The sequence below is a fragment of the Streptomyces sp. NPDC002787 genome, assembly GCF_053592095.1.
In genome coordinates, this window is record NZ_JBSFVC010000034.1 from 1 (window position 1) to 93,872 (window position 93,872).

The window sequence follows — 93,872 nt, forward strand, 5'->3', positions numbered from 1 at the left end:
CCGGTGATCCCCATCGTGTCGAACGTGACGGGTGAGGTGGCGGGGGAGGAGCTGTCGACGCCGGAGTACTGGGTCCGTCACGTGCGGGCCACTGTCCGTTTCGCGGACGGGGTGCGTGCGCTGAGGGGTCAGGACATCGGCACCGTCCTGGAGGTCGGCCCCGACGGCTCGCTCGTCTCCCTGGTCCAGGAGACCGCTCCCGAGGCGGCCGGTGTCGCCGTGCTGCGCCGGGACCGGGACGAGGCGGTGGCCCTGCTGTCCGCGCTGGCCGAGGTGTACGTGCACGGGGTGGCCGTCGACTGGCGGGCGGTGTTCGCCGGGACCGGGGCACGCCGGGTGGACCTGCCGACGTACGCCTTCCAGCACCGCCGCTACTGGCCCGACACAGCGGGCGCGGCACCGGCCAAGGCGCTCCACGCCGCCGGTCTCGGCACGGCCGACCACCCGCTGCTGCGCACCTGGCTCGTCCAGGCCTCCGACGGAGCGGTGATCGCCACCGGCAGGATCACGCCCGCGACACAGCCCTGGCTCGCGGACCACCGGGTGCTCGGCACCGTCCTGCTGCCGGGAACCGCGTATGTGGACATGGTGTGCTGGGCCGGTCAACGGCTCGACTGCCCGCAGCTGTCCGAGCTGACCCTTGCCACTCCGCTGGCGCTGTCCGGCGAAGAGGCGGCGGATCTCCAACTCGTCGTCGGCGCGCCGGACGAGGAGGGGCGTCGTACGGTCGCCATCCACTCCCGGCCGGCAACCCCCGACGATGACGAGCGGCCCTGGACCCGGCACGCCGAGGGAACCCTCGCCCCCGCCGTGGACCTCAACTCCACCGCCGCGACCTCCTTCTCCTGGCCCCCGGAATCGGCCACAGAGGTCGCTCTGGACGGGTTCTATCCGGGCCTGACCGAGGCCGGGTTCGACTACGGGCGGTCCTTCCAGGGGCTGCGCTCGGTGCTGCGGACCGACGACGGCACGCTGTACGCCGAGGTCGAACTGGACGAGGACGACCGCGGGTCGGCCGGGCGGTTCGCCGTGCACCCGGCCCTGCTCGACGCGGCCCTGCACGTCCTCGGCGTGGACCTGCCGCCGGGCACCCCCGCCCGGTTGCCGTTCGCCTGGAACGGCGTACGGGTCCACGCGACCGGCGCCGATGCCCTGCGGGTCCGCGTCAACCGGGGCGCTGACGGGGCCGTGGCACTCACGGCGGTCGACGTCGACGGCGCCCCCGTGGTCACCGTCGAGGGATTGGCGCTGCGGGAAGCGACGGCAGACCGGCTGCCGGGTGCGGCCGCTGCTCCCGACCGCGACGCCCTGTTCCGTATCGAGTGGACCGCCCTGCCCGTTCCCGTGGACGTGGCTCCGGTCGAGCCGGTCCCGCTGCCGGTGACCGACGACGGGAGCGTCGACCTCGCCCGTATCGACGGACTCCCCGACGCCGTCGTGGCGCACGGCCCGTCCGGTCGCCTCGGCGATGTCACGACCCGCGTGCTGAGGCTGCTCCAGGAGTGGGTCGCCGACGAGCGGTACGCGGCCGTCCCTCTCGTGGTCGTGACCAGGCGGGCCGCCGTCGTGGCGGAACAGGGCACACACGCGACGGCCGTCCTGCTCGACGACACGAAGGACGACGCGACGGGCGAGACGACGGGCGATGCGAAGGACGACACGCTCGTCCAGGCCGCCGTGGCCGGCCTGGTGCGTGCCGCCCAGGCCGAACACCCGGGCCGCATCGTGCTGGTGGACACCGACGGCGCACCCGGCCCGGCCTCGGAGGAGGACGGCGGTCTCCCGCTCGCCGAAGTCCTGGCCTGCGGGGAGCCCGACCTGGCCGTCCGCGCCGGACGCGTGTACGGCCGGCGCCTGGTCCGGGTGGAGACGGGGGCCGCGCTCCAGGCGCCGGCCGGGCCGTGGCGGCTGGACTCGGTCCGTCGCGGCTCGATCAGCGGCCTGGCGCTCGTGCCCCACCCCGCCGCGGAACGGGACCTGGCCCCCGGCGAGGTGCGTGTCGCCGTACGGGCCGCCGGGGTGAACTTCCGCGACACGATGATCGCCCTCGACATGTACCCCGGCGAGGCCGACCTGGGCATCGAGGGCGCCGGAGTGGTGCTGGCCACCGGTCCCGGTGTCACCCGGTTCGCGCCCGGTGACCGGGTGGCGGGCATGCTCGACGCGGCCTTCGCGCCCGTCGCCGTCACCGACCAGCGGCTGCTCGCGCCCGTGCCCGACGGCTGGACGTACGCGCGGGCCGCCGCCGCGCCGGTGGCGTACCTGACCGCCTGGTACGGGCTGCGCGACCTCGGCGGGCTGCGCGCCGGCCAAAGGGTCCTGATCCACGCGGGGGCGGGCGGCGTGGGCTCCGCCGCCGTCCGACTCGCCCGCCGGCTGGGGGCCGAGGTGTACGCGACGGCCTCCCGGCCCAAGTGGGAGGCGCTGCGCGCCGCCGGACTGGACGACGCGCACATCGCGGACTCCCGTGACACCGGCTTCCGTGAGCGCTTCCTCGCGCACACCGCCGGTGCCGGGATGGACGTCGTCCTGAACTGTCTCGCCGGGGAGTTCACCGACGCCTCCCTCGAACTGCTGCCGCACGGCGGGCGGTTCGTAGAGATCGGCAAGACCGATCCGCGCGACCCCGACCGGGTCGCCGCCGACCACACCGGTGTCCGCTACCGCGCCTTCGACCTCGGTGACGCGGGCCCCGACCGCATCCAGGAGATGCTCGCCGAACTGTCCGCGCTCTTCGCCGACGGCACCCTCGCCCCGCCGCCCGTGACGACCTGGGACGTCCACCGCGCCCCCGAGGCTTTCCGGGCCGTCGCCCAGGCCCGGATCGTAGGCAAGGCGGTGCTCACCGTCGCCGCCGAACCCGCGCCCGGGGGGACGTTCCTCGTCACCGGCGGCACCGGCACCCTGGGCGCACGGGTGGCCCGCCACCTGGCCGTCCGGCACGGCGTACGCCGCCTCGTACTGACCTCACGCGCGGGCGACGCCGCCCCCGGCGCGGCCGACCTGGCGGCCGAACTCACCGCCTCCGGCGCCGAGACGCACATCGCCGCCTGCGACGTCGGCGACCGCACGGCCGTGGCCGCGCTCCTCGACCGGCTCGCCGCCGAAGGACACCGCCTCACCGGCGTCGTGCACTGTGCCGGCACGGTCGACGACGGCATCCTGACCTCCCTCACCCCGGACCGCGTCGTCCGCGTCCTGCACGCCAAGGCGCACGGCGCCCGCCATCTGCACGAGCTGACCCGCCACCTGGACCTGTCCTCCTTCGTCCTGTTCTCCTCGGCCTCCGCCACCTTCGGCGCCGCCGGCCAGGCCAACTACTGCGCCGCCAACGCCTACCTCGACGCCCTCGCCGAGCGCCGGGCCGCTGGCGGACTCCCGGCCGTCTCCATCGCCTGGGGCCTGTGGGACGAGACCAGCGGCATGACCGCCGCACTCGGCGAACGCGACCGGGAACGACTCCTGCGCACCGGCACCACGACCCTGCCCACCGAACGCGCGCTCGCCCTGTACGACACCGCCCTCACCGCCGCGACCCCGGTCGTGACCGCCGCCCCCCTCGACCTCACCCGGCTGCGGGCCGCCCACCGCGATCAGCCCGCTCCCGCCCTGCTGTCCGCCCTGCTGGGCCCGCTCCCGCGCCGCGCCGCCGTACGGCAACCGGCCGCGTCCGGCGCCGGCTTCACGACCGTGCTCGCCGCACTGCCCGACGAGGAACGCCACGCCCACGTCCTCTCCCTCGTGCTGGACCGCACCGCCCAGGTCCTCGGACACACACGCCCCGACGAGGTCGACCCCGACCAGGCCTTCAAGGACCAGGGCTTCGACTCCCTCACCGGCGTCGAACTCCGCAACCAGCTCAAGGCGGCCACCGGCCTGGACGTCCCGGCGACCCTCGTGTTCGACCATCCCTCGCCGACGGCCCTCGCCGACCACCTGCTGGCACGGCTCCTGCCCGGCGGGCCGAGCCCGAAGGAGCGGCTGCGCCGCGACCTCGACCGGCTGGAGACCACCGCCGAGGCCCTCACCGCCGACGACCCGGCCCACGCCGAGGTGACCGGGCGACTCCGCCGGATCCTGCACCGGCTCGAAGCCCCCGCCGCCCCGGCCGGCCCCGCCGACGGCGACGAGGCCCTCCGCGCGGCCACCGCCGACGAGGTGCTCGCCTTCATCGACAGCGAGTTCGGCGATCTCACCTGACCCCCTCCCGTACGTACGGCCGAATCGGAGTACCCGTGGCGAACGACGACAAGGTTGTTGACTACCTCAAGCGGGTGACCGCCGACCTCCAGCGCACTCGCGGCAGACTCCGCGAACTGGAGGAGGGCCGCCGGGAACCCGTGGCGATCGTGGCGATGGCCTGCCGCTTCCCCGGCGGCGCCGACACCCCCGAGGCGCTGTGGGACCTGGTCCACGAGGGCCGGGACGCCATCGGTGCCTTCCCGGCCGACCGGGGCTGGCGCACCGACGGTCTGGCCGGCGCCGGAGCCCGGCTCGAAGGCGGGTTCCTGTACGGCGCCGCCGGCTTCGACGCCGAGTTCTTCGGCGTCTCCCCGCGCGAGGCCCTGGCGATGGACCCGCAGCAGCGGCTCCTGCTGGAGACCTCCTGGGAGGCGATCGAACGCTCCGGACTCGACCCGGCCGACCTCAAGGGCACCGACGGTGGCGTCTTCGTCGGCATGACCGACCAGAAGTACGGCCCCGAAGGCGACGAGGCGCTGCGCGAGGTCCAGGGCCACGTCCTCACCGGCACCACCAGCAGCATCGCCTCCGGCCGGCTCGCCTACTTCTACGGCCTCCAGGGCCCGGCGCTCACCGTCGACACCGCCTGCTCCTCCTCCCTGGTGGCGCTCCATCTGGCAGTACGCGCCCTCCGCGCCGGCGAGTGCTCCTTCGCCCTGGTCGGCGGCGCCGCCGTCATGGCCAGGCCGGGGCTGTACGAGGAGTTCCTGCTGCAAGGGGGCCTCGCCGGCGACGGCCGGTGCAAGGCGTTCGCCCAGTCCGCGGACGGTACGGGATGGGCCGAGGGCGTGGGCGTCCTGGTCCTGGAGCGCCTGTCGGACGCCCGTCGTGCCGGGCACCGCGTCCTGGCGGTGGTGCGGGGCACGGCGGTGAACCAGGACGGCGCGTCCAACGGCCTGACCGCCCCCAACGGGCCCTCCCAGCAACGCGTCATGCGCGCCGCCCTCGCCGACGCCAGCCTCAGCCCCGCCCAGGTCGACGCCGTCGAGGCCCACGGCACCGGCACCCGGCTCGGCGATCCCGTGGAGGCACAGGCACTGCTGGAGACCTACGGGCAGGAACGTGAACGGCCGCTCTATCTGGGGTCGTTGAAGTCGAACATCGGGCACGCGCAGGCGGCGGCGGGCGTCGGCGGAGTCATCAAGACGGTGTTGGCGCTGCGGCACGGCGTGTTGCCGAGGACGCTGCACGTGGACGAGCCCACGCCCGAGGTCGACTGGTCGGCGGGTGCGGTGGAGTTGCTGACGGAGGCTCGGGAGTGGCCGGATACAGGCCGTCCGCGCCGGGCGGCCGTGTCCTCGTTCGGGATCAGCGGCACCAACGCCCATGCCGTCCTGGAGCAGGAGCCCACCGCCGAGCCCACGGCGGACGCCTTCGCCGGGGAACGGCTCGATCCGTCGGCCGGGGAACGGCCCGAACCGTCGGTCGAGAGCCGTCCTGAGGGGGCGGTCGGGAAGCGTCCCGTGGGGCCGGTCGCCAAGCCTCCCGTGGGCGGGGAGCCTCCCGAGCCGTCGGCTGGGGAGCAGCCCGCCGGGAACGCCCCGGTGGCGCTCGTCCTCTCCGCCCGCACCCCCGACGCCCTGCGGGCACAGGCCGCACGGCTGCGCGACCACCTCGACCGCAACGACCATAACGACGGCACGGGTCGCACCGGTTGGGCCGGCCGCGCCGACGACGGCGGGTGCCCCGGTGGCGCGGAAGAGGCGGATGGCACCGTCCGCGTCGACCACGCCGGTCGCTCCGGTCGCACCGGTTGCGCCGGCCGCGTCGACGACGCCGATCACACCGCCCGCGCCGGCGCCCCCACCCCGCAGGCCGTCGCCCGCGCCCTCGCCGCACGCCGTACCCGGTTCACGCACCGGGCCGTCGTGGTCGGCACGGGCCGTACGGACGTGCCCGCCGCGCTCGACGCCCTCGCCCACGGGCTTCCCGACGCCCGCGTGGTGCGCGGCACGGTGGCCGCCGCCGGACCGCTGGCTTTTCTCTTCACCGGCCAGGGCGCCCAACGCGTCGGCATGGGCCGCGAACTCCACGCCGCCCACCCGGAGTTCGCGGAGGCCTTCGACGCCGTGTGCGCCCGGCTCGACCCGCACCTCGACCGGCCGCTCACCGACGCCCTCGCCTCCGAGGAACTGCTCGGACGGACCGCCTACACCCAGGCCGCCCTGTTCGCCTTCGAGGTCGCCCTCTTCCGGCTTCTCGAACACTGGGGTCTGACCCCCGACCACCTGCTCGGCCACTCCATCGGCGAACTCGCCGCCGCGCACGCCGCCGGAGTCCTCTCCCTCGACGACGCGTGCACCCTGGTCGCCGCCCGCGCCACCCTCATGCAGGCCCTCCCCGAGGGCGGCGCCATGCTTGCCGTCGAGGCCGCCGAGGACGACATCCCCGCGCTCCTCGACGCGACGGGCACCACGGGCCGGCTCGCCGTGGCCGCCGTCAACGGCCCCCGTGCCACCGTTCTGTCGGGTCCCGTCGAAGCGGTCGACGCCACCGCCGCGCTCTGTGCCGAACGGGGGCTGCGGACCCGGCGTCTGAAGGTCAGTCACGCCTTCCACTCCCCGCTGATGGAACCCATGCTGGACCGGTTCCGTGCCGTCGCCGAGGGGCTCACCTTCCACGCGCCGCGCATCCCGGTCGTCTCCAACGTCACCGGCCGCCCGGCCACCGGGGAACAGCTCCGCTCGCCCGACTACTGGGTGCGGCACGTCCGCGAGGCCGTCCGCTTCCACGACGGCATCCGCGCGCTCGGCGAACTCGGCACCGCCGCCTGCCTGGAACTCGGCCCCGGCGGCGCCCTGAGCGTGCTGGCCCGCGACTGCCTGCCCGACGGTGCCCCCGCCTTCGTCCCCTCCCTCCCGCACGGCCACCACGAACCCACCGCCCTGCTGACCGCCCTCGGTGAACTGCACGTCCGGGGCGTCGCCGTCGACTGGACGGCCGTCCTCGGGCCCGCCGACGCCGCCCACGCGGACCTGCCGACGTATCCCTTCCAGCACACGCGCTTCTGGCTACCGGCCACCGCCGGAACCGGCCTCCCGCTGCTGGCCGCCCCGCCAACCGCCGCCTCAGCGACCGCCGCCTCACCAACCGCCGTCACGGCGACCGAGTCCACCGAGCCCGGCCGCGCCTTCGACGTGGATCTCGTCCGGGCCGTCGTGGCCGCCGTGCTCGGCCACTCCACCCTCGACGCCGTCCCACCGGACCACTCCTTCAAGGATCTCGGCTTCGACTCGCTGTCCGCCGTACGGTTCCGCGACCGCCTCGCCGAGGAGACCGGACTGCCGCTGCCCGCGACCCTGGTCTTCGACCATCCGACCCCGGAAGCGGTCGTCGCCCACCTCAACGGCGAGCACGCCGGCCACCGTGCCGCCGCCCGCACGCGTGCCGCCATGGACGAACCCCTCGCCGTCGTCGGCATGGCCTGCCGCTACCCCGGCGGTGTGACCACCCCCGAGGAGCTGTGGCACCTGGTGGCCGAGGGCCGCGACGCCGTCAGCGCCTTCCCCCGGGACCGGGGCTGGGACCTCACCTCCCTCCGCCACGTCGACGGCGGCACCCCCACCACCGGAGGCTTCCTCCACGACGCCGCCGAGTTCGACGCCGACTTCTTCGGCATCTCGCCGCGCGAGGCCCTGGCGATGGACCCGCAGCAGCGGCTGCTCCTGGAGACCTCCTGGGAGGCGATCGAACGGACCGGCGTCGACCCCGTCACACTGCGCGGCAGCCGCACCGGGGTCTTCGCCGGCATCGCCGGTTCCGACTACGCCGGGGTGCTCGCCGCCAGCCCCGAAACGGAGGGCCACGTCATGACCGGCACGGCGGGCAGTGTCGTCTCCGGCCGGGTGTCCTACGTCCTCGGTCTGGAGGGCCCGGCGGTCACCGTCGACACCGCGTGCTCCTCCTCCCTCGTCGCCCTCCATCTGGCGGGGCAGGCGCTGCGGGCGGGGGAGTGCGATCTCGCCCTCGCGGGCGGCGTCACCGTCATGAACACCATCGGCGGCTTCCTGGAGTTCGCCCGCCAGGGCGGCCTCGCCGGGGACGGCCGGTGCAAGGCGTTCGCGGAGTCCGCGGACGGTACCGGATGGGCCGAGGGTGTGGGCGTCCTGGTCCTGGAACGGCTGTCGGACGCCCGCCGCCACGGCCGCCGGGTGCTGGCGGTGGTACGGGGCTCGGCGGTGAACCAGGACGGTGCGTCCAACGGGCTCACGGCACCGAACGGCCCGTCCCAACAGCGGGTGATCCGGGACGCGTTGGCGAGCGCCGGCCTGTCGCCTTCGGAGGTGGACGCGGTGGAGGCCCACGGCACCGGTACCCGGCTCGGCGACCCCATCGAGGCCCAGGCCGTGCTGGCGACCTACGGACAGGAACGCGAACAGCCGCTCTGGCTGGGCTCGTTGAAGTCCAACATCGGCCACAGCATGGCGGCGGCCGGTGTCGGCGGCGTGATCAAGACGGTGCTGGCGCTGCGAAACGGTGTGCTGCCGCGCACGCTCCACGTCGACGAGCCGACACGGCAGGTCGACTGGTCCGCCGACACCGTACGGCTCCTGACGGAGAACGTGCCCTGGCCGGAGACCGGCCGCCCCCGCCGGGCGGGCGTGTCGTCGTTCGGGATGAGCGGCACCAACGCCCACGTCATCCTCGAACACGCCCCGGCCGAGTCGGCTGCCGCACGCCCGGAGGACGCCGCCGGGCCCGCCGTACACCCCTGGCTGCTCTCCGGACGCACCCCCGTCGCTCTGCGCGCCCAGGCCGCCCGTCTCGCCGACCATCTCGACCGCACCGACGCCACCCCGGCCGCTGTCGGCAGGGCGCTGCTCGGCAGCCGCTCGCTCTTCGCCCACCGCGCGGTCGTCATCGGCGCCGGCCACACCGACCTGCTGACCGGCGTACGCGCTCTCGCCGACGGAACGGCCACCGCCCCCGGGGTGATCACCGGCACCGCCGGACCTACCGGTCGCGGCCCGGTGTTCGTGTTCCCCGGGCAGGGGTCGCAGTGGGTCGGGATGGCGGTCGAACTGCTGGAGTCCTCGCCGGTGTTCGCGGCGAGGATGGCCGAGTGCGAGCAGGCGCTGTCCGCGTACGTCGACTGGTCGTTGACCGAAGTCCTGGGCAGCGAGGTCGAGTTGAGGCGGGTGGATGTGGTCCAGCCGGTGTTGTGGGCGGTGATGGTGTCGCTGGCGGAGGTGTGGCGGTCGTACGGGGTGGAGCCCGCGGCCGTCGTGGGTCACTCCCAGGGTGAGATCGCTGCCGCTGTCGTCGCGGGGGCGCTGTCGTTGGAGGACGGGGCGCGGGTGGTGGCGCTGCGCTCGAAGGCGATCCTCGCCCTGTCCGGCGAGGGCGGCATGGCCTCCGTGCAACTCCCCGTCGACGACGTACGCGCCCTGTCCCCGCTGGTCGACGGGCGCGTGGAGGTCGCGGCGGTCAACGGCCCGGCCTCCGTGGTGGTCGCCGGCACCCCGGAGGGTCTGGACGAGGTGATCGCCGAGGCGGAGGCCCGGGGCGCCCGTGCCAGGCGCGTCGAGGTGGACTACGCCTCGCACTCCCGCCAGGTCGAGCGGCTCCGGGACGACATCCCGGCGGTGCTGTCAGGCATCGCCCCCGTCGCCTCCTCGGTCCCCTTCCACTCGACGGTCACCGCCGAACGGTTCGACACGACCGGGCTGGACGCGGAGTACTGGTACCGCAACCTGCGTTCCACCGTCCGCCTCCGAACGACGGTCACGGGACTGGTCGAGGCGGGGCACCGCGTCTTCATCGAGATCAGCCCCCACCCGGTGCTGGTCGGCGCGGTGCAGGAGACGGCGGAGGCAGCCGGACGCGACGTGGCAGTCATGGGGACGCTGCGCCGAGGCGAGGGCGGCCCGCAGAGGCTGCTGCTCTCGCTGGGAGAGGCACACGCGCAGGGGGCGCCGGTCGACTGGCGGGCATGTTTTCCCGAGACCGAGACCGGCACCGGGACTGAGCGCGAGGCTGAGACCGGCACCCGCGTCACGCCCGTCGACCTGCCCACGTACGCCTTCCAGCACAAGCGCTACTGGCCCGAGACCCTGTCGGTCGGCGGTGGCGCGGGCCGTGCCGTCGACGACTGGCGCTACCGGGTCGTCTGGCGCCGGGCCGCCCTCGCCGAGGAGGCGCGACTGTCGGGACGTTGGCTGCTGCTGACCCCCGACACGCCGCCCGCACCCGACACGCCGGACACACCCCAGACGCAGGACACCCCCCACACGCAGGACACCTTCGACACGCCCGAGAACACGATCGCGGCGGCACTGCGAGCGGCCGGAGCCGAGGTGACGATCGCGCCGGAGATCGTCGCGGGCGACGACGCGTACGCGGGCGTCCTCGCGTCCCCCGGCTCCCTCGCCGACGCCGTGGCGCTGCTACGAGACCTGCGCGCCGCCGATGTGACGGCGCCGCTGTGGTGGCTGACGGAGGGCGCCGCCGTGGTCGCCGCGGGCGACGCCGTACGCCCGGAGGCGGCGCAGCTGTGGGGGCTCGGGCAGGTCGTGGGCCTGGAGCACCCGGAGTGGTGGGGCGGGCTGATCGACCTGCCGGCCCACTGGACCGAGGACACCGGTCGGCAACTGGCGGCCGTACTCGCCGCGGCCGACGACGAGCGCGGGTCCGAGGACCAGGTCGCCGTACGGGATTCCGGGGTGCACATACGGCGGCTGGTGCGCGCCGTGGCGACGGGCCGCGAACCCGAGCACGCCTGGCGTCCGCGCGGGACCGTTCTCGTCACCGGCGGCACGGGCGGCATCGGCGCGCACGTCGCCCGGTGGCTGGCCACGGAGGGCGCGGAGCACCTGGTGCTGACCAGCCGCCGTGGCGCGGGCGCGCCGGGCGCCGCCGAACTGGGCCGGGAGGTGGAGGCGCTGGGGGCGCGAGTGACGTTCGCGGCCTGTGACGTGGCCGACCGTGACGCCCTGGCGGCGGTCCTGGCGGACGTGCCGGAGCAGGAGCCGCTCACCGCGGTCGTCCACGCCGCCGGTGTGGCGACCTTCTCCGACGTGCTGTCCATCGAGCCGGCGGAACTCTTGGACGGTACGGCGGCGAAGGTCGAGGGCGCCCGGAACCTGGACGAGCTGACCGCCGGCCTGGACCTGGACGCGTTCGTGCTGTTCTCGTCCGGCGCGGCCGTGTGGGGCAGCGCGGGCAACGGTACGTACGCGGCGGCCAACGCCTACCTCGACGGGCTCGCCCACGAGCGCCGCGCTCGGGGCCTGACGGCCACGTCCCTCGCCTGGGGCGGCTGGGCCGGCGGCGGCATGCTCCAGGGCTCCGAGGCCGTCGCCGGACAGCTGGAGCGGCTGGGCCTGCGGCAGATGCAGCCCGAGCTGGCGATCGGCGTCATGCGGGAGGCCGTCGGACACGGCGAGACCACCCTCACCGTCAGCGACATGGACTGGGAACGGTTCGCCCCCGTCTACGCGCTCGCGCGGCGCCGCCCGCTGATCGAGGAGATCCCCGAGGCCGCCCGCGCCCTGCGCGGTGAAAACGGCCAGGGCCCGGCCGGCGACGACGCGACGGCCGACGCCAACGCCGCCGCCCGGCTGCGCGAGAGCCTCACGGGACTCACCGACCTCGAACAGCGGGACGCCCTGGTGGACCTGGTCCGCGAGCACGCCGCCGCCGTACTCGGACACACCTCACCGGACGCCCTCACCCCGGACCGCCCGTTCAAGGACCTCGGCTTCGACTCACTGACCGCCACCGAACTCCGCAACCGGCTGAACGCGGCCACCGGACTGCGACTGCCCGCCACCCTCGTCTTCGACCACCCCACCCCCACCGCCCTCGCCGCACTCCTCGGTGAGGACCTGCTCGGCGGCACATCGGACGGCCCCTTGGACGCCCTGCGCGTCCAACAGGAATTCGACCGCATGGAACAGGCCCTCGTCGCGGCGGTGTCCGCACCCGACATGGACCCCGGCGCCCGCGCCGACATCGCGCAACGGCTGCGCGACCTGGCCGCCCGGCTGAGCGCCACCGACCCGGACGCCACGCACACGACGCACACGGCGGACACCCTGGAGTCCGCCACCGACGACGAGATCTTCGACCTCATCGACCGCGACCTGGGCGTCGGCTGACGCCCCGCCCCACCCGGCGTCGGCCGACGTCCGCCCCCGGGCGTGGTCGACGCCCGTCCCGCCGCTCACCCGCAGCCGCCGGGCCGCCCCACCGCGCGCGGACGGCCGCCCCGCCGTCCGCTCTCGCCCGCGAGCCGCGGCCCGCCACAGGCGCCCCACCACACCGATCTGGAGTCGACCATGACCGAGGACAAGCTCCGCACCTACCTGCGGCGGGTCACGGCGGAGTTGCAGCAGACCCGCGACCGGCTGCGTGAGTCCGAGGACAAGTGGCGCGAACCCCTCGCCGTCATCGGCATGGCCTGCCGCCTGCCCGGCGGAGCCGACTCGCCGGAGAAACTGTGGCGGCTCGTCACCGACGAAGTGGACGCCGTCGGCGGTCTGCCCACCGACCGGGGCTGGGACCTGGACGACCTGTACGACCCCGACCCCGACAAGCCGGGCAAGACCTACACCAAGGACGGCGCGTTCCTCCACGACGCCGGTGACTTCGACCCCGCGCTTTTCGGGATCTCGCCGCGTGAGGCGCTGGCGATGGACCCGCAGCAGCGGCTGCTCCTGGAGACCTCCTGGGAGGCCGTCGAACGCGCCCGCATCGACCCGCTCTCGCTGCGCGGCAGCCGCACCGGCGTCTTCGTCGGCGGCCTGCCCACCGGCTACGGCGCCCTGCTCATGGACTCCGCCGAGGACCAGGGCTACGCCCTGACCGGCGGCTCCGGCAGCGTCATGTCCGGCCGCGTCTCGTACGCCCTCGGCCTGCAGGGCCCGGCGGTCACCGTCGACACCGCCTGCTCCTCGTCCCTCGTCGCCCTGCATCTCGCGGCCCAGTCGCTGCGCCAGGGCGACTGTTCCCTCGCCCTCGCCGCAGGCGTCGGCATCCTCGCGACCCCGGCCGGCTTCGTCATCTTCGCCCGCCAGCGCGGCCTCTCCGCCGACGGCCGGTGCAAGGCCTTCGCGAACGCCGCCGACGGCATCGGCTGGGGCGAGGGAGCGGCGGTGGTCCTGCTGGAGCGCCTGTCCGACGCACGGCGCAACGGTCATCCGGTGCTGGCCGTGCTACGTGGCTCGGCCGCGAACCAGGACGGCGCGTCCAACGGGCTGAGCGCCCCGAACGGGCCGGCACAACAGCGCGTGATCCGGCAGGCGTTGACGAGCGCGGGGCTGTCCCCGTCGGACGTGGACGCCGTGGAGGCCCACGGCACCGGCACCCGCCTCGGCGACCCGATCGAGGCGCAGGCGCTGCTCGCGACGTACGGCCAGAACCGTGAACGACCGCTGTACATAGGGTCGTTGAAGTCGAACATCGGGCACACACAGGCGGTGTCCGGCGCGGCGGGCGTGATCAAGACCGTCATGGCGCTGCGCCACGGGGTGCTGCCCAGGACGTTGCACGTGGACGAGCCGTCCAGGGAGGTCGACTGGTCGGCGGGCGCAGTGGAGCTGCTGACGGAGGCCCGGGAGTGGCCCGAGGCGGGGCGTCCACGGCGGGCGGGCGTGTCGTCGTTCGGGATCAGCGGCACCAATGTGCACGTCGTCCTGGAACAGGCCCCGGAACCCGACGAGGCCGCCGGACCCGAGCCGGGCGACCCCGAGCGGGAGCCGGGCCGTGAGGGCGAGCACGTCCCCGGTCCCGTTCCCTGGACGCTGTCCGCCGCGACCGCGGCGGCCCTGCGCGACCAGGCCCGCCGCCTCCTGGACCACCTGGCCGAGCACCCCGACAGCACCGCGACCGACATCGGACACTCCCTCGCCACCACCCGCGCCGCCCTCTCCCACCGGGCCGTGGTCCTCGCCGACACCCACGACGACCACGTGAACCGTCTGCGAGCCCTGGCCGACGGCGACGACGTGCCGGGCCTGGTGACCGGCGAGGGCGGCAAGGCCAAGACCGTCTTCGTCTTCCCGGGGCAGGGCTCGCAGTGGGTCGGGATGGCGGCGGAACTGCTGGAGTCCTCGCCGGTGTTCGCGGCCCGCATGGGGGAGTGCGAGCGGGCGCTGTCGGCGTTCGTCGACTGGTCGCTGACCGAAGCCCTGTCCGATGCAGATGCGTTGGACCGGGTGGATGTGGTTCAGCCGGTGTTGTGGGCGGTGATGGTGTCGCTGGCGGAGGTGTGGCGGTCGTACGGGGTGGAGCCCGCGGCCGTCGTGGGTCACTCGCAGGGTGAGATCGCCGCGGCGGTCGTCGCGGGGGCGCTGTCGTTGGAGGACGGGGCGCGGGTGGTGGCGCTGCGCTCGAAGGCGATCCTCGCCCTGTCCGGTCGTGGCGGCATGGCCTCCGTGCAACTCCCCGCCGACGAGGCCCGCAAGGCGCTCACTCGTTGGGACGGCCGCATCGATCTCGCGGCGGTCAACGGCCCGGCCTCCGTCGTGGTCGCGGGTGACACCGGCGCACTGGAGGAACTGCTGGCGTGGGCCCAGGACGACGGCGTGCGGGCGCGCCGCATCGCGGTGGACTACGCCTCCCACTCCGCCCATGTGGAGGAGGTCCGCGAGGAGTTGGCAGGCCTGCTGGCCCCCGTGGCACCGACGTCCTCCCGCGTGGCGTTCTACTCGTGCGTCACCGGTGGCCGGCTCGACACGGCCGGGCTGGACGGCGCGTACTGGTTCCGCAATCTGCGGCAGCCGGTGAGGTTCGAGGAGACGACACGGGCCCTGCTGGAGCAGGGACACGGGCTGTTCGTGGAGGTGAGCCCGCACGCCGTCCTGACGGGCGCGGTGCAGGAGACGGCGGAGGCGGCCGAGCGCCGGACCGCCGTCACCGGGACGCTCCGGCGCGGAGAGGGCGGCCCGGAACGCCTGCTGCTGTCACTGGGTGAGGCGTACGTACGCGGCGCCCCGGTCGACTGGCGGGCCTGCTTCGCCGGCACCGGAGCCCGGACCGTCGACCTTCCCACGTACGCCTTCCAGCACCAGCGTTTCTGGACCGAGACGCAGGTCGCCGGCGGGACCTCGGCGGGCCGGGCCGTCGACATGTGGCGCTACCGGGTGGCATGGCGACGGATCGACACGGCCGTCGCCACGCCGCTGTCGGGCCGGTGGCTGCTGGTCGTACCCGGGGGCGACGGGGGAGAGGTCGCCGAGGCACTGCGGACCGCCGGCGCCCAGGTCGAGGTCGCCGAGGCGCCCGTCGCCGGCCTCGACGCGGAGTACACAGGTGTCGTGTCCCTGCTCGACGCGGCCGACGACGCCCTCGCGCTCGTGCGGGACCTGCACACCGCCGGCGTACGGTCGCCGCTGTGGTGGCTCACGCGCGGCGGCGCCGCCGTCGCGACCAGCGACGCCGTACGCGGGCAGGCGGCGCAACTGTGGGGACTCGGCCAGGTCACCGGCCTGGAACACCCGGACCGCTGGGGCGGGTTGATCGACCTGCCCCGGACCTGGAGCGAGAGCACCTCCGCCCTGCTGGCCGCGCTGCTGTCGGGAGCGGTCGCGCACGAGGACCAGCTCGCGATCCGCGGATCCGCCGTCTACGCGCGACGCCTGGTGCGCGCCCCCCTCACCGACCGCGGCCCCGTCCGCCCGTGGAAGCCGCAAGGCACGGTGCTGATCACGGGCGGTACCGGCGGCATCGCCGCCCACCTCGCCCGTCGGCTGGCGGCCGAAGGGGCGGAGCACCTGCTGCTGCTCAGCCGTCGCGGCCCGGCGGCACCGGGAACCGAGGCTTTGGCGGAGGAACTGCGGTCCCTGGGCGCGGAGGTGACGTTCGCGGCCTGCGACGTGGCCGACCGGGACGCCCTGGCGGCGGTGCTGGCCGAGGTGCCCGAGCAGTGGCCGCTCACCGCCGTCCTGCACACCGCGAGCTCCACCGCCTACGGCCCGGTGCTCGACGTCGGCCCCCAGGAGTTCGTGGACGGTACGGCGGCGAAGGTCGAGGGCGCCCGCAACCTGGACGAGCTGACCGCCGGCCTGGACCTGGACGCGTTCGTGCTGTTCTCGTCCGGCGCGGCCGTGTGGGGCAGCGCGGGCAACGGTACGTACGCGGCGGCCAACGCCTACCTCGACGGGCTCGCCCACGAGCGCCGCGCTCGGGGCCTGGCGGCCACGTCCCTCGCCTGGGGCGGCTGGGCCGACGGCGGCATGCTGGAGGGCTTCCCGGCGCTCGCCGACCAGCTGAACCGCATGGGTGTCCGGCAGATGCGGCCCGAGTCGGCCATCGACGTCATGTGGGAGGCGGTCGAGCAGGGCGAGACCACCCTGACGGTCAGCGACATGGACTGGGAACGGTTCGCCCCGGTCTACGCGCTCGCGCGGCGCCGCCCGCTGATCGAGGAGATCCCCGAGGCCGCCCGCGCCCTGCGCGGCGACCAGCCCGACTCCGACCGTACGGGGAGCGGCGACGGCACGGCCGCCGGGCGGCTGCGAGGCACCCTCACCACGCTCAGCGAACCCGAACAGCGCGCCACCCTGCTGGAGTTGGTGCGCTCGCGCGCCGCGACGGTGCTGGGGCACGCCGACGCGGCGGAGGTCGCCGCCCACCGCCCGTTCAAGGACCTCGGCTTCGACTCACTGACCGCCACCGAACTCCGCAACCGGCTGAACACGGCCACCGGACTGAGACTGCCCGCCACCCTCGTCTTCGACCACCCCACCCCCACCGCCCTCGCCGGCCGCCTGCGCGAAGAACTCCTCGGCGGCACCGACGCGGCGGCCACCGCACCGCCGGTGCGGCGCCCCCAGGACGACGATCCGCTGGCCGTCGTCGGCATGGCCTGCCGCTACCCCGGTGGCGTCCGTGGCCCCGAGGACCTGTGGCGGCTCGTCACCGAAGGCCGCGACGAGATGGCGGACTTCCCCACCGACCGCGGCTGGCAGGCCCTGTCCCTGTACGACCCCGGCCGGCAGACCACCCTCGCCGGACAGGGCGCCTTCCTCTACGACGCGGGCGACTTCGACGCCGACTTCTTCGGGATCTCCCCACGCGAGGCCCTGTCCATGGACCCGCAGCAGCGGCTGCTCCTGGAGACCTCCTGGGAGGCCGTCGAACGGACCGGCATCGACCCGCTGTCCCTGCGCGGCAGCCGCACCGGCGTCTTCGTCGGCGGCACACCCCAGGAGTACGGCGCCCTGCTGATGAACTCCGCCTCCCTGGCGAGCGGTTACGCCCTGACCAGCTCGTCCGGCAGCGTCATGTCGGGCCGGGTGTCCTACGTCCTCGGTCTGGAGGGCCCGGCGGTCACCGTCGACACCGCGTGCTCCTCCTCCCTGGTCGCCCTCCATCTGGCGGGGCAGGCACTGCGGGCGGGGGAGTGCGACCTCGCCCTCGCGGGCGGCGTCACCGTGATGGCCACACCGGGCGCCTTCGCCGAGTTCGCCAACCAGGGCGGCCTCGCCCCCGACGGCCGCTGCAAGGCCTTCGCGGACGCCGCCGACGGCACCGGCTGGGGCGAGGGCGTCGGCATCGTCGTACTGGAACGCCTCTCCGACGCACGGCGCAACGGCCACTGCGTCCTGGGCCTGGTACTCGGCTCGGCGGTGAACCAGGACGGCGCCTCCAACGGCCTGACCGCCCCCAACGGCCCCTCCCAACAGCGCGTGATCCAGGCGGCCCTGGCCGGGGCGGGCCTCGCCCCCTCCGACGTCGACGCGGTCGAGGCCCACGGCACCGGCACCCGCCTCGGCGACCCCATCGAGGCACAGGCGCTGCTGGCGGCCTACGGCCGTGACCGGGACGCCGACCGGCCCCTGTGGCTGGGCTCCGTCAAGTCGAACATCGGGCACACCCAGTACGCCGCGGGCGTCGCCGGCGTCATCAAGACGGTGCTGGCACTGCGCGAGGGCGTACTGCCGCGCACCCTGCACGTGGACGAACCGACCCGCCAGGTCGACTGGTCCGCCGGCACGGTACGCCTCCTGACCGACAACCGGCCCTGGCCGGAGACGGGCCGCCCCCGCCGCGCCGCCGTCTCCTCCTTCGGCATCAGCGGCACCAACGCCCACCTGATCCTCGAACAGGCCCCGGACGACGCGCCCTCGGCCCCGACGGACGCCACCGAGGAGCCCTCCAGCCCGGCGCCCCGACCCGAACCCGTCGTCCCCCGGCCCGAACCCGTCGTCCCCTGGCTCGTCTCCGGGCACACCGAGGCCGCCCTGCGCGACCAGGCCGTACGCCTCCTCGCCGAGCTGCGGGAACGGCCGGGCGCCGCACCGCTCGACATCGCCTGTTCGCTGGCCACCACCCGCAGCGCCCTCACCCATCGCGCGGCCGTCGTCGCCGACACGCGGCCCGCGCTGCTCTCGGGCCTCCAGTCGCTCGCCGACGGCACACCGTCGGACGCCGAGGTCGTCCGGGGGACCGTACGGGAGGGTACGCTCGCGCTGGTCTTCCCCGGCCAGGGCTCCCAACGACCGGGCATGGGCCGCGACCTGTACGAGCGCCACCCCGTCTTCGCCGCCGCCTTCGACGAGATCTGCGCGGCCTTCGCCCCGCTCCTCGACCGGCCCCTGCGTGACATCGTCTTCGCCACGGACCCGGAACGGTCGGCGGAGCTGGACCGGACCGAGTACACGCAGCCCGCACTCTTCGCCGTGGAGACGGCGCTGTACCGGCTCCTGGAGAGCTGGGGCGTCCGCCCCGACGCGCTGATCGGCCACTCCGTCGGCGAACTCGTCGCCGCCCACGTCGCGGGAGTCTGGACGCTGCCCGACGCGTGCCGCGTGGTCGCCGCCCGCAGCCGGCTCATGCAGACGCTGCCGCCCGGCGGCACCATGCTCGCGGTCGAGGCCGACGAGACCGAGGTCGTGGCGGTGCTCGCCGGCAACACGGACCGCAGCGTCGGCATCGCCGCCGTCAACGGGCCCACCTCGGTCGTCGTCTCCGGCCCGGAGAGCGCCGTCCTGGACGCCGCGGCTGAGTTCGTCGGACGCGGCCACCGCACCAAGATGCTCGCCGTCAGCCACGCCTTCCACTCGCCGCTCATGGAGCCCGTGCTCGCGGACTTCGCCGCCGCCCTGGCCCAGGTCGACTTCCACGAGCCGGTCCTGCCCGTCATCTCCAACGTCACCGGCGCCCCCGCCGCCGCCCGCGACCTCCGCGCCCCCGGCTACTGGGTGCGCCACGTCCGGGACACGGTCCGCTTCGCCGACGGGGTGCGCACCCTGCTCGACCGGGGTGTGCGCACCTTCCTGGAGGCCGGCCCCGGCGGCGCCCTGACCGCGATGGCCGCCGCAACCGCCGCCGAACACACCGAGGACGCCGTGACCTGCCTGGCCGCCCTGCGCGGCGGCCACCACGGAGAGACCTGCGCGCTCGTCACCGCCCTCACCCGGCTCGTCGTCCAGGGCACGGCCGTCGACTGGCCGGCGTACTTCGCGGACAGCGGCGCCCGCACCGTCCCGCTGCCCACCTACGCCTTCCAGCACCACCGGTTCTGGCTGCGTGTGCTCGGCGCCGGTGCGGGAGGCGGCGGCAGCAAGGCGTCGTCGGTCGGCCTGACCACGGCGGGCCACCCGCTGCTCGGGGCCGTCACCGCGCTGCCCGGCTCCGGCGGGCTGCTCCTCACCGGCCGGCTCGACCGCACCGACCACCCCTGGCTCGTGGAACACGCGCTCGGCGGCACGCCGGTGCTGCCCGGCACCGCCCTCGTCGACCTCGCCCTGCACGCCGGCGGTCACGCCGGCTGCGACCGGCTCGACGAACTCGTCATCCACGCGCCCCTGGCCCTGCCGGACCGGGGTGGCGTCGCCCTTCAGCTGTCCGTCGACGCCGAAGACCCCGACGGACGGCGGCCCTTCACGATCCACGCCCGGCCCGACGAACACCCCGAAGGACCGTGGACCCGCCACGCCACCGGCGTCCTCGCCCCCGCCCCGCCCACGACCCCGCCCACCGACACCGCGGCCTGGCCGCCGCCCGGCGCCCATGCCGTCCCGCTGGACGACTTCTACGCCACGACCGCCGAAGCGGGCCTCGCCTACGGCCCCACGTTCCAGGGACTGACCGAACTCTGGCAGGCCGACGGCGAACTCCACGCCCGAGTCGCCCTGCCCGACGAACCCGAGCAGCACGACACCGGCACCGTGGACACCGACGGCCACGCCCTCCACCCCGCGCTGCTCGACGCCGCCCTCCAGCCCCTCGCCCTCGGCATCCTGGGCGCGGACGGGCCAGGCGGCACGGCTGTCCCGGCGGGCCTGCCCTTCGCCTGGTCGGGCGTCCGGCTGCACGCGACCGGAGCGGCCGAACTCCACGTGCGGCTGGCGCCCACGGACGACGGCGGGGTCTCCGTACGGGCCACCACCCCCGACGGCCTGCCCGTCCTGGACATCGACACGCTGACCCTGCGGGCGGCTTCGGCGGTCCCGGCCGCCCGGGCCGACACACCGCGCACCGAGCCCCTGTACCGGCTGGAGTGGCCGACCGTCCCGCTCCCCACCACCGCCGCGCGCACGGCGGGAGGCTGGGGGATGCTCGGCCTCGACCCAAGGGAACTGCGCCCCCGCCTCGCCACCGCGATCGGCCAGGACGTCGTCCCGTACCTCGACCTCGGCGCCCTCACCGAGACGATCGACACCGGTGTCCCCGCCCCTGCCGCCGTGGTCGTCTTCTGCGACCCGCCCGGGCCCGACGACGCCGCCGCCGACGCCCACACGGCGACCCGGCAGACACTCGACGTCCTACGGCCCTGGCTCGCCGACGAGCGGCTCACCGACACGCGACTGGTCCTCGTCACCCACGGCGCCGTCGCCGTCGGTCCGGACGACGCGGGCGCCCTCCCCGGCCCCGCCGCCGTCTGGGGCCTGGCCCGAGCCGCCCAGACAGAACACCCGGCCCGCCTCGTCCTCGTCGACCTCGACGACGAACACACCTCCCTCGCTGCCCTGCCCCACGCCCTGACCACGGCCGAACCCCAACTCGCCCTCCGCCACGGCACGCCCCACGTACCCCGCCTCACGCCCGTCCCGCACGAGGCCCTTCCCACGCCCACCAACCCCCCGACCCGCCAGGCCGCGACACCCACCGAGCGCGGAGAGGTCCGGTCCGGAGCGGTCGTGCCCGTGGTGGATGCGCCCGGCACCCCCGCCCCCCGGACGACCACGCCCGGCGCCCCCGCCCCCCGGACGACCACGCCCGGCACCCCCGCCCTCAGAACGACCACGCCCGAGCAAGCCGTGCGCGACGCGAAACCGTCCGCCCAGCCCACCCCCTTCACCCCCCACGGCACCGTTCTCGTCACCGGTGCCACCGGTGCTCTGGGGAGCCTGGTGGCCCGTCATCTCGTCACCCGGCACGGTGTGCGGCACCTGCTGCTGGCCGGACGTCGTGGTCCGGCGGCGCCCGGCGCGGACGAACTGGCCGCCGAGATCGGCGAGGCCGGAGCCCGGGTCACCTTCGCCGCGTGCGACGTGGCCGACCGTGACGCCCTCGCCCGGCTGCTGGCCGGCATTCCCGCCGAGCAGCCCCTGACCGGTGTCGTCCACCTCGCCGGTGTCGTCGACGACGGCCTGGTCGGTGACCTCACCGCGGAACGGCTCGCCGCCGTGCTCCGCCCCAAGGCGGACGCGGCATGGTACCTGCACGAACTGACCGCGGGCCTGGACCTCACGGCCTTCGTGCTGTTCTCCTCCGCGGCCGGCGTGCTCGGCAGCCCCGGCCAGGCCAACTACGCCGCCGCCAACGCGTTCCTCGACGCCCTGGCCCAGCACCGCCGCTCGCTCGGTCTGCCCGGCCTCTCCCTCGCCTGGGGCCCCTGGCAGGGCACCGGAGGCATGGCCGACGCGCTCGGCGCCGCCGACCGGGCCCGTCTGGAGGGCAGCGGACTGCGGCCGTTCACCGCCGACTCCGGCCTCACCGCCCTCGACCGGGCCCTGGCGACACCGGACGAAGCCCTCCTCGTCCCGCTCCGTCTCACCCCCGGCGCCGCGCCCTTCCCGGCGGAACGGATCCCGGCCGTCCTGCGCGCCCTGGTGCGCGGCACCGTCCCGCGCCGGACCGCCACCAGGCGCGACGACCGGGCGGACACCACAGCCCTCGCCGCCCTCGACCCGGCCGCACGCGAGACCGCGCTGCTGGAACTGATCCGCGCGGAAGCCGCACGCGTGCTCGGCCACAACGGCACCGACGGCACCGACGGCACTGAAGGCTTTGGTGGCACTGGAGGCACTGGCGGCACCCACGGCACCGACAACCTCACCGCCGACCGGGCCTTCGGCGAACTGGGATTCGACTCCCTCACCTCCGTCGAACTCCGCAACCGGCTCGCCACCGCCACCGGCCTGCGGCTGCAGCCCACCCTGGTCTTCGACCACCCCACCCCCGGGGACCTGGCCGCCGCCCTGAACCGCCAGTTCACCACCCCGCCCACGGAATCCGCGCGCACTGCCACCCCGGCCACCCCGGCCGACCCGACCACGACCGTCGCGCAGGCCGTGGAGTCCCTCTACCGCCACGCCGTCACCGCCGGCCGCTACGACCAGGCGGGCAAGGTCCTGATGAACTCCGCCGGACTGCGCCCCGCCTTCACCTCGGCCGACGCGGTCGGCAAGGCACCGGGGCTTGTCAAGCTCGGTGACGGCGGCCGTCACCCCGCCCTCGTCGGACTGCCGTCCACCTCCGTGTGGGCCAGCGACCAGGAGTTCGTCGCTCTGGCCCGGCCGCTGCGCGGGCTGCGTGCCACCCACTCGCTGATGATGCCGGGCTTCGTCGCCGACGAACTCGTCGCGGGCAGCGTGGAGGCGGCCGTGGAACACGCGGCCCGCACCGTCGCCCGCGCCCTGGACGGAGCCCCCTTCGCCCTCGCCGGCCGCTCCTCAGGCGGTTCACTCGCGTACGCGGTGGCCGCCCGCCTGGAGGAACTCGGCACGCCCGCGACCGGCGTGGTGATGCTGGACACCTATGTGGCCGGCACCCCGCAGACCGACTACATCGTCCACGCCATGGAGTCCCGTTCCCTCGAACGCGAGGCGGAGTTCGGCCGGATGACCGGCCTCCGGCTCACCGCGATGGCGTCCTACTTCGCCCTCTTCGAGACCTGGCGGCCACGCTCCCTCACCACACCCGCGCTCCTGGTCCGCGCCTCCGAACCGATCGCAGTCGACCCGGACCACCCGAGGGAGCGCCCCGACGAGTGGCAGTCGACCTGGCCCGTCCCCCTGGACGTGGTGGACGTCCCCGGCGACCACCACTCCATGATCGAGGACCACGGTGACGTCACCGCGCGGACCGTGCACGACTGGCTGGCCGCCCTCGGTGGCTGAACGACGCCCGGGGCCCGGGGAGAGATTCTCCCCGGGCCCCGGGCCCCGGTCGTCGGCCGTAAAGGCCGTGCGGCGTCTCAAGAGTTCAGCTCAAGGGTTCAGCGAACCTCCCGCGCACACGCCCGAACCCGGTCGAGCAGCTCCGCCATGCCGAGCAGATCCTCCTCCCCGTCCCTCGGCCGCACCCCGTCGAGCACGGCCGCCGCGAAACTCCGTACGACGGCCCCGTACTGGTCGTCGGCCGGCAGCGTGATCTCCCGCACCAGATCCTGCTTCTCCAGCCGGACCACGGGCCGCAGCGTCGGCGGCGGGGTGAAGGCCCGGTCGAGGACGATCCGGCCGCTGCCGCCCCAGAGCGCGTACGAGCAGCGGTAGGCGTGCTCGAACCCGAAGGACAGCTCGGCGGTCACCCCGGCCGGGGTGGTCAGCAGCACATGGCCCGCCACGTCCACACCGAGCGCGGGGTCCACGCGCAACACCGCGCCGACCGGGTCGAGTCCGGGACCGAGCATCAGCCGAGCCGCCCGCAGCGGGTACACGCCGACGTCGAGCAGGGAGCCCCCGCCGAGATCGGTCCGGTGGCGGACATCGTCGGCGGGCAGCGGGGGAATCCCGAACGCGCTGCTGAAGGAACGGAGTTCGCCGATCTCGCCCGCCGCGACGAGCCGCCGTACCTCGTCGTGCTGACCGTGGTGGAGGAACATGAAGTTCTCCATCAGCCACAGGCCGGCCGCACGGGCGGTGTCGAGCATGCCGGCCGCCTCGGCACGCGTGGTCGCGAGCGGCTTCTCCACCAGGACGTGCAGCCCGGAGCGCAGCGCCCGGACCGCCCACCGGGCGTGCAGCCCGGTGGGCAGGGGAATGTAGACGGCGTCGAGGTCGGTACGGTCGAGCAGCCGCTCGTACCCCTCGACCGGTTCACCGCCGAAACGGTCGGTGAACCGGCGCGCCTTCGCCCCGTCCCGGCTGGCCACCGCGACCAGCCGCGTCCTCGGCTCCGCCGCTATCGCGGGCAGTGTCCGCCGCCAGGCGATGTCCGCGCAGCCGAGGAGACCGATCCGGACCGTGCCCTCGGGGCCGTTTCCGGCCGGGTCGCTCATCCGAGGGCCTCCGCACAGGCGACGAGGGTGCGCGCCTCGATGTTGACGTAGTGGCTGTGCCGCAGCAGCTCCTTCAGCTGGCCCAGCGTGACCCAGCAGAACCGGGACGGCACCTCCGTCGGGAAGTCCTCGTCCAGCTCCGCGATCACATACCGGTTCTGTGCCGCGAAGAAACGGCCGCCCTCCTCGGACTGGACGCGGTCGTAACGGATCCGGTCGGGGGAGAGGGAATCGAACACGTCGAGAAACGGCGGGCGCCCGCCCGGCGGCAGACCGGCCTGCTCGTCCGGGACGCAAGTCACGGTCGGTCCGATCTCCAGCTTGTCCAGGCATCCTTCCTGCACCTGTGCCTGGACCAGGAAGTGCGGGACGTCACCGATCGTGCGGTACAGCAGAGCCGCCAGGCCCCGCGCGCAGGGAGCCAGCATCGGCTGGGTCCACGACGGCACCTCGCGGTGCGGGGCGGTGACGTCCACGGCGATGATGCGGAAGCGCCCGCCCTCGTCGTGTGCGATCTCCGTCGGTGTCCGGCGCCAGCCGGTGACACCGGTGAGCGGGACGACCTCGGCCGTCAGCTCGCACCGTGTCTTGGCCTCGGTGAACCAGCTGGACACCTCGGTCATCGAGTGAAGCGCGCCGCGCTCCGCCCCCGCCGGCTTCTGCGGAGGCAGACAGGACAGGACCGTACGGGTGTCCATGTTGACGAGGTTGTCCCGGTGGAGCAGGGCTCTGATCTCGCCGAGGGTGAGCCAGCGGAAGTCGTCGTGGACCGGTACGTCGTCGTCGGCCTCGACGATCATGTTGCGGTTCCGCTTGCGCAGGAACCAGGAACCCTGCTCGGACTGCAGGACGTCGACCAGCACCCGGCCCCGGCGTTCGGTGAAGTACTCCAGATAGCGGACGGACCCGCCCCGGTGCACCCGCGTGTAGTTGCTGCGGGTCGCCTGCACGGTGGGGGAGAGCTGGACGCCGTTGACGTTGCCGGGCTCCGCCTTCGCCTGCAGCAGGAAGTGCCGGACCCCGTCGAACGTTCTGGCGAGAATGCCGAGGACGCCGATCTCCGGCTGGTCGATGATGGGCTGCGACCACTCGGGCGGCCCTCCGGGCCCGGCGGGCCGTACGCGAAGCCCTCGCACACTGAAGAACCGGCCGGTGTGGTGCCGCAGATCGCCGGTGGCCGCGTCGAAGTCCCAGCCCGACAGCGCCGAGAACGGGATCGTCTCGACTCGCTGGTCGTTGACCCGGGCCCGCTCCGCGAACCAGGTGGCGAAGTCCGTGTCCGTGCGCGGTCCGTTCGCCTCCGTCCGCGTCCGGTTCACCATGTGACGGGCAGACAGGCGGGGCCGCGCAGGACACCCCCGGCGAACGGGATGTCCTCCGCCGGGATCGCGAGCGCGAGGCGGGGGAAGCGCTGGAGCAACGACCCCAGGGCGACCTGGAGTTCCAGGCGCGCGAGTTCGGCGCCGATGCAGCGGTGGGCGCCGTGCCCGAAGATGAGATGCGGGTTCGGTGAGCGGTGGAAGTCCATCTCGGTCGGGTCGTCGAAGACGGCCGGATCGAGGTTGGCGGCCTGGGTGTCGATCACCACGGCCTCGCCCTTGCGGATGGTCCCGGCGCTGAGCTCGACGTCGTCGACCGCGATCCGCACGAACCCGCCGGTGACCGACAGGGGCGCGACGCGCAGCATCTCCTCGACCGCCGACGGCACGAGACCGGGCGTGGCGCGCAGCTCCGCGAGGTGGTCGGGGCTGCGCAGCACCAGCGCCGCGAAGTTGGCGATCTCGTGGGCGGTGTTCTCGAAGCCGCCCACCAGCAGGGCGAGGGCGAGGCTGACGAGTTCCTCCTCGCTGAGCCGGTCGTCGTGGTCACGGGCCAGGACCAGCCTGCCGAGCAGATCGTCGGATGGGCTCCGCCGACGCTCGGCGACCAGCGAGGAGACCAGGGCCACCATCTCGCCGACCGCCGACTCCACCTCGCCCTGCTCGTTGCCGGTGAACATGGTGTGGGCCAGCCCGCGGAAGGTGTCGCTCCGGTCGTCGGGCACGCCGAGCATGTCGCAGATGACGGTGAGGGGGAGCGGCCGGGCCAGCGCGGTCACCAGGTCGGCGGGCGGCCCCTGCTCCTCGATGGCGTCGAGCAGCGCGGCCACGGCCTTCTCGACACGCGGCCGCATCGCCTCGACGCCGCGCATCGTGAACGCCTGCGCGACCAGCTTCCGCAGCCGGGTGTGCTCGGGCGGGTCCAGGCTGAGGATCGACGTGTCGTGCAGCAGCACCGGCGTCGGCCGGGGAACGTCAGCGCCCACCGTCGCCGCCCGGCTGAACCGGGGGTCGGACAGCACGGTCTTGACGTCCGCGTGCCGGGTGATCAGCCGTGCCTCCATGCCGTACGCCATACGTATACGGGCCAGCGGCTCCTTTTCCTGGATCTCGCGATAGCAGGGAGGATATGTGAAGCCCACCGGTTTGCCCATCGGGAACCTGTGGATATTTTCAGCTACGTCCATTGCCTGACTCCCTGTCATTTGCGAAGCGGGCGCAGTGAATGCGCTGCGAGGCTATACGGTGCCAGGTGCCCGGGATCGGCACCCGGGAATTTGTAGGGGTGCAGAGGTGGGCGGAAACCATGGAATAGGGGTGCGGGTAAGGGGGAAGTCCGATTTTTTAAGGGGCGCTGAATCCCCTGGGCTCTTCCCTTGTCCGCCCCGACTGGAGAACATTCCCTTTGCATGTCCCCTGGTACGCCCGGCGCACCTCCGTGGTGCGTGTCCGTTGTCGAAGAGGGAGTGAAGGATTTGATTTCCCGACCGGTGTACGGAGCGCCATGAAAGGTATTGTCCTCGCGGGCGGGAACGGAACACGGCTATTGCCCCTGACGGCCGTCGGATCCAAACAGCTGGTGCCGGTCTACGACAAGCCGATGATCTATTACCCGCTCTCCATCCTCATGCTCACCGGCATCACGGACGTCCTCGTCGTCACCCGCCCCGCGGAACTCGAACTGTTCCGCACACTGCTCGGCGACGGCCGCCACCTGGGCATGACCATCGACTACGCCGTCCAGGACGAGCCGCGCGGCATCGCCGACGCCCTGCTCGTCGGCGCCGACCACATCACCGGCGGCGACTGCGCCCTGATCCTGGGCGACAACCTGTTCCACGGCGCGAACCTGCCCGCCCTGCTGCGCCGGAGCGCGAAGCGGCTGCGCGGCTGCGTGCTCTTCGGCCACCAGGTCGCCGACGCGGAACGCTACGGCGTCGCCGAGGTCGACGCCCGGGGCCGGCTCGTGTCCATCGAGGAGAAACCCGCCCGCCCCCGCTCCCCCCTCGCGATCCCCGGCCTCTACTTCTTCGACGACGAGGTGGTGGACATCGCCAAGGGCCTCACCCCGTCCGCCCGGGGCGAGCTGGAGATCACCGACGTCCTGCGCGCCTACATGGAACGGGACCGGGCCGACCTCGTCTGGCTCGGCCGAGGCGTCACCTGGCTGGACACCGGCACCCACGAAACCCTGCTGGAGGCCGCCCAGTTCGTCCGTGACGTCCAGCGACGCCAGGGCGTACGGATCGGCTGCGTCGAGGAGATCGCCCTGTACCTGGGCCTCATCGGGCCGGACGACTGCCACCGTCTGGGCGCCGCGATGCGACAGTCCCCCTACGGCCGGTACGTGATGGAACGCGCCCGAGCCCACACCCCCGACGCCTGGCCCCCGACCATCCCGGAGGAGCTGTGAACCTCCTGATCACGGGCGGCGCCGGTTTCATCGGCTCCACCTACACACGGATGCTGCTGAACGGCGCCACGGATACCCTCGACGTCTCCCGGGTGACGGTGCTGGACAAGCTCACCTACGCCGGCCGGCTGGACAACCTCGACCTCACCGACCCCCGGCTGACCTTCGTGCACGGCGACATCTGCGACCCCGACACCGTCGCCGACGCCATGGCCGGCGCGGACCAGGTGGTGCACTTCGCGGCCGAGTCCCATGTGGACCGGTCCATCGAGAGCGCCCACGCTTTCGTACGCACCAACGTCGTCGGCACCCAGACCCTGCTCGACCAGGCGCTGCGCCACGGAGTGGAACGCTTCGTGCACGTCTCCACCGACGAGGTGTACGGCTCCGTCGAGACCGGCGCGAGGTCCGAGGCCGACCCCCTCGACCCCAACTCGCCCTACGCCGCCTCCAAAGCCGCCTCCGACCTCCTCGCCCTGTCCTTCCACCGCACCCACGGCCTGGACGTCCTGGTCACCCGGTGCAGCAACAACTACGGTCCCCGGCAGCACCCCGAGAAAGTCATCCCGCTGTTCGTGACGCGGCTGCTCACCGGCCGTCAGGTGCCGCTGTACGGCGACGGACGCAACGTACGCGACTGGCTGCACGTCGAGGACCACTGCCGAGGCGTGGAAGCCGTCCGGCTGAAGGGGCGGCCCGGCGAGATCTACAACATCGGCGGCGGCACCGAGCTGACCAACCGCGAGCTGACCGGCCGGCTGCTGACCGCCTGCGGGCGCGACTGGAGCGCCGTACGGCACGTGCCCGACCGCAAGGGCCACGACCTCCGTTACGCGATCCGCGACGACAAGCTGCGCGCGGAGTGCGGCCACCGGCCGCGGCACGACTTCGAAGCCGGCCTCGCGCGGACCGTCGACTGGTACCGCCGGCACCCGTCCTGGTGGGACCGAGTCACCCCCACGGAGGGCTGACCATGGACCATCGCGCACTGAAGGTGCACGGCGCCTTCGCGTTCGTCCCCACCACGTTCCCGGACGAGCGCGGCGGGTTCACCGCCCCCTTCCAGGAGTCCGTCTTCGCCACCGCCGTCGGCCACCCGCTTCCCGCCGTGCGGCAGGCGAGCTGCAGCACCTCCCGACGGCACGTGCTCAGGGGCGTGCACTACACCCTCACCCCGCCCGGCACCGCCAAGTACGTGTACTGCGCCCACGGCGAGGCCCTGGACATGGTGGTGGACCTGCGCGTGGGATCCCCCACCTTCATGGCCTGGGACGCGGTGACGATCGACGCCCGCAGACCGACCGCCGTGTACTTCCCCGTCGGCGTGGGCCACGCCTTTCGCGCCCTGCGCGACGACACCGTCATGGCCTACCTCCACTCCGGCGAGTACGTGGCCGACCACGAGCTCGCCGTGTCGGCACTGGACCCCGCCCTCGGGCTGCCCCTCGGAGAGGACGGCGAACTCGTCGTCTCCGCCCGCGACCGGGAGGCCCCCACCGTCGCCGAGGCACACGCCCTCGGTCTGCTGCCCGCCTACGCGCACTGCCTCGACATCGAGAAGGGCTTCGGGCCCGCGACCCACCCCGTGTGACCGACCGCCCGGTGCGCCCGGCGCGCCCACCCCACGAAGGAAGGCATTCCCCTTGACCTCCGCCACCCCCCGACCGGTCACGGCCTACAGCGACGAACACGCCGACGTCTACGACCTCATCCACTCCGCCCGCAGCAGGGACTGGGCCTCGGAGGCGGAGGCGATCTCCGCACTCGTCACCGCGCGCCACCCGGGGGCGGACTCGCTCCTCGACGTCGCCTGCGGCACCGGCAAGCACCTGGAGAGCTTCGGCAGCCGCTTCCGGCACGTCGCGGGAGTGGAACTCTCCGACGGCATGCGACGGATCGCCCAGCACCGGCTGCCCGACACCACGGTCCACCACGGCGACATGCGTACCTTCGACCTCGGCCGCACCTACTCCGCCGTCACATGTCTGTGCTTCTCGGCGGCCTACATGGCGAACGTCGACGAACTGGGCCAGGCCCTCGAGCGCATGGCGCGTCACCTCGAGCCCGGAGGCGTGCTGGTCCTCGAACCCTGGTGGTTCCCCGAGAAGTTCCTGGACGGCTTCGTCACGGGAGCCGTCGCACAGGAGGAGGGCCGGGTCGTCAGCAGGCTCTCCCACTCCGTCCGCGACGGCGACGCCACCCGTATGACGGTGCGCTACACCGTCGCCGACAGCGCCACCGGGATCAGCGAGTTCACCTCGCACGAGATCCTCTCGCTCTTCGGCGCCGACGAGTACGAGGCCGCGTTCCGGGGCGCCGGTCTCACCGTGGAGTACCTGGAGGGCGGCCCGAACGGCCGCGGGCTCTTCGTCGGTGTCTCCCCCCGGAGGGCGTCGTGATCCAGGTGTTCCAGCCCACGCTGGGCGAGGAGGAAGTCGCCGCGGTCGCCGAGGTGTTCGAGAGCAACTGGATCGGCCACGGACCGCGCACCAAGGTGTTCGAGGAGAAGTTCGCCGAACATCTCGGGGTGGAGGCGGACCGCCTCGTCTTCGTCAACTGCGCCACGGCCGGACTGTTCCTGGCCACGGAACTGCTCGGGCTCGGCGAGGGCGACGAGGTCGTCCTGCCGTCCCTCAGCTTCGTCGCCGCCGCGAACGCCGTCGCGGCCCACGGCGCCCGCCCGGTCTTCTGCGAGGTCGACCCGCGCACCCTCAACCCCACCGTGGACGACATCGACCGCGCCCTCACGCCCCGCACGAAGGCCGTCATGGTGCTCCACTACGGCGGCTACCCGGGAGACGTCGCGGCGATCGCCGACCACTGCCGCGAGCGCGGCATCCCCCTGATCGAGGACGCCGCCTGCGCCGTGGCGTCCCACATCGACGGCAAGGCGGTCGGCACCTTCGGCGACCTGGCCGTGTGGAGCTTCGACGCGATGAAGGTGCTCGTCTGCGGCGACGGCGGCATGCTGTACGTCCGCGACGCCGACCAGGCCGCACGCGCCCGCCGGCTCGCCTACCACGGCCTCGCCCGGTCGAGCGGCTTCGGCCAGGCCGGGGAGAGGTCCCGCTGGTGGGAGCTGGACGTCCCCGAAGTCGGCCGGCGCGTCGTCGGCAACGACATGACCGCGGCCGTCGGCACCGTACAACTGCGCCGCCTGCCCGGCTTCGTGGCCCGCCGCCGGGAGATCGCCGCGCTGTACGACCGTGAACTGGCGGACGTACCGGGTCTGTCGCTGCCGCCCCCGCTGCCCGAAGGACACCACTCCACGTACTACTTCTACTGGGTGCAGGTGGACCCCGGCCTACGGGACGAGGTCGCCAGCGAGTTGTATGCGGCCGGCATCTACACGACGTTCCGCTACCCCCCGCTGCACAAGGTCCCGGTCTACGGGGCCGGAGCCCTGAGGCTGCCGCGCTCCGAGGAGGCCGCCGAGCGCACGCTGTGTCTGCCGCTCCACCCCGCACTGGACGACGCGGACGTGCGGGCGGTGACGTCGGCCCTGCGCAAGGTCATGGAGGCCCGTCGAGGAGGGAGCGCGTCATGAACACCCACGGCAGCGACGCTCACAAGGAACTGATCCTCGACGAGACGGCCAAGTTCCACATGGAGGCCCGGGAGTCGGGTCCCTTCGTCCCGGGCACCACCGAGATATGGCCCGCGGGCGCGGTCCTGGACGAGCGGGACCGGGCCGCGCTGGTCGAAGCCGCCCTGGAGATGCGGATAGCCGCGGGGCCCAGCGCGCGCAAGTTCGAATCCCGGTTCGCCCGCAGGCTCGGGCACCGCAAGGCTCATCTGACGAACTCCGGCTCCTCCGCGAACCTCCTCGCCATGACCGCGTTCACCTCGCATCTGCTGGAGGAACGCCGGCTGCGACCGGGAGACGAGGTGATCACGGTCGCCGCGGGCTTCCCCACCACGGTCAACCCGATCCTCCAGAACGGGCTCGTGCCCGTCTTCGTCGACGTCGAACTCGGCACCTACAACACGACAGCCGCACGCGTCGCCGAGGCGATCGGCCCCCGCACCCGCGCCATCATGATCGCCCACGCGCTCGGCAACCCCTACGAGGTCGCCGAGATCGCCCAACTCGCGGCGGAGCACGACCTGTTCCTGATCGAGGACAACTGCGACGCGGTGGGTTCGACGTACGACGGACAGCTGACCGGCACCTTCGGCGACATCGCGACCGTCAGCTTCTACCCGGCGCACCACCTGACCATGGGGGAGGGCGGATGCGTCCTGACCTCGAACCTCGCCCTCGCGCGGATCGTGGAGTCTCTCCGCGACTGGGGCCGCGACTGCTGGTGCGAGCCGGGCGAGACCAACAAGTGCCTCAAGCGGTTCGACTACCAGATGGGCACCCTGCCCGCCGGCTACGACCACAAGTACATTTTCTCGCACGTCGGCTACAACCTGAAGGCGACCGACATCCAGGCCGCCCTCGGCCTGACCCAGCTGGACAAGCTCGACGCGTTCTGTGAGGCCCGCCGTGTCAACTGGCGGCGACTGCGGGAAGGCCTGGACGGTGTACCGCATCTGCTGCTGCCCAGGGCCACCGACCGCAGCGACCCGAGCTGGTTCGGGTTCGCGCTGACCGTGGACACCGAAGCGCCCTTCACCCGGGCGGAGTTGGTCGACCACCTGGAAGCCCGCAAGATCGGAACCCGGCGGCTGTTCGGCGGCAACCTGACACGCCAGCCGGCCTACATCGACCAACCGCACCGGGTTGTCGGCGACCTGACCAACAGCGACATCATCACGGAGCAGACCTTCTGGATCGGTGTGTACCCCGCGCTGACCGACGAGATGATCGCCTACGTCGTCTCCTCGGTGAGGGACTTCGTGCGGAGCCACACCTGACCGAGAGGCGAGGCCACCCGGTCGGCCACCGACACACGTCAGGCCCCGCGTGCGTCGGTGGAAACCGCGCACGCGGGGCCGGAGGGGGGCGGGCGGATGCGGTCCGGTGATCCCCTACCGGCGATGATCCGCGGTCAACTTCTCCAGCACCGGCACCAGTTCGCCCGGCGACGGCTGGGCCATGATCTGCTCGTCCCGCAGCCGGCGCGCGGACTCGCCGAACGACGGATCGTCCAGCAGCCGCTCCAACGCCGCACGCAGCTCCCGCCGCTCGGACACGTACAGCCCCGCTCCGGCCCTCTCCAGATGCCGGCCCTTGTGCAGCGCGAACCAGGTGTTCGCGACCAGCACCTGCGGAACCCCCGCGCCCAGAGCCGTGTTCCACGTTCCCCCACCGCCGTAGTGGACGACCGCCGAGCAACTCGGCAGGAGCGCCAGCAGCGGTACGAAGTCGACGAGCCGCGTGTTGGCCGGCACGGCCTGTTCCTCGCCCGGGACCTGCTTCAGCGTGGCGATCAGCTCGATGTCCAGGCCGTCGAACATCCGCAGGTCGCCTACGGGGAACGCGTCGTGCCCGGCCTGGTTGCGCAGGGTCGTCCCGCTGGTGAGACACACCCTGGGCCGGGCCGGCGGCGCGTGCAGCCAGCCGGGCACCGTGGCGGGCCCGTTGTACGGCACGTACCGCATGGGGACCCGGTGCACGTCCAGCGGGAACCGGGCGTCCGCCGGAACCGTGTCGAGGGTCCACTGCCCCACCGCCATGTCCTCGGCGAACGCGCCCCCGCCGAACCGCTCCAGCAGCGGGCCGAGCCAGGGCTCCAGCGGGTCGGTGCGCTGGTCCTCGGGCGCCTGGTCGCGCAGCCGCAGGAACGTCTGCCGCATCTGCTGCAGCAGATCCGGGCTGAACACCAGCCGCGCGTGCGCCGCGCCGACGGCCCGCGCGGCGACCGGGCCCGCGAAGGTGTACGGCTCCCAGACGACCAGGTCCGGCCGGAAGTGGCGGGCGAAGTCGACCAGCCCGTCCACGAAGGCGTCGTTGTTGACGCCCCGCATGTAGAAGTCGATGAAGGCGCGGTACAGCAGCCCCTGCCCCTCCCACGTCGCGGGCGACTCCACGCTGCCGTCCTGCCCGAACCCGCCCGAGTAGTCGGCCGTGCCGCCGGCCTGCTCCAACTGCCGCAGGAACGTGTGGTCGTCGCCGACCGGCACGGCGGTGAGCCCCGCCCGCGTGATGTCCTCCGTCAGGGCGGGCTGCGACGCCACGTACACCTCGTGCCCCGCTGTGCGCAGTGCCCAGGCGAGCGGGATCATGCTGTAGAAGTGGGTTCTCTCGGCGTGGGTGGCGAAGAGCACGCGCATAGGACGGAATCCTTCCGTTCTGCGGACGAAGGGGCGACGGCCCGTCGGCAAGGCTGCTCCGCCACAGCCCTCGAGCCAACCCCTATCGCCCCCGCCCCCGCCGTTGCGGGGGGCCGGGACTGTGGGCACCCCTATCGACAGGGCCGCCGGTCAGGGGTAGCGGAGCCATGGGTAGGCTCTCGGCACGCGCTCAGGGTGCTGGCAAGCTCGGGGCGTCGACCGGCGGCCGCGCCCACCTGGCTCCTGCTCGGAGCGGGATCCGTCTCATGACGGGCGGCCGCCGGTCGCCACGTCCGGAAGGAACGAACGAGATCATGCGCGTCAACGTGGCCCGAGGCCTGACAGCGGCTCTCGCGGCGGAGGCAGTCCGATGACCGGCGGCGAAGAGCCCGTCCTGCTGCACACCGTCGGCCGGGCCGCCCACATCACCCTCAACCGGCCGAAGTCCCTCAACGCCCTCAACCACACCATGGTGCGGCGCATCGACGAGGCACTGACCGCCTGGGAAGACGACCCGGCCGTCGAGACCGTCGTCCTCACCGGCGCGGGGGAGCGCGGCCTGTGCGCGGGCGGCGACATCCGTGTCGTCCACGACGACGCCCGCGACGGGGACGGCACCGTCGCGGGCGCGTTCTGGCGCGACGAGTACCACCTCAACGCCCGCATCGCCCGCTACCCCAAGCCCTACGTCGCCGTCATGGACGGGATCGTCATGGGCGGCGGCGTCGGCGTCTCCGCGCACGGCAGCGTCCGTGTCGTCACCGAGCGGTCGATGATCGCCATGCCCGAGACCGGCATCGGCTTCGTACCGGACGTCGGCGGCACCCACCTCCTGGCCCACGCCCCGGGCGAACTCGGCACCCTCCTCGCCCTCACCGGCGCGCGGATCGGCGCCGGCGACGCCCTCCTGTGCGGCCTCGCCGACCACTACGTACCGTCCACATCGCTCACGCGCCTCCTCGACGACCTGGCCGACCTGCCCGTCCGGGAGGCCCTGGACCGTCACGTCCGGCCCGCGCCCGAGGGGGAGCTGGCCGGACGGCGGGACTGGATCGACTCCTGCTTCACCGCCGACACGGCCGAGGAGATCGTCCGGCGGCTGCTCGCCCACGGCGACCCGGCGGCGAAGGAGACCGCGGAGACGCTGCTGGCCAAGTCGCCCACCGCCGTCAAGGTCACTCTGACCGCCGTACGCCGCGCCCGGCGACTCGGCTCGCTGGAACGGGCGCTGGAGCAGGAGTACCGCGTCTCCTGCGCCGCCCTCACCACCCCCGACCTGGTCGAGGGCATCCGCGCCCAGGTCATCGACAAGGACCGCGCCCCGCGCTGGTCCCCGCCCACCCTCGCCGACGTCACCGACACGGATGTGGAACGCCACTTCGCGCCCCTCGGCGACCGCGAACTGCGCCTCACCGGCCCCGACATGTGACCCGGGTGTGCGCGGCACGAGCCGGTACTAGGCTGCCGCCATGATCGACAACTCCCACGGCATACGCATCCGACCAGGCGGCCCGGCCGACGCGCCCGCCATCCTCGCCATGCTCGACTCGGCGGTGGCCTGGATGAACGAGCGCGGCAACACGGAGCAGTGGGGCACCCTCCCGTACTCGCAACGGCCCGACGGGCCGGCGCGCGTCGAGCGGTACACGACCGAGAACACCCCCTACATCGCGGAGCTGGACGGCACACCCGTCGGAGCGCTCGTACTGGACTCCGGACCCAGCCCGCAGATGCCGATCCCGCCGGCGGGGGAACCCGAGCGGTACGTCCGGCTCCTGGTCTCCGACCGCCGCCACGCCGGCCTGGGCATCGGCGCCGCACTGCTGACCCATGCCGCCGAGGAGACGCGACGCGCGGGCGTGCACCTCCTGCGCGTCGACTGCTGGGCGGGCGGCGGAGGCCGACTCGTGGCCTTCTACGAGCGCAACGGCTTCACCCCCACCGACTCCTTCCTCTCCGACACCTGGCCCGGCCAGGTACTCGCCCGCCGGATCGACTGACGCCTCGGCCTCACGGAAAACGCCGTGCCGATACCGCGTCCGGGGCGCAGACTGCCGGAATGGACGGAGACGCTGCCACCCCTGTGGCCACCACACCGTCGGTGAAGTCGAGCGAATGGCTGGGCCATCCACCGGACGCCCGCCTGCTGATCGTCAACTGCGACGACTTCGGGATGTCTCCGTCGGTCAACGCGGCGGTGGTGGAGTCGATCGAGCAGGGCATCGCCGCTTCGTGCAGCCTGATGGTCCCGTGCCCGGCGGCGACGGACGCGATGCGACTCCTCGCCCGCAGGCCCGCGATCCCGTTCGGGATTCACCTCACCCTGGTCCGCGACACGGCCCGGGACCGTTGGGGACCGCTGACCGCCAGGGAGAAGGTGCCCTCGCTGCTGGACGAGACGGGAGAACTGTTCGTGCCGACGCCCGCCGGACGGGCCACCCTCCTCGGGCGGGCCCGGCTCGACGAGGTGGAGACGGAGTTCCGCGCACAGATCGACACGGTCGCCGACACGGGGCTCGCGCCGACCCACCTGGACTTCCACTGCCTGGCCGACGGGGGACGGGACGACATCCTCGACCTGACGGTGGAGCTCGCCGCCGAGTACGGCCTCGCCGTGCGGGTCTGGCTGGAACCCGGACGGCGGGCGATGCGGCGGCGGGGGCTGCCGGTCGTCGACCACGACTTCCTGGACAGCTTCTCCCTCGACACCGAAGGCAAGGCGGACCGCTACCGGCAACTGCTGCGCGAACTGCCGCCCGGACTGACCGAATGGGCCGTGCACCCCGGTCTCGGGGACCGGGACGCACGGGCCGCTGACAGCGGCCCGTGCGTCCGCCGAACGGACCACGAGTTCCTCATCTCACCGCAGGCCCGGGAAACCCTCACCCGGGAGGGCATCGTCGTGATCGACTACCGGGCGGTCCAGGAGGCCTGGACCCGGGTCAGTGGGGGATGCCGTCGATGAGGTCGCGTGCGCCCTGGCGGAGGAGGGCGACCGCGACGGAGGTGCCGAGGGTCGCCGGGTCCAGTCGGCCCGCCCATTCGTGGGCGTTGAGGACGGTCTTGCCGTCCGGGGTGAACACGGAGGCCCGCAGGGAGAGTTCGCCATTGCGCTCCGTACGGGCGAAGCCGGCGATGGGGCTGTTGCAGTGGCCCTGCAGGACATGCAGGAACATCCGCTCGGCGAGAGTCTCCCGGTGGGTGTCCGGATCCCCGAGGCCGCTGACCGTGTCGATGGTCTCCATGTCGTCCTCCCGGCACTGGAGCGCCAGGACGCCCGCACCGATCGGCGGCATCATCGTGTCGACGGACAGGATCTCGCTGATCACGTCCGCGCGGCCGATCCGCTCCAGGCCGGAGACCGCCAGGAGCAGGGCGTCCGCCTCACCGGCGGCGAGCTTCTCCAGCCGGCGGTTGGCGTTGCCGCGGAACGGCACACAGTCCAGATGCGGGTGCGACGCGGCGAGTTGCGCGGTGCGGCGTACGGAGGAGGTGCCGACACGGGTGCCCGCGGGCAGCTCGTCCAGGGTGCGTCCGGCGGGGTCCACCAGGGCGTCACGGATGTCGTCGCGCTTGAGGAACGCGGCGAACATCGTGCCGGCCGGGAGAGGCCGGTCGGCAGGGATGTCCTTCACACAGTGAACGGCGAGATCCGCCTCGCCCGCGACGAGCGCGGCGTCGACCTCCTTGGTGAACGCCCCCTTGCCCTCGACCTTGGACAGATCACCCATCCACTTGTCACCGGTCGTCTTCACCGGGACCACTTCGGTACGAAGCCCTGGGTGGAGCACGGCGAGTTCGGCACGGACACGCTCCACCTGGGCGAGAGCCATGGGCGAGTCCCGGGAGACGATACGAATCAGGTCCTGCGACATGGAGGAACGATAGCCCCTGACCTCACCCCTCCACCCCCTGATACTGCCCCAGAAAGCCGAACTCCCCGTCGACCACGCGGAACAGGAACATCCCGTCGCTGTTGTACCCCTGGTCGGAGGTGTACGCGATGGTGCGGCTGATGCCCTGGTGATCCACCTCCCGCATACGGCGTAGCACCGCACCGCGCTCCCTCGGCGGAGCGTCCCCGCTCGCACACACCGCGGCCAGGAAGCGGACCGCGTCGTACGCCTCCGCCGCGTACCAGCCGGGGCGCTCCCCGTACCGGTCCCGGTACGCCTCGGCGAAGGAGCGGGCCGCCGGGGTGGCCGTCGGATCGATGAACGTGGTGACGAACACCCAGCCTTCGGCCCCCGCGCCGGCCGTCTTCAGAAACCGTGTGCCGAAGGCCCGTTGGGTCGCGAGCCGGGCCCCGGAGAACCCCGCCTCGCGCAGCGCGGACGCGAAGGCGCCCGCCCGTTCCTGACCGCCGCTGAACACCACCGCGTCGGCGCGGGCCGCGACGACCTGCCCGGCGAGCGCGGCGTGGTCGAGCCTCCCGGCGGCGACACTCGTGACGGCCACCTCCTTTCCGGCCCGGGTCAGCGCGCGCTGGATGTAGGTGCAGAGCGTCCAGGCGAAGTCGCCCTCGGCCCGGTCCTCGACCAGGAACACCTTGCGGGCGTCGACGGAACGCGTGAGATAGCGGTTGCACGGGGCGGAGAGCAACTGGTCGTGGGGCGTCAGCTGCGCGTGTGACAGGAGGGTGATCGGACCGGCGTTCCCGACCTGCGGCTGCACCCCCACCGACACGGTGACGACCGGCAACGCGGCCTTGGTGTACGTGACGTCCGCGGCGAGGAAGCACGCGTCCGTCGTCGGACCGACCACCGCGAGCACCCGCTCGTCCGCCACCAGCTGTTTCGCCCGGTCCAGGGACCGGTCCGGCTCGCCCCCGTCGTCGTACGCGCGCAGCCTCAGCCGCACCGGCCGTGTGTCGTCGGCGTTGACGTCGGCGACGGCCAGCCGGGCCCCGTTGAGCTGCGCGCGACCGATCCCGGCGCCCGTGCCGGAGAGATCGCCCTGGAAGGCCACGACGAGTTCGGTGCGCGGCGCGGGCGGCGGCGAACCGCCCGCGCCGGCCTTCCGGCCGCCCCGGCCGCTCCACCACCAGGCGCCGCCACCGACCGCCAGCACGGCGGCGACCCCCGTCGAGCCGAGCGCCAGGACACCGCGGCGGCTCGCCGACGACACACCGGCCTCCGGTTCCTTGCGGGAGGTCACCGTCACCCCGTCCGAGTCCACCGGCTCGTTCGCGATCGCGTCCGTCGACGGGGTCGAGGCGGGCGGGGGCACCCGGGTCGGCTCGATCGCGCCCAGGGCGAGCACCGCCGCCGACCGGTCCGCGATCAGCCGGGCCACCGGCTCCGGCAGCCAACGCTCCCGGTCGGCCGGGACGGCCGCGTCCAGCGCCGCACCGACCTCGACGGCGGTGGGCCTGTGCGTCGGATCCTTGTCCAGGCACGCCCGTACGACCGGCTCCAGCGCCTCCGGCATGCCGGGCAGCTCCGGCTCGTCGTAGACCGTACGCAACAGCATTCCGGCGGCCGCCCCGCCGCCGAACGGACGGACGCCGGTCGCGGCGAAGGCCAGGACGCAGCCCAGCGAGAAGACATCGCTGGGCGGGCCGATGCCGGCGCCGTGCGCCCGAGCCTGTTCGGGCGACAGGAAACCGGGTGAACCCACGATGACGCCGGTGGACGTGAGCGCCGTAGCCTCCGGGGCGCGCGCGATGCCGAAGTCGATCAGGCGTGGACCGTCCGGGACCAGCAGCACGTTGCCCGGCTTCACGTCGCGGTGCACCAGCCCCGCCCGGTGGACCGCGTCCAGGGCCTCGGCGAGCCGCAGCCCCAGGACGCACACGGACGCCGGGGACAACGGCCCCCGCTCCTCCAGGACTTCCCCGAGCGAGGGACCCGGGACGAACGCGGTCGCCAGCCACGGATCCTCCGCGTCGGCGTCCGCGTCCAGCAGCGGGACCACCCAGGGGCTGTCCACCCGCCGGGCCACCTCGATCTCCCGGCGGAACCGGGCCCGGAACCCCTCGTCGTCGGCATGGGAGGCCCGTACGACCTTGACCGCGACGAAGGCTCCACCCGGAGCCCGCGCCAGGAACACGACACCCATGCCGCCCGCGCCGAGCCGCCGCAGCAGGCGGTAGTCGCCCAGCCGCGACGGATCGGCGGTGCGCAGCGGTTCCATCAGGCGGTCAGCGGTGCGGGGCCGCCGTACACGAACGCTCCGTTCTCGATGTGCCAGAGGTGGCCGCCGGTACCGTCGACGACCGGCAGACCGTTCTTCTGGAACGCGTACTTCCGGGTGACGCCCTGGTACTGGGCGGCCCGCAGCGCGGCGAGCAACTCCTCGCGGGTACGGTTTTTGGACGGGAGGTCCGCGAGCGACGTGAGCACCATCGAGGTCACGTCGTACGCCTCCGCCGCGTACCGGGGCGGCGCCTCCTTCCACCGTTTCCGGTAGGCGTCCGCGAAGGCCTTCGCCTCGGGCACGCTCGCCGTGTCGACGACCGGTGCGACGATCGTCCAGCCGTCGGCGGCCTCCTTCGCCGCCGTGAGGAACCGCGGGTCGAGCAGGGCGGGGCCGGAGGCCCGGACGCCGGAGAAGCCGCGTTCACGCAGCGCCCGGGCGAACGACGCGGCCCGGTCGGGCAGTCCGGCGAAGGCGAACGAGTCGATGTCGGCGGCCAGCAGGTCGGCCACGGCGTCGTCGAAGCCGGACCGCATGGCGCTGACCACCTGCGGCAGATACGGCTGCCCGGCCGTGTGCAGTTGCCTGCTCAGGGTGCTGCTGACCTCCCAGCCGTAGTTGTCGGCCGCCCGGTCCACGACGACCCCGACCCTGCGGGGGCGGGCGCCGCGCAGGAGCACGTCGAGGTACACGGAGATCACCGAGTCCGGCAGCCGTGCGTGCAGGAACGAGCGGAAGCCCTGCACGGAGAGGCCGATGGCGCCGGGGGAGAGCCCGAGCACGGGCAGGAGGGCGGCGTCGTACACGGCCAGCGCCGACTGGGCGGTGGCGTCCGTGGTCGGGCCGACCACGGCGAGTACGGCGGGGTCGTCGGTGAGGTGCTTCGCGAACCGGGCGGCCTCGGCCGGGTCGCCGGCGTCGTCCACGGCCCGCACGTCCACCTGGAAGGGGGCGTCACCCCGGGCGTTGAACTCCGCGACGGCCAGCCGCAATCCGTTCTCCTGGGCCTGCCCGGTGTCGCGCCGGTCGCCGCTGAGGTCGCCGTGCAGCGCGACGGTGTAGGCGGGGCGGCGGGAGGAGACGGCTGGCTTCCTGTCGCCCGGTCCGCCGTCCCGGCCCAGAGCCCACCAGGCGGCTCCGCCCCCCGCGGCCAGGAGCGCACCGGTGCCGGCGAGGAGGACGCGACGCCGCGCCGACGCCTTGGGGATGTCGGGGCGCGGTGTGGGCAGGGGGTTTCCGGTGCCGGGCGCCGTGGACGCGGTGTCGTCCCCGGAGGAGGAGCGCCGTGGACGGGTCCCGCTCGGGGAGTCGCCGCCCGGGGCGGTGGCCGTGCGCGAGGCGTCGGCCGAGATCTCGGTGTGGTCGATGTCCGGCAGCGCGAGCGCTTCGGTCGAACGCCGGGCGATCAGCCGGATGACCTCTTCGGGAAGCCACGAGCCGGGGGCGCCGCCAGCCCTGTCGGCGGGGGCGTCAAGCGGCTCGGCCGGCACGTCGGCCTCGGCGTCCGGCACATCGGCGGGCGACTCGGCGGAGGCCTCACCGGCCCCTGCGCCCGCACCGTCGGCCGCCGCTCCGGAAGCCGAACCCTCCGCCGCCTCCCCGGGCAGCAACTCCCGTACCAGCTCCTCCACCCCGGGCCGGCGGGCCGGGTCCTTCTCCAGGCAGCGGGACAGCAGTGCGCCCAGCGCCGCCGGGACGCCGTCGAGGTCGGCCGGGTCGTGCACGGCCCGGTACAGGAGCGCGTCGAGCGCCCCCGTACCGAACGGCGGACGCCCCGTCGCGGCGTACGCCAGGACGCAGCCGAGGGAGAACACATCGCCGGCCGCGCCGATGGTCCCGCTCCGTCCGTCGGCCTGCTCCGGCGAGAGGTAGCCGGGGGTGCCGACCACGAGCCCCGTCGCGGTGAGCGCGGTGTCCTCGGGCGCCCTGGCGATACCGAAGTCGATGAGCCGGGGCCCGTCCGGAGCGAGCAGCACATTGCCCGGTTTGAGATCCCGGTGGACCAGCCCCGCGCGGTGGACCTCCTCCAGCGTCAGCGCCAGCCGACCCCCGAGGACCCGCAGCCCGTACTCGGTGAGCGGCCCGTGCGCGGCCACCGCCTCGGCCAGGGAGGGACCGGGCACGTACCCCGTCGCCAGCCACGGCGCCTCCGCGTCCGCGTCGGCGCCCACCAGCGGCGCCGCCCACGGGCTCCTGACGCGCCGGGCGACCTCGACCTCACGCCGGAACCGCTCCCGGAAACCCGCGTCCTCGGCGTACTCCGCCGCCAGCACCTTCAGCGCCACCAGCGAACCGGCCGGCGTACGCGCGAGGTACACCACACCCATGCCGCCGGCGCCGAGCCGGCCGAGCAGCCGGTGGCCGGCGATCCACGCCGGATCGGAGGAACGCAGCCGCTCCATCAGCCCTCACCCCCGCCCAGCTCGTATCTCACCCGGTCGAGCATGGTGGTGGTGCCACGCGTCGTGTACTGCTCCAGTTCGCCGACCGTGTAGCCCTCGGCGCCCTTCAGCGAAACCGTCATGGTCACCTGGCCGAGCCGTGTGACCATCCACCGGTACGTGGCCTTGCCGCCGCCGGTCAGATAGACGCCCGTCTCCAGGACCGAGTCGTCGGCGTAGTAGTTGCCGCGCATCCCCCAGGGGGTGCCCACGGACATCAGTTCCGCGATCCGCTCGTCGGCGCGCACCTGCTGCTCCGGGCAGCGCAGCGCCTCCTCCAGCGTCGCGGACAGATGCTCGTCGGCGCCGGGCACCGTGGTGTGCACCGTCACCGTCGCCGTCATCCTGACCGTGCCGCGCTTCCCGGTGCCCGGCAGTTCGCTGTAGAGGGACAGCGAGGCGAGCACGTCGTCGGGCAGTGGCCGGCGCTGCCACCGGCACTCCTCGTCCAGTACGGCGAGGGTGCCCTCGGGGCTGCGGGCGAGCGGCTGTTCCTCGAAGCCCACACCCCAGTCCTGGGGCCGCATCACGACCGCCTCAGCCAGGGTGGCGCCCTGTTCGCCGGAACGCGGTACCCGATCGGGGTCCGCCTCGAACGGTGTCGCGGACGGTGTCGCCGACGACTCCCCGCCCTCCCCCGACACCTGACCGGAAGCGGAAGCGGAAGGCGTCGGGGAGCTCGAGGCCTTGCCCCTCGGCTCGGCCGCCGTGTCCGCCGCCCCCGCACTGCAGCCACCCAGCAGCATCGCCGCGGCGGTCCCCGACGCGGCGGCCCTCAGCCGCCAACCACCTCTTCGTCCAGCCCTTTTACCGTCCATCGCCGCCCCCTCCACCGCGGTACCCCGTGTGTGACCGGTGATCGTACAGAGGTACGCAATCCAGACGGGAGCGGTTCCCCCGAGTCTCTTCGCACACGTTCGAACCATTGAGGCGGAGGCTGAACTGCCGGAGTCTGAACTCATGTTCAGAACGCTTGTTCAGAACGCTGGCCGTCATGCAGGCCCCAATGGGGCCCGTTTCGCGAGTGGTTGCGGCGACGAGTGCGTCGACGAGACCTCCGACAGATGTGCCGACGTGGCGGTGATCGGCGGCGGCATGGCCGGTATGGCGACGGCGCTGCGCCTGCGGGCGGCGGGGCTGTCCACGATCGTTCTGGAGGCCCACGGCCACGCGGGCGGCTGCGCCGGCTACTACCGCAAGCGCGGCTTCTCCTTCGACGTCGGCGCGACCACCCTGGTCGACTTCGGCCCCGGAGGCGTCGGCGGCGAACTCCTCGACACCGTCGGGCTTCCCCCGCTCGACGCCCACGAACTGCCGGGCTACCAGGCGCATTTGCCGAACCGTCAGGTGGTGCTCCACCGCGACCAGGCCGCCTGGCACGCAGAACGGCTGCGCAAGCTCGGCGACAGCGGGCGGCATCGCGCGTTCTGGTCGCTGCTCGACGGGCTGGCCCGCACGTTCTGGCACGCCAGCCGAGCGGGCGTCCGGCTGCCGATCCGCGGACCCGCCGACGCCCTCCACGGCCTACGGGCGGTCGGATGGTCCGGCCTTCCCTCGGCCCGCCATCTGAACCGGACCCTGGGGGACGCGCTGCGCGAGCACGGCCTGCGCGGGGACGCCGCGCTGGTGGGACTGCTCGCCATGCTGGTCGAGGACACGGTGCACACGGGTGTCGACGACGCGCCCCTCATCAACGCGGCGCTCGGGGTGACCATCCGGGGCGCGGGACTCAGCAGGCACCACGGCGGCATGCACGGATTCTGGCGTCTGCTGGTCGGGCACTACCGGGGACTGGGCGGCTCACTGCGCACCGCCTGCCGCGTCATCCGGGTCGAAGGCGGCCCGGGTGCTTATCGATTGACGACACGTCAGGGGACCTTCCACGCCCACAGGGTCGTCTGCGCGGTCCCCGCCGCGACCACGGCGGCGATCTGTGCGGGTCTCCCCGTCGCCCGCAGACTCAGGAGATACCTGGAACGCGACGCGGACGCCCTCGGCGGAGCCGCGGTCGTCTTCCTGGGCGTGCCCGAATCAGAGGTCACCGGACAGGAATTGACCCACCATCAGCTGCTCCAGTCCTACGACCGACCCCTGGGCGACGGCAACAACATGTTCGTCTCCGTGTCCGCCCCCGGCGACACGCTCAGCGCACCGCCCGGCCACCGTGCCGTGATGATCTCCACCCACACCGCCCTCGCCGACTGGCGGAACCTCGACCCGGCGGCCTACGAGCTGCGCAAGAAGGAGACCGGCGAGCGGCTGCTCAGCCGCGCGCGGCGTGTGTACCCCCGGCTCGGGGAGCGGGCCGTGATCGCGCAGACCGGAACGCCCCGCAGCTACGAGCGGTTCGGGTTCCGCCCGGGAGGCGCGGTCGGCGGCGTACGGCAGCGCCTGGCCAACACCAACCAGCACGCCATTCCGCACGACCTCGGCGGCCCCGGCCTGTGGCTGGTCGGCGACTCGACCTGGCCGGGCCTCGGCACGGTCGCCTGTGTGCTGGGCAGCCGCATCGTCGCCGAAGGCATGCTGCGGGAGAAGGGACGCGTCCGATGACCACGTCTGACGAGACCGCCGAAGCCGCCGCGGCGGCGCCCGCCGAGAGACTCCGAGGGCCCGGCGGGAACCCCGGGCCCCCGGCCCCCGGACTGCCCACCCTGGCCGACCTCGGCGAGGACCTGCTCGTCACCACCCGCCGGCAGCAAATCGTCGCGCTGGCCCGCCCGGGCGCCGGTCTGCTGCTGTTCGCGGGCGCGGTAGGGCTCGGCTGGTGGTGGCTGACTCCACTGATCATGTTCGGGATCTTCGTCGCCGTCGTGACCGTGACCCATGACGTGGTGCACCGCACGATCGGCCTGTCCCCCCGCGCCACCGACTGGGCGCTCTTCGCGATGGGCCTGGTCCTGCTGGAGAGCGGTCACGCCTACCGCGCCACGCACACCCAGCACCACCGGCTCTTCCCGCACCCCGACGATCCGGAGGGCCACCCCGCCGACCTGACCCTGCTCGGGGCGGTCTGCTACGGCCCCGTCTTCCTCGTACGCCTGTGGTACTGGTCCTTCCGGAGCGGACGGGACCGCGTCTGGCTGCTGGCCGAGGCCGCGGTCCCGCTCGCCGCGCTCACCGGGGGAGCGCTGCTGCTGCCGTACACACCGGGACTCCTGGTCTATACGGTGATGGCGATCGCCGGGAGCTGGGTGTACCCCCTCCTGACGGTGTATCTGCCGCACCACGACTACGGAGACACCCCGTTGACGCAGACCCGCACACTCCGCGGAAGGATCATCCCCGCCGTCTTCCTGGAACTCACCTACCACTTGGAGCATCACCTGTACCCGCGTGTGCCCAGCCACCATCTGCCGGAGCTGGCACGCAGGCTCGAAGGGCACTTCGCCGCGCACGGAGTACGGCCGGTGCGCGTTGTCTGACACCCGTGACCGCGTCCTGGAAGCCGCCCTCGCCAGCCTCGTCCGCAACGGCTACGGCGGAACCACCGCGCGGGCGATAGCCCAGGCCGGAGGCTTCGCACCCGGGGTGATCTACTACCACTTCGCGGACCTGGACGACCTGCTGGTGGCCGCCCTGGAGCGGACCAGCGGAGCCCGTATCGACCGCTACCGAGCCGAACTGTCCGGCATCGACCGGGCCGTGCCCGCAGTGGCGCGGCTGCGTGAGCTGTACGACGAGGACACCGAGACCGGGCACATCGCCGCCGTCCAGGAGTTGTACGCGGGGGCGCGGCCCGGCACCCGGCTGGCCGCCCGGCTCTCCCTGGAAACCAGGAAGTGGGAGGAGCTGGCCGAGGAACACCTCACGGTCCTCCTGCGCGGCAAACCCCTCGCCTCGGTCGTCCGGGTGCGCGTCCTGGCGGGTGCGGCGGTCGCCTTCTACCTGGGCATGGAGACCCTCACCCACCTCGACGGCGACCGCTCCCGCCCGAGGACCCTCTTCGACCAGGCCGCCCGGCTCGCCGCGATCTTCGACCGTGTACCGCGCCTGAAGCGCCGGGCACGCAGGGTGCGATGAACGACGGGCCCGTGGGCGACACAGGCACCCACGCCGGCAGCCGCCGCCCCGCCGACCGACACGAAGGAGAAACCGTGACCCGCCGACACGGTCCCCCACCGCCCACCCCCCAACTCGCCTTCCGGCAGATGACGGGGGACGACCTCGACGACATGGCCGCGCTCCTCGGCGACCCGGACGTGATGCGCCACTACCCCCGGCCCCTGACCCGGGAGGAGGCCTCGGCCTGGATCGACTGGAACCGACGTCTCTACCGGGAGGAGGGGCACGGACTCTGGCTGGTCACCCTCCGCGCCACCGGTGAGTTCGTCGGCGACTGCGGTCTGACACCGCAGGAGATCGAAGGGGTGACCGACCTGGAGGTCGGCTACCGCGTCGGTGCCGGCCTCCAGGGGAGGGGCTACGCCACCGAGGCCGCCGCGGCCTGCCGCGACCACGCGCGCGACGTCCTCGGCGCGAAGCGGCTCATCGCGATCATCCGCCCCGACAACCGGCCCTCCCAACGGGTCGCGGAGAAGATCGGCCTCCCCTTCGAACGCGCCGCCCTCTCCCGCTCGGGCCTCCCCGTCCACGTCCACGCCACGCGGCTGTGACGGCCGCCGACGCGGACTCCTAGGCCCCGGCGGGTCGTCGGAGCCGCGGTGAGGTGAGTTCCAGCGCTCGGTCGTCCAAGCCCCGGGTCATGTGGTCCAGCCACCGCTCGTACCAGGCGAGGAAGTCCTTCGCCGATGAGACATTCGGTCCCCAGAACCCGTCGCCGTTGCCGGTGAGGACCCGCCCGGTGAGCGGCCCGGTGAGCCCCAGAAGACAGACGTCCGTGCAGCCCATCTCGATGATGTGCAGGAAGAGGTCTCCCCCCTTCGACGAGCCCGCCGGGTCGAAGCCGCGCGGCAGACCCGGCCCCGCGCTCGGCCGCATCACGAACAACTCGCACCTCTCCAGCGGCTTGAGGCCGTAGAAGGGACCGGCCCCCGTCCCGCCGACGTGCGCCAGGAACCGCCGGTACGGGCCGGGCAGAACGATCGCGTGTTCGACCTCGAACGCCGCGATCCGGGCCTCGCCCAGCCGTGGCCCCAGCCGGAACCGATGATGCTCCTCGCCGAAGGAATGGCTGCGCAGAGGCTGGAACGGCACAGCGGCCAGCTTGCGCCGCACACGGGATGTCCGGGGGTCCATCGGGCCACTTCTCTCGGGTGGGTACGCTCGCGTCCCAGAACACTACAAACAGGATGAATCGCATCTGCTGCAATACTGCGCGGGCGCAAGGAACTTCAGTATCCGCTGATCGGCGGCATGGAAGGCGGTAGCGCGAGGGTTCACTCGGTCCGGTGACCGGCAGCGAGAACAGTCAGCACAACAATGTTGCGTTAGGTGCAACGCTTCCGTGGTTACCGATGCACCCGGATCGTCACGCTTGTGCTGGCGGCCAACGTCGTACACCTCCATGCGTCCAAGGCGGTGTTCGAGGCGATGAAGGAGGGCTGGGCCCGGCAGCAGTCGGCCCGGTTCCTGAGGACGAAGACGATCGACCCGCAGCTGCGGCTGATCGAGCGGCTGGAGGAGTTCACCGGCCTGTACCCCTGGCAGTGGACACCTGCGGACGGGGAGGCGTTCATCACCCACCTGCGCAGTGGGAGTACGCCGATCCAAATGTCCACACAACGTCGGCCGCTGACCTACCACGCATCATCGGCGCCCTGATCAGGCTGTATGCCCTCCCCGTCGCCCGCATCGTGGAACTGGCCACCGACCGCTTCCACCGTGACGACAAGGGTGCCCACATCACCCTCGGCCGCCACCCCGTTCTGCTGCCGCCGAAGCTGGCGCAGCTCTTCGAGGAAGAGATCGCCCAGCCCGTGGCCGACTCACGCATGCGCCAACGGTTCGGCAACGGAAACGGCTACCTCTTCCCAGGTAAGACCCCTGGCAGACCGCGGATGTGGTCGGCGCCCACCACCTGCTGCAGCAGCACGGCCTGCCCGTCCTCACCGCCCGCAACACCGCCATGATCGAGGCCGTCACCAGCCTGCCACCCGTCGTGGTCGCCGACCTCGTCGGCATCAACGGCACGACGGCCCAGAGGTGGGCGAACTACGCCAAGGACGACTGGAGTAGCTAGCTAGCAGCCCGCGTGATGACCAAATCCCGGCCGTCATAGGGCCGCCCGGCACCAACGCTGCAGTTTCGTGTAGGCGTGCGTGTACAGGAACTTTCCGGTCGCGGCCTGGGCGCTGGTGGGTGCCAGGACCAGCGGCAGAGCACCTGCCACTGCGGTGAGGAGAGCGCTCAGCCGCTTCACCGTCGGCTCCCGCTGCTGCGGCGTGGCTGTCGGCAGCTCACGGCGCTGTGAAAATGACGCTGGCGAAGGTCAGTGCGCTCGCAGTGCCCTTCGGGGGCAGTGTGCCCAGCGGTTCCCCCTGGCAGGCCGGGCTGGGGTGGAGCGTGACGTTGCTGTCGGTGCTGTTCGTCACCGTGCCGCTCACGGTGGTCTGAAGGCATGTCCCGTCGGCCGGGTTGTCACCGTGACGGTCAGCTTCGTGTAGGCCATGACGGACTGGAAGGTGCCAGTCGCCCCCTGGGCGCTCGTCGGCACCGCGGCGGTCAGCAGCCCAGCGGCACCGGCGGCGGCTACGGCAGCGGGAATGCGTCTTCTCACGACGGCCTCCCGGAAGAGGGGGAATGATCACCTTGCTCCACAGATACCGCAGACACGCCGCCGCAGCCCTCCGAGGCGCTCCGTTCGAGCCTCATGACGGGTCGTCGCTCCACGGCAGGAGCGGTCAGGGTGTGACGGTGTGGGTGTCCGTACCGCTTGAGTCGGCGAAGTCGGCGCTGCCGGGGTAGGCGGCGGTGATGGGGTGGGTGCCGACGTTGAGTGGGACGTTGACGGTGGTGGTGGCGTTGCCGTTGACGAGAGGCGCGGTGACGGAGGTGCGGTTGTGGATGGCGCCGGAGGTGTAGGTGTGGCTGACGGTGGCGGTCCCGCCCGACAAGGTGGCGGGGACCTGTGGTGTGCCGTCGCCGAAGTCGAAGGTGACCGTGCCGGTAGGAGTGCCCGCTCCTGAGTCGGCGGGGGTGACGGTGGCGGTGAAGGTGACGGGCTGCCAGACAGTCGACGGATCGGGCGCGGATGTCACCGTCGTCGTGGTGGCCGGGACGTCGGCCAGCACCCGGTGGGTGCGGACGTGGGTGGAGGAGGCGTAGTCGGTGTCTCCGCTGTAGAAGGCGGTGATCGTGTAGGTGGCGTCGCCGGCCGGGTAGGTGTGGGTGGTTGTGGCCACACCGTCCACGAGGGGCTGCTCGACAGCCGGTGTGCCGTCGCCGAAGTCGATGGTCACTGTGCCCGTCGGCCGCCCGCTGCCGGGGGCTGACACGATGACCCGCGCCGTGACGGACACCGGCCCGTCGGGATTCGACGGCTCCGGGCTGGACACGACCGTCGTCGAGGTCGGCGCCGGTGCCACCGCCTGTTCCGCGGAGTCCGACGACGGCGCGAAGTGCAGGTCCCCGCTGTAGGCGGCGCTGACCGTGAAAGGGCTCCCATTCGCGCTGAGGTAGGTGTGCGTCGCTGTCGCCACCCCGTCCGCCACCACGGCGGTGACCGGAACGGATCCGTCTCCGAAGTCGAACCAGACCGTACCCGTGGGCGTTCCCGTCCCGGCAGCGGCACGGGTCACTGCCGCCGTGAAGGTCACCCGCTCGCCCACCACGGGCAGTACAGGTGAGGAGGTCAGCGTGGTGATCGTCGGCGGATCGACATAGGTGTAGGAGGGACCGGCCGCGACGCCGCCCAGCGTGGTCACCACGACAGGGACCTTGGTGACGGTTCCGGGAGGAGTGGGGGGAGCGGGCGGCACGGTGAGGGTGAGCCGGCCGTCGGAGACCACGGTCGGATACACGCTGGTGGTGCCCAGGCGTACTTCCTGCGTCGTGTACAGGCCGATGCCGGTGATGGTGAGGGTGTTGCCTCCCGCCGTGTGACCGGAGACGGGCGAGACGGCCCGGATCCGCGGGGGCTGCAGATAGAAAAACGTGCCGATCGTGCGGGTGACGCCGGCGGCGGTGACCGTGACCGGGACCGCGCCGGCTCCCGCAGGAGTGACGACGGTGATCGTGGTGTCGTCCACCACCGTGAAGGAGGCGGCCGGGCGGTCGCCGAACCGGACCTGGGTGGTGCCGAGGAAACCTCGCCCGGAGAGGATGACCGCACTGCCACCGCCGGTGGGCCCCTGGTCGGGTGAAACCGGCACCGGGATGTTCAGCACGCTCACCGCATCGGCACCGGTATCGGCCACGTAGATGTGGCGACTGTCGCGGGTGACAGCGAGGCCGCTCGACGCGCCCAGCCCGGTGACCGTCGCGGTGCGGACGCCGGTGGCCAGGTTGATCACCGTGAGCGCACCGGAGCCGCTCTCGGTGACGTAGGCCAGGGCGCCGCGGGGACCCATGGCCAGCGAGACGGGGGCGTCGAAGCCGCCGATCACGGTGGCGACGGTGTACGTGGTGGTGTCCACCACGCTGACTGTGCCGGCCCCCTGGTCCGCGACGTACAGGCGCTGGCCGTCCGGGGTGACGGTCAGGCCGCGCGGCTGGGTGAACCCGCCGATCGTGGCCACGACCGTCAGCGAGTCGGTGCCGATGACCGTGACGGTGCCGACGCCGCTGACGTACGCGTACGGCGCGTCCGGGGAGAGCACTACCTCATACGGGGTGCTGCCCACCAACACGCTCGTCACGACGGTGCGCGTAGCAGTGTCCAGCACGACGAGGCGGCCTGTGTCCTGGCTGACCACGTAGGCGCGGCTGCCATCGAGGGAGAACGCGATGCCGGCCGGGGAGGAGATGCCCCCGATCGTCTCCGTGACGGTGTTCGTCGCGGTGTCGATCACACTGACCGTCCCGGAACCGGAGAGTTGCCCACATAGGCCTCCGTCCCGGCGGGGTCGACGGCGACTCCCCACGGACCGGATCCCACCGGGATGGTGGCGGTGGCGGAACGGGTCCCGGTGTCCACGGCGGTCACCGTGTCCGAGCCGAAGTTCGTCACATAGCCCGCGCGACCGAGACGGCCCAGGGCGACACGGGCGGGGCTGTCACCCACCGGGATGACGGCGATCGGGGCGGCGGGAAGCGCGGCGGCCACGGCACGCGCGCGCGGAAGCAGATCGACGGACAAGAGCAGCTCCCTCTCATCGGGACGGCCCTTGCCGGGGGTACCCGCCCATGAGGCCCGGTCGGGCCGTCGTGGGCGGGCAGGTGACGGAGCGCCGTGCCAGGGCCGGCGGCACGGCGCTCCGTCGCGGGAGGAGGATCAGATGCCGGGGCCGGCGACGTAGGCGAAGACGTCGACTGCCGTGTCCGATCCCGCTGGATTGGTCACCACGACGTCGACCGCCCCCGCGGTGCCGGGCGGGGTGACCGCCGACAGCGTGGTGGCGTTGATCACCGAGAACGGTGCCGGGTTGCCGTCGAAGGTGACCGAGTCGGTGCTGTCGAGGTTGGTGCCGGTGATCGTCACCGCCGTACCGCCCGAGGTCGAACCCGACGTCGGGGTGGCCGTCCCGATCGTCGGGGTGTCGACGTAGGTGTAGGTCAGGCCGTTGTTGGTGCCGCCCGCGGTGGTCACGCTCACTCCGACCGGACCGGCCGCCGCGCCCGCGGGCACGGTGACGCTGAGCGAGCTGTCGGAGTTCACCGTCGGGGTGGCGGTGACCCCGCCGAAGGACACGCTGGTGGCGGTGGACAGGCCGGTTCCGGTGAGGGTGATGGTGTTGCCGCCGGCCAGCGGACCGGAGGTGGCGCCCAGGGAGGACTTGAACGGGGCGCCGACGTAGAAGAACGGCACCGGGTTGCTGGTCCCGCCCGGAGTCGTCACCGTGACACCGACGGTGCTGGTGCCGGACGGCGAGACGGCCGTGACCTGGGTCGGTGAGACCTGGGTGACGCTGGTGGCCGACTTGTTGCCGAACATCACCTTGCTGGTGTCGGCCAGGTTCGTACCCGTGATGGTCACCAGCGTGCCACCACCGGTGGAACCCTGATTCGGAGAAATGGGCATGACGGACTCTTCGCTTGGCTCTCAGGGACATGACGAGGAACCAGCAGGACCAGCCAGCTCGCCGCCGCGGAGCGTCACAGGGACAGCGACGCCATGCGGTCAACGCCGCCGGGCCAGGGAAGACGAACAGCCGTACTGCCGCGAACGCGGCCACACCTACAGCATCCGGCGTCTCCTGTGGGCAAAGAGAAAACCGGCAACAGCTGCCTGCTCGAACGTTCCCCCCGGCACGGGGATGGGCAGCCCGCCGGTTCACACTCTCAGTGACCCACACGGCCAACCGAGTGGCAAGATCACACCCACCCCAATCACCCGAACGAAGTAACCCTTCGCTTTGGGTGCGACTCAAGACCGGACTGAAGGACAACACCAGCACCTGGAAAGCACCCCTGTGACCTGGGAAGAGATGCTCAGGGCGAGGATGGCTCACTCGCCTCCTCTCAACGGGCCATCGTTTAACGATCGTCAGGGCTGACAGTCACAACGGCCGCCACCAGCAGCTCCTGCACTCAGCAGGGGAACGCGCGAAAGCCGGCCTGCGGAGGGGCCACCCCGAACACCGCGAGCAGGGACGCCGCCGACAGCGTGTACAGGCCCCCGTTCGTCGTGCCGGTCGTGTCCTTGAGGTAGCCGAAGAGGGTGGGGGAGACGAAACCGCCGAGATTTCCGAGGGAGTTGACCACGGCGAGCCCCGGTGCCGCGATCTTCAGGTCGAGCCCGGACTGCGCCATCGGCCAGAACAGGGTGGCCGCGCACTTCCCGCCGACCGCGGCCAGCGTGATGGCCGCGAGGTCGAACCAGGGTGAGCCCAGCGTGGCGAGGAACGTGCCCGTGGCGGACAGCACCAGGGCGACGGCCAGATAGGGACGGCGGTCGGGGGCGCGGTCGGTGCAGCGGCTCATCGAGTACATCGCGACGACCGCGCAGATCCACGGGATCGCCGACAGCAGGCCGACCTGGAACGGCGACAGCCCGCCGATCTCCTCGACCAGACTGGGCAGCCAGAAGGTGATCGCGTACCCGGTGAGGGCCATCGCGAAGAACACCGTCATCAACAGCGCGACCTGAGGGTGGAACAGCAGCTTCATCCGCGACACCCTGGGCCCGGCTGCGCGCCTCCTCGTCCCGTGCGACCGCAGTGCCCAGCGCCTCCTTCTCCTCCGCCGTGAGCCACGAGGCGTCCTGGATACGGGAGACGAGGAAGAAACCGGCGACGAAGCCGACGACGATGGACAGCAGCCCTTCGAGCGCGAACATCCAGCGCCAGCCCGGCGAACCCGTCGACGCCGTGCAGTTCCAGCAGGGCTCCCGTGATCGGCGCGGTCACGATGTACGCGGTGGCCGAGCCGCCCAGGAAGATCGCGCCGGCCCGGCCCCGGCTGGAGTCCGGCAGTCATTGGGTGAAGTAGAGCAGGACGCCGGGGAAGAGCCCGGCCTCCGCGACATCGAGCAGGAAGCGCAGCCCGTAGAACATCCATACGTTATGGATGAAGCACATCGCCACGATCACCAGACCCCAGGTGCCCCGCAACTCGTCCTGGACGAAGCCGACGTTCGTCCGGTCCATCGGAGGACTCGCCTCCGGGTCAATGGGTTGGCCTCGCGATCACGTATGTGAACTAGAGGGGTGGAGGTGCCGTGGGGAAAGGGAGGTCAGCCGGCGTAGACCCTGCCCTGCTTCACCATGAAGTGGCTGGGGTCGGAGCAGCCGAGGGAGGGGGTGAGGAGCAGACTCACGGTCAGCGGGGCGGGCTCGGTGCTCGCGGTCGAGAGCTGGCAGACGGCCCCCTTGCCCGTGAGGGGGTACCAGAACCAGCCGTCCACGTCGCCCACGGTCACCCGGTCGGATTCCTTCCAGGCGCCGCCCGACTGCGTGTAGACCTGCAGGCGTACGGACGCGGCGTACTCGTCCTCCGTGGAACGCAGCGCGGTCAGGGTGATCTTGTAGTCGTTGCCGAGGACGGACGAGGCGATCTGCCGCGTCTGCGGCGCGGCGCTGTCCGCGTTCGAGGCTCCGGCGCCGGCGGCGCCGAGCGCGGCCGCCAGCAGGACGGTGAGGGCCGCGGCGGTGCCACGGCGGATGCGGATCGAGCTCATGTGTTCCCCCGTTGGAACGAGTCTGGACAAAGAGTCTGATTGTTCCGTTCAGTGATGAAGACCAGTCAAACGGCACAAGGGTTGTGCGATTGTCGCCGCCGATTCTCAGGTCGGCCTGTTCGGCGACCTGGTCGACCACGTCACGTACGCCGACCGCTTCGGTGAGCGTCGCGGCCAGATGCATCAGGTGGTAGAGGGTGGCGGCTCGCCCCGACGCGGCGGGGGAGGAGCGACGCGGCCCGTCCGGACCCGCACCGGGGGCAGCATCACCGGCTCGGCCGGGGGCCGCACCGGGTGGCCGTCGTCGGCCGCCTCCCGCAGCAGCACGCCCAGCCGGTGACAGGTGTTGGTGATCGCGTCCCGCTCCCGGGCGCTCGGCCACGGCGGGTGCGAGGCGGGCCACTGCAGCACCAGGCCGTCCCACGTCCGCGTGCCCGTCGTGATGGGGGCAGCGGCCAGTGCGAAGCGGTACGGCACGACCAGCGCCACTCGCGGACAGCGGCGCGCCAGCTCCTCCTGGCCGCCGACCCACACCGGCCGGCGCTCCCGCACCGCGTCGGACACCGGCGAGGAGGCCTTGACCGCCACCCGGGCCCAGGGCATGGAGATCTCCCAGGGGACCCCGCCCAGCACCGACAACTGCAGCACCGGCTCGTCCGGCGGCAGCAGATACACCGCCGTCACCGACGTGCCGTGCTCCCGGGCGACCTCGACCGGCGCGGACTCCAGCACCGGCGGGCCCGAGCTCCCGTCCGACCGGACCGCACCAGGCTCCGGCACGCCCCCTCACCTGCCCCGGACCGGACGCGGGCACCCCGGCGGCACGGCCGTGGGCCCGCCACCCCGAACGTCACCCATATGCGGACGATACGCCTCACGCGGGGCCACAGCATGCGGGTGAGGCCGCCCGGCCCACCGAGGACGGCCCACCGGGCCAGACAGAAGAACCTGCCCGGTCCTTGGGGCTCCGGGCAGGTCACAGGGGCGGAAGGTCAGACAGGAGCGCCGCCGAAGCCGATCTCGTTGCCGTCCGGGTCGTGGTACGTCACCTTGCGGACGCCGTTGGAGTAGGTCTCGCGACTGCTCGGCTCCACGCCACGAGCGGTCATTCCGGCGACACGAGCGTCGAGGTCGTCGACGAAGACGGTGTGCAGGGCGTGGCCGGCGCGCCCGGGCCGATGCTCGATGAACACATACCGATGCTCCGCCAGCTCCCACACGGCCTCGGTGTCGTTGGGGGAGAACGTCGGCGGGGAACCGAACAGGCGCCCGTACCAGACGAGCGCCTGTTCGAAGTCGTTCACCGGCATGCCTGCGAAGAGATCGACGGCCATGCCCCCATGGTAGGTCGGGCGGGGCCCCGCCTCATTCGTCGACGTTGAGTTCCAGGTGGCTGTGGGGACCGTCCAGGGTGATGTAGCCGTCGCCGTAGGCGGACCTGTAGTGGCCGGTGCCCCCGATGATGGCCGTCTTGGCCGTCACCGGCTTCGGCGGACTGTAGGTGATCATGTCGCTGAGGGTCAGCGACCCCTTCTTCAGTCGCAGCACGCGGGTGCACTGCGCGGTCACTTCGCCCTGCGAGACCCGGACCGCGCCGCACTCCGACTCGCCTCGGCCGATGTACTGGAGGGTCCTCGTCGCCTTCTTCCCCTTGGTCTTCTTCGTCTTCTTCTCCGTGTACAGCTTCTGGTGGGTCACCCACCGGTCACCGGTGTTGATGTGCTCAGGCGTCGTGTTCACCACGTCGACGCCGAACAGTTCGACCTTCTCGACGTCGTTGTCCTTGTCGGACTGTTCGGCCTGTGCGGCTGTGGCGGGAAGGAGGGCCAGCACGGCGGTGAGGGCGGTGGTGACGACGGTGTGGCGGACAGCTGAATTGATCATGGAATCTCCAGAGGGACGACCGGCCTGCTGTCGGGCGGGGGAGCGGAAGCGACGTCAGTCGTCGACGTGGAGATCGAAGTGGACCCGGTCGCGGTCCAGGGTGATGTAGCCCTCTCCCTCGGCGTCGTTGTAGATGCCGGTGCCGCCCGCGATGGACGTCTTGGCGGTGGTGGGCCAGTGGTCCACGCGGGTGATCACGTCGTGGAGGGTGATCTCCCCCTTCTTCAGACGCAGCACGCGCGTGCACTGGGTGGTCAGCTGCTTCGGGGTGGCCTCGACGGCGCTGCACCGCGCACTGGCGTCACCGACGAACTTCTTCTTCGGGGAGTACAGCTCCATGAAGGTGGTCCAGCTGTCACCGGCCCTGATGTGCCGGGGCTTGGTGTCGACGCTGGTGATGCCGGTCAGCTTGACCCGCACGATGTCCTCGTCCCCGGTGTCCGCCCACGCCTGGGCGGACAAGGACGGAAAGGCGCAGATGGCGGTCAGGGCGGCGGTCACGGCACGACGGACATGTGCAGAGGGCATGGATCCTCCCGGGGCGGACGGCGGATGCCCCGGCATCCGGGGCATTGACGAGTCATTCCATGCGCCCGGATGCCGATGGGCAACGCGCCTCGCGTGCCCGTCCCATCGCGCCACCCGACCAGGTCAACGCACTGTCGCCGAACGCGGGGGCGAAGTCCGCCCGCACCTCGACCGGGGGAGCGGTGGGCGCGGTGTGGCGCGGTGTGGCGCGGCCACGTGGCGTACGCCAGGCGCCGATCCTGGCCGCGATGATCGGGGCGGGACGGTCGGTGATGGCGCGACGGGCCCGGTCGTCGGGATGGACGGAGCCGGTGAGGTCACCGGAGCCCAGCCGGCCCGTCGTGTCGACGGAGGTCAGCGGGAGTCGCCATCCGCGATCGCGGCCGGACGGCCGCCTCGGTCTTGGGGGACATCAGCGGATTCCTGCCCAGGCGGCGGTCAATGGGGGAAGGAACGCGGAGCACGCGATCATGTAGCTGGTGGTGCCGTCCCGGTCGAGGGCGACGAGCAGGGCCAGGGCGGCGGTGTCGACCACGGTGCGGGCCGGGTCGCCCTGGGGGCGCGGATGATGAACGCCGAGATCGGGTCGAAGAGCTTGGCTTCCATCATCAGCCCGCAGCAGAGGACGGCGAACAGGAGCAGGGCCGCGGTGGGAGCGACGGCCGAGGTCATGGGGTGGCCGGGGCCGGGATCAGCGAGACGAGGGGGATGCCCGGCGGCACGCGCGAGGTCGTTCTCGGCGGGCCGACGGGCCGCTCACGGCAGATACGGCTCCTGTGTCGGACACCCCCAGCGGCACGGCGACGCTGGGGGCGCGGGGCGGACGCCCCACGACTACGGCGGCGAAGCACGGAAAGCGCCACATGGCCGGGCGCGCGAGGGCGACGGACCTGTGAGGCGGCTCAGGCGTGCGGGGGATGAACGACCGGCTCCGCGGCTATCCGGTCTACCGGTTTGCCGGTAGGTAACTAGACTTCCGGCTGATCCGTCAATACCGAAGCGAGGGAATCCATGGCCGAACTCTCGAGAATCACGGTCGAGCCGCGGGAACCGCTGGCCGCCGAGGTCTCGCGCCGCCTCATCGACCACCTGATGTCCGGCGCGGTGCAGCCCGGCGACCGCATTCCCTCCGAGCGTCAGCTCACCGAGATGCTCGGGGTCAACCGCCCCACCGTGCGCGAGGCCATCAAGTCCCTCGGCTTCCTGGGGCTGCTGGAGATCCGTCAGTCCAGCGGAACCTACTTCCGCGGCACCGACTCCGACGTCCTCTACCGCCTCTTCGAACTGGGCCTGGTCCTCGGCGAGCGCGGCGCGAAGGACATGCTTCAGGCACGCGCCGAACTGGAGGTGGTCGTGGCGGGACTGGCCGCCGAGGCCCGTGACGAGGCCGGGGTGGAACTGCTGCGCGCCCGACTCGCGAAGATGCGCGAGTGCCCCGACGCGGAGTTCGCCGAGGCGGACACCGCGTTCCACGCCGCGCTGGCGGAGCTGGCCGACAACACGGTTCTGCGGGACGTGCTCAAGGGTATGCGCGCCATGATCCAGCGAGGCTGGGTCGAACGCACAAGCGAGGTCCGCTCCCGCGAGGTCGCCTACGCCGACCACGTACCGATCTTCGAGGCGGTCGAGACGGGTGACGCCGGCGCGGCGCGTGCCGCGATGGCCGCGCACATGGAAGGGGCCTCGCGCCGCCTGCTGAAGGCGCTGGAACAGCGCGCTGAGTCCTGATGAGGGAGCGGTGCGCCGAGTCCTGATGGGGGGCGGTGCGCCGGCGGGGAAGCTTCCTGTCCGTGGAAGCGGACCCCCGTACCTACCCATGGTCAACCGGTTGACCAGTTATCCGGATGTGCCTAGAGTGCCGCCGCAGCGCGACCACGCGGCGACGCCGATCGGAGGAGGGGAAACCCGGTGCTCGACCACCCACCGCTGATCGCCATGATCCACGCCGTTCCCGCAGGCGCCCGGATCGCTCAGGAGGCGTTCGCCCAGGAGTTTCCCGAGGCCCGACCGTGGAACCTGCTCGACGACCGACTCCTGGACGACGCCCGTGACGTGGGCGGCCTGGACGTGGGACTGCGTCGCCGCATGCTCCGCCTGATCGGCCACGCCGTGGAAGGCGGCGCGCGCGGCGTACTGCTGACCTGCTCCTCGTACGGCGAAGTCGTCGACCTGGCACGCGAGATGTGGGACGTACCCATCCTGAAGTCGGACGAGTCGATGTTCCGGGCCGCGCTCAGCGGCCCCTGCCGGCGGCTCGCCCTCGTGGCCTCCACGCCGCCTGCGGTCCCGGCGGCCCGGAGCCAGCTGGACGCGCTGGCCGCCAGGCTGTCCGGCAACCACCCCGCGCACATCATCACCGCACTCAGTGAAGCCGCCGCCACGGCGGACACCCCGCAGCAGGCCGCGCAGCACCTGGCCGAAACCCTGCACGCCACCGGCGCCGACGACACCCAGGCCGTGCTGCTCGCGCAGTACTCCCTGGCCCCGGCCGGACCGTACCTGTCCGACCTGCTGGGCCTGCCCGTCCTGGCCGGCGCCGGCGCCGCCGCCCGGGAACTGCGCGCCACCCTGCTGCCGCGGGTGCCCGCACCCGTCGAGGCCACCTCATGAGCCTCGACCGGCCGCTGGCCTACACGGTCTCGTCCGACGACTGCCGCACCCCCGTGCCGCTCGGGTTCACCGCCCCGCTCGCCGAGGCCGCACGGCACCTGGCCGAGCTCGGCTACGACGCCCTGGAAGTCCAGGTCCGCGACGTCGACGCGCGCGACGCGGAGCGTCTGAGCGAGGCGGTCGGCCCGACCGGCCTGCGGATCGTGGGCCTGGGTACCGGACCCGTCGCAGCGCAGGACGGGCTGACCCTGACCGATCCCGCCTCGGAGGTGCGTGGACACGCCCTCGACCGTCTGCTCGGCGCGGCCCGCCTGGCCGCGGCACTCGGCGTGCCGCTCACCCTGGGCCGAACCCGCAGCACTTTTCTGCCGGGCCTCGCAGACCTCCAGCGGCAGTGGGCCGAGCAGGCCGTACGCCGTCTCGCCGCCGAGGCGGCGGAGCTGGGAACCCGGCTGCTGATCGAACCCCAGACCCGCACCCACACCTCCCTGTGGAACACCCCGGAGCAGGCCCTCGCCTACGCCGCCACCGTCGAGGCGCCCACCGGTCTGGTGCTGGACACGTATCACCTGGAGCAGGAGGGCATCGAGGCGGTGGAGGCGATCGCCACACACGCCCCGACGACGCGCTGCCTGCAACTCGCCTCCACCACCGGCCGCGGCCCCCTCACGGTGGGGACCACCGGCTGCCCGACCTGCTGCGAGCGCTGCGCGAGGGCGACTTCACCGGCTGGCTCACCCTGGAGCACACCCAGGACGGCGACAGTGTCCGCGCTGCCGCCCGCTCCCGGACCGCCCTGCACGAAGCCGCCTCGGCCCTGACCTGACACCCGCCCGCACCCCGCCCGCACACCCCGCCCGCACAGCCCCTTCGCACCAGCGACCGGAGAGGAACCGCTCATGAGCACCGCCTACCGCCTGGGTGTCCTGGAGGGCGACGGCATCGGCCCCGAGATCGTCCCCTCGTCCGTCGAGATCGCCACGGCAGCCGCGACGGCCGCGGGCGTCGACATCGACTGGGTGACCCTGCCACTCGGCGCCGGCGCCATCGACACACACGGCACGCCGGTCCCCGAGGAGACCAAGGCGGCGCTCGCCGACCTCGACGGCTGGTATCTGGGCCCGCACGACTCGGTGTCCTACCCCGAGCCGCACAAGTCGGCCCTCAACCCGTCGGGCACCCTGCGCAAGCACTTCCAGCTGTTCGCCAACATCCGCCCGGCGAAGAGCTTCCCCGGCGCGAAGGCCGTCTGCGACAGCGCCGACCTGGTCATCGTCCGCGAGAACACCGAGGGCTTCTACGCCGACCGCAACACCTACGCCGGCACCGGTGAGTTCAGCCCCGTCGAGGGTGTGGCCATCGCGATGGGCATCATCACCCGCGCCGCCACCGAACGCGTCGCCCGCGTCGCCTTCGACCTGGCCCGCTCGCGCCGCAAGAAGCTCACGATCGTCCACAAGGCGAACGTCCTGAAGCTGACCACCGGCCTGTTCCGTACGGTGTGCGAGGAAGTCGCGCGGGAATACCCGGACGTCGTCGTCGACGACTTCCACATCGACGCCATGACCGTCCATCTGGTGCGCCGCGCCCAGGACTTCGACGTGATCGTCACCGAGAACATGTTCGGCGACATCCTCTCCGACCTCGCCGGCGAGATCAGCGGTTCCCTCGGCACCGCCCCCTCCATCAACGCCTCCGCCGACCGAGCCATGGCCCAGGCGTCCCACGGCTCCGCCCCCGACATCGCCGGGCAGAACATCGCCAACCCCGTCGCGATGATCCTCTCCGGCGCGATGCTCTTCCAGTGGCTCTCCGCCCGCCACCAGGACCCCGCCCTCGCCAAGGTCGCGCAGACCGTCGAGGCGGGCGTCGCCCGAACCATCGCCTCGGGCACGTCCACGCGTGACCTCGGCGGCTCCGCGACGACCACGGAGTTCACGACGGCCGTCGTGAAGGCAATCGAGACCGGCGCCGGCCAGAACTGACCGGCCGGGACCGGGCCTTGTCCCGTGGCACGGCACGGCACGGCTCGGGTCGGGGCGGGGCCGGGACGGCCGTAGCACGGGCCCGGCCGAGGCGAGATCACCTGCGAGCAGGCCGCCGCGCTCGCACCGTCGTCTGCCACGAGGACAACGGACTCCTGCGCGAACTGCTGCGCACCCCGGGCGACGGACACGTCCTCGTCGTCGACGGCAGCGCGTCCCCGCGCACCGCACTGGTCGGCGACCTCATCGCCACCGCCGCACAGGAGAACGGCTGGGCCGGTCTCTTCCTGCACGGCGCCGTCCGCGACGCGGACGACGACGGCATCGTCCTCCTCCCACGCGACCGGCCTGACGGCAGCGCTCAGCCCGCCGCCTTCCGGATGAGCTCGGCGACCCGTGTCTCCGTGTCGGCAGTCAGCTCCGTCAGGGCGTACGTGGTGGGCCACAGGGCGCCGTCGTCGAGCCGCGCCTGATCGCTGAAGCCGAGCGTGGCGTACCGGGTCTTGAACTTCTGCGCGCTCTGGAAGAAGCAGACGACCTTGCCGTTCCTCGCGTACGCGGGCATCCCGTACCAGAGCTTCGGCGAGAGGTCCGGTGCGGCGGACCTGACGATCTCGTGCAGCCGCTCGGCGAGCACCCGGTCGGCGTCCGTCATCCCGGCGATCTTCGCGCGTACGTCGCTCTCCCCGTCCGCCTTGGCCGTGCGCGGGCTCCGCCGCGCGGACGCTTTCAGCTCCTGGGCGTGCTCCTTCATCGCGTCACGTTCCTCGGCGGTGAACCCGTCGAACTTCCGGTCGGCCGTGCTGCCGCTCCGGGTGGTCTCGCGCGTGTTCGTCATGGCGTGTTTCCTTCCTCGTACGGTCTGATCGTTCTCGAATCGTGCGGGTCAGCCGAGCCAGTGGCCGTCGCGCATCAGCTCACGTCCCGTCAACTCGTCCGCCTCGCGCCAGGCCTGGACGCGGCGCGGGGTGACACGGAACCAGCGGTAGGACGTGGCCGACGTACGCGGGTCGAAGCCGGTGCGCGCGGCGAACCGGTCGCCTCGCTCCCGAGGAAGCGCGTCGATCTCCAGGACCTCGACATCGCCCTCGATCATGGACACGTCGCGCGTGGGGCCGAGCCCCAGCCGGGTGGTCCGGCCGGCGGCCAGGTTCCTGCCCGTCGGGCTGCCGGCCGGGGTGGCCACCAACAGCGTCTCTCCGTCCCAGTCGAAGGACAGCGGCACCAGATACGGCACGCCGTCCACCGAGGCACTGGCCACCCAGACGTCGACGTCATGGGCGAGCCGCCGCTCGGTGTCATGGCGACGCACGGCGCGGGGGCGCGGACCGGCGCTCGTCCGCTCCCGCGACGGGCCGAGAACGGTGGATCCCTGGGCGGACGAACCGGTCATGGTCACTCCTGTGGTCGTGGGCCACGATCGCCCCGCCGTCTCCCGCCGGGCTCGATCGCCGTGGTCACACCCTCTCCCGGCCGACCAACGGCCCACCTCCGTGGCGACCACGGAAACCACCACGGAGAACGCACGGAGAACGCCACGGAGAACGCCACGCAGAACGCCACGGAGACCGATGCGGAGACCGATGGGGAGGCCGATGCGAAGACGATGCGTAGCACCAGCACGGAGACCGCCCCGGAAAACCGGTACGGCGACCGTCGGAGGGGACCGGATAATGAGGCGGTGTCCAGTCCAGAGGTCTCGGCTCGGGAAGCCGAAGTGCTCACGCTGCTCGGAGAGCACCTCAGCAACGCGGAGATCTCCGCGCGGCTGTTCATCTCCGTCCGCACGGTCGAGTCACACGTCTCCGCCCTGCTGCGCAAGCTCGACGAGCCGGACCGCCGGGCACTCTCCCGGCGCGCGGCCGAACTCGCCCGCCCCGACCGGCCGCGTACGCCACCCGCCCTCCCCGTACCGCTGACCGCGTTCATCGGCCGGGTACGGGAACGCGCGGAGCTGGCCGAGGCGGTGAAGACCCGCCGGCAGGTGACCGCGGTCGGCCCGGGCGGCGTGGGCAAGACCAGGCTCGCGCTGGCCGTGGCGGCGGAGACGGCCGACGAGTTCGCCGACGGCGTCTGGTTCGTCGACCTGGCCCCGGTCACCGACCCCGGGCGCGTGGGAGCGGCGATCGCGGCGGCCGTGGGGACGGGCGAACAGCCCGGGCGCGGTGTCGACGAGTCGCTGCTCGCCGCACTGGCGGACCGCCAGGCGCTGCTGGTCCTGGACAACTGTGAGCAGATACGGGACGGGGTGGCGCCGTTCCTGGAACGGCTGCTGGTCGCCTGCCCGAGGCTGCGCGTGCTCGCGACGAGCCGGGCCCGGCTGATGGTGCCGTTCGAATGGGTCTTCCCGGTGCCACCGCTGTCCTGGGACGGCGGCGCCGAGTCGGAGGCCGTGACCCTGTTCCTGGAGCGGGCGGCGGCGGTCGGCCTGCCACCGGATCCGGCGGTACGTGACCGGATCGCGGCCATCTGTGAACGCCTCGACGGCATGGCCCTGGCCATCGAGCTGGCTGCGGCCCGGTGGCCCACCCTCGGACTCGACGGGCTCACGGCAGGCCTCTCCGACCAGCTGCGGATCCTCGCGGGTGGCCCCCGCGCGGACGACCGCCACCGGTCGGTGCGGGCGGCACTGGACTGGAGCCACGCCCTGCTGGAGCCGCGCGACCGGGCGCTGCTGCGCCGGATCTCGGTGTTCGTCATGCCGTTCACGGCCGGGGCCGCCACCGATGTCGCCGGGTTCGCGCCGCTGGATCCGGCCGCGGTCGCCGACGGGCTCGGCAGGCTCGCCGAACAGAGCCTGCTCACCGCGATACCGTCCGCCACCGGCACCCGCTACCAGGCGCTGGAGACCATCCGCCAGTACGGCACGGAGCGGCTCGCCGAAGCCGATGAGCTGACGGACGTCCGATCCCGCCACCTGGACTGGTGCCTGGCCGGGGCGACGGGCCTCACGGGAGCCGAAGGCGAGGACCGGCGCGCGCGGTTCGACGCGGTGGCCGACGACCTCCGAGCGGCCCTCGCCCGGTCCGCCGACCGGCCGGAACAGCGGACGCGAGCCCACCGGCTCGCCCTCACGCTGGCCGAACTGACCTTCACCCGCAATCAGCTGGCCGAGTCCCAGCAACGCTACGAACAGGCGGCCGCACTCGCCGACGCCGCCGCCCGGGTCGCCGGTGCGGCCGGTGCCGCGACCGGCCCTGGCGCCGGTGCCGCGGCGCTGCGGGAGGCCGCCGGCGTGGCCGGCTGCCGCAGGCTCGGTGACGACATGTTCCGCCTGCACCTGGCCGCGGCGGAGGCCGCCCGCCGAGCCGGTGACACCGCCGCCGCGGCCCGCGACCTGGCGGCGGCCGCCACCGTCGCGTACCGCTTCTCCAGCGAGTTCAAGCGGATCCCGGCCGTGGGCGAGGTGACGGCCCTGCTCACAGCGGCCCGAGAGCTCTCCGGCGCCGTCGGCCCGTCGACCGCTTCGCCTGCCGAGGCGCCTGCCGTTCCACCTGCCCTCGTGCCCCCTGACACCTCTGCCGCCCCGGCCCTCGACCCGGCCACCGCGGCGGCCGTAGCCCTGGCTGAAGCCGCGGTGGTCGCGGATGCCTACGGCGCGGTTCAGGGAGACGCGGACAACACCGCGCACGAGACGGTCGGCCACGCCGAGCGAGCCGTCGAGCTCGCCCGCCGGGCGGGCGACCCGGTGGCCGAGTCCGCCGCCCTCGACGCGCTGTCCGGCGCGCGGACCTGGGCCGGTGATCCCTTCGGCGCGGCGGCCGCCGCCCGGCGTCGTATCGACGTCCTGGCTCCGCTGCCACACACCCCCGCCGTGACGCACGAGCGGATGGACGCCCTCGCCATGGCCGCCGGAACCGCCCTGGGCGTGGGCGCGTTGCCGCAGGCCCGCCGATGGGGCGGACAACTCGCCGGCCACCCGCTGTTCGCCGAGGTGGAACACCACGCCTCGTCCTGGCTCCTGGTCGCGGACGCGTTCGCCGGCCGCGCCGACGACGTACTCACCGGCAGCGCCCGCTTCCTCGACGCGTGGCAGCGCGGCGGCCGCCGGCGGTCGTTCTCGCTGGGCCCGGCCGCGGCGTCCGTCGCCATGATCCACGGCCTGCGCGGCGACCACGACGCCCGGGCGGCCTGGCTCGATGTCGTCGAGCAGGCGGGCACGGCGGCGGAACACCACCACGGCTACGGCGCCGTCTTCGACGCCATGGTCCTCCTCCACCACGGTGACCCGGACGCGGCCCTGGAACGCGTCGCACCGGAACCGGAGCAGGTGTGGAAGTGGGTCTCCTGGATCTGGCTGCACTGGTACGTGGCTCTCCGTGCCGAGGCTTCCGTCCTCGCCGGCCACCCCGAAGCCCAAGGCCGCCTCGACTCCGCCCGGCGCATGGTCACCGGAAACCCCGTCGCCACCGCCCAACTGGACCGGGCGCAGGCCCTCCTGGACGGTGACCTGCCCGCCCAACTCGCCGCCGCGTCGGCCTTAGACGCGGCCGGTTGCCCCTACCAGTCGGCCCGCACCCTCCTCCTCGCCGGCGACGGCCACGCCTTCACCGGCACGGCGGCCCTCGTCGACCTCGGCCTCGCTCCCACGTCGGGGTGAACACACCCGCGCCACGTCCCCCTTCGGCGGGCCCGGCCGGTGCGAGGCGTCAGCGGCCCCTGCGCACCCGCGCCGCCGCCCGCGCTTCCGCCGCCTTGCGGGCCTCGGCGGCCTTGCGGGACTCCTTCGCGGGGCGGCCCGTGCGGTTGCCGAGGCCGCGGAAGGGGGCGTTGCCGCTGGTGGACTTCGTCCCGGTCGGCGGGCGTTTCGCCCCGGTGATGGCGGTCAGCTTCTCCTCGCCGGAACGTACCTGTGTCACCGTCGGGCGGATCCCGGCGTCGGACATCAGCCGGTTCACGTCGCGCCGCTGGTCGGGGGTGACCAGCGTGACCACGTTCCCGGACTCCCCGGCGCGCGCGGTGCGCCCGCCCCGGTGCAGGTAGGCCTTGGCGTCGGCAGGCGGGTCGACGTTGACGACGAGGTCGAGCGCGTCGATGTGAATGCCCCGCGCCGCCACGTCGGTGGCCACCAGCACGCTGATCTCACCGTCCTTGAACTGACCGAGCGTATGCGTGCGTTGAGGCTGCGACTTCCCACTGTGCAGGGCCCCGGCCCGTACGCCGCTGGCCCGCAGATGACGAGTGAACCGGTCCACCCCGGCCTTGGTGTCCAGGAACATCAGCACCCGGCCGTCCCGCGCGGCGATCTCGGTCGCGGTCGCGTACTTGTCGGCGGGGTGGATGTTCAGCACATGGTGTTCCATCGTGGCGACCGACCCGGCGACCCGGTCGACCGAGGCGAGAACCGGATCGTGCAGATAGGTGCGCACCAACTGGTCGACGTCCCGGTCGAGCGTGGCCGAGAACAGCAGCCGCTGCCCGTCGGAGCGGACCTGGTCCAGGATCTCCGAGACCTGCGGCAGGAACCCCAGGTCGCACATCTGGTCCGCCTCGTCCAGCACCGTGATCCGCACCTGGTCCAGGTGGCAGTCCCGGCGCGACACCAGATCGGCCAACCGCCCCGGCGTCGCGACGACCACCTCGACGCCGGTCCTCAGCAGCGCCGACTGCTTGTTGATCGACAGCCCGCCGACCACCGTCGCCAGCCGCACCTTCAGCGTCCGCGCGTACGGCTCCAGCGCGTCGCTCACCTGCTGCGCGAGTTCCCGGGTGGGAACCAGGACCAGCGCGAGGGGCCGCTTGGAGGCCGCTCGCAGGCCGGCCGTCCGGACGAGCAGCGCGAGCCCGAACGCCAGCGTCTTGCCCGAGCCGGTCCGCGCCCGGCCGAGGACATCACGGCCCGTCAGCGCGCCCGGGAGGGTCGCCGCCTGGATCGGGAAGGGCTCCGTCACCCCGAGGCCCGTCATCGTCTCCAGCAACTCCGGCGGCAGGCCGAGTACGTCGAAGGACTCGGCCGGCGGCTTCGCGTTCATGGGGAACCTTTCGTGTCTGGTCGCCCGGAACGCGCCGGGGCCCGTACCGATCGGTACGGGCCCCGGCGGTGCGAAGCGTGCCCCCATTTTACCAGTGGGCGCCCGGACGCCCGTCGGCTAGAAGTTGCCGTAGTTGACCTGCCAGGTCGGCAGCCCCATGCGGCGCCACACGGCGACGACCCGGTCGCGGTCGTCGAGGGAGACCCGTACGGCGAAGCGGTGGCGCACATGCCGGTCGAAGAGCTCGGCCTTCACCACGTCGTCGCGGCGGTGGTCGCCGACGGCCCGCATCCAAAGCTCGTCGTACGGGACCTCGTGCGCACGCAGCCACGACTCTGTCCGGCCTCGGTGCTCCTCACCCCGGCCGGAGAGCAGGACGACGACATCGCCGTCGGCGCTCCGGAAGGAGCGCAGTGCCCCGCGCACCGACACGTTGAGCAGGTCCTCCTCGCAGCGCGTGAAGTCGTAGGCGCCCCGATCGCCCCGGAGGGCGAGCGTGCCGTCGATGTCGCACATGACCGCAGAGGGAAGCGCCGGGTCGGCCGTGTAGGGCTCGACGGAGGGCTCGTCGTTCAGCCACTCCGCGGTGAGCCGCCAGCCGCCCTTGCGGGACTTCGTGTGCTTGTCGGCGAGGATCCGGATGATCTCCTCACCGACGGGCCTCTCCCGTTCGGCGTCGCGCCGTACGCACTCCTCCACCGGTACGTCGGTGAAGTCGTGCACGACGAAGGTGGCCTGCCCCGCCACCGCCGCCTTCAGCCGCTTCGGTATGTGCGGCGTCATGTGCGTGTTGTCCACGACGACGTCGAAACCACCGTCGACGGCCGCCCGCACCGCCGCGTCCTGGATCGCCAGCACGGTCTGCTCGTGCGCGTACGACCGGCCGCGCTCGGACCCCTCGGGCACCGGGATGTCGAGCATCGCCCGCAGATCGTCGAGGTTGACCCGGCGCATCCGGCCCTCGGACTCAGCCTGCAGCCTGCGCGCGGCGGTCGTCTTCCCCGAGGCGGGCAGCCCCGTCATGACGTGTACCACGGGCACGGTCAGTCCTCCTCGTCGGTCTTGAACGGGTCGGACGCCTCCGGCCGGGTGGAACGGTACGTCACGAGTTCGGTCGGGCGCCCGTCCAGGCGCAGGAACATGGCCGGACGCACGGCGGCGTCGGGCAGTTCCCGCACCGCGCGGGCGAAGGCCGCCCGGTCGCCGGCGAGATGCGCGAGCGACCGAAACGCCTCGTCGATCGCCTGCTCACGGTCCGCCACCTGCTTCTCGATCCCCGCGACGACACCGCGCACCCAGGCGTCGAACTCGTCGGGCACCTGCTCCAGCAGCGCGTCCAGAGGGCGGCCACCGGAGGTGACGACGTCTCCGGCCGAGCAGTTCAGCGCCTGGGCCACCTGCTTGGCGGGCAGACCCGCGAAGCGCTGGATGCCGTGACCGCGCCAGATGTCCCGCTCGGTGACACCGGTGAGCACCTTGTGGAGCCGCACGTACTCGGCGAACTTGGCCTTGGCCCGTACACCCGAGGCGAAGCGCAGCACGAAGCCCTCCGCGTCGGTGCCGGTGGCCGCCACGCCATCGGGCAGCCGGTTGCCCTCGGTCATCGCCAGCAGCTCGTCGAGCGGCACGGCGGGCCGGACGGTGACGACCGAGCCGATGCCGCCCCAGCCGACCGCGGCCTCCGCCAGGGCGACTTCGGTGCCGTCCTTGGCGAACGCGGCCAGCAGCACCACGTCACGACGGTCGCCGTAGTCCACGACGATCCGGTTCTCCGGGTACAGGATCTCGGCCAGGTACGTCACCCCGGGCACGAGCCCGGAGGTGTCCTTCCCGTCGAGCAGCCGCTGCGCCCAGGTGGCCTGGACGCTGACGAACGACCCCTTGGACGCGACCCGCCACCGGCCGGCGTAGTGGAAGATCACCGCCAGGCTGCCGTCGACCTTGTCGTACACCTCGAACGGCTCGTCCGGGAGGCTGGGGGCGTACGGCTGACCGGCCTCGTGCTCACCGACGTTGAAGAACTTCGGCAGCGGAAGCGCGACGATCTCCCCGGTACCGTCGTCGGCCACGAGACCGCGGCAGCGCGTGGTCACCCGGTTCCACACCCGCTCGTACTGGCATGTCCTCGTGTACGTGTAGATGGACAGCGGCAGTTCCGGGTGCGGCTTGCGCGTGACGTGCCCCGCGTCGAGCGCCGCCGCCAACTCATGCGGCGGCAGCAGCTCATGAAGAGTCAGGTAGGCCTGGCTCATGTGTTCCTCCCCTTGCTGGTCCCTGATTGTCACGCGCGGGAGGTCCTGCGCACACCGGATTTTTCGCGGGGCCCGAGAGAAGAGGAACAGGTCACAGCACACGCCGGCCATGGTCCGCCTGCGCGAGGGCCCCGGCCCGGCCGGCGATCGACCCGCCTTCGCATCCGCCCTGTGGATCTTTCGCAGTCGGTGAGGCCCCCTCCCTACGATAGGAATGCGCGAGGGCACCGCCCTCGCCGCTCCACAGGCGCAGGGTCGACCGGAAGGCACGCACGACATGACAGAGCCGAGCGACCGCTGGGCGGAACTGACGGGTGGACAAGCCGGAGAGGAGTACGCGCGACGGTTCGCGCGGCTCGCTGAATCGGGCCACGACGTCCACGGCGAGGCCGCCTTCTGCGCCGCGCTGCTGGAACCCGCCTCCCGGGTCCTCGATGCCGGCTGCGGCACCGGACGGGTCGCGATCCGGCTCGCCGAGCTGGGCCACCACTGCACGGGCGTGGACGTCGACCGCTCCATGCTCGCCGTCGCCCACCGCGACGCCCCCGCACTCGAATGGCTCCACGGGGACCTGGCCCACCTGGACAGCCTCCCGCTGGAACCCGGCTTCGACCTGGCGCTCGCCGCCGGAAACGTCATCCCCCTGCTGGCCCCCGGCACCGAAGCGGCGGTCGTCCGGCAACTGGCCGCCGTACTGCGTCCCGGCGGACTGCTGATCACCGGCATGGGACTGGACGCGGAACACCTGCCGCTGCCGGAACCGACAGTGACACTGCCGGATTTCGACCACTGGTGCGCACAGACCGGACTGACCTTGCGGCAGCGCTTCGCCACATGGGGCGGCGACCCCTACCGCGCGGGCTGCGGCTACGCCGTCAGCGTGCACTCCCTCTCACAGGGCCGTCCTGCCACCCCCCGCTGACACCCCTGGCCTGCCGTTCCAGGAATTCGATCAGCTTGGTTTCGCTCCGTACGAGGCGTTCCCGTAGGTCGTCGGGCAGCGAGGCCAGCGGATCGACGAGGACCTCCTCGCGCGGAACGCGCACCATCGAACCGCAGTAGATCCGGCAGCCGGAACACCACGCGAGCCCGACGCAGCGCTCGAACATGGCGGACTCGGGCGGATGGAAGCGGTACGTGTACGAGCGGACAGGCGTCCCGCAGACGGCGCAGATCCGCCGCTCTCCGTCGGCGACCGTGTCCCAGGTACTTACCTTCCGCCAGGGCTGCCAGCCGTTCCGTTCTCTTCAAGTGCTCGTCATGCCCACGATTCTCTCCCCTGGAGTGGCGCGACTGCTCCCGCACTCCCCCTCATACCGCCCCTGGCCAGCGATTTCCAGGGTGGAGGACAACAGGTCACCCACTTCGGGTCACCGAACCACCAGCTGGGAGTCCCCGATGAACCTCATCCCCCTCGTTCAGCGGGAGTTGCCCCCACGGCTGCCCGCCCGGTCATTCACCCGGGAGCGGCGCATGCGATAGGGATGGAACGCCGCGTCCGAGGTCAGCAGCAGGAGGTTCAGTGCACGCGTACCAGCAGCAGTCCGGCCCGCATCAGGGACGGAACGAGGGCCGGCCGGGCCCGGCTCGGTACGCCGCGCCCGCTCACGCGGCGATCGCGACCCTGCAGCGCGCCGCCGGCAACGCGGCGGTGGCCCATGCCCTGCACGGGCAGGGAGCGACCGTCCAACGCATGTTGCGGCGCAACAACTTCAGCAACGCGACCCGAACGGCGATGCCGGTCGCGCAGGGACAGCACCGCAGGCACATCGTCTCGCACCACACGATGAAGGACGCGCTGCAGAGCTGGTGGACGGAGAACGGCGCGACCACGGCGGGGAACAACACCCAGCTCAACTCCCGCCAGGACGTACAGGCCCTGCTGGACGGCATGAACAACAACCAGAGCAACCTCTGGGCCGGGAACGGCGCCGCGAACAGCGCAATCGGCATGCTGGCCCACCACATGCCGGAGGCGATCGAGGAGATCTCGCAGCAACGCCTCTCCGGACAGGCCGCGTTCGACGTCGTCGCCCAGTACTCCGGTTTCCAGCAGGGCACGCAGCAGCAGCTCGCCGACCCGATCCTGGAGGTGGTCAAGAGTCTGACCAACCCCCGGGAGGTCGTGCGGTACCTCAGGGAGGTACAGCTGAACGCCGACCTCGACCTCCCGGGCGGGAACCCCCAGCAGTCCGTGATGATCTGGCAGGACCTGCGGGGAAGGTTCGAGCGCCTCCAGAACGACCCGGGCGGCCACACCGAGGCTCAGGTACTCGCCCTCTGCCAGGCCTTCATGAACATGCCCGCCCCGGTGTGACCGAGGAGAGCCTCGACATCCGCGTCGAGTCCGACCGCGCACGGGACGACGAGGGCACCGTGAAGGCGGCCGTCAGTCACCGGTGAGCGCGGCCTGCTGCGTGCTCTGCCGGGACAGCGCGAGGCGCGGCCAGTCGTGGATGTCGCGCTGCATCTGGCGGTCGTGCGTGGCGACGACGACGGCCGCGTCGGTGGCACGCAGGGCGTCGGTGAGCTCGTCGACGAGAGCGATGGACAGATGGTTGGTCGGTTCGTCGAGCAGCAGGACGTGCGGCCGGGCGGCGAGCGCCAGGGCGAGATCGAGACGGCGTTGCTGTCCCATCGACAGTTCCGCCACCGGCTTGTCGGCGTCACGAGGGGCGAGCAGCCCCAGCGCGCCGAGCCCCACGACCTCGCCCTCCCCGAGGACTCCGGCGGTCACCAGCCGCGCGGTGTGCGCCTCGTAGAGGTCACGGGCCCGTCGGCGGCGCGTCGCGTGCGGCGACTCCTGCCCCAGAAGGCGCAGGCGCAGGCTGTGCGAGCGGTGCACCCGGCCCGCGGTCGGCGCGACCTCCCCGGCGAGGACGGACAAGAGCGTGGACTTGCCGGCCCCGTTCGGTCCGGTGACGGCCAGCCGGTCGCCGGACGTCACCGCCAGCGAGGTCGACCGGTGCAGCCGTCCTCGGACGTTCACCTCGTCCGCGCGCAGCAGCACGACACCGGACCTGGCGGGGAGTTCGGGCATGAGGAAACGGCGGGGCGGTTCGGGCGCGGTGACCTTGTGGCGTTCCAGGTCGTCCTGGCGGCGGTGCACCGAACGGACCAGCGCGCCGGCCCGGGTGGCGCGCTGGTGTTTGGCGGTGCCCTTGTCCGGGCGCCATCCGGTGCTCAGCCGGTTCTGCGCCTCCGACAGGGCCTGCTGGAGACGGGCCTGTTCGGTCCGCTGCTGCTCGTACTCCGTCTCCCACCGGACCCGCTCGGCCTCCCGGCCTTCGCGGTAGCCGGCGTATCCGCCGCAGTGGACATGGGGACGCCCGTCGTGGGTGGGATCGAGGTCGAGGATCGTGGTGGCCACGTCGGACAGCAGCGCCCGGTCGTGGCTGACGACGACCGCCCCTCCGGGATGGGCGCGCAGCCTGGCGGTGAGGTACTCCAGCCCCGTCAGATCCAGGTGGTTGGTCGGCTCGTCCAGCAGCAGGAAGTCGTACTCGGCACCCAGCAGACAGGCCAGCCGGATGCGGTAGCGCTGGCCGACGGAGAGCGTGGCGAGGGGGCGGGTACGGTCGCTGACGGCGCCGAGACCGGCGAGGGCGACATCGACACGGCGGTCGGCGTCCCAGGCGTCCAAAGTCTGCGCCGCCTCCAGGGCGTCGGCGTACTCCTGTGCGGCGCCGGGCCGCTCCTCGGCCAGGGCCTGGGAGGCGGCGTCCAACTGGCGGAGGGCCGCGCGGGCGTCGGCGAGGTGCTCGTCGATGACGTCGCCGACCGTGCGCTCGTCCTCCGCCGGCATCTCCTGCTCGGCCAGGGCCAGGGTGCCCACGCGGTGTACCTCCCCCTCGTCGGGGGCCAGGGTGCCGGCCAGGACGTGCAGCAGCGTCGACTTGCCGCGTCCGTTCTCGCCGACGACGCCCCAGCGCGATCGCGGGGACACGTTCACGTCGACGTCGTGCAGCACGGTGCGCCCACCACGGTCGACGCGGACACCGGCGCAGGTCAGTTGAGCCCGGGCGCGGGCAGGCAAGGCAAGGGCAGTCACGTTCTCTTCCTCCGGAAGGAGGCACACGTCACCCGGGAATCCCGGATTCACAGGGAGTGTGCCCAGCTCTGACGAACGGCCCCATCCGGCAGAGAGCGGTGGGCCGTGGGCGAACTCCGGCTCCCGGCCCCTCACCCACGTGAGGAGCGGAGCCGCGAGGCCCGGTCAGAGGTAGAAGACGTAACTCATGCGACAAACCTAGCAATCGCTCACTCGAACGGCTCGCGAATTAAACGCTTGAGGTCGTACGACGGCGGACGACTGGTCGGGGCGCGGGCGCGGTGGTGAGCGCCTTGAGGTCGAACGTGGCGTCGGCGGCCTCCTCCTGCCCGGGGGAGTGGCTGAGCGCGACGAGTCTGCGGGCTGTCATGTGGTCTCCGGGCCGGTGGCCGCCGAGCCGTGACCGCTCAGGTCTGCGCTTCCGGAACCCGTACGACGATGTCGGCGGCCCCCTCCGAGACGCCCAGCTGACAGCTGAGCCTGCTGCCGGCTTCGCGGGGCTTGGCCGTGCAGTCGAGGAGTTCGTCCTCGTCGTCGGTCACGGGGGAGAAGGGGCTCGGGGTGTCCTCGTCGAGGTCGACGTAGACGTGGCAGGTCGCGCACATCAGGTTGCCGCCGCACTCGGCGACGATGCCGCGTACCCCGCCCGCGACTGCGCCGCGCATGACGGTCGTGCCGGGGGCCAGGTCGAGGACGGTCTCGGTGCCGTCGGGCTGGGCGTAGGTGATTTTCGGCATGATCGGGCTTCCTCTGGTCGTCGGGGCGTGAGGAACGGGCGTTCCAGCTGTACGCGGGGGTGCGAGGTCAGGCGTTCCAGGTGGCGTCGAGCCGGAGCGGGCCCCGGAAGACCCACCCCTCGAAGGGCACGTCCTCGCCGGTGAGGCGCAGGCCGGGCAGGGCGTCGAAGAGGCTCGGCAGGGCGACCCGGGCGACGGCGGCCCGGGAGACCCAGGTCCCGAGGCAGAAGTGCGGGCCGCCGCCGAAGGCCACGTGGCCGGTCTCGGCGCGGTGGATGTCGAAGCGTTCGGGGTGGTCGAAGACCCGTTCGTCGTGGTTGCCGGAGGCGATGACGACGCCCAGCTTGTCGCCGGGCTCCAGGACCCGTCCGGCGAGTTCGGTGCGGCAGGCCACCCGGCGCGGATACATACCGATGGGGGAGACCCAGCGGACGGCTTCCTCGAACACCCGCTTCCACAGGGCGGGGTCGGCCTCGACGTCGCGCCGCTGATCGTCATGCGTCAGCAGGGCGTACGCGGCGGTGGCGACGGAGTCGCGGGGCTCGTTGAGGCCGCCGCCGAGGAAGACCCGGACGTTGGTGCGGATCTCGTCCTCGGTCAGCGGGGCGTCGGCGTGCAGCATGGCCGAGATCACCGAGGGATCGGGCTCGCGGCGCAGGGCGGGCAGGATCTCGTCCATCGCCGTGTCGAGGTCGGCGACCGCGCGGGCGCAGCGGGCCCAGATCTCCGGGTCCTCGCCGTAGTTCCCGCCGGCGTCGATGATCGCCTGCGACCACCGCTGCATCTCGTCCTCGCCGACCCCGCGCAGGCCCAGCAGCGCGGCGAGGTTGCGGGCCGCGAGCGGTCCGGCGAACTCGGCGACGAGATCGCCCGACCCCCGTCCGGCGAGCCCCACCAGCAGATCCTCGGTGTTGCGCCGGAACACCGGAAGCCAGTGCTCCTTGACGACCCGGGGCCGCAGCGGTGGCTCGGCGGCCCGGCGCAGCCGTTGGTGGGCGGCACCGTCCTGCCGCAGCAGGGTCTCCCCGATCGACCTCGTCATCAGGGAGGGGTTCTCCGCCGACAGGAAGATCTCGGGGTTCCGTTCGATGTGCGTGATGTCCGCGTGCCGGGTGACCAGATGGCGCCCCGCTTCCGGCACCCACGCCACGGGGTCGTGCTCCCGGAGATACCGGTAGGAAGGATAGGGGTCCTGCCGTAGCCGGCTCAGACCGATGCGCTCGGCAGGTTGACTGACGGTCGTCCCCATCGACGGTGTCCTTTCTGGACTGCCTCTGTCACGCTGCCGACTGTGACCGACGGGAAGAGCCCTGTTAAGCCCACGGAAACGCGGTTTTCCTGATGCGGTTCCTCGGAAATTCCATGCTTCGATCTCTCTGGCTTTCGCCCCCCCCGTCGCTATCGTTAGCGCAGATGCTGCCAGAGCCGGCCGGGCGGCCTCGCCGCAGCCCCGTCGTCTCCGTCAACCATTCTCCGAGGCGGCCGCGCGCAGGCGGTGGATCACCCGGCGCACGGCCGGCGAGGTCTCCTCGCGGCGATGCACACCGACCAGCCGGGTGGTGAGCGGCACATCGGCGAGCGGCCGGTGAACGACACCGGGCATCCGCACACAACGCACCGAGTCCGGTACGAGGGCGACACCGAGGCCCCCGCCGACGAGGGTGAGGGCGGCGACGAAGTCCTTGACGGGTGGCGCGAGCCGGGGCGGGAAACCCCCGGCCCGCGCCACCTGGTTGATCTGGTCGCGGAAGTCGTGCTCCTCGTCGAAGTGGGGCACCACGAACCGCTCCTCGGCCAGCTCGGCGGCGGGCACGGCCTCCAGCCCGCTCAGCCGGTGCTCCTCCGGCAGGGCGAGCACCATCGCCTCCGTCAACAGACAGACCGCCGTCAGCTCAGGCGGATACTCCGGCCGCCACCGCAGAAAACCCACATCGATCCGGCCCGAGTCGAGCGCCTCCAGCTGCGCCGGGGTCTCCATCTCCCGCACCCGTACCGTCACGTCCCGCTCATGCCGCCCGCAGTCGGCGAGCACACGGGTCAGTACGCCGGAGAAGGCGGCGGAGGCGACGTACGCGATCTCGGCCTCGCCGAGCTCGCCCCGGCCCGCCCGGCGGCCCACGGCCTCGGCCTTCGCGACCTGCGCCAGAGTCAGCCGGGCCTCGGTCAGGAAGAGCTCGCCCGCGCCGGTCAGCCGGATCCGGGAGCGGCGGCCGCGGTCGACGAGCCGCACGCCCAGATCCGTCTCCAAGGCCTTGATCTGGGCGCTCAGCGCCGACGGGGCCAGATACAGCCGGTCGGCGGCGTGCCCGAAGTGCAGATCCTCGGCGACCGCCACGAACGACGTCAGCCAGCGCAGTTCCACCGTGGACCCCTAGCGTCCGCAGAAACCCGTGTCCCGATCCTTGTCTTCACGACAACCGCACTCTACGTCAAGGCCATGCATCTATGCTAACGATAGCACTGGCAACATCATGCTCCACTACGTTTTCCGCCCCTGAGCCGCCCCCGGAACCACGACGACCGCGCCGTCAGCTCCCGCAGGGCGGCCGGTACTCCCACTGCGGGAAGTGCTGACGCCATTCTGCCCGGGTGATCGCCGGGAAGACCGTGGCGCAGATCCGGGAGGCGACGCGTTCGATGCCGGGGTCCCACAGCAGGCCGGTCCAGTCCTCGCTGCCGGTGGCGAGCGTGCGGCCGTCGGGGCTGAAGGCGAGGGCGTCCACCGGCTTGGTGTGGCCGGTCAGGAACACCGGTTCCCGGACGTCGCCGCCGGCTGTCAGACCGTACAGCCGCACCTTGTCGTCGGCGCTGGCGGCGGCCAGCGTGCGGCCGCCCGGGGCGAAGGCGACGGACATGACGCCGTCGGCGTAGCCGTCGAGGCGGTCGAGACCGAGCGGGTCGCGGGGGTCGGTGACGTTCCACAGCCGTACGGTGCGGTCCTCGCTGCCGGTGGCCAGGGTGCCGCCGTCGGGGGAGAAAGCGACCGACTTCACCGCGCCTGTGTGGCCGGTGAGGGCCGACAGACGGGCCGGCTGCTCTCGGCGGGTGACGTTCCAGAGGGTGGCCGTGCGGTTCCGGCTGGCCACGGCGAGGGTCCGGCCGTCGGGGGCGAACGCCACGGAGTCCACGGGGCCGCGTCCCGGCAGGACGGACAGCGGGCGGGGGAGACGACGGGGGAGATGTACGTCCGTCGTGTTCCACAGGCGTACGGTGCCCTGCTCGCCGCCCGTGGCCAGGGTGCGGCCGTCGGGGCTGAACGCCAGCGAGTTGACGTGGCCGATCCGGCCGGGAACGGTACGCGGCGAGCGAAGACTTCGAGGTCCGTCGAGAGCCCACAGGCGCAGGGTGCCGTCGGCGCTGGCGCTGGCCAGGGTGCGGCCGTCGGGGCTGAAGGCGACCGAGTTGACGGGACCCGTGTGGCCGACGAGCGGGGGGAGTTCGCGTGGGCGGCTCCGGTCCGCGAGGTTCCACAGGCGTACGGTGCGGTCGTAGCTCGCGGTGGCCAGCAGCCGGCCGTCGGGACTGAAGGCGACGGAGTAGACCGAGCTGGTGTGGCCGGTCAGCGCCGGGCCGGGCAGATCCCACAGACGGGTGCTCTGGTCCTCGCTGCCGCTGGCCAGCGTGCGGCCCCCGGAGCCGAAGGCCAGCGATCGGACGCTGCCGGTGTGTCCCGTGAGCACCGCCGCTTCCCGCGCGGAACCGAAACCGGTCACATCCCACCGGCGTACGGTGCCGTCGGTCCCGCCGGTGGCCAGTTGCCGTCCGTCGGAGCTGAAGGCGACGGCGTTGACCGCGTCGGTGTGCGTGGTGAGCGTCTGCGTCTCGCGCGGCCGGCGCGGCTGGGCCACGTCCCACAGCCGTACGGTGAAGTCGGCGCCACCGGTGGCCAGTCGGCGTCCGTCCGGGGTGAACGCCGCCGTGTTCACCTGGCCCGTGTGGCCGTCCTGACCGGCGGAGGCCGACAAACGTCGCAGGTGCCCACCCGACGCGGCCAGCTCCCACAGCCGCACCGTCCCGTCACCATGGCCCGTGGACAGCGTCCGCCCGTCCCGGTGGAACGCCACCGCGGTGACGTCGGCACCCGCGTCCAGGGTGGCGAGGCCGCGCGGTCGGCCGGGATCCGACAGCCGCCACACCCGGATCCCGGTGCGAGCGGCGGTCACGAGGGTACGTCCACCGGGCCCGAACCCCACCCCGACGACCGGACCGGCGCCGACCGGCAGCCGCGCCGCGAGCCGGGGCCGCCGTACGTCGCCGATGTCCCACAGCGACACCGACCCGTCCTCGCCTCCCGCCGCCAGCAGCCGCCCGTCGGGAGCGACCGCGATCGTGCGCACCGAACCGCCGAGGGGGGCCAACGTGACCGGTTCGGCCGGCCGGTGAGGGTCGGGGACGCGCCACAACCGCACGCTCCGATCGGCGTCGCCGGTGACCAGGACGCGACCGTCGGCGCTGAACGCGACCGCGGTGACGGCGCCCGGCCCGCCCGTCAGCTGAGTGGCGTACGGGGTGGCGAAGGCGCTGAGCAGACTGCCGCGCGCCTCGGGGGTGGGCGACAGGCGGTAGGCGGCCAGGCTCAGTTGGGCGGCCAGGGCGGGGTTGACCGTGCGCAGCGCCGCGGCCCGTTCGGCGGCACGCTGGGAACCGGCGACGTCTCGCTGCTGGTCCGCCGCCCGCTGCGCCCGTACGGCGAGGGCCGCGGTCGTGGTGGTCAGCACGAGCAGGACGCTCAGCAGCGCCACGCCCAGGTGCCGGAACCGGGCCCGCCGCCGCACCGCCGACTGTTCCGCGGCCTCGGCGGCCAGACCGGCGTCGAGGAACTCCCGCTCCGCCACGGCCAGCGTCGTGCGGTCGAGCCCGGCGGCCAGGGCGAGACGGGTGCCGCGGTACAGCGCGCCGGGCTCCCGCCCCAGCGCTTCCCAGGCCTGGGCCGCGTCGGTGAGCCGGCGCGCGGTCCGGGTCGCCTCGCGGTCCTCGGTCAGCCAGCCGTGCAGGCGGGGCCAGCATCGGATCAGCGCCTCGTGGGCCAGTTCCACCCGCTCGCGGTCCAGCGTCAGGAGCCGAGCGCCCGCCGCCAGATCCAGTACGGCACGGATCTCGCCGTCGTCGGCGCCGGCCAGCCCGTGCAGTTCCGCCAGCCGGACGGGCCGCCGGGTGTCCTCCGTCCCGTCGCCCAGCGCGGTCAGCCGTACAAACACCTGCCGGGCCAGTCGCCGCCGCCCCGCGTCCAACTCCTGGTAGAACTCCTCGGCGGTGCGGGCGAGGGCGCCCTCCAGTCCGCCCGCAGCCTCGAACGCGTCCAGCGTCAGCGCGTTGCCCCGCCGTCGCCGCCAGGTCTGCAGCAGCGCGTGCGACAGCAGTGGCAGCACGCCTGCCTGACCGTGCGCCTGCGCGACGAGCGTCGCCAGCAGCGCGCCCTCGACGGTCAGTCCGGCCCGCTGAGCGGGCCGCACCACCGCGCGGCGCAACTCGTCCAGGCTCATCGGCCCGACGGGCACCTGCCCGTCGCGCATCGCCTCCACCAGAAGCGCGTGGTGCGTGCAGTGCGCGTAGAAGTCGGCCCGCGCCCCGAGCGCGACCCGACATCGGCCGCCGGCGTCCGAGGCGGCGGAGACGAGGGCCTCGACGAAGCGGTCCCGCTCGGCGGCGTCCCGGCAGAGCGTGAAGGTCTCCTCGAACTGGTCGACGACCAGCACGAGTTCGTTGTCGTGGGGGTGAGCGGGGGCTTGGGCGGTGATCTGGCGCACCACACGCCCCAGGTTCTCCGGATCCCTCCTCAACTCCTCGTACAGGGCACCCGGCGTGAGGCCGGCCATCGCCCCCAGCCGCACCGCGCACTCCTCCAACGGCCGTGCCCCCGGCGTCAGTACGACCACCGTCGTACGTGCCGCCTCCCTCAGCCGCGGCACCAACCCGGCCCGGAGCAGCGAGGACTTGCCCGACCCGGAGGCCCCGATCACCACCACGAACCGCTGCCGATCCAGCCGCCCGACCAGCTCCTCCAGCAACCGCTCCCGGCCGAAGAACCACTCGGAGTCCTGTTCCCGAAAGGACCGCAACCCCGCGTACGGCGGAAGCGGCCCGACCTCCTCCCCGGCCGCGGCAACCGCCTCCCCCTCCTCCCCGAGGAGCTCCTCGGCCTCCCGCCAGCGCTCCCGCCACTCCTCGACGTCCCCGTCGCAGGCGCGCACGTACGCGAGCGTCACCGCCAGTGTCGGCAGCCGCTGCCCGGACGCGGCGGAGGACAGGGTCGAGATCGAGTAGTGCGCCTGCTCCGCGAGTCGCCGGTACGGCGGGTTCCCGGCCTTCCGCCTCAACTGCCGTAATCCTGCGGCGAATTCGACTAACGGACCGTCCCCCGAGTCAAGCGGCCTCTCCCTGCGCGGCATCGCCGCACCTCCCCGATGGTCTCCGCAGCTCCCCGTGGCTCCCCGTTCCCCCGTGCCACCACCAGCACTGCGGGTTCATATTTTTCAGGAGTTGTTTCTTCGGCACCAGTGACCGAACGGGGACAATGCGCAAGCCGCTACCCCTGATGCGGACGGCGCCGCGTGCGCGCGGCCGCACGACGACTCCCCGTCGGATCTCCCCCCACGGAGCCCGCGAACCTGCCGGCTACGGCGTGCCGTTCCAGAGGGCACCCGTGGCCCCGCCACGCGTGGCCCCTGGTTGTTGTGGTGCCACCGCGATGGACGACGATCACCGCCGCGAGGCCGACGGCCAGGCCGAGGGCGGTGTGCGGACCGAACGGTTCACCGAACATGAGGGCACCCCAGACCGCCGTGACCGGTGCCATGAGGAACATGAGCGTGTTGACCTCGGTCACTCCGGAGCGCCGCAGGATGAGCCAGTACAGCCCGTACCCGCCGAAGGTCGACAGGGCCACGAGCCAGGTGATCGCGATCCAGAACGAGGCCTCGGCGGGCGGCTTCGCGCGCCCGGCACCCACCGCGAGCAGCGTGAAGACGACGGCACTCGTGGCGCAGTGGACGGTCATCGACACCGCGGGCGAGACCCGCGTGCGGGAGCGGCTTTCGAGGAACGTGGCCGCCACCAGCGAGAACATGCCGAGGAAGGGGATCGCATAGGCCCACCAGGCCACTCCGGTGCCGGCCGCCGCATCGGCCAAGGTGACGATGGCGACGCCGCTCACGCCCAGACACAGGCCGATCCACTGCTCGCGCGAGACGTACTGACGGAGCAACGGTCCGGCGAGCGCCCCGGCGACGAGGGGCTGGACGCCGTCGATCAGGGCTGTGGTGCCGCTGGAGACCCCGAGCTGGATCGCGTAGTACACGGTGAGCAGATAGCCGCTCTGCGACAGCGCACCGATCATGACCTGCCGTGCCACATCCCGCACCGTGAGGCCTCGCCACAACGCCCGGGAGACGACGGCGACGACGAGCAGGATGACGGCCAGCGGCAGGAACCGCCACATCAGGATCGTGGGCGCGGACGCACTGCCCGCGCCGAGCTTGGCCCCGATGAACCCGGAACTCCAGCAGAGCACGAAGGCGGTCGAGAGCAGGAAGTTCACGTCACACCTCCACTAGACCGATCTGTATACCCATGACCCCACTATACAGATCGGTATACTCTCGGAGCATGGGCACCAGCGAGAAGCCGCGACGGATCACGATGACGCCTGCCGCACGGCGCGTCCTGGAGGCCGCCTCGCGGCTGTTCTACGAGCGGGGCATCCATGCCGTCGGGGTGGACCTGATCGCCGCCGAGGCCGGGGTGACGAAGAAGACCCTCTACGACCGGTTCGGTTCCAAGGAACAGATCGTCGTGGAGTACCTCGCGGCCCGCGACGAACGCTGGCGGACCTTCCTCGCCCAGCGGCTCGACGCCGAACAGCCGACGCCGACGGCGCGCGTCCTGGCCGTCTTCGACGCCTCACACGCCTGGTCGGCGGAGAACAGTCCCAAAGGATGCGCCATGGTCAACGCCCACGCCGAGATCAGCGATCCGTCCCACCCGGCCCACCCGATCATCACCGGGCAGAAGCAGTGGATGCTCGCCCTCTTCACCGACCTCGCCAGGGACATCACCCCCGACGGGGCCGACCACCTGGGCCGGACGCTCCTCCTGCTTCACGAAGGAGCACTCGTAGGCCACGGCCTGAACATCTTCGCGGACCCCCTCGGCCACGCCCGCGAGCAGGCGCGGGCCCTCCTCGCGGCCACCGGACACGGAAGCACCCGTCCCCTGTCCCAGGAGACCCGGACATGACGGCGGAGACCGATGATCGGACCTGTCGCGCGCATGTCCCGACGGGCAGGTTCGTAGCGCGTCGGAAACCCACTGGAGCCCGCCACCACAGCCGCCGTACCCTCGACCCGTACCGCACCGCATGGCGGCCTTCCGACATCGTTCTCCGACCGGAGGTCCTCCCATGCCCGCGCCCGAAGTGCGCCCCTTCCGCCGCGCCGACCGCGACCAGCTCACCGACCTGATCAACGTGCACGTCGCCACCGTCGTCCCCGGCGTCTCCGTCTCCGTGAACACGGTGCTCAGCGCTCTGGAGCGACAGCCGGACGAGTTCATCACCGACCCCTGGGTGAGCGGGCGTGCGACCCTGGTCGCCGAGCAGCGCGACCAGATCGTGGCCGCCGCCCATCTGCTGCGCTACCGAGCGGACGACGAGGTCGGCCCGCAACACCGGGGCATCGGCGAGGTCGACTGGTTCGTCTGCCGTCCACCCGCCTCCTTCTGGCCTGATTCCGACGAGGCCGCGGACCTGCTGATGAGCGCCTGCCTGGCCCACCTGGCCCGCTGGGACGTACGAGCCCGGTACGCGAGCGGCGAACTCCCCGCCCCGGCCGTCTACGGCCTGCCCCGCACCTGGCCGCACATCCGCGCCGTCTACGAACGCGCGGGCTTCCGGCACGTCGGCGACACCGAGGTGATCCTGATCGCGCGGGTCGCCGACCTGCCGCCGCACGAGCCGCGCCCCGGCATCACCGTCGACCGCACGCTGGGAGAGTGCGGCACCCGCTTCACGGCGTACGCCGCCGACCGCGCCCTCGGCTTCATCGAGGTCGACACGGCCCTGTCCCGCCCGGAACGCCACACCCGGGGCACGGGACTCGCCGACATCGGCAACCTGCACATCGACCCGACGGCGTCCGGCGACGGCCTGGAGCACTGGCTCCTGGGACAGGCCGCCGACTGGCTGCGCCTGTGCGGCGTCGACCGCCTCCTCGCCTACGAAGCGGCCACCGACCGCACGATGATCGACCACCTGACCTCGGCGGGCTTCCAGGAACTGACCCGCACCGACCGCCGCTGGGAGCACGACACCCGACGGTGTCGACAGGGCGGCAAGGCGAACCGCTAGGCAAGGCGAACCGCTCGACACCGGGTGCTGGCTGTGGTCGAGCAGCGGCGGGCCGAATTCGAGGAGAAACGGCACGTCCCGCGAGACGTGATCGCCCTCTTCGAGGACGCGGGACTCTACCGGGCGAGCGCGCCGAAGCGCTTCGGGGGCGACGCCCTTCCTCCGCCAAAGTTCCTGCGCCTCATCGAACGGATATCGGTCGTCGACGGCTCGGCCGGCTGGGGCGCGAGCTTCGGCTCCGCCCTGGTCTACCTGGCCGCGCTGCCGCTCGACACCCAGGCCGAGCTGTACGCGGAAGGACCCGACGTCGCCGTCGCCGACGGCAGCCCCCTCCAGCGCCATCTGTGCGACGCCTCGGTCGTACCCCAGCACGCCTTCCTCCAGGAGGGCATGTACGACGGCGCCGGCGCGGTCCTCCTGGGCGTCCAGCCCTTCCCCGGCTACCTCTAAAAAGGCAGCGAGTCCTTCCGCCCGGGCACACGGAACCCGCCGGACCGGGCAGAGTTGGACCGTACGCACGGTGAACGCTCCCATGAGCGGCACCGGTCGCACCATGCGCGAGTCGAAAGGGGATCATGCGTTCCTTGACCTTCGTCTTCGGTACGGGGCGCAGCGGCTCGACGGCGCTGTCACGCATCCTCAACGCCCACCCGGACGTGCTGAGCCTGAACGAGTTCATGGCCTCGGTGGGCGACGCGGCCTTCCCGGAGGGAAAGGTGGGCGGCGAGGAGTTCTGGCAGGCGCTCTTCCGGCCCGCGCCACATTTCGAGCGGATGATCCGCAGCGGGCTGCCCCTGCCGGAGTTCCTCCACACCCGCCGCCCCGGCAGGTACTCGACGCGGACCACGGGCATTCCCGCCCTCTCCCTGATGGTCCTGCCCCACCTCACCGACGACCCGGACGGACTCCTCGACGACCTCGGCGCAGCGGTGGTCCAGTGGCCGCACCGCACCGCCGCCGAACACCACCGGGCCCTGTTCGACCTGCTCTGCGCCCGGTTCGAACGCACCGCTGTCGTGGAGCGCTCCGGCTACTCGACCGGCTGGGCCCCGGGACTGCGCAAGGCCTTCCCCGAAGCGAAGTTCGTGCACATGTTCCGCGACGGCCCGGACTGCGCCCTCTCCATGAGCCGCCATCCCGGATACCGCACGATCTCCCTGCTGCGCGAGATCAAGGCCCACTGCGGCATCGACAGCTTCGCCGACCTGACCCCCGAGCACGTCCGCGCGCTGCCCCCGGACCTGGCACCCCTGCTCGACGAACGCTTCGACCCCGCCCTCGTACGCGACCGTCACCTCCCCTTGCGGACCTTCGGCGCCCTGTGGTCCGAACTCGTCACCGAGGGAGCGGAGTTCCTCACCCGGCTCCCCGCCGACCGGCGCACCACACTCGCCTACGAGAACCTCCTGGACCACCCCGCCGAAGAACTGACCCGCCTGGCCGAGTTCATCGGCGTGAGCCCCCTGCCACGGTGGCTGCACACCGCGTCCGCCCTGCTGGACCACAGCCGACGGGGCTCCGCCCGCAGCCTGCCCACCACCGAGCGCACCGAACTACGAGACAGCTGCGCCCCGGGCACCCACGCCCTGGCGAGGCAACCGGCACCCTGACACCTCCCCCCGCCCCGCGCCCGAAACCGGCCCCACTCCGCCGACGTGGCGGGACCGGCAGTAGCGCGGCGGCCGCCCTCGTCACGGCCGTGGCTCGTCGAGCCGAACCCGTACGCGATGGTCCGGCTTCCCGTCCTTGGCCAGCATCGAGTGCTCCTCGGCCACCGCGCGGTACAGCCTGAGACCGCAGTCGCCCCGTACGTCGTCGACCGTCCAGACGCGCCCGCCGTGCCGCAGCGAGCGCCGGGAGAAGACCTCCAGCCCCCGCTCGACGTCCCGGTCCTCCGCAAGCTCGGCCACGGCGGCCATGTACACCCCCTGACCGCCCCCGATCGGCACCGACGAATCGAAGACCGCGACGCCCACCTCGGGCCGTACCGCGATGTTCCGCGAATGCGCCGCCTCCGGCGAGGACAACCAGAAGAACTCCCGGCACCCCACGTGTGCGAAGTACACCGGAGTGCTCCACGGCCGTCCCTCCGCGTCGGCCGTCGCCAGGACCATGTACAGACTCGCCTCGACGATCCCGCGCCCGTTCTCGGCGGTCGGCCTCATCTCAGCGGCTCCGTCGGTAGGTCAGCCCGAAGTCCCGCTCCCACTCCCCGGAGCCGCCCCGCGCCAGCTCCCAGGCACCCCGGACGGTGTCACCGTCGTCCTCGATCCGGCCGGTGAACCGCTGCCGGAAGTCCAGCGGCGAGAAGTCCGCCCGCTCACGCAGCAGCCGCCACTCCCCACCGTCGAAGGCCATCGCGTAGGTCCGTACGACACCGCGCGCATCGAAGTAGTGCTGTGTGTACGCTCCCGTCCCCGGGTCGACCGAGACGATCGCCGTGCTACCCGGGATGTCGGAGTCCGGGCACTCCGTGCGCTGCACCAGGAACTGCCCGTCCAGCGTCCACTCGAACACACTCCGCCCGACAGGCGGCGTCTGACCAACGGCGAGGTCCGCCTCCACCACCCACTCCCCGACCAGCGCATCCAGCCGTCGAAGAGCCTCCTGCCGTGCCTTCGCGTCCATCGCGAACACCTCCTCGCAGTACGGACCGCGCCGACAGCGAGAACTCATCGGTCGCGACCGGCTCCGATCACACTGGTGGCCCGGTGCGTCCGGGGAACCTCGTGGACGACGACGCGGATGTACTCGGGCCGGGTGTTGACGGTGCGCAGGACGGCGGCGTGCACCTCGTGCATCAAGTCAGGGATCTGCGCCGGGCTGCGGCCCTCCGCGAGGGTGATGGCGAGCTGTGGCATGTCAGCTCCGCATCGTGAACGGGTCGGCCACGGGCTCCTCGCTCGTGTTGATCCAGACACTCTTCAGTCGCGTGTACTCCAAAATCGTCTCGGTGCCGTGCTCGACCCCGACGCCGCTGGTCTTGAAGCCCTGCCGCGGTGACATCGGGGACATGGCCCGGTAGGTGTTCACCCACACGGTCCCCGCGTCCAGACGCGCCGCCATCCGGTGCGCCCGTGCGAGATTCGTCGTCCACACGCCGGCCGCGAGCCCGTAGTCGGTGTCGTTCGCCAGACGTACGACCTCGTCCTCGGCGTCGAACGGCATGACCGCCACGACGGGGCCGAAGATCTCCTCGCGTACGACGCGCATGCTGTTGTCGACGTCCACGAGGACGGTCGGCTCGTAGAACCAGCCGCCGAGGCCGCCGTCGGTGGCCCGCCCGCCGGTAGCACCCGGGCACCCTCGCCGCGTCCGAGGTCGACGCTCTGCCCGGCGGCGGCGAAGATGCCGGCGACGACGCCCATCGCGGCGTTCGGGAGGTTCGCGTCCTCGAACGCGATGTTGGGTGACTTGCCGCCGAGCTCCAGCGTGGAGCCGATGAAGCGGCTCGCCGTGGCGGCCGCGATGCGAGCTCCGGTGGCGGTGCTGCCGGTGAAGGAGATCTTCGCGAGATCCCGGTGGTCGACCAGGGCCTGCCCGGCCTCGGCGCCGAACCCGGTGACGACGTTCACCGCACCCGGCGGGAACCCCGCCTCCAGCGCCAGCTCGGCGAGCCTGAGCACCGTCGCCGAGGTGTACTCCGAGGGCTTGATCACGACCGTGTTGCCGGCGCAGAGCGCGGGCGCGGGCGCGGGATGAAGTCGCCGTGGATCTTGTCGGCCAGACCAGCGTAGTAGTAGTAATACTCGGGCAACGTCGCCAGCTGCCCGCGCATCTCCCGCAGCAGCTTGCCGTTGTCCTTCTTCTTAATGCGGGCCAGGTCCTCGGCGTTCGCGGCGATCAGGTCACCGAGGCGACGCAGCAGGGTTCGTCGCCCTTCGGCAACACCGCACTGCTCAGTCCTCCTTGCCCGTGGTCTTGCTCGGCAGGCAGATCTGGCGGGCCCAGAGGCCCAGTAGTGCCATCCCGCCCACCAACAGCGGTACCGGGTCGCCGGCAAGAGGCGCCAGGGCGTAACCCAGCGCCGTGACCGTGCAGACGGTCAGGGGAACGAATGCTGCGGCGCCTTCCATCCCTGATCGCAGCGTCGGCCGACCAGCGCCCAGGACGCTGGCCCCGCCGGGCACCCAAGGACCGACAGCGACGATCAGCAGTCCCGCCGTGCCGCAGATATCGGCCAGTTGGGAAGACATCGCCTCGTGGCCCAGCGAACCGACCCTCAACAGTCGCAGGGTGTCGCCGATCAACATGAGGCACACCCCGACGATCGCTGCCCACAAGGTGGCCCGCTGGTCGCCCCGTACGAGACGTCGCAGGGCGAGCAGAAAACCGAGGGACACGACTTCCGAGGTCCACAGGATGCCGAACATTCCCGTCTCCGGCCGCCAGCCATCACCGGCCCTGCCGAGGAGTACCCATCCCACCATGAACCCGGCCCCGGCCATGACGGCCCCATCGAGCACGCGCCGCAGCCACGCCTGCCAACCCGTACCGGCATCGGCCGCGACCACCAGACCGGCCATCCCCAGCCCGACCGTGATCGTCACTCCGGCGACCACCGCCAGACCGCCCAACCCCGGTGAATCCGGTGCCGGCGCCGGCACCGGATGAGTCGACAGCGCGGCAAGGGAGGCCCGATAGACACCCCCGGCGGCCGCGGAACCCGCCACCAGAAGCAGCCGGGTCCGCACTCGCCCCCGCGTGCCCCGGACACGGAGCAACAGGGAGAGGGTCAACACCAAGCAGCCGACGGACGGTCCGAGGGAGATCATCATCCGCGCCGCCAGACTTTCGCCTTCGCACCGCCGGGAGCGGTCGGCGCTGCTCCGACAACACTTGCCACGCCGACCGCGCCCCGGAGACCAGCGCTGTGCCGACAGCAGCGATCCGTCCGCACGCTGAGCACGTCCGGCGATTTCCCCAACCTCACCATGCAGGTGCCCCTTCAACCGGTGCCCGCCGTCAGGGCCTCCCTACGGCCGCCGGATCCCGACACAAACCGTACGGAACTCACACCAGCACCGACCGATGAAGTCAGCTGATTCACTCGTGTTGCGTAAGGAGCGACCGGTGATCTTGTGCGGTCGGCTCGGCCCGTGACGCTCACGGGGATCACGATGTGGTCGAGACGGTCCCGTAAGCCCAGTCGAAACGCTGCTCTGGTAACCCCCGTCGACCCACACCTTCCACCGGCGGAGCACGAGCGGTGGTCGGGCATCGCTTCGTGTGGGTGAAGGGCGCGCGACCATCCGGACGTCGACCGCGTGGCGTGTCGTTGACCGTGGTGCGCGTGGTGTGCCCTGAGGTCCTGGGACGGCTCACCCGTGAAGGAGACACACGGCATGTTCGGACAGGCGCAGGCGTACAGTGGCTTCGCGGTCGACGACCTCGGCGAGGCCCGCCGGTTCTACGGTGAGACTCTCGGTCTCCAGGTGGAGGAGACCGGGCAGGGGGACATGCGGATGCTGACCCTCACACTCGGCAGTGGCGCGCGTGTCTTCGTCTACCCGAAGGAGACGCACACCCCCGCGACGTTCACGCTTCTCAACTTCCCCGTGGACGACATCGAGGCCGCCGTCGACGAACTGGAGCGGCGCGGCGTGAACCTTGAGCGCTATCCCGAATTCGACCACGACGACAAGGGCATCGTCCGGGTCGGCGACGGCGGCCCCGCGGCGATCGCCTGGTTCACCGACCCCGCCGGGAACGTTCTCTCCGTGCTCCAGGAGAATTGACGAACGAGGTCCGTTGGTGTGAGTGGCGCTCTGGCTTCGGCGGGCACGCGTGCTGCGGGTGGAGTGCGCGTGCCCGCCACGGAAGCGCTGCGGGAGCTCTGCGAAACCAGCGTCCCTGGCCCCGCCGGGACATCGGGTTCAGACCAGGTCGAACCGATCGAGGTTCATCACCTTGTCCCACGCGGCCACGAAGTCATGCACGAACTTGTGGCCCGCGTCCTGGGCAGCGTAGACCTCCGACACGGCTCGGAGCTGGGAGTGTGAACCGAAGACCAGGTCGACCGCGGTGGCGGTCCACTTGAGTTCGCCCGTGGCGCTGTCCCGGCCCTCGTACACGTTCTCGTCCGCAGTCGACGCCTTCCACTCCGTGCCCAGGTCGAGCAGGTTGACGAAGAAGTCGTTGGTCAATGTCTCCGGCCGGTGGGTGAAGACACCGTGTGGGGATCGCCCGAAGCCCGTGTTCAGGATCCGCATGCCGCCGATCAGCACCGTCATCTCGGGAGCGGTCAGCGTCAACAGGTTGGCGCGGTCCAGCAGAAGTGTCTCCGGCGACAGCTTCTCTCCCGCCCGGAGGTAGTTCCGGAACCCGTCGGCCCTGGGTTCGAGCACCGCGAACGACTCCACGTCGGTCTGTTCCTGCGAGGCGTCCGTGCGCCCCGGTGCGAACGGCACGGTGATGTCGTAACCGGCGTTCTTGGCGGCCTGCTCGACGGCCGCGCACCCGCCCAGGACGATCAGGTCGGCGAGCGAGACCCTCGTGCCGCCCTCTTGTGAGCCGTTGAAGTCCTGCTGGATCCGCTCCAGCTTCTGCAGCACCTCGGCCACCTCGGGCAGGTGGTTGACCTCCCAGTCCCGTTGCGGTGCCAGTCGAATCCGTGCCCCGTTGGCCCCGCCCCGTTTGTCGGTGCCGCGGAAGCTCGCCGCGGACGCCCAAGCGGTGGTGACCAGCTGGGAGATGGACAGTCCCGAGGCGACGATCCTGCTCTTGAGAGCAGCGACGTCCTCGGCCACGACGAGTTCGTGATCGACCTCGGGGAGGGGGTCCTGCCACAGCTGCGGCTCGGGGACCCACGGGCCGAGGTAGCGCGTGACGGGTCCCATGTCACGGTGCAACAGCTTGTACCAGGCCTTGGCGAACCCCTCCGCGAGCCTGTCCGGGTTCTCGTGGAAGCTCTTCGCGATCGGGCCGTAGATCGGATCCAGCTTCAGCGCGAGGTCCGTCGTCAGCATCATGGGAGCGTGCTTCCTCGACGGATCATGGGCATCGGGCACCGTGCCCTTGGCCGAAGGATCCGTGGGAGTCCACTGCTTGGCACCGGCGGGGCTCGTTGTCAGCTCCCATTCGTACCCGAACAGGTTGTCCAGGTATCCGTTGTCCCACCTGGTCGGCTCGGTGGTCCACGCGCCCTCTAGCCCACTGGTGAGCGTGTCGGCGCCCTTGCCGCTGCCGTACGTGTTCCGCCAGCCGAGACCCTGCTGCTCCACGGGTGCGGCCTCGGGTTCCGGGCCGATGTACGCGGGATCGACCGCACCATGACACTTGCCGAACGTGTGGCCGCCGACGATGAGTGCGACCGTCTCCTCGTCGTTCATCGCCATGCGCCCGAATGTCTCGCGAATGTCCCGGGCGGCGGCCAGCGGATCCGGATTGCCGTTGGGCCCCTCAGGATTGACGTAGATCAGTCCCATCTGCACGGCACCGAAGGGAGCGGCGAGTTCCCGGTCGCCGCTGTAGCGCTCATCTCCGAGCCAGATGTCCTCGGGCCCCCAGAAGATCTCCTCGGGTTCCCAGATGTCCTCTCGCCCGAATCCGAACCCGAACGTCTTGAACCCCATTGATTCCATGGCACAGTTACCGGCGAAAACCAGAAGGTCGGCCCAGGAGATTTTCTGACCGTACTTCTGCTTGACCGGCCACAACAAACGGCGTGCCTTGTCGAGGCTCGCGTTGTCCGGCCAACTGTTGAGGGGGGCGAAGCGCTGAGCGCCGCTGCCGCCACCGCCGCGGCCGTCGGCGACACGGTACGTGCCGGCGGCGTGCCAACTCATCCGGATGAAGAGCGGTCCGTAGTGGCCGTAGTCGGCGGGCCACCAGTCCTTCGACGTCGTCATCACGTCGAAGACGTCCTGCTTCAGCGCGTCGAGGTCGAGGGTCGCGAACTCTCTTGCGTAGTCGAAGTCCTCGTCCATGGGATTGGAACGGGACGAGTGTTGGTGGAGAATTTGAAGGTCCAGCTGATTCGGCCACCAGTCCCGGTTCGTCCTGGGCCGAGTCGGCGTGGGGGTGGGGGAGGCGATTGCCGGGTTTTCGCTTTCGCTGCCGGACACGTCGTCCTTCTTTCTTTCTCGGTGTTTCCACGCACCATGCCGATGAATGTGATGTCGGCGTCCGTATGGTCGCGCACCGCAGACGGCACCGCTACGAAACACGCAGGGCGCCCCCGCATGACAAACGTGCGAGGAAAGCCTTTCGTTTCTGCTCCGAATCGAGGTGTGGCCCGGTGGTCGAGGATCGCCGGCTCACCCGAGCCCTTCAGCAGCTTCTGGAGCGGCTCGTCCAGGTCGACCTCGCCTCGGGTGACGGCGTTCTCGATCCAGTCGACTGCGGCGCGTACCCGCGCCAAGTCCCCCCGGCAGATCGTCTCCCGCCGGCGTCGTCGTAGTGCTCCCCGCGCTGAAGTCGCGGGGCGGCCTCCTGGCGCGCGAACCGGGCTCGCAGATATTGAGGTGCCGGAACCGGGTGCGCTTCCCTACCCTCGGCCCCATGCGCCACGAATCCTCCCTGCTGAACGTCATTGATGTGGAAGCCACCTGCTGGGACGGACAGCCGCCGCCCGACTCTGTGCACGAGATCATCGAGATCGGTCTCACCGTCGTGGACGTGTCGGCAGGGCGTCGCGTGTCCCGGCATCGTGTCCTGGTCCGCCCTGTCCGGTCGGCGGTGAGTGACTTCTGCACTGAACTGACCGGACTGACGCAAGCCGAGGTGGAGCGGGGCGTCACCTTCGCCGAGGCATGCCGGATCCTCGTCGAGGAGTACGAGGCCGGGGAGCGCCCCTGGGCGAGCTGGGGCGAGTACGACCGTCGGCAATTCGCTCGGCAGACTCAGGCCGACGGGGTGGCCTACCCGTTCGGCTATCCGACGGAGCGCACCCACACCAATGCCAAGGCCGTGTTCGCCGCGGCGTACGGGCTGCGCAGGAAACCCGGCATGGACCACGCTCTACAGGTCGCCGGACTGCCGCTCGAGGGACGCCATCACCGTGGCGAGGACGACGCGTGGAACATCGCTGCACTCGTCCTCGATCTGTTGGGCCGCGGGGCATGGCCGGTGTCAATCCCCTCGAATCGTGGAGACCTTCCTATGCAGCCAGCCCCTCACCGAGGCTGGCCCAGTAGTCGTGTTCGTAGTCGATCGGGCTCTTGA

The 93,872-nt window shown here is 72.3% G+C and carries 70 protein-coding genes and 4 pseudogenes; 33 read left to right on the forward strand and 41 right to left on the reverse strand.

Annotated elements, in window-relative coordinates; all coding sequences use genetic code 11:
• Window positions 1-24: 24 nt before the first annotated feature.
• From ACWD26_RS35985 to ACWD26_RS35995, 3 genes are all read left to right on the forward strand, one after another.
• Window positions 25-4,200, forward strand: a complete 4,176-nt coding sequence (locus tag ACWD26_RS35985) for an SDR family NAD(P)-dependent oxidoreductase (RefSeq protein ID WP_451276539.1) — start codon at window positions 25-27, stop codon at window positions 4,198-4,200.
• Between the two features lie 35 nt (window positions 4,201-4,235).
• Complete coding sequence (locus tag ACWD26_RS35990; protein WP_451276541.1) at window positions 4,236-12,341, forward strand: type I polyketide synthase; 8,106 nt, start codon at window positions 4,236-4,238, stop codon at window positions 12,339-12,341.
• A gap of 180 nt (window positions 12,342-12,521) precedes the next feature.
• A complete protein-coding gene (locus ACWD26_RS35995; protein WP_451276543.1) occupies window positions 12,522-23,534 on the forward strand; it encodes an SDR family NAD(P)-dependent oxidoreductase in 11,013 nt (3,670 codons plus the stop codon).
• A gap of 98 nt (window positions 23,535-23,632) precedes the next feature.
• Here the strand turns inward: ACWD26_RS35995 and ACWD26_RS36000 are convergent, their stop codons facing one another.
• The 3 genes from ACWD26_RS36000 to ACWD26_RS36010 are packed head-to-tail and all read right to left on the reverse strand — an operon-like array spanning window position 23,633 to window position 27,140.
• Window positions 23,633-24,634 (reverse strand): Gfo/Idh/MocA family protein, encoded by a 1,002-nt coding sequence (locus tag ACWD26_RS36000; protein WP_451276545.1) that lies wholly within the window; start codon window positions 24,632-24,634, stop codon window positions 23,633-23,635.
• Window positions 24,631-25,956 (reverse strand): NDP-hexose 2,3-dehydratase family protein, encoded by a 1,326-nt coding sequence (locus ACWD26_RS36005; RefSeq protein ID WP_451276547.1) that lies wholly within the window; start codon window positions 25,954-25,956, stop codon window positions 24,631-24,633. Before ACWD26_RS36005 ends, ACWD26_RS36000 begins: the two co-directional genes overlap by 4 nt.
• Window positions 25,950-27,140, reverse strand: a complete 1,191-nt coding sequence (locus ACWD26_RS36010) for a cytochrome P450 (RefSeq protein ID WP_451276549.1) — start codon at window positions 27,138-27,140, stop codon at window positions 25,950-25,952. Before ACWD26_RS36010 ends, ACWD26_RS36005 begins: the two co-directional genes overlap by 7 nt.
• Window positions 27,141-27,457: 317 nt before the next feature.
• Between ACWD26_RS36010 and rfbA the strand changes: the two genes are divergently transcribed.
• The 6 genes from rfbA to rfbH are packed head-to-tail and all read left to right on the forward strand — an operon-like array spanning window position 27,458 to window position 33,229.
• Complete coding sequence (rfbA, locus tag ACWD26_RS36015) at window positions 27,458-28,366, forward strand: glucose-1-phosphate thymidylyltransferase RfbA (RefSeq protein ID WP_451276551.1); 909 nt, start codon at window positions 27,458-27,460, stop codon at window positions 28,364-28,366.
• Window positions 28,363-29,337, forward strand: coding sequence for a dTDP-glucose 4,6-dehydratase (rfbB, locus tag ACWD26_RS36020; protein WP_451276553.1), 975 nt, complete (start codon window positions 28,363-28,365; stop codon window positions 29,335-29,337). Before rfbA ends, rfbB begins: the two co-directional genes overlap by 4 nt.
• A gap of 2 nt (window positions 29,338-29,339) precedes the next feature.
• Window positions 29,340-29,957, forward strand: coding sequence for a dTDP-4-dehydrorhamnose 3,5-epimerase family protein (locus ACWD26_RS36025; RefSeq protein ID WP_451276555.1), 618 nt, complete (start codon window positions 29,340-29,342; stop codon window positions 29,955-29,957).
• Window positions 29,958-30,009: 52 nt separating this feature from the next.
• Entirely contained in the window at window positions 30,010-30,765 is a 756-nt protein-coding gene (locus ACWD26_RS36030; protein WP_451276557.1) for a class I SAM-dependent methyltransferase, read from the forward strand.
• Entirely contained in the window at window positions 30,762-31,913 is a 1,152-nt protein-coding gene (locus ACWD26_RS36035; RefSeq protein WP_451276559.1) for a DegT/DnrJ/EryC1/StrS aminotransferase family protein, read from the forward strand. The genes ACWD26_RS36030 and ACWD26_RS36035 overlap by 4 nt, the downstream gene beginning before the upstream one ends.
• Window positions 31,910-33,229 carry a lipopolysaccharide biosynthesis protein RfbH gene (rfbH, locus tag ACWD26_RS36040; protein ID WP_451276561.1) on the forward strand — a complete coding sequence of 440 codons (1,320 nt, stop codon included), beginning with the start codon at window positions 31,910-31,912 and terminating at the stop codon, window positions 33,227-33,229. Before ACWD26_RS36035 ends, rfbH begins: the two co-directional genes overlap by 4 nt.
• A gap of 114 nt (window positions 33,230-33,343) precedes the next feature.
• On the opposite strand, the gene ACWD26_RS36045 is transcribed toward rfbH, so the two are convergent.
• Window positions 33,344-34,588: an activator-dependent family glycosyltransferase gene (locus ACWD26_RS36045; protein WP_451276563.1), complete on the reverse strand. Its 1,245-nt coding sequence runs from the start codon at window positions 34,586-34,588 to the stop codon at window positions 33,344-33,346.
• 370 nt (window positions 34,589-34,958) lie between these two features.
• On the opposite strand from ACWD26_RS36045, the gene ACWD26_RS36050 reads away from it, so the two are divergent.
• Genes ACWD26_RS36050 through ACWD26_RS36060 form a run of 3 tightly spaced genes read left to right on the forward strand, consistent with a single transcriptional unit; the run spans window position 34,959 to window position 37,553 of the window.
• Window positions 34,959-36,017, forward strand: a complete 1,059-nt coding sequence (locus ACWD26_RS36050) for an enoyl-CoA hydratase/isomerase family protein (RefSeq protein ID WP_451276565.1) — start codon at window positions 34,959-34,961, stop codon at window positions 36,015-36,017.
• Window positions 36,018-36,057: 40 nt separating this feature from the next.
• A complete protein-coding gene (locus tag ACWD26_RS36055; RefSeq protein ID WP_451276567.1) occupies window positions 36,058-36,588 on the forward strand; it encodes a GNAT family N-acetyltransferase in 531 nt (176 codons plus the stop codon).
• A gap of 59 nt (window positions 36,589-36,647) precedes the next feature.
• Entirely contained in the window at window positions 36,648-37,553 is a 906-nt protein-coding gene (locus tag ACWD26_RS36060; RefSeq protein WP_451276569.1) for a polysaccharide deacetylase family protein, read from the forward strand.
• On the opposite strand, the gene hemC is transcribed toward ACWD26_RS36060, so the two are convergent.
• Genes hemC through ACWD26_RS36080 form a run of 4 tightly spaced genes read right to left on the reverse strand, consistent with a single transcriptional unit; the run spans window position 37,531 to window position 43,694 of the window.
• Window positions 37,531-38,463: a hydroxymethylbilane synthase gene (hemC, locus tag ACWD26_RS36065; RefSeq protein ID WP_451276571.1), complete on the reverse strand. Its 933-nt coding sequence runs from the start codon at window positions 38,461-38,463 to the stop codon at window positions 37,531-37,533. The two genes, ACWD26_RS36060 and hemC, sit on opposite strands and share 23 nt — an antisense overlap.
• 22 nt (window positions 38,464-38,485) lie before the next feature.
• The gene (locus ACWD26_RS36070) at window positions 38,486-40,723 is read right to left on the reverse strand and encodes a bifunctional serine/threonine-protein kinase/ABC transporter substrate-binding protein (RefSeq protein WP_451276573.1); all 2,238 of its coding nucleotides are present in this window, start codon (window positions 40,721-40,723) and stop codon (window positions 38,486-38,488) included.
• Complete coding sequence (locus ACWD26_RS36075) at window positions 40,723-43,128, reverse strand: bifunctional serine/threonine-protein kinase/ABC transporter substrate-binding protein (protein ID WP_451276575.1); 2,406 nt, start codon at window positions 43,126-43,128, stop codon at window positions 40,723-40,725. The genes ACWD26_RS36070 and ACWD26_RS36075 overlap by 1 nt, the downstream gene beginning before the upstream one ends.
• Complete coding sequence (locus ACWD26_RS36080) at window positions 43,128-43,694, reverse strand: hypothetical protein (protein WP_451276577.1); 567 nt, start codon at window positions 43,692-43,694, stop codon at window positions 43,128-43,130. Before ACWD26_RS36080 ends, ACWD26_RS36075 begins: the two co-directional genes overlap by 1 nt.
• 547 nt (window positions 43,695-44,241) lie before the next feature.
• On the opposite strand from ACWD26_RS36080, the gene ACWD26_RS36085 reads away from it, so the two are divergent.
• From ACWD26_RS36085 to ACWD26_RS36100, 4 genes are all read left to right on the forward strand, one after another.
• Window positions 44,242-45,720, forward strand: a complete 1,479-nt coding sequence (locus ACWD26_RS36085) for a phytoene desaturase family protein (protein ID WP_451276579.1) — start codon at window positions 44,242-44,244, stop codon at window positions 45,718-45,720.
• Window positions 45,717-46,592, forward strand: a complete 876-nt coding sequence (locus ACWD26_RS36090) for a fatty acid desaturase family protein (protein WP_451276581.1) — start codon at window positions 45,717-45,719, stop codon at window positions 46,590-46,592. The genes ACWD26_RS36085 and ACWD26_RS36090 overlap by 4 nt, the downstream gene beginning before the upstream one ends.
• Window positions 46,585-47,190, forward strand: a complete 606-nt coding sequence (locus ACWD26_RS36095; RefSeq protein WP_451276583.1) for a TetR/AcrR family transcriptional regulator — start codon at window positions 46,585-46,587, stop codon at window positions 47,188-47,190. Before ACWD26_RS36090 ends, ACWD26_RS36095 begins: the two co-directional genes overlap by 8 nt.
• Window positions 47,191-47,264: 74 nt before the next feature.
• Window positions 47,265-47,783, forward strand: coding sequence for a GNAT family N-acetyltransferase (locus ACWD26_RS36100; protein WP_451276585.1), 519 nt, complete (start codon window positions 47,265-47,267; stop codon window positions 47,781-47,783).
• A gap of 19 nt (window positions 47,784-47,802) precedes the next feature.
• On the opposite strand, the gene ACWD26_RS36105 is transcribed toward ACWD26_RS36100, so the two are convergent.
• Entirely contained in the window at window positions 47,803-48,366 is a 564-nt protein-coding gene (locus tag ACWD26_RS36105; protein ID WP_451276587.1) for an SMI1/KNR4 family protein, read from the reverse strand.
• A gap of 240 nt (window positions 48,367-48,606) precedes the next feature.
• Here ACWD26_RS36105 and ACWD26_RS36110 point away from each other — a divergent pair, with 240 nt between their 5' ends.
• Together ACWD26_RS36110 and ACWD26_RS36115 are read left to right on the forward strand one after the other, a co-directional pair.
• Window positions 48,607-48,891, forward strand: a complete 285-nt coding sequence (locus ACWD26_RS36110; protein WP_451276589.1) for a hypothetical protein — start codon at window positions 48,607-48,609, stop codon at window positions 48,889-48,891.
• Between the two features lie 238 nt (window positions 48,892-49,129).
• Window positions 49,130-49,309 (forward strand): hypothetical protein, encoded by a 180-nt coding sequence (locus ACWD26_RS36115; protein WP_451276591.1) that lies wholly within the window; start codon window positions 49,130-49,132, stop codon window positions 49,307-49,309.
• 33 nt (window positions 49,310-49,342) lie between these two features.
• Here ACWD26_RS36115 and ACWD26_RS36120 read toward each other — a convergent pair whose 3' ends face one another.
• Window positions 49,343-49,489, reverse strand: coding sequence for a hypothetical protein (locus ACWD26_RS36120; protein WP_451276592.1), 147 nt, complete (start codon window positions 49,487-49,489; stop codon window positions 49,343-49,345).
• A gap of 53 nt (window positions 49,490-49,542) precedes the next feature.
• Between ACWD26_RS36120 and ACWD26_RS36125 the strand changes: the two genes are divergently transcribed.
• On the forward strand, window positions 49,543-49,683 hold the full coding sequence (locus ACWD26_RS36125; RefSeq protein ID WP_451276594.1) for a hypothetical protein: 141 nt from the start codon (window positions 49,543-49,545) through the stop codon (window positions 49,681-49,683).
• A gap of 287 nt (window positions 49,684-49,970) precedes the next feature.
• Here the strand turns inward: ACWD26_RS36125 and ACWD26_RS36130 are convergent, their stop codons facing one another.
• The 11 genes from ACWD26_RS36130 to ACWD26_RS36180 form a co-directional block, all read right to left on the reverse strand.
• Window positions 49,971-52,079: an Ig-like domain repeat protein gene (locus ACWD26_RS36130; protein WP_451276596.1), complete on the reverse strand. Its 2,109-nt coding sequence runs from the start codon at window positions 52,077-52,079 to the stop codon at window positions 49,971-49,973.
• A complete protein-coding gene (locus tag ACWD26_RS36135; RefSeq protein WP_451276598.1) occupies window positions 52,076-52,366 on the reverse strand; it encodes a YncE family protein in 291 nt (96 codons plus the stop codon). Before ACWD26_RS36135 ends, ACWD26_RS36130 begins: the two co-directional genes overlap by 4 nt.
• A gap of 135 nt (window positions 52,367-52,501) precedes the next feature.
• A complete protein-coding gene (locus ACWD26_RS36140; protein ID WP_451276600.1) occupies window positions 52,502-53,248 on the reverse strand; it encodes an IPT/TIG domain-containing protein in 747 nt (248 codons plus the stop codon).
• 509 nt (window positions 53,249-53,757) lie between these two features.
• Window positions 53,758-54,336, reverse strand: a complete 579-nt coding sequence (locus ACWD26_RS36145; RefSeq protein WP_451276602.1) for an MFS transporter — start codon at window positions 54,334-54,336, stop codon at window positions 53,758-53,760.
• Between the two features lie 305 nt (window positions 54,337-54,641).
• Window positions 54,642-54,815: a hypothetical protein gene (locus tag ACWD26_RS36150; RefSeq protein ID WP_451276604.1), complete on the reverse strand. Its 174-nt coding sequence runs from the start codon at window positions 54,813-54,815 to the stop codon at window positions 54,642-54,644.
• Between the two features lie 86 nt (window positions 54,816-54,901).
• On the reverse strand, window positions 54,902-55,345 hold the full coding sequence (locus tag ACWD26_RS36155) for a hypothetical protein (protein ID WP_451276606.1): 444 nt from the start codon (window positions 55,343-55,345) through the stop codon (window positions 54,902-54,904).
• A 183-nt stretch (window positions 55,346-55,528) separates the two neighbouring features.
• A complete protein-coding gene (locus tag ACWD26_RS36160; RefSeq protein WP_451276608.1) occupies window positions 55,529-56,125 on the reverse strand; it encodes a hypothetical protein in 597 nt (198 codons plus the stop codon).
• Window positions 56,126-56,337: 212 nt separating this feature from the next.
• Window positions 56,338-56,679, reverse strand: coding sequence for a VOC family protein (locus ACWD26_RS36165; protein WP_451276610.1), 342 nt, complete (start codon window positions 56,677-56,679; stop codon window positions 56,338-56,340).
• A gap of 31 nt (window positions 56,680-56,710) precedes the next feature.
• The gene (locus ACWD26_RS36170) at window positions 56,711-57,229 is read right to left on the reverse strand and encodes a hypothetical protein (protein ID WP_451276612.1); all 519 of its coding nucleotides are present in this window, start codon (window positions 57,227-57,229) and stop codon (window positions 56,711-56,713) included.
• A gap of 54 nt (window positions 57,230-57,283) precedes the next feature.
• The gene (locus ACWD26_RS36175) at window positions 57,284-57,757 is read right to left on the reverse strand and encodes a hypothetical protein (protein WP_451276614.1); all 474 of its coding nucleotides are present in this window, start codon (window positions 57,755-57,757) and stop codon (window positions 57,284-57,286) included.
• A 412-nt stretch (window positions 57,758-58,169) separates the two neighbouring features.
• Window positions 58,170-58,292 carry a hypothetical protein gene (locus ACWD26_RS36180; RefSeq protein ID WP_451276616.1) on the reverse strand — a complete coding sequence of 41 codons (123 nt, stop codon included), beginning with the start codon at window positions 58,290-58,292 and terminating at the stop codon, window positions 58,170-58,172.
• Window positions 58,293-58,768: 476 nt separating this feature from the next.
• Between ACWD26_RS36180 and ACWD26_RS36185 the strand changes: the two genes are divergently transcribed.
• From ACWD26_RS36185 to ACWD26_RS36205, 5 genes are all read left to right on the forward strand, one after another.
• Entirely contained in the window at window positions 58,769-59,485 is a 717-nt protein-coding gene (locus tag ACWD26_RS36185) for a FadR/GntR family transcriptional regulator (protein ID WP_451276617.1), read from the forward strand.
• 180 nt (window positions 59,486-59,665) lie between these two features.
• The gene (locus ACWD26_RS36190) at window positions 59,666-60,367 is read left to right on the forward strand and encodes an aspartate/glutamate racemase family protein (protein WP_451276619.1); all 702 of its coding nucleotides are present in this window, start codon (window positions 59,666-59,668) and stop codon (window positions 60,365-60,367) included.
• Window positions 60,364-61,188 carry a sugar phosphate isomerase/epimerase family protein gene (locus tag ACWD26_RS36195; protein ID WP_451276621.1) on the forward strand — a complete coding sequence of 275 codons (825 nt, stop codon included), beginning with the start codon at window positions 60,364-60,366 and terminating at the stop codon, window positions 61,186-61,188. Before ACWD26_RS36190 ends, ACWD26_RS36195 begins: the two co-directional genes overlap by 4 nt.
• Before the next feature lie 78 nt (window positions 61,189-61,266).
• Complete coding sequence (locus ACWD26_RS36200; protein ID WP_451276623.1) at window positions 61,267-62,352, forward strand: isocitrate/isopropylmalate dehydrogenase family protein; 1,086 nt, start codon at window positions 61,267-61,269, stop codon at window positions 62,350-62,352.
• A 17-nt stretch (window positions 62,353-62,369) separates the two neighbouring features.
• The gene (locus ACWD26_RS36205) at window positions 62,370-62,825 is read left to right on the forward strand and encodes an RraA family protein (protein ID WP_451276625.1); all 456 of its coding nucleotides are present in this window, start codon (window positions 62,370-62,372) and stop codon (window positions 62,823-62,825) included.
• On the opposite strand, the gene ACWD26_RS36210 is transcribed toward ACWD26_RS36205, so the two are convergent.
• Window positions 62,714-63,190: an iron chaperone gene (locus tag ACWD26_RS36210; protein WP_451276627.1), complete on the reverse strand. Its 477-nt coding sequence runs from the start codon at window positions 63,188-63,190 to the stop codon at window positions 62,714-62,716. The genes ACWD26_RS36205 and ACWD26_RS36210 overlap by 112 nt on opposite strands.
• A 48-nt stretch (window positions 63,191-63,238) precedes the next feature.
• On the reverse strand, window positions 63,239-63,745 hold the full coding sequence (locus tag ACWD26_RS36215; protein ID WP_451276628.1) for a pyridoxamine 5'-phosphate oxidase family protein: 507 nt from the start codon (window positions 63,743-63,745) through the stop codon (window positions 63,239-63,241).
• A 288-nt stretch (window positions 63,746-64,033) separates the two neighbouring features.
• Here ACWD26_RS36215 and ACWD26_RS36220 point away from each other — a divergent pair, with 288 nt between their 5' ends.
• A complete protein-coding gene (locus tag ACWD26_RS36220) occupies window positions 64,034-66,952 on the forward strand; it encodes an ATP-binding protein (RefSeq protein ID WP_451276630.1) in 2,919 nt (972 codons plus the stop codon).
• A 49-nt stretch (window positions 66,953-67,001) separates the two neighbouring features.
• Here the strand turns inward: ACWD26_RS36220 and ACWD26_RS36225 are convergent, their stop codons facing one another.
• From ACWD26_RS36225 to ACWD26_RS36235, 3 genes are all read right to left on the reverse strand, one after another.
• A complete protein-coding gene (locus ACWD26_RS36225; RefSeq protein ID WP_451276632.1) occupies window positions 67,002-68,324 on the reverse strand; it encodes a DEAD/DEAH box helicase in 1,323 nt (440 codons plus the stop codon).
• 117 nt (window positions 68,325-68,441) lie between these two features.
• Window positions 68,442-69,365 (reverse strand): phosphatase domain-containing protein, encoded by a 924-nt coding sequence (locus ACWD26_RS36230; protein WP_451276634.1) that lies wholly within the window; start codon window positions 69,363-69,365, stop codon window positions 68,442-68,444.
• 2 nt (window positions 69,366-69,367) lie between these two features.
• On the reverse strand, window positions 69,368-70,576 hold the full coding sequence (locus tag ACWD26_RS36235; RefSeq protein ID WP_451276636.1) for a T4 RnlA family RNA ligase: 1,209 nt from the start codon (window positions 70,574-70,576) through the stop codon (window positions 69,368-69,370).
• 277 nt (window positions 70,577-70,853) lie between these two features.
• Between ACWD26_RS36235 and ACWD26_RS36240 the strand changes: the two genes are divergently transcribed.
• Window positions 70,854-71,498 (forward strand): class I SAM-dependent methyltransferase, encoded by a 645-nt coding sequence (locus tag ACWD26_RS36240; RefSeq protein WP_451276638.1) that lies wholly within the window; start codon window positions 70,854-70,856, stop codon window positions 71,496-71,498.
• A 600-nt stretch (window positions 71,499-72,098) separates the two neighbouring features.
• The gene (locus ACWD26_RS36245) at window positions 72,099-72,893 is read left to right on the forward strand and encodes a hypothetical protein (protein WP_451276640.1); all 795 of its coding nucleotides are present in this window, start codon (window positions 72,099-72,101) and stop codon (window positions 72,891-72,893) included.
• A 72-nt stretch (window positions 72,894-72,965) separates the two neighbouring features.
• Here the strand turns inward: ACWD26_RS36245 and ACWD26_RS36250 are convergent, their stop codons facing one another.
• The 7 genes from ACWD26_RS36250 to ACWD26_RS36280 all read right to left on the reverse strand — a co-directional run bounded on the left by ACWD26_RS36250 (window position 72,966) and on the right by ACWD26_RS36280 (window position 82,901).
• Window positions 72,966-74,627 carry an ABC-F family ATP-binding cassette domain-containing protein gene (locus ACWD26_RS36250; protein ID WP_451276641.1) on the reverse strand — a complete coding sequence of 554 codons (1,662 nt, stop codon included), beginning with the start codon at window positions 74,625-74,627 and terminating at the stop codon, window positions 72,966-72,968.
• A gap of 229 nt (window positions 74,628-74,856) precedes the next feature.
• Window positions 74,857-74,997: a hypothetical protein gene (locus ACWD26_RS36255; protein WP_451276643.1), complete on the reverse strand. Its 141-nt coding sequence runs from the start codon at window positions 74,995-74,997 to the stop codon at window positions 74,857-74,859.
• 37 nt (window positions 74,998-75,034) lie between these two features.
• Window positions 75,035-75,364: a 2Fe-2S iron-sulfur cluster-binding protein gene (locus ACWD26_RS36260; RefSeq protein WP_451276645.1), complete on the reverse strand. Its 330-nt coding sequence runs from the start codon at window positions 75,362-75,364 to the stop codon at window positions 75,035-75,037.
• A 67-nt stretch (window positions 75,365-75,431) separates the two neighbouring features.
• On the reverse strand, window positions 75,432-76,613 hold the full coding sequence (locus ACWD26_RS36265) for a cytochrome P450 (protein ID WP_451276647.1): 1,182 nt from the start codon (window positions 76,611-76,613) through the stop codon (window positions 75,432-75,434).
• Between the two features lie 213 nt (window positions 76,614-76,826).
• Window positions 76,827-77,726 (reverse strand): LysR family transcriptional regulator, encoded by a 900-nt coding sequence (locus ACWD26_RS36270; protein ID WP_451276649.1) that lies wholly within the window; start codon window positions 77,724-77,726, stop codon window positions 76,827-76,829.
• A gap of 166 nt (window positions 77,727-77,892) precedes the next feature.
• Window positions 77,893-81,681, reverse strand: coding sequence for an nSTAND1 domain-containing NTPase (locus tag ACWD26_RS36275; RefSeq protein ID WP_451276651.1), 3,789 nt, complete (start codon window positions 81,679-81,681; stop codon window positions 77,893-77,895).
• 209 nt (window positions 81,682-81,890) lie between these two features.
• The gene (locus tag ACWD26_RS36280) at window positions 81,891-82,901 is read right to left on the reverse strand and encodes a DMT family transporter (protein ID WP_451276653.1); all 1,011 of its coding nucleotides are present in this window, start codon (window positions 82,899-82,901) and stop codon (window positions 81,891-81,893) included.
• A 68-nt stretch (window positions 82,902-82,969) separates the two neighbouring features.
• Here ACWD26_RS36280 and ACWD26_RS36285 point away from each other — a divergent pair, with 68 nt between their 5' ends.
• From ACWD26_RS36285 to ACWD26_RS36300, 4 genes and pseudogenes are all read left to right on the forward strand, one after another.
• Window positions 82,970-83,599 carry a TetR/AcrR family transcriptional regulator gene (locus ACWD26_RS36285; RefSeq protein WP_451276655.1) on the forward strand — a complete coding sequence of 210 codons (630 nt, stop codon included), beginning with the start codon at window positions 82,970-82,972 and terminating at the stop codon, window positions 83,597-83,599.
• Window positions 83,600-83,762: 163 nt separating this feature from the next.
• Entirely contained in the window at window positions 83,763-84,707 is a 945-nt protein-coding gene (locus ACWD26_RS36290) for an N-acetyltransferase family protein (protein ID WP_451276656.1), read from the forward strand.
• A gap of 15 nt (window positions 84,708-84,722) precedes the next feature.
• Window positions 84,723-85,157, forward strand: a pseudogene (locus ACWD26_RS36295) (acyl-CoA dehydrogenase family protein); the annotation flags it as partial.
• Window positions 85,158-85,282: 125 nt separating this feature from the next.
• A complete protein-coding gene (locus tag ACWD26_RS36300; RefSeq protein WP_451276658.1) occupies window positions 85,283-86,317 on the forward strand; it encodes a sulfotransferase in 1,035 nt (344 codons plus the stop codon).
• 81 nt (window positions 86,318-86,398) lie between these two features.
• On the opposite strand, the gene ACWD26_RS36305 is transcribed toward ACWD26_RS36300, so the two are convergent.
• From ACWD26_RS36305 to ACWD26_RS36330, 6 genes and pseudogenes are all read right to left on the reverse strand, one after another.
• Window positions 86,399-86,872 (reverse strand): pyridoxamine 5'-phosphate oxidase family protein, encoded by a 474-nt coding sequence (locus tag ACWD26_RS36305; RefSeq protein ID WP_451276660.1) that lies wholly within the window; start codon window positions 86,870-86,872, stop codon window positions 86,399-86,401.
• 1 nt (window position 86,873) lies between these two features.
• Complete coding sequence (locus tag ACWD26_RS36310; protein WP_451276662.1) at window positions 86,874-87,335, reverse strand: hypothetical protein; 462 nt, start codon at window positions 87,333-87,335, stop codon at window positions 86,874-86,876.
• A 44-nt stretch (window positions 87,336-87,379) separates the two neighbouring features.
• Window positions 87,380-87,568 carry a tautomerase family protein gene (locus tag ACWD26_RS36315; protein ID WP_451276664.1) on the reverse strand — a complete coding sequence of 63 codons (189 nt, stop codon included), beginning with the start codon at window positions 87,566-87,568 and terminating at the stop codon, window positions 87,380-87,382.
• 1 nt (window position 87,569) lies between these two features.
• Window positions 87,570-87,953, reverse strand: a pseudogene (locus tag ACWD26_RS36320) (aldehyde dehydrogenase family protein); the annotation flags it as partial.
• 140 nt (window positions 87,954-88,093) lie between these two features.
• A pseudogene (locus tag ACWD26_RS36325) lies at window positions 88,094-88,710 on the reverse strand (aldehyde dehydrogenase family protein); the annotation flags it as partial.
• Window positions 88,607-89,401, reverse strand: coding sequence for a hypothetical protein (locus ACWD26_RS36330; RefSeq protein WP_451276665.1), 795 nt, complete (start codon window positions 89,399-89,401; stop codon window positions 88,607-88,609). The gene ACWD26_RS36330 and the pseudogene ACWD26_RS36325, both read right to left, overlap by 104 nt.
• A gap of 651 nt (window positions 89,402-90,052) precedes the next feature.
• Between ACWD26_RS36330 and ACWD26_RS36335 the strand changes: the two genes are divergently transcribed.
• A complete protein-coding gene (locus ACWD26_RS36335) occupies window positions 90,053-90,445 on the forward strand; it encodes a VOC family protein (protein WP_451276667.1) in 393 nt (130 codons plus the stop codon).
• Window positions 90,446-90,583: 138 nt separating this feature from the next.
• Here ACWD26_RS36335 and katG read toward each other — a convergent pair whose 3' ends face one another.
• Window positions 90,584-92,773: a catalase/peroxidase HPI gene (gene katG, locus ACWD26_RS36340; protein WP_451276669.1), complete on the reverse strand. Its 2,190-nt coding sequence runs from the start codon at window positions 92,771-92,773 to the stop codon at window positions 90,584-90,586.
• A 212-nt stretch (window positions 92,774-92,985) separates the two neighbouring features.
• Window positions 92,986-93,168, reverse strand: a pseudogene (locus ACWD26_RS36345) (DUF6192 family protein); the annotation flags it as partial.
• 41 nt (window positions 93,169-93,209) lie between these two features.
• Between ACWD26_RS36345 and ACWD26_RS36350 the strand changes: the two are divergent.
• Entirely contained in the window at window positions 93,210-93,872 is a 663-nt protein-coding gene (locus tag ACWD26_RS36350) for an exonuclease domain-containing protein (protein WP_451276671.1), read from the forward strand.

What these genes read in the sequence shown, in the direction of transcription:
- ACWD26_RS36200 (WP_451276623.1), top strand. Translation starts at nt 61,267, where the DNA reads ATGAGCACCGCCTACCGCCTGGGTGTCCTGGAGGGCGACGGCATCGGC.
- ACWD26_RS36235 (WP_451276636.1), bottom strand. Translation starts at nt 70,576, where the DNA reads ATGAGCCAGGCCTACCTGACTCTTCATGAGCTGCTGCCGCCGCATGAG.
- ACWD26_RS36045 (WP_451276563.1), bottom strand. Translation starts at nt 34,588, where the DNA reads ATGCGCGTGCTCTTCGCCACCCACGCCGAGAGAACCCACTTCTACAGC.
- ACWD26_RS36185 (WP_451276617.1), top strand. Translation starts at nt 58,769, where the DNA reads ATGGCCGAACTCTCGAGAATCACGGTCGAGCCGCGGGAACCGCTGGCC.
- ACWD26_RS36285 (WP_451276655.1), top strand. Translation starts at nt 82,970, where the DNA reads ATGGGCACCAGCGAGAAGCCGCGACGGATCACGATGACGCCTGCCGCA.
- ACWD26_RS36255 (WP_451276643.1), bottom strand. Translation starts at nt 74,997, where the DNA reads ATGACAGCCCGCAGACTCGTCGCGCTCAGCCACTCCCCCGGGCAGGAG.
- rfbH (WP_451276561.1), top strand. Translation starts at nt 31,910, where the DNA reads ATGAACACCCACGGCAGCGACGCTCACAAGGAACTGATCCTCGACGAG.
- ACWD26_RS36140 (WP_451276600.1), bottom strand. Translation starts at nt 53,248, where the DNA reads ATGCCCATTTCTCCGAATCAGGGTTCCACCGGTGGTGGCACGCTGGTG.
- ACWD26_RS36175 (WP_451276614.1), bottom strand. Translation starts at nt 57,757, where the DNA reads ATGCCCTCTGCACATGTCCGTCGTGCCGTGACCGCCGCCCTGACCGCC.
- ACWD26_RS36260 (WP_451276645.1), bottom strand. Translation starts at nt 75,364, where the DNA reads ATGCCGAAAATCACCTACGCCCAGCCCGACGGCACCGAGACCGTCCTC.
- ACWD26_RS36105 (WP_451276587.1), bottom strand. Translation starts at nt 48,366, where the DNA reads ATGGACCCCCGGACATCCCGTGTGCGGCGCAAGCTGGCCGCTGTGCCG.
- ACWD26_RS36335 (WP_451276667.1), top strand. Translation starts at nt 90,053, where the DNA reads ATGTTCGGACAGGCGCAGGCGTACAGTGGCTTCGCGGTCGACGACCTC.
- ACWD26_RS35995 (WP_451276543.1), top strand. Translation starts at nt 12,522, where the DNA reads ATGACCGAGGACAAGCTCCGCACCTACCTGCGGCGGGTCACGGCGGAG.
- ACWD26_RS36265 (WP_451276647.1), bottom strand. Translation starts at nt 76,613, where the DNA reads ATGGGGACGACCGTCAGTCAACCTGCCGAGCGCATCGGTCTGAGCCGG.
- ACWD26_RS36215 (WP_451276628.1), bottom strand. Translation starts at nt 63,745, where the DNA reads ATGACCGGTTCGTCCGCCCAGGGATCCACCGTTCTCGGCCCGTCGCGG.
- ACWD26_RS36050 (WP_451276565.1), top strand. Translation starts at nt 34,959, where the DNA reads ATGACCGGCGGCGAAGAGCCCGTCCTGCTGCACACCGTCGGCCGGGCC.
- rfbA (WP_451276551.1), top strand. Translation starts at nt 27,458, where the DNA reads ATGAAAGGTATTGTCCTCGCGGGCGGGAACGGAACACGGCTATTGCCC.
- ACWD26_RS36025 (WP_451276555.1), top strand. Translation starts at nt 29,340, where the DNA reads ATGGACCATCGCGCACTGAAGGTGCACGGCGCCTTCGCGTTCGTCCCC.
- ACWD26_RS36310 (WP_451276662.1), bottom strand. Translation starts at nt 87,335, where the DNA reads ATGGACGCGAAGGCACGGCAGGAGGCTCTTCGACGGCTGGATGCGCTG.
- ACWD26_RS36195 (WP_451276621.1), top strand. Translation starts at nt 60,364, where the DNA reads ATGAGCCTCGACCGGCCGCTGGCCTACACGGTCTCGTCCGACGACTGC.
- ACWD26_RS36165 (WP_451276610.1), bottom strand. Translation starts at nt 56,679, where the DNA reads ATGGCCGTCGATCTCTTCGCAGGCATGCCGGTGAACGACTTCGAACAG.
- ACWD26_RS36090 (WP_451276581.1), top strand. Translation starts at nt 45,717, where the DNA reads ATGACCACGTCTGACGAGACCGCCGAAGCCGCCGCGGCGGCGCCCGCC.
- ACWD26_RS36350 (WP_451276671.1), top strand. Translation starts at nt 93,210, where the DNA reads ATGCGCCACGAATCCTCCCTGCTGAACGTCATTGATGTGGAAGCCACC.
- ACWD26_RS36055 (WP_451276567.1), top strand. Translation starts at nt 36,058, where the DNA reads ATGATCGACAACTCCCACGGCATACGCATCCGACCAGGCGGCCCGGCC.
- ACWD26_RS36155 (WP_451276606.1), bottom strand. Translation starts at nt 55,345, where the DNA reads ATGAGCTCGATCCGCATCCGCCGTGGCACCGCCGCGGCCCTCACCGTC.
- ACWD26_RS36075 (WP_451276575.1), bottom strand. Translation starts at nt 43,128, where the DNA reads ATGGAGCGGCTGCGTTCCTCCGATCCGGCGTGGATCGCCGGCCACCGG.
- ACWD26_RS36125 (WP_451276594.1), top strand. Translation starts at nt 49,543, where the DNA reads ATGACGCTGGCGAAGGTCAGTGCGCTCGCAGTGCCCTTCGGGGGCAGT.
- ACWD26_RS36225 (WP_451276632.1), bottom strand. Translation starts at nt 68,324, where the DNA reads ATGAACGCGAAGCCGCCGGCCGAGTCCTTCGACGTACTCGGCCTGCCG.
- ACWD26_RS36240 (WP_451276638.1), top strand. Translation starts at nt 70,854, where the DNA reads ATGACAGAGCCGAGCGACCGCTGGGCGGAACTGACGGGTGGACAAGCC.
- ACWD26_RS36060 (WP_451276569.1), top strand. Translation starts at nt 36,648, where the DNA reads ATGGACGGAGACGCTGCCACCCCTGTGGCCACCACACCGTCGGTGAAG.
- ACWD26_RS36300 (WP_451276658.1), top strand. Translation starts at nt 85,283, where the DNA reads ATGCGTTCCTTGACCTTCGTCTTCGGTACGGGGCGCAGCGGCTCGACG.
- ACWD26_RS36010 (WP_451276549.1), bottom strand. Translation starts at nt 27,140, where the DNA reads ATGGACGTAGCTGAAAATATCCACAGGTTCCCGATGGGCAAACCGGTG.
- ACWD26_RS36210 (WP_451276627.1), bottom strand. Translation starts at nt 63,190, where the DNA reads ATGACGAACACGCGCGAGACCACCCGGAGCGGCAGCACGGCCGACCGG.
- ACWD26_RS36315 (WP_451276664.1), bottom strand. Translation starts at nt 87,568, where the DNA reads ATGCCACAGCTCGCCATCACCCTCGCGGAGGGCCGCAGCCCGGCGCAG.
- ACWD26_RS36150 (WP_451276604.1), bottom strand. Translation starts at nt 54,815, where the DNA reads ATGGACCGGACGAACGTCGGCTTCGTCCAGGACGAGTTGCGGGGCACC.
- hemC (WP_451276571.1), bottom strand. Translation starts at nt 38,463, where the DNA reads ATGTCGCAGGACCTGATTCGTATCGTCTCCCGGGACTCGCCCATGGCT.
- ACWD26_RS36145 (WP_451276602.1), bottom strand. Translation starts at nt 54,336, where the DNA reads ATGAAGCTGCTGTTCCACCCTCAGGTCGCGCTGTTGATGACGGTGTTC.
- ACWD26_RS36070 (WP_451276573.1), bottom strand. Translation starts at nt 40,723, where the DNA reads ATGGAACCGCTGCGCACCGCCGATCCGTCGCGGCTGGGCGACTACCGC.
- ACWD26_RS36170 (WP_451276612.1), bottom strand. Translation starts at nt 57,229, where the DNA reads ATGATCAATTCAGCTGTCCGCCACACCGTCGTCACCACCGCCCTCACC.
- ACWD26_RS36305 (WP_451276660.1), bottom strand. Translation starts at nt 86,872, where the DNA reads ATGAGGCCGACCGCCGAGAACGGGCGCGGGATCGTCGAGGCGAGTCTG.
- ACWD26_RS36080 (WP_451276577.1), bottom strand. Translation starts at nt 43,694, where the DNA reads ATGCGGCCCCAGGACTGGGGTGTGGGCTTCGAGGAACAGCCGCTCGCC.
- ACWD26_RS36005 (WP_451276547.1), bottom strand. Translation starts at nt 25,956, where the DNA reads ATGGTGAACCGGACGCGGACGGAGGCGAACGGACCGCGCACGGACACG.
- ACWD26_RS36000 (WP_451276545.1), bottom strand. Translation starts at nt 24,634, where the DNA reads ATGAGCGACCCGGCCGGAAACGGCCCCGAGGGCACGGTCCGGATCGGT.
- ACWD26_RS36290 (WP_451276656.1), top strand. Translation starts at nt 83,763, where the DNA reads ATGCCCGCGCCCGAAGTGCGCCCCTTCCGCCGCGCCGACCGCGACCAG.